This window comes from Rahnella bruchi, assembly GCF_003614975.1.
GTDB classification, from domain to species: domain Bacteria; phylum Pseudomonadota; class Gammaproteobacteria; order Enterobacterales; family Enterobacteriaceae; genus Rahnella; species Rahnella bruchi.
The window spans coordinates 115,344-230,686 of record NZ_QZWI01000004.1; the positions used below are offsets into that span (position 1 = coordinate 115,344).

Consider the following 115,343-nt stretch of genomic DNA (forward strand, 5'->3'; position numbering starts at 1 on the left):
AGACGCCGCATCACTTTTTCTCGCCGGATCCGTTCGAACGTAATCTGGGACGTATGCGACGCACGCCGAACGAAGGCGAGTTGTTTTACGGGCTGGTGCAGGACGGAAATGACCTGTGGGATGCCAGCTTCTTTTGCGGTTCCTGCGCGGTGTTACGCCGTGATGTGCTCGATGAGATTGGCGGTATCGCGGTGGAAACCGTGACCGAAGATGCCCACACTTCGCTGCGTATGCACCGCCACGGCTACAGTTCAGCCTATATCCGTATTCCGCAGGCGGCGGGGCTGGCGACGGAAAGTCTTTCTGCCCACGTCAGCCAGCGTGTCCGCTGGGCGCGCGGGATGGTGCAGATATTCCGACTTGATAATCCGTTGTTTGGTAAAGGACTGAAACTGGCGCAACGGTTATGTTATGCCAACGCCATGTTGCACTTCCTGGCTGGGATCCCGCGGCTTATCTTCCTGACCGCGCCGCTGGCGTTTCTGTTATTACACGCTTACATCATTTATGCCCCGGCGATTGCGATTGCGCTGTATGTTCTGCCGCACATGATCCACGCAAGCCTGACCAACTCCCGTGTGCAGGGGAAATACCGTCACTCGTTCTGGAACGAAATCTACGAAACCGTGCTGGCGTGGTATATCGCCAGGCCAACAACCGTGGCTTTATTTAATCCGCACGCAGGTAAATTCAATGTCACGGCGAAAGGTGGCCTGAACAAGCACGCCTACGTTGACTGGAAAATAAGCCGCCCGTACCAGATCCTGATGCTCCTCAATCTGGCCGGTATGATTTTCGGCATTTACCGCATTATTTATGGTCGCCCGGATGAAATCCTGACCGTGGTGGTGAGCATGGCGTGGGTGATTTACAACATGATTATCCTCGGCGGGGCGATTGCGGTGGCGTTTGAATCGAAGCAGGTGCGTCAGGCGCACCGCGTCGAAGCCAGAATGCCAGCATCACTGTTAAAACCGGACGGCCACATTTATGTCTGTACCGTCCAGGACTATTCTGACAATGGGGTCGGTCTGGAAACCCAAAGTGCCAACCAGTTTAATGCCGGTGACAACGTCACGTTATTGTTGCATCGTGGTCAGCAGGAATACGCCTTCCCGATGCAAATCAGCAGGGTGTTTGGCACCAGCATGGGGATGCAACTTTTGCCGCTCACCACGCAACAACATATCGATTTCATTCAATGTACTTTTGCCCGTGCTGACAGCTGGGTATTACGCGAAGACAGTTTCCCTGAAGACAAACCAATGGAAAGCCTGCGTGAAGTGCTCGGGCTCGGTATTCGCGGTTACCTGCGCATGCTGGATATCGCGCCGCAACGTTTGCGTCCGCTTGCCTCCCGCACCCAGTCGTTTGGTGGCTGGCTGCTGTCTTTCGCACCACGAAATCCGCCGCTGTCCGTTCAGCCTGATGAACCCAACCTGATGATGACGAAATAATGAAAAGACTTCCTTTAACAACTCTGATGGCATCCGCATTGATGTCATTGGCGATGGGTTCAGCGGCTCCGGCCTTCGGTGCGCCAGCGGGCGCAGTAAATCAGCCAGCTCCGACAGTCACGGCGGAAAACACCGTGGTGGCGCCTCAGGTGACGCTGCCTATGGTAGCGCCCGCGGTGAATCCGATGATTATTCCGGGCGCGCCGGTGCGCAATATCACGCTGCCACTTGCTGACGTCGCGCCAACGCCGGGTGCGATTACCCTGCGTGGTATTCAGCCCAATGGCCAGATTGAATTTGGTGTGCGCAGTGACGAAGTGGTAACACAGGCCATGCTGAATCTGGAATTCACGCCGTCGCCGTCGCTGATCCCGGTTGAATCGCATCTGAAGGTGTATCTCAATGATCAGCTGATGGGCGTTGAAGTGATCGACAAAGATCAGCTCGGCAAGAAAAATCACTTACAGATGGCGATTGATCCGCGCTATATCACGGACTTCAACCGCATCCGCCTGGAATTTGTCGGTCATTATAAAAGTGTCTGTGAAAACCCGGCCAACAACACGCTGTGGCTGGAAATCGGCAAGGGCAGTTCCATCAGTCTGCAATATCAGAAACTGCCGCTGAGCAACGATCTGGCACATTTCCCGATACCTTTCTTTGATGCGCGTGACAGCCGTCCGCTGGATTTACCCATGGTATTTGCCGCCTCGCCGGATGCTACCCAGCAACAGGCCGCAGCCATTCTTGCCTCGTGGTTTGGTACCAAAGCACAGTGGCGCGGCCAGTCGTTCCCCACGCTGTACAACCAGCTGCCGGACAGCCATGCCATCGTCTTTGCCACCAACGACAAACGTCCGGATTTCCTCAAAGATATGCCGCCGGTGAAAGGGCCGGTGGTGCAGATGGTGAGCCGCCCGGACAATCCGTACGTCAAAATGCTGCTGATTTTAGGGCGTGACGATAAGGACTTACTGACGGCTGTGAAGGGCATCGCGCAGGGGAATATCCTGTTCCGTGGCGAAACCATCGGGGTGGATACTGTTGACCAAATCCAGCCGCGACAGCCGTATGATGCGCCAAACTGGGTGCGGACCGACCGTCCGATGAATTTCGGTGAACTGAAACAGTACGCCGAACAGTTGCAGTCAGACGGCATTCAGCCGAATCCGATTACGCTCAATATCAATCTGCCGCCGGATCTGTTCCTCATTAACAGCACCGGTATTGATATGCGACTGAAATATCGTTACACGTCGCCGCAGCTGAAAAATACCTCGCGCCTGAGTATCAGCCTGAACAACCAGTTTGTGCAGGACCTGACCCTGAAAACTGGTCACGATCAGGATTCGCAGATTCTGCGTCTTTCCCTGTTGCAGGGGCTGCTGGATGGCAGCAAAGACCTGAATATACCGGCGCTGAAACTCGGAGCCGTCAACCAGATGCGCTTTGATTTTGACTACACCTCGCTGCTGGCGAGCGCGACAGAAGGCCGCTGTGAAATCTTCACCATGGCCCCGAATCACGTGGTCATTGACGACAGTTCAACCATCGACTTCTCCGGTTACCGTCACTTTATGGCAATGCCGGATTTGCGCGCGTTCGCCAATGCCGGTTTCCCGTTCAGCCGCATGGCCGATTTGTCGCAAACGCTGGTACTGGTTCAGCCACAACCGCAGCCGGTTCAGCTGACAACGCTGCTTGATGCGATGGGCAATATCGGTGCGCTGACCGGTTATCCGGCACTGGGCGTCGGGCTGACCGAAGACACCGCGAAGGCGAAATCGACCGATGCCGATTTACTGGTGATTGGCAATCTGCCGGAAGGTCTGCGTGACGACAGTATGCGCGATGACAAAAAAGCCAATCTGCTGATCAGCGCCGCGCGTGACGCAGTGAATACGCCAATCCGCCAGACTCCGCTGCCTGACAATACCGCACCGGCAAGTGACGCACGGGTGGATACCCGTTCGCAAATCACGGCGCAGGGCCCGATTGCAGCGGTAGTGGGTTTGCAGTCACCGTATTTTGACCAGCGCAGCGTGGTGGCACTGATGGCTAACAGCCCGAAAGGGTTTGAAATGCTCAATACCTCCATGCAGGACACCAAACAACGCGCGAAGGTCTTTGGCTCTGTGACGGTGGTGCGTGATTCCGGTGTCAGCAGCCTGCGAGTCGGCGACACCTATTACGTCGGCCATCTGCCATGGTGGGAACGCGTGTGGAATGCGCTGGCTACACATCCGGTGCTGCTGGCGGTAATGGCGGTTCTCGTGGTGCTGTTGGCAGCGATTCTGTTGTGGACCGGCCTGCGTTCACTGGCGCGTCGTCGTTTGTCTGATGATGATCAGGAATAAACACGTGAACACCGGCGCCAAAATGCATTTCTCTCTCAACCGGCTGGCCCTGACGTTAGGGCTGGCGCTGCTGGCTGCGCCCGCGATGTCAGCAGCGGAGGTTTCCCCCGAACAGTGGCTGCTGGAGCAGGTACGTATCGGGGAGGCCAGCCATCAGGATGATTTAGTGCGCCAGTCGCTCTTTCGCCTCGAACTGATGGACCCGCAAAATCCTAAGGTGCTTTCAGCCCGTTTACGTCTGCTACTGCGTGAAGGGGATCAGGCCAAAGCGCAGCAGCAACTGGAAAAAATCAAACAGATTGCGCCAGGTTCTGACGATTACCGGCAGGCTGAACTCAGCCTGAAAATTGCTTCACCACAGATGCAGCAAAAGCTGCAACAGACGCGTCTGCTGGCAACAGCAGGACGACTGGATGAGGCCAAAAAACAGTACGATGAACTGTTTGGCGGTCAGCCGCCGACGCTGGATCTGGCCGTTGAATACTGGCAACTGATTGCCCGTCTTCCGGGGCAAAAAGCCCGCGCACAGGCGCAGCTTCAGGCACTGAATAACCAGTATCCCGGCGATGTACAACTGCGGCTGCAACTGGCGCAGATGGCCTTCGAACAGGGTGATAACGCCAAAGCCGTGGGGCTGATTAAACAGATTGCTGCCACCAACGAAGGGCGTTCATCCGCCGCAGATTTATGGCTGGCGCGCATTAAAGACCAGCCGGTGAGCAATGCCAGCGTCGATGCCTTGCAGCAATTTATTGCCACATTTGATACCGGCCCGCAGGTCATTGTGGCTCAGCAGGAACTCCAGCGTCAGCAAGGATTACTGGCCGATCCACGCTATCAGGCCCGTATCCGTGGTCTGGCGCAGATTGAAAAAGGCGGTTCGACCGGCGCGATTGCGCCGCTGAAACAGGCTTTGCAGGCCACACCAAATGACGCCGAAGTGCTGGGCGCGATGGGGCTGGCCTATTCCCGCGCCGGTAACCGCCAGCAGGCTCTGACGATGTTCCAGCGTGCTAAAGTGGCGGAAACGGACAGCTATAACACCGGAAAATGGAGCAGCCTGATCCAGACGAACAGCTACTGGCTGAAAATCGATCAGGGCGATAAAGCACTAAAAGCCGGACAGTTCGCTCAGGCCGAAGCGGCGTATCAGCAGGCGCAGCGCCTCGACCCGCGTGACCCGTGGGCACCCATCGGGCTGGGTGATGTGGCGGTAGCGCGTAAAAACGATCCGCAGGCAGAACAGGCTTATCGCCGTGCGCTGATGTTTGAACGTGATAACAGCAGCGCCCAGCGCGGGCTGACCAATATTTATCAGCGGCAGTCACCGCAAAAAGCCCTCGATTACATCAACTCTTTACCGGCGGCGTCACGGGCAAAACTCAGTGACAAGCAGCACGGTTTACAAAGCGATCTGCTTACCGCTCAGGCGGAGAAATATGCCTCCCAACGCAACTGGAATCAGGCGGCAAACCGCTACGCTGAGGTACTAAAACTTAATCCGGACGATGTCTGGGCGACGTATCACTACGCCGATACTCTGCGGGAAGCGGGCGAACCGGCCAAAGCTGATGCCGTTTTTGCTCAGTTTGCGGCTAAGCATCCTTCCGACCCGCAACAGGTTTACGCCTATTCGCTGTATCTCTCAGGTTCGGATCGCGATGATGCGGCATTGCGTCATCTGCACACCTTGCCGGAAGCCAAATGGAACGACAACATGCGCGAAATGGCGCAGCGTATCCAGCTGGATAAAACGCTCACCGCGATTGATACCTCGCTGGCGTCGGGCAACACCACGCAGGCGAAACAGGAATTACAACAGGCCAATCTGCAGGGGCTGAGTCTTAATCAGCAGCGGCGTGTGGCAATGGCGTGGCGGGATGTCGGTGAAACCACCAAAGCCGCTTCGCTGTTACAACCGCTGAAAGTTGCCGCCGCGTCACAACCCGCCGGGCAAGACAAAGCGCTGATTTATCGCAATGCTGCCAACGTTGAACAACAGCTCGGTCAGCCAAATCTGGCATTGCAGGATTATCAGCAGGCGATGGTCGCCAGCGGGATCACCGATAAAGTGCCGCAGGACAATGACGGTTATACACGACTGACGCGTAACAATGCCGGTGATGACTGGCTCAAACGTGGCATCCGTTCTGATGCGCATGATTTGTACCGCCAGCAGGATGTGAATTTCACCGTAGATACAGATTCCTGGACTTCGAGCGGAACGCCGGGAAAATCAGATCTCACCGCGAACACCACCATGTTTCAGGCCGATATGCCGGTTTATCAGGGCCGCGGATTCCTGCGTGCCGACTGGGTGCGTATGGATGCCGGAACGTTCGACAATGAAAACGGCAACTATGAGGCAAGCTTCGGCACGTGTAGTGATCAGAGCTGCCGCAGTTACCGCAGCCAGACAGCGAATGGCCTCAGTCTGGGCGCAGGCTGGGAAAATGACAAATGGAAAGGGGACCTGGGAACCACGCCACTGGGCTTCCCGGTCGTCAACTGGGTCGGCGGACTGGCTTACAGCGGTGACTGGGACAAGATTGGCTGGACGACAACCGTCTCCCGCCGTCCGATTTCCAGCTCGTTACTTTCGTTTGCCGGAGCAAAAGATCCGGGCACAGGAACTACCTGGGGGGGCGTTATCGCCACCGGTGGCAGCCTGGGTTTAAGTTACGATCAGGGACAGGCAAACGGCGTATGGGCTGACCTGAGCGCGCATAAGCTGACCGGTAAAAATGTCGAAGACAATACCCGCGAGCGTTTGATGGGAGGGTATTACTACAAAGTCATCAATGAGGATAACCGCCGGGCGACCGTCGGCCTGAGTTCGATGGTCTGGCATTACCAGAAAGATCTCAGCGGTTATACGCTGGGACAGGGCGGTTATTATAGTCCGCAGCAATATTTCTCACTCTCTGTGCCGGTCAATTATCGCCAGCGCACTGAGAACTGGTCATGGCAGCTGGGGGGCTCGGTATCCTGGTCCCGTTCTTCGACCAGCGATCAAAAGCGTTATCCGATTCAAAACCTGATCCCTGATTCATTACCGGATAAAAGCGCTATCGAAACCGGCAGCAGCGGTTCTGGTTTTGGTTACACGCTTCAGGCCCTGGTGGAGCGCCGCATCAGTTCTCACTGGACCGTCGGCGGGGGTATCGATATTCAGCAGGCAAAAGATTACACACCAAGCCATGTCCTGCTTTACGTGAGATATTCAATGAAAGGATGGCAGGGGGATCTGGATCTGCCGCCGCAACCGTTAGAGCCATATGCGGACTTTAAGTAATGCCAGACCGGGCATTAGGGCGGTTTTCGCTGGCGCGAGGCTTTTCTCGCTTGCAGCGAGAGGGAACGCTTACAGCGAGAGGGAACGCTTGCGCGACAAGGTGAACGCTTGCAGCGAAGGCTTGATCGAGACAATTTCGGTTTCTTAATAACGGTTATCACCCGGCTTTTCTCGCCGAAACCGACCAAAGGAGGAAAGTGCTTTTCCTCCTTTGGATTCCTCCTCGCTTTTCAACAAGTGCTTCGCTCGCTGGCTATGTTTCAGGTATCGCAGCGACAGGCTGGAAATCTTGCCGCTGCGCGGTTCCTTCTCTCGGTCTTCGAGCCATAGGTCTCGAAGCCGCTCCGTTCAGCAAGATTTCTGAAACGCCCGCACAATCTTAAATTCAAAAACGGAATGGATTTATCTTTTAGATAAGTGCATTGGCGTGCTCAAAAATGGCACCGAATGAACGGTTCGAGACCTGAGGCTCGAAGCCTGAAATGAGGGAATCGCGCAGCGATGACATTTTGCGCCACTCACATATGTACCAGAATATGTCCGTCGCGCCTGCGTTAGCGCGCAGTAAAAGAGCCGGAGATTCTTAAGAGGCGCGGCGATAGGCGCCTCTTAAGGCCAGTTTGGGTGGCAACCCAAGGTTTTGACGTTGTGGGCCGACGCCCACGGTTTTGACCTTAAGGCCCGTTTGGGTGGCAACCCAAGGTTTAGCCCTTCGCGGCCAGCGAAAAGCGAGATTAAACAGCGCCCTGTTTATACCTGTCTTCCCCCCATCTCACCATTCCCTCCAGCAACTGCTTCAGCAACTCCTGGAGTGCAGCCGCCTTATCAGGCGCAAAGGCGAAAGGTTCGATCTCTTCCATGTAATTCACCTGCGCCAGTTCAAGCTGAACGGCGTGAATATCCCTGTCCGGCTGGCCGTAAGCGCGGGTGATGTAACCGCCTTTGAAGCGGCCATTGAGCACATGACTGAAACGGGTTTGCTGTTGACAGGTACGTTCGAGAATTTCACTCAGAGCCGGTGAGCAGCTGGCGCCGCTGTGAGTGCCAAGATTCAAATCCGGAAGCTGCCCGTCGAACAAGCGTGGGATCACCGAGGCAATAGAGTGCGCATCAAACAGTAACGCATAGCCAAATTCCTGCTTTAAACGTGTCAGTTCAGCGTGAATTTTCTGATGATACGGCTGCCAGATTTGATCAAGATACAGCTGGCGTTGCGCATCAGTCGGGGTCATTCCCGGTTTAAAGGTATCGCGTCCGTCAAATAACGTATCGGGATACAGGCCGGTTGTCGCGGTGGTATACAGGGGTTTATCGTCTGAAGGCCGGTTCAGGTCGATAACAAAACGCGAATACTGACCGACCAGAATGCTGGCACCGAGCGATCGTGCAAAATCGTACAACTGTGGAATATGCCAGTCGGTATCGGAAAGTGGCAGGGCAGCATCACTCAGGCCGCTGGCAACTTCTGGCGTCAGATGCGTACCGGCATGGGGAATGCTGATTAACAGGGGCGCGGTGCCGGAGATAAACTGGTAAGGCTCAGCGATAACAGTGTCGGTTGACGGGCTCATAAACGAAACTCTCCTCGGACTTCTCCACGAAAGACAACGGTGCAGGGCAGCTGACCGCCCAGCCAGTAAACCAGTTCAGCAGGACGCGACAGCGGCCAGTGAATGAAATCTGCGACTTTTCCCGCTTCCAGCGTGCCATGCGTTTGCTGTAAACCCAGTGCACGCGCACCATGGCAGGTGATCCCCGCCAGCGCTTCTTCCGGCGTCAGGCGGAACAACGTACAGCCCATGTTCAGCATCAGACGCAGGGAAAGCGCGGGAGATGTGCCGGGATTGGCATCACTGGCCAGCGCCATTGGCACGTTATATTTGCGAAACGCATCAACAGGCGGGCATTGCGTCTCACGCAGTAAATAATAGGCACCGGGTAATAAAACAGCGACGGTGCCGTTGGCGGCCATTGCCTGTGCATCTTCCGCGGTGGCATATTCCAGATGATCGGCGGATAACGCCTGGTGCCGAGCTGCCAGTGCGCTGCCATGCAGGGACGAGAGCTGTTCGGCGTGCAGCTTGACCGGTAATCCCAGGGCTTGTGCGGCGACAAAAACCCGTTCCACCTGTTCCGGGGAGAACGCAAGATGTTCACAAAAGGCATCCACCGCATCGGCCAGATTTTCACCGGCGACCACCGGCAACAGGGTTTCGCAGATCATCGCAATATAATCATCCGCCCGGCCTTTGAATTCCGGCGGCAGGGCGTGAGCGGCCAGGCAGGTGGATTTCACCTCGACCGGCAACATAACGCCCAGACGGCGGATAACCCGCAGCATCTTCAGTTCACTTTCGATACTGAGCCCGTAGCCGGATTTAATCTCAACGCAGGTGACGCCTTCGGCGAGCAGCGGCTGTAAGCGAAACAGCGCCTGTGCCAGCAGCTCGTCTTCAGTGGCCTCGCGGGTCGCATTGACGGTCGATAAAATCCCGCCACCGGCAGCCGCGATGTCAGCATAACTTACGCCGTTCAGGCGCTGTTCAAATTCCGCGCTGCGGTCGCCGCCAAATACCAGATGGGTGTGACAATCCACGAAACCCGGCGTGATGATGCCGCCTTCAAATTCATGCACTTTTGCACCGGGGAAATCCGGGCAGTCCGCTGCGCTGCCGGTCCAGACAATTTTGCTGCCGGTGACCGCAATCGCGCCGTTTTCAATCAGGTTGTAATGCCCCTCACGCATGGTCACCAGTGTGGCGCCGCGCCATACGCTGTGACAGTCGGAAGGCGGTTCGGAGGAAATCTGTGGGGAAAGGGCTACCGGCATGACAGGCTCCAGGCTGAATTCATCTTGTATAGACAACTAAAGTCAACCTAACGCATAACCTGTAAACCGGCAAGGCAGCCAGCGATAGTTTTTTCTTATTACGAGACGTCTTCCAAAATTTGAACGAAGAGATAGCGGCTATTCAAAGCCGCTATTAAGGTGTGCCGGGTCAGCCGTGGCTGGTGAAACGTCCGAATAACTGATAGCGGGAACCCGGATAAATCAGGCGCGCAGAAGTGACTACGCGGCTGCCGCTCCAGGTACGGCGATGGATCAGGAGGCAAGGCTCATGCTCGTTCAGTTGCAACAATTCGCGCTGCTCATCGCTGGCGCTGATCGCTTCAACGCGATGTTCACCCGCTGTCAGGGGGGCAATTTCCATCAGGTAGGTATAAGGCGTCTGCTTGTTCAGCACCTGTTGCAGATAATCAGGTGCGGTTTCGGGATTCACAAACCGGTCTTCGATTTGCACCGGCACGCTGTTTTCGTAATGCACAATCTGCGAATAAAACAGCAGGGTGCCGGTAGCAATTCCCAGCTGAAGCGCCTGATCGGCATTTGCCAGACGAGCCTCGCACACCAGAATTTTGCTGTCGTGGCGATGCCCGCGCTGCGCAATTTCATCGGCAATGTTATGCACTTCCAACATCGGGGTGTAGGCCTTGGCTTCGGCAACAAAAGTGCCGACCCCCTGCATGCGGATCAAAAAGCCTTCGCTGGTCAGCTCGCGCAAGGCGCGGTTGATCGTCATACGGCTGACGCCAAGCTCGTTCACCAGTTCGCTTTCAGAAGGCACACGCTGGTGTGGTTTCCAGACACCGGCACGGATCTGGCTGATGATCGCCTGTTTCACCCGCTGATAAATCGGCGCAGGCGTATCGCTCATTGCACCCGCCAGTTCGGACAATGTCTGCTGAGACACGCCCTGTTGCGCGGCACCAGACTGCGAAAGTGGTGTGGGCTCCGACATGTCTTTTATCTCACTCAACATTTACCTCACTCAACTTTTGCCTCACTCAATAAATATCCGGGCAAATTGTGGAAGTGTTTTAGTCTGCCCGTTAGTTTCCCCCAGAGAAAGTAAACGGAAAGGGCGTGACGGAAAACTAATTTTATAAAAAAAGGATTGTTGCAAGTTTACAGCGCAATCAGGCATATGTATATGTATAGACAAGTCGCTTAAAAGTTTCGCAATTGTTTCTTAAAAATTGCGTTTATGTTTTTTCTTGCTGACCAGGAACGCTGTTATGCCTGCTTATTTTGCTACACGCGCCTTACTCGCCCGCGGCTGGGCACACAATGTGCGTCTGGACGTGGATGTTACCGGAATTCTCTCTGCTGTGACGCCAGACAGTGACCCGCATGGCTGTTTGCCTCTCAATGGCCCGGTGGTACCGGGAATGCCGAATCTGCATTCCCATGCGTTTCAGCGGGTGATGGCCGGGCTTGCCGAAGTGGCAGGAAATCCGCAGGACAGTTTCTGGACATGGCGTGACCTGATGTATCGCATGGTGCAGCGTCTGACCCCTGAGCAGGTGGGCGTAATCGCCCGTCAGTTGTACATCGAAATGCTCAAGGGCGGTTACACGCAGGTGGCTGAGTTCCATTATCTGCATAACGACATCAGCGGACTGCCTTACGCCGATCGCGGTGAAATGACCGCGCACCTGAGCCACGCCGCAGCGCAGTCAGGCATTGGCCTGACGATGTTACCGGTGCTCTACAGTTACGCCGGATTTGGCGCTCAGCCCGCGCAGGCAGGGCAAAAACGGTTTATTCAGGATGCTGACCGTTACCTGCAACAGCAGGAGATTATTCGTCAGCAACTCACCGGTAATCCGCTGCAAAATCAGGGGCTGTGTTTTCATTCCCTGCGTGCCGTAACGCTTGAGCAAATGCAACAGGTGCTGGCAGCCGGTGATAAAAACATGCCGGTTCATATTCATATCGCTGAACAGCAAAAAGAAGTGAATGACTGCCTTGGCTGGAGCGGTCAGCGCCCGATCACCTGGCTTTATGACAATCTGGATATTGATGCGCGCTGGTGTCTGATCCACGCCACGCATGCTGACCGTTTTGAACTGGCAAGTATGGCAAACAGCGGCGCGGTAGCAGGGCTTTGCCCGACCACCGAAGCGAATCTTGGCGACGGGATTTTCCCCGGAGTGGATTATCTGACGCACGCGGGTCGCTGGGGCATTGGTTCTGACAGCCACGTGTCACTGAACATGGTGGAAGAGCTGCGCTGGTTTGAATACGGCCAGCGTTTACGTGACCAGCGCCGTAACCGCCTGACCACTTCTGCCCAAAACTCGGTGGGTGACGTGTTGTATACGCAGGCATTGCAGGGCGGTGCGCAGGCCTGCGGCGCGGCCATCGGTCAGCTTTCGGCAGGATATCGCGCTGACTGGCTGGTGCTCGACGGTGACAGTCCTTATATCGCCGCAGCAAAAGACAGTGAATTGCTTAACCGCTGGTTGTTTGCCGGTCATTCCGGACAAATCCGCGACGTGTATGTCGGTGGTGTTGCCAGAATTGAGAACGGTCTGCATGCAGACCAGCAGGTTGCGGCGGCAGATTTCCTGAAGCTGCTGAATCAGCTGGCGGAGGACGCCGTATGACACACCGCGAGCATTTCACCTTCGCCAGTCTGCCGGTCAGCCCGTGGCGTAACGGTGGCGGCGAAACCCGTGAAATCATCAGTTATCCGCCGGGGAAAAGTGATTTTGACTGGCGTATCAGCATCGCCACTATCGCAAAGGATGGCCCGTTTTCAGCCTTTCCGGGCATTGACCGTTCTATCACTTTGCTCAGCGGCGAGGGTGTGCATTTGCAGGCATTGCCTGACATAGACCACGCGCTTGATACCTGCGGCGTGCCTTTCAGCTTCAGCGGTGATATCGCGCTCAGCGCCCGTCTGCTGGGCGGCGTGACAACAGATTTTAACGTGATGACCCGCCGCACGGTTTGCGCTGCCCGTGTGAGCGCGACCGGAGAAAGCCTTCGTATCAGCCATGAAAAGGGCGGCGTAGTTTATGTAATCTGCGGCGAGTGGCAAATGCCGGATGGAGTGGTACTTGGCGCGGGTGAAGGGTTTGTCTGGTCTGCGCCACATGCGGAAAATCACGACGCTGAAGATTTTACTGTGACGGCAAAACACGCAGAGGGTCTACTGCTGTGGGCAGCGGTCACGCAATAACACGACACAAACAGCGCGCTAAAAAAGAGCGCAGGACGCACTGATTTGAATCACCAGAAGTCAAAAAACGGAGAGTAACAGACGCACAGTATTGGAAAACCGCCGCTGCCTGAACTGGCATAAAGCTTGCTTTGATATCGTTGGCTAGCTTGTATATACAAGAGTATACAGTGTCGTAATCAGTAGCTTTAAACGTTTTAGTGTTAAGCATGTATAAGCACCCGGCGGGCAGAGTCCTTAGCCGGGTTTACTTCAGGATTCACTTGTCTATACAGGAATAGATTATGGCTTCTTCATCCACTGAGTTTACCCTTTGCCGCCTGCAACCGGGTCAGGTTGACCTGCCAATGCTGCGCAGGATTTATCAGGGCAATGTCCGCCTTGAACTGGCTGAGGAGGCGCGTGCTGGCGTGCTGGCGTCGCAGGAAACGGTCACCCGCATTGTTGAGTCCGGCAAAGTGGTATACGGAATTAACACCGGTTTCGGCAAGCTGGCGCAAACCCGCATTCCGGCTGAGCGTCTGGCGGAACTGCAACGCAATCTGGTGCTTTCGCACAGCGTGGGTATCGGCAAGGATCTGGCGGATAACGTAGTGCGTCTGGTGATGGCGACCAAAGTGCTTAGCCTGTCACGCGGCCATTCCGGTATCCGCATTGAAGTCATAGATGCGCTGATTACGCTGTTTAACGCCGGTGTTTATCCATGCATACCTGAAAAAGGTTCTGTTGGCGCTTCCGGTGATTTAGCACCCCTGGCGCATCTTTCCCTGATGCTGATTGGCGAAGGTCAGGTGACGGCGCAGGGTCAGAAAATGTCAGCCATTGAGGGACTGGCCACCGCCGGACTGAAGCCTTTCGAACTGGGGCCGAAAGAAGGGCTGGCGCTGCTCAACGGCACACAGGTTTCCACTTCGCTGGCGCTGTCCGGTCTGTTCGAAGCCGAGCGTGTCTTCTCTGCCGGGCTGGTGGCTGGTGCGCTGTCTCTTGAGGCTATCAAGGGTTCGGTGAAACCCCTGGATCCGCGCATTCATGAAGCCCGCGGACAGGTCGGGCAAATCGCCGTAGCGGCGGCGCTGACCGAGATCCTCAATGGTAGTGACATTGTCACGTCTCATGCCGATTGCGGACGTGTTCAGGATCCTTATTCCATCCGCTGCGTCCCGCAGGTGATGGGTGCCTGCCTCGATAACCTGCACCATGCCGCGCGCATTCTGCGTATCGAAGCTAATGCAGCTTCCGATAACCCGCTGGTCTTCTCTGAAAACGGCGATGTGATTTCCGGCGGTAACTTCCACGCTGAACCGGTGGCGTTTGCTGCCGATATCATCGCGCTGGCCATCGCCGAAATCGGCGCGATTTCAGAACGCCGTATGGCGCTGCTGCTCGATACCGGCCTTTCCGGTCTGCCACCTTTCCTGGTCAACGACGGCGGGGTGAATTCCGGCTTTATGATTGCGCAGGTGACGGCTGCCGCGCTGGCCTCTGAAAACAAATCGCTGGCACATCCGGGCAGCGTCGATAGCCTGCCAACCTCAGCCAATCAGGAAGATCACGTTTCGATGGCGACCTACGCCGCCCGCCGTCTGGTTGATATGTGTTTTAACACCAGCGTCGTGGTGGGCATCGAAGCGATGGCAGCGGCTCAGGGCATCGACTTTCACCGTCCGCTGCAAAGCTCCTCCGCGCTGGAAAATGAGATGAGAGCCATCCGCGAAAATGTGGCGTTCCTTGAGAAGGACCGCCTGATGGCACCGGACGTGGAAATGATGCGCCTGTGGGCTTCCCGTGAACACTGGCCGGCCGCGATTGAAGCGCTGCTCCCAAGCTTTGCCTGAATCTGATCCTGAATCTGAATTAAAGAGGAAACGACGATGAACGCTCCACAAAAAACGGCTGTAGCCCGTGTTGTCCGTGCTCCGCAGGGCACTGAACTGAGTTGCCAGAACTGGCTGATTGAAGCGGCTTATCGCATGATCCAGAACAACCTCGATCCGGATGTCGCTGAGCGCCCGGAAGATCTGGTGGTCTACGGCGGGATTGGCAAGGCGGCGCGTAACTGGCCTGCCTTCGAAGGTATACTTGAAAGTCTGCGTAAACTGCGCGAAGACGAAACGCTGCTGGTGCAGTCCGGCAAACCGGTGGGTATTTTCCGTACCCACACCGATGCGCCGCGCGTGCTGATCGCCAACTCTAACCTGGTACCGCACTGGGCTAACTGGGATCACTTCCACGAACTCGATAAAGCCGGATTGATGATGTATGGCCAGATGACGGCCGGTTCCTGGATTTACATTGGTGCCCAGGGCATCGTGCAGGGCACTTATGAAACCTTCGCGGAGGCGGGGCGTCAGCACTACGACAGCAATCTGCGAGGCAAATGGATCCTCACTGCCGGTCTGGGTGGTATGGGCGGGGCGCAGCCGCTGGCAGGTGTGCTGGCCGGTGCCTGCGTGCTGGCGATTGAATGTCAGGAGTCGCGCATTGATTTCCGTCTGCGCACCCGTTATCTCGATTACAAAGCGCACAGCATTGATGAAGCGCTGACGATGATCGAAAAAGCCTGCGCTGAGAGGAAAGCGATTTCTGTCGGGCTGCTGGGTAATGCCGCTGAAATAATGCCTCAGCTGGTGGCGCGCGCCAAAGAAGGCGGTCTGCGCCCGGATATTGTCACTGACCAGACATCAGCGCATGATCCGCTGAACGGCTATCTGCCGGAAGGCTGGAGCCTGGAAAAATGGCAGGATGCGCGTCAGTCAGACCCGCAATCGGTAGTGAAAGCCGCGCGTGCTTCGATGGCAAAACATGTTCAGGCCATGCTCGATTTCCATGCGATGGGTATTCCGACCGTGGATTACGGTAACAATATCCGTCAGGTCGCTAAAGATGAAGGTGTGACTAATGCCTTTGATTTTCCGGGCTTTGTTCCAGCCTACATTCGTCCGCTGTTCTGCGAAGGTAAAGGCCCGTTCCGCTGGGTGGCGCTTTCCGGTGATCCGGAAGATATCTATAAAACCGACGCCAAACTGAAAGAACTGTTCCCGGAGAATGCCAATCTCATCAACTGGCTGGACATGGCGCGCGAGCGCATCGCTTTCCAGGGCTTACCGGCGCGTATTTGCTGGCTGGGGCTGGGCGAGCGGCACATTGCCGGTCTGGCATTCAATGAAATGGTACGCACAGGCGAGCTGAAAGCCCCGGTGGTGATTGGCCGTGACCATCTGGATACCGGTTCCGTCGCCTCACCAAACCGTGAAACCGAAGCCATGAAAGACGGCTCGGACGCGGTTTCCGACTGGCCGCTGCTGAACGCTTTGCTTAACACTGCGGGCGGTGCAACCTGGGTCAGCCTGCATCACGGCGGTGGCGTAGGCATGGGGTTCTCGCAACATGCGGGTATGGTCATTGTGGCTGACGGCACTCAAGAAGCGGCTGCCCGTCTTGAACGCGTGCTGTGGAACGACCCGGCTACCGGCGTAATGCGTCATGCGGATGCAGGTTATGAGCAGGCGCAGGAGTGTGCGGCACGCAATCATCTTAATTTACCCATGCGCTGAAAGTCGTGATGTTAAGTGATTAATTCTTAATGGGATTAATCAGTAAAAACCTTACGGGCAGTGGCGCAGGCCGTTGCCCTTGGGTTGCCACCCAAACCGGCCAAAACCTTGGGTTGCCACCCAAACTGGCCTTAAGAGGCGCCTATCGCCGCGCCTCTTAAGAATCTCCGGCTCTTTTACTGCGCGCTGTCGCAGGTATGACGGACATGTTCCGGCGCATTGGTGAGTGGCGAAAATCCAGGTGCTTCGCACTGCCTTGTCTCGGGCTTCGAGCCACAGGTCTCGAAGCCGCTCCGTTCAGCTGGATTTTAATCACGCCATTAAATATTTCAAAAACAGAAAGATTTTGTTTTGAATTTAGGATCGTGCGGGCGGTTCAGAAAGCTTGCTGAGTGAGAGGTTGCAGACCTTAGGCTGCAATCCCGAAATGAAGGCACCGCGCAGCGGCGAGCCCACGACCTGTCCGGTCTGACATCATACGAGCCCCGCCAGCCATCCGCTGAACTCATCTCTGTCTTCCACTGGTTCACTGCCCAGCATCACCGCCATCGCCAGCCCGAGAGCGGAACTGGTTGGGGTATGGCCGCTGAAACCCCCGGCGCGCAGATCGAGGACCAGCGTCGGGCAGCAGAACATAGCGAGGCGGAAAATCCGCTGCCAGTGCGACGGCAGCCACCCACGGCGGACGAGCTGGGCCAGTAACGGCTGCCAGTATTCTTCGCCTTTATCACGCAAAAATGCCGCACGCAGCGGGGTTAATTGCCAGTTGTGATCAACGAAAAGCGTATCGCCACGGCGCATGACCGTCACTTTGTACAGTTCGCCGCAACGCGATGGCTCATACAGCCACAGCGGGTGGGCGAAGATGTTGTGAAAGGTGGCTTTGATCTCTGCCAGCAGTGCGGGAATATTGCGCCCGGCAAATGCGGGATCAAAACTCACCAGCTGCGGAATTTCCTCATGGGTGTCGAACCAGACGTTGGCGTTATGCGCGTCGCCGTGGGCGGTGATCACCCCGTGATCGGCCAGTGCCGCCGGGGCCAGACGAATGCCCGCCTCGGCGAATAATTGCCGCAGACTGTGCTGATACGCCACGCCGTTGATCACCCAGCGCAGATTACTCAGCGTTTGCCATTCCAGTTCCTCGTCTTCCAGCCGGAAGGTTTTATCGACATAAAACCGGGCTACGCGGCCTCCGAAACCGGCGGTGATTTCCGGATTATCCGGTGATATCAGGCGGTGGTGAAACAACTGATGGATGGGTTCAGCGGCAACCGCGCTCACCGTTGCAGCTTTCAGCGTCGGCAGGGTGTGCGTCAGAATATCCCGGTCGGCGCGGCGCTGGGCCTCTTCAATTTCTTCTTCCTGATCCCAGGCCTGTTGTTGTTCGATGTCGCGACAGATATCCGCCATCCGGCGGTCGTGGCGCAGGGTATACATCAGGATCTGACGTCCCGGCTCGCCGCAGGCGTAGACCGGCACGTCTACGCGAAATCCGCTTTCACGCAGCAGTTCGGCGTTGTAGTACTCCTCGATGGTTTTGTCTTCGCCTTCTTCATTGTGATATTTGAAGAACAGGGCGCGGCCATCGTCGAGGGTGACCGTGCCGTTTAGGGAGTTAAGACTGTACTGGTCGCGGTTGATGGTCAGCTGTCCGGCCGGTACGCCGGTCACTTCGCTGATGAGCTGACGTAAGGCGTCAGCCGCCTGCTGCCATTCCCCTGCCTGCACTAACTGCCGCGCCAACGCGGCCAGTGGTTCACTGCCCGTCATGTTGCTCATCGTTATTGACCTTTTTTGTTGAGGATCTCAGTGCGTAATGGCGATACCGCCAGTGCGTGGCCGGGAAATCCTTCGTAGAGGGCAAATGCGTGCGCTTTGTCGGCCAGCGGCTGATAGCCTTCGCGGGTGACATAACCGACCGAGATGCGTTTCATATAATCGAACACCGAAAGCGGCCCGACGGTTTTGGCGGCGCCGTTGGTCGGCAGGACTGCGTTCGGGCCCAGCACGAAGTTGCCGAGGGTGATGGGCGTGTAATTCCCTAACAGAATTTCTCCGGCGTTGCGGATTTTGCCCATCACCGCCATCGGCTCTTCGGCCAGAATTTCCAGATGTTCCGGCGCGTACTGATTAACGAAATCCACGGCGGTGTCAAAGTCGGCGGTCAGAACCACGCCGCCGTGCGTTCCGCACAGAACTGCCTGCGAGAAACCGGCACGTTTTTCACCGATCTGTGTCCAGTAGCCGGGCAACGCGGCGATGGCTTCTTCAGCCACGCGACGGCTGCTGGTGACCAGATAAGCTGAGGAGTCCGGACCATGCTCTGATTCGATGATCAGATCCAGCGCCGCCAGCGCGCCGTCCACGCTGTCATCGGCGAGGATCAGACTTTCGCTCGGTCCCGCCGGAATGCCGGGATCGATAAGATGAGAGAGCTGACGTTTCGCGGCCACCACCCACGGGCTGCCGGGGCCAACGACTTTCAGGCATTTCGGCACGGTTTCAGTGCCAAACGCCACCGCAGCCACGCCCTGTGCGCCGCCGCATTTATACACTTCGGTGATGCCGACCAGACGCGCGGCCACCAGCGTCGCGTCATCCACTTTGCCGTCGGGGCCGGGCGGCGTGATCACAATGGCGCGTTTGACTCCCGCAACCACGGCGGGAATGGTGGTCATCAGCAATACGCTCGGGAAAGAGCCTTTACCGCGCGGCACGTAACAGGCCACGGAGTCGATGGGCACATGGCGGTCACCGGCGTAAGCGCCGGGGCGGATTTCTTTCATCCACATGTCTTCCGGTTTCTGGGCTTCGTGAAACGCACGGACGTTTTCGACCGCAAAGCGGATCGATTCAACCACCTGCTGATCCAGCCGCTCGAACGCGGTGGCGAATTCGGCGTCTTCCGCCATGATGCTCATTTCCGGCGTGGTGACACCGTCGAATTCCTGGGCGAAACGCAGCAGGGCGGCGTCGCCCTCGGTGCGTACCGCTTCAATAATCGGCGCGACGCGTTCGGTGAAAAATGACAAATCGGCTTCGGTACGTTTGAACAGTTCCGGTGGCAGCACGGATGCGTCAGTCAGATCATGAAAAGTCACGGCTTGAAAAGATTCAGACATGGTAAATCTCCGGTTATCAGGCCAGCGCAGCGCGGGTGTGGCCGCTGCGGATTGTATGCAGAACCTGGCGTTGCAGGTCAGTGAATTCAGGGCTGGCGGTCAGTTCCTCGCGGCGCGGACGTGGCAGCGGCACGTCGAAAGTAGCCTGTATCGTGCCGGGGCCCATCACCACAATGCGGTCAGAAAGATAAACCGCTTCTTCGATATCGTGCGTGACAAACATCACGGTCAGCCGGTGCTGTTCCCAGATGCCGGTCAGCAGCTCCTGCATCTGGTGGCGGGTCATGGCGTCGAGTGCGCCGAAAGGTTCGTCCATCAGCAGAATTTTCGGGCGATAGGACAGGGCGCGGGCAATGGCGACGCGCTGTTTCATCCCGCCGGAAAGCTCGGAGGGCCAGGCGTCGGCAAACTGCGTCAGCTGAACCAGTTCGAGATGCTGATCGGCTTTTTCACGACATTCCGCGCGGCTGAAACCGGCGGCTTTCAGCGCAAACTCAATATTCTGACGGGCCGTCAGCCACGGCAACAGGGTGTAAGACTGAAACACCACGCCACGGTCGATGCCCGCGCCGCGAATGGTTTTGCCGCCCACCTGCACATCGCCGCTGTCGTAATCTTCCAGACCGGCAGCAATAGACAGTAATGTGCTTTTCCCACAGCCGGAGGTGCCAACGACGGAAACGAATTCATTATCGGCCAGCGTCAGGCTGATATCGTGCAGCACTTCACGCGTCTGTTTACCCACCTGAAAGCTTTTATGCAGACGGGAGATAGTTAATACCGACATCAGGATCGCCTCTTGTTATAGCGGAACAGGACGCGCTCGAGGGCACGCATGATCTGATCGCTGATTAAGCCCAGAATGCCCAGCAGCAGGATGTAACCGATGATGGTATCGGTCTGGAAAAACCGCTGCGAAACTACAATGCGGTAACCGAGACCGGACGTTGAGGCCACCAGTTCGGCCAGTACCAGCCAGGTCCACGCCCAGCCGAGGCTGATACGTAGGGCGTCCCAGATCCCCGGCATTGCGCCCGGCAAAACGATGCGAAAGAGAATTTTACGATCCGGCATACCCAGTGTGCGACCCAGCCCGACGAAATCCCCCGGTACACGTTTCACGGCATCAATCACCATTAACACCTGCTGGAAGAAGGTGCCTATCCATATAATCAGGAATTTCTGCACGTCATCGGTGCCGGTCCACAAAATGGTCAGCGGCACAAACGCCACCACCGGCATATAACGGATGAAATCAACCAGCGGTTCGGTCAGCGCTTTGAAAAATCCGTAACAGCCCGCCAGCACGCCAATCACAACCGACATCACCGAGGAAATGGCGAAAGCAATACTGATGCGGTACAGGCTGCTTTTAATGTCGCCCCACAAGGTGCCGTCCTGTGCCAGACTGACCATTTTGAGCCAGACATCAGTCAGTTTCGGCAAAAAAATCGGCGCAATAGCGCCGCTGCGGGTCGCCAGTCCCCAGGCCAGAAACAGGATCACGAACAGGGCGACCGCAATGCCGACGAACACTTTGCGCGTCGGCAGGCGGCCAATTACCATCAGATTGAGCGGTTTACGACGCGAACTCATGGCAGGCTGTTCACGAAGCTGGCATCAATGACCTCAGCGGCAGTGACGGGTTTCGGGATAAGCCCGGCAGCGGTGGCGGCTTTCAGCACATGGGCAAACGTCTGGTCAGAGAAAGAGTGGCTGAGCACCTGTTTGTTTTCGGCCAGCGAGTAGTATTTCACGCCGTCAAAAGCGGATTCCAGATCGGCAGGCGTCGCACCCACGGCTTTGGCGATAAGGGCGCGATCGGCGGCGGTATTGGCCTGATAGTGGGTGAGGGCTGCGTCCCAGCTTTTGATCAGCGCCGCGATTTGCCCCGGTTTTTCTTTCAGCACGGAATCACGCACCACCAGCACGTCGCCAATCAGACCGGGATCAGAAGAGCCGCTGTAAAGCATTTTCAGCGTCGGATCCTGTTTTTTGGCGGCAGAAATGTAGGGTTCGTAAGTCACCGCCGCCGTCACACGTTTAGCAATCAGCGCGCTGCCAGCGGAATCAGCAGGCATCGGTACCGGCGTGATATCGTTCCAATTCAGCCCTGCGGCATTAACGGCGCTGTGCAGCAAAATATCGCTGGTGGTGCCTTCTTCAAAGGCCACCTGTTTGCCTTTCAGATCTTTAAGCGTGGTGATGTCTTTGCCGACCAGCAGGGCGTCTGCGGTTTCACTTTGGTCGAGCAGCAAAACGACTTTGATCGGTAAACCGGCAGAAACCATTGCCATGGCCGTATGCGTCGCAATATTCGCGCCGTCTATCTGACCGCTGGCCAGCGCGGCGTTGATATCTTTATCTTCGGCGAAGTTAATGATGTCGACCTTTTCCAGCCCCTGTTGCTTAAAAATGCCCTGACTTTGTGCGACGTGCCACTGACCATAACCGAGCCAGGGTTCGATGCCCATTTTGAAAGTGCCCGCTTCAGGTGCAGCGGCAGAGGCGCTCAGGCTGAAAGTGCCCAATGCGCCGAGACAACAGGCAAGGGCCAGTTTGCTTTTGAAAAAGGCCGTAACGGTCAGAGAAGGTGACATAATTTCCTCGCTTGGTGTGGGAAGAGAAAAAGACGGCTAATAAAAATCCTAATGTGCAACCCTGTATAGACAAGCTGATGAAGCAATTACTACGCCACAGTTGAAATCGCGGAAGGAATTCAGGCAGGGCCTTGATGTTATACATTTTTAGATATTTGATGAGAAGAACGTTAATGAATTTATAATTAAAAGTGATGGCCCGCACCACAATATGACTTTCCCTGCTCTGCAAAGGTGCTGTTGCGGGCAGATTCAGAAAATACGGGTGACCGGAAACAGAAATTTTCGTCTGCGACCATCCGCAAGGGTGAAATGACTTGTCCGGCTTTGTAAGCTGGTGTCAAATCAGGTTATTCGTGTCCGGACGGGCAGACCGTAAAACAAAGGAAATTCCAATGACTGAAGCCCTTCGCGTTGGCCTGGTGGGTTATGGCTTCGCCAGTAAAACCTTTCATTCTCCGCTGATCGACGGTACTCCCGGTCTGGAACTGGCAGTGGTTTCCAGCAGCGATGCCGGTAAAGTTCACGCCGACTGGCCGAACGTCGCGGTCGTGGATTCGCCTGAAAAGCTGTTTGCAGATGCCTCCATCGATCTGGTGGTGATCCCGACACCTAATACCACGCATTTTCCTCTGGCGAAGCTGGCGCTGGAAGCCGGTAAGCATGTGATCGTGGATAAACCTTTTACGGTGACGCTGAGCGAGGCCCGCGAGCTGGATGCGCTGGCGCGTGAGAAGGGCAAAGTGTTGTCGGTGTTCCATAACCGCCGCTGGGATTCTGATTTCCTTACGGCCAAAACGCTGATTGATGAAGGAACGCTGGGCGATATCGTCTATTTCGAATCCCATTACGATCGCTACAAACCGCAGGTGCAGCAGCGCTGGCGCGAAAGCGATGCGCCGGGCAGCGGTATCTGGTTCGATTTAGGGTCGCATCTGCTGGATCAGGCGTTACAGTTATTCGGACTGCCCGAAACATTGCAGGCTGATCTGGCCGTGCTGCGCCCAGGAGGTAAAGCGGTGGATTATTTTAATGCCGTGCTGACATATCCTCGCCGCCGCGTGGTGCTGCACAGTACCGTTTACGCCGTGGCAGAAACCGCCCGTTTTATCGTGCAGGGCGAAAAGGGCAGTTACGTGAAATTCGGGCTGGATCCGCAGGAAGACAGACTGAAAGCGGGCGAACGTCTGCCGCAGGCTGACTGGGGTTATGATATGCGTGACGGTGTGATTACGCTGAGCCACGATGGCGTGCTGGCCGAGAAGTCGCTGCTGACCATTCCGGGTAATTATCCGGCCTATTATGCCGGTGTGCGCGATGCCATTCACGGTCAGGGTGAAAATCCTGTTCCGGCGGTGGATGCCATCCGCGTGATGGAAATGATCGAACTGGGGATGCAATCCTCACAACAACAGGCGACGCTGAAAGTCATTAAGAACTAACAAGTTGTCTGCGTTTATGAAGTGTCGCCGCCGTGACACTTTTCTTTTCTTTTCTTTTGTTATTCACTTTGCAAGGAAGGTTCATGTCCTGGTTACAACGTCTGAAAATCGATAAATTTTTGCTGATCCTGGTTTGTGTGGTGCTGATTGCATCGTTCTTTCCGTGCGAGGGGATCTATAAAACCATCTTCAGCTATCTGACCACCGCTGCCATCGCGTTGCTGTTCTTTATGCACGGCGCGAAGCTGTCGCGTGAAGCGATTATGGCAGGTATCAGCCACTGGCGACTGCATGTGGTGGTCTTTCTCAGCACGTTTGCGCTGTTCCCGCTGCTCGGTCTGGGGATGAAATGGCTGGTGCCGGTCAACATTCTGACGCCTACGCTGTATTACGGTTTTCTGTATCTTTGCGCATTGCCAGCGACCGTGCAGTCGGCGATTGCTTATACGTCTGTGGCGGGTGGGAATATCCCGGCGGCGATTTGCAGCGCGTCGGCTTCAAGTATTCTCGGCGTGTTCCTGTCGCCGGTGCTGGTGGGGCTGCTCATGCATACGCAGGGCGGCACCAACGATACCCTGCACGCGATTGGTTCTATCGTTTTACAGCTGATGGTGCCGTTTATTATCGGGCATTTGTGCCGTCCGCTGATCGGTGCGTGGGTACAGCGTCATAAGAAAATCGTCAATATTACTGACCGTTCTTCGATACTGCTGGTGGTATATGTGGCATTCAGCGCCGCCGTGGTTGAAGGGATCTGGCATCAGATTGACGGATGGTCATTGCTGGCGATCCTGTGTTGCTCAATCGTGTTGCTGACTATTGTGCTGATTATTAATACTTACGTCGCGCGGCTGTTTGGTTTTAATACCAAAGATGAAATCACCATTGTGTTTTGTGGCTCAAAGAAAAGTCTGGCGAACGGTATTCCGATGGCGAATGTGCTGTTCCCGGCGGCAGCCGTTGGCGCGATGGTGTTACCGCTGATGATTTTCCACCAGATCCAGCTGATGGTCTGCGCGGTGCTGGCTTCCCGTTACGCCAAACGTGTGGCGCGTGAAGAAGCTGAAGCAGTGGTGAAGAAAGAAGAAGTCAAAACGGTTTAACAGACTGAATGAAAAAGAAAAGGGCGGGAGATCATCCCCGCCCTTTTTTTATAGCTAATGAAAGCGTTACGCAGACACTTTATCGCGAATGGCCTGCTTTTCAGTTTCGGTCATGAACGCCATCGTCAGGCCGTTCTTCTGTGCCTGGCGGATTTCTTCCTGAGTCAGTCCCGCGGCTGGCGCAGCAACGTTATATTCATTGGCAATTTCGATACCCTGAACCGCCGGATCGTCGGTATTGATAGAAGCCAGCACGCCGTGGCGAAGGAACACGGCCAGCGGGTGATGTTCGAAAGAGCCAACGGTGCTGGTCTGAATGTTGGAGGTCAGGCAGGATTCGATACCAATCTGGTGCTTCGCCAGGAAATCCATCAGTTCCGGATCCTGCGCGGCTTTCACACCGTGGCCGATACGTTCTGCGCCCAGCTCACGAATTGCCTGCCAGATACTTTCCGGACCTGCTGCTTCACCGGCATGTACGGTGATGCGCCAACCCGCGTCTCGTGCACGGTTGAAGTGGCTGAGGAACAAACTGCCAGGGAAACCGAGTTCATCACCCGCCAGATCCAGCGCGGTAATGCCATCGCGGTGCGCCAGTAAGCCTTCCAGTTCCTGCAGGCAGGCGTCTTCACCAAAGGTACGGCTCAGAATACCAATCAGACGTACATCGATATCATGATGTTGTTGACCTTCGCGGATCCCTTCAATCACCGCTTCCACGACACCCGCGACCGGCAGTTTGTGGTTCATCGCCATGTAGTAAGGTGAGAAACGCAGTTCGGTGTAATGCAGACCGGCACGCGCGGCATCCTCGACGTTTTCTTTCGCAATACGGCGGCAGGCATCAAGATCGCCCAGCACTTTTACGCCCCAGTCGAGTTTTTGCAGAAAACTCACCAGATCGGGTTCGGTATGCATCACCTGCACGTGCGGTCGCAGGGCTTCGAGTTCATTGGCAGGCAAGGTCAGATTAAACTGGCGGCCTAAATCGAGAATGGTTTGAGCGCGGATGTTGCCATCAAGGTGGCGGTGAATGTCGGTCAGGGGAAGGCGTGTGTCGATCATGGGGTGCACTCATTATTATTGAAATGTGCGGGGCATTATAACGGGAGAATCACCATGAATGAAATGTTGTTGCGCAACTTAGCACCTCCCCCTGCGAAGGGGAGGGAGCCGTACGGTTATTGCTGTAAGTTTTGTATTGCGCGGATCAAAGCCTGCACTCCCGCTTCTACCTTCGATCTCGGGCACCCGACGTTCAGACGCAGGAAGCCGTTGCCTTCTTCGCCGTAGGTATAACCCGGCATGATCGCGACTTTTTGATGTTCGATCAGCTCAATTTGCAACTGTTTATCGTCAAGATCCAGCGGGCGCAAATCAATCCACGCCAGATAGGTAGACTGAGGCGGTTGCCAGTTCAGTTGCGGGAAGGCGGCGTTTAGCTGGTCTGCGACGTAACGCAGGTTCGCTTGCAGATAATCGCGCAACGCATCAAGCCAGGGTTCGCCGTGGTGATACGCTGCCACATGGGCGTGAACGGCCAGCACCGCCGGAGACGATAAGCCGTCGCAGGCTTTCAGCTGATGCAGGTAAGCTTCACGCTGCGCCTTATGGCTGATCAGCCCGTAAGCGCCGGTCAGCGCAGGAATGTTGAAACTCTTCGAACCGGACGTCAGTAACGCCCATTCGCCACGCGCCACTTCATTCCACGGCGTGTGCTGATTTTCGCCCCAGACCATATCCATGTGGATTTCGTCACTGATTACGCGCACGTGGTGGCGTTCACACAGCTCAGCAATCAGCGTCAGTTCTTCGCGCGTCCAGACCTTACCGGTTGGATTGTGCGGACTGCAAAGCAGGAGTAATGAGCAGGCCGGTTGCGCCAGCAGGCTTTCCAGATGCTCAGCGTCCAGCGACCAGTCGTTGCCACTTTTGATAAGCGGACAGGCCAGCATCTGGCGCTGATTGCCGTCCACCACTTTAAAGAAGGCGTCGTAGGCAGGTGTGAATGTCACCACGCCGTCACCCGGCTGGCTCCACTGGCGGATCAGTTGCGCAACCATGTAAATCACCGACGGGCCATACACCACCATATCAGTATCAATCTGGCTGTTAAAACGTTGCTGATACCAGTGCGCAACCGCGCCGAGGAAATCGTCGTGATGCCAGCGGCTGTAACCCAGCACACCGTGTTGCAGACGCTTTTGCAGTTCACTGAGAATGCAGGGCGCAGCGGGGAAATCCATGTCGGAGATGGTGAAGGGCAGTAAGTCGGCGCTGCCAAAACGGTCTGCGACATAATCCCACTGGGTACACCAGGTACCGTGGCGGTCGGTGACGGTGTCGAAATCAAAAGAAGCTGAGGACATACATTTCACTCCCTGAATAAAGCAGAAAAGGGCGACATAAGTCGCCCTGTTAATCAGAATGTTACGCGATGACCGGTTCCGGTGCGCTGTTACTGGCCGCGGTGCGGATCAGGTAATCCAGCTCATCTTTAACCGACTGCACTTGCGGGCCGATAACCACTTGCAGGTTATGCTCGTTAAGGTGCACGACACCAATCGCACGGTTCGCTTTCAGCGTAGCATCGTCAACCAGTGACATATCGGCAACCGATAGACGCAGGCGGGTGATGCAGTTATCCAGTGACACGATGTTACCGGCACCGCCCAGTGCGCTCAGAATAACCGGCACGTTGTAGCCCGATTTGCTGGAAGACGGTACGGCGGCTGCGGCAGGCATATTCTCAGATTCACGACCCGGCGTTTTAATATTAAAGCGCATGATGGAGAAGCGGAAGATAACGTAGTAAGCCGCGAACCAGATAGCGGCCACAACCGGCACCAGATACCACTTGGTCGCTGTACCGTGCAGAATACCGAAGACCACGAAATCGATGATGTTACCGTCAGTATTCCCGATAGTCACACCCAGAACCGACATGATCGTGAAGCCCAGGCCGGTCAGCAGTGCGTGGATAACATACAGAACCGGTGCCACGAACAGGAACAGGAATTCGATCGGTTCAGTCGTACCGCCAACCACACAAGCCACGACGCCGGAGATCAGCAGGCCTTTAATTTTATGACGGTTTTCAGGTTTCGCACAGTGGTACATCGCCAGTGCTGCGCCCGGCAGACCGCCAAGGAAAGCAGGCATTTTGCCCTGAGAAAGGAACTGCGTCGCACTTTCAGAGAAACCGTGAGTCGTCGGGCAGGAAAGCTGCGCCTGGAAGATAGTCAGTGCGCCGCTCACTTCGCGACCGCAGACATCCAGCGTGCCGCCTGCTTCGGTGAAGCGGATCAGGGCAACCAGAATGTGATGCAGACCGAAAGGTAACAGCAGACGTTCGCCCGAACCGAAGATCATCGGACCAAACACCCCCGCGTCCTGAATCAGACGACCAAGGCCGTTAATCCCTGCGGCGAAGAAAGGCCAGATCAATGGAATAATCAAACCTACCAGACCCAGTACTACGGTTGTCACGATAGGAACGAAACGGGTCCCGCCGAAGAACGCCAGCGCATCCGGCAGACGGATGGTGTTGTAACGTTCATGCAGGATATACACGATAATACCGACGATAACCGCGCCCAGAATACCGGTGTCGATAGACTGGATACCAAGCACCATCTGGATGTTGTTGGCTTTCAGAATGGCCGGATCCACAGTCGGCAGCGTGCCGTTGGCGGTCAGGAAGAAGTTGATTGCCAGGTTCAGCACCGCGAAACCGACGAAGCCGGAGAACGCTGCCACACCTTTATTTTCACGCGCCATGCCCAGCGGGATAGCGATAGCAAACATCACCGGCAGGAAGCTGAACGCGAACGAACCGACTTTGCTCATCCAGACGAAAATCAGCTGAAGAACCGGATTACCTAAGACAGGCAACAACGTAACAACGTCGTGACTGCTTAACGAACTCCCGATGCCCAGCATGATGCCGCAGAACGACAGCAAGGCGACCGGCAACATGAATGTTTTCCCTAGGCTTTGGAAAAATTCCCAAAGTGTGACTTTCTGTTTTTTATTGGCAGGCATACCCGCTCCATGAGTTGTTTTATTAAGCTGTGTGTTGACGGCGGGTAAGATAAAACGTTTTACCTAAATAATACGTGTTGCACCTCACAATATTCGATCATGCCTGCATTGCAATGGTGAAACGAAGGTGAAACGTTTTACTCATTAAATCAAATTAGGTATAACTGTCTGACCACGCTAATTTTTCCTGCGAGTGAATTCAGGGGAATAAAGCGGACGGGAAAGGATCCCTCTTCCTGGAGTTTGATATGAACGACAACGTCTGATGAATCATAAAAAAATAACCATTATCGATGTGGCGCAACACGCCGGTGTTTCGGTCACTACCGTTTCGCTGGTGCTCAGCGGCAAAGGGCGCATCTCTCAGACCACGGCAGAGCGGGTTAACCGCGCCGTGGATGAACTGGGTTTTGTGCGTAACCGTCAGGCCAGTACGCTGCGCGGCGGTGAGTCCGGTGTCGTCGGGCTGATTGTGCGCGATATCTGTGAGCCGTTTTATGCCGAAATGACCGCCGGTCTGAGCGAAATGTTTGAAGCTCAGGGCAAGGTGCTGTTCCTGCTGCAAAGCGGTTCAACCGGTAAAGGGCTGATGCGCTGCTTCGAAACCTTACTCACGCACGGCGTGGACGGCATTGTGATTGCCGGTGGGGTTAATTCGGTCGCGGGTCTGAAAGAAAGAGCCGAAGAGCAGGGCGTGCCGCTGGTGTGTGCCGCGCGCTCCGGCGGTATTGAAGGTATCGATGTTGTGCGTCCTGATAATATGCTGGCCGCAAAAATGGCCACAGAATATCTGATCAAACACGGCCATAAACAAATTGCCTATCTTGGCGGCGAGAGCCATTCCTTAACCCGCGCAGAGCGGCTCGGGGGCTTTTGCGCCACGTTATTACAATACGGCCTGCCATTTCGCAGTGAATGGATTATCGAGTGTGATTATCAGCAAAAAAGCGCTGCCGATGCGGCGGAAACCTTGCTGTCCCATTATCCGAAAATCAGTGCGATTGTTTGTCATAAAGCTTCTGTCGCGCTGGGGGCTTACTTTGGCGTGTTGCGCACCGGTGCTGAAGTCGGCGGCGGCGCAGTAGACAGTTTTTATCAACAGAAAATCGCCCTGATCGGTATGGAAGATGCTCCGGAATCGGAACTGACCGAACCGCCGCTGACGTCGATTGCTAACTCAGCGCGCGAAATTGGCTATGCCACTGCGAGACGGCTGCTGTTAAGGATTGGCGGGCAGAATCTGGAAGCACAAAACATTATTGTGTCGCCATCACTGGTGGAAAGGGCGTCGGCGTAAAAGGGAGGCGGTCATGCCTCCTCCCTTTTAGCTGGAAGCGGATCGTACAGGTTTATTTCTCAACCCTTACTGCTTACGTACGTACTTTGCATTAAGAATAATATCTTTGCCTTTCTTCTGCGTCTGACCGCTCAGACTCACCAGATCGGCCGGAGTAATTTCCTGTCCGTCCCAGGCAGTTGCCGGAATATGCGTTTCCATGGTGCCTGTTTTATCGCGGAACGTATAAGAATCCTCACCGTTCTTTTTGATAATATAACCCTGAACGGTCACCCAGTTGACTGACTGAGTATGTTTTATCTTCGCAACATTGTTCTCATGTGTATCTTCTGTGCCGTGCTGACCGCTGTCCTGTTTATGTTGTGGCGGCGCGGACTCATCATTTTTGAATCCGCCGCCGGTCGCTGCCATGGCCTGAGTATTAATGGCGAAAGCGGTAAGTAAAATAATAACCCATGATTTCATTGCGGTATCCTCTGCATTATTTCCCGTAATAAAAAGCATGGCAGAAAAAAAACGTTTTTGTAGAAGACAGACAGGTTCCAGATTATTCCAGAAATCCGCTCCTTCTTTTAAATTCCGCTGCTGATATGCATCGGGAGATCCAGCCCTTCAGCAATCGCTGAGGCAAATGCATCAATTGCCGGGATCTGACTGGCCGGCACATACGGATAGATAAGCCACAGCTGGCTGCGCGGCGCGAAATCTTTCAGGTCATACAGTTCCAGCTGATCGCGCAGCGCGTGGTGTTCAACCAGGGCGCGGGGCATCAGTCCCAGACCACGGCCTTCGGCGATCAGCGATAACTGCAATGTCGTCCCAAACGCTTCGAGATTAATCAGCAACGGCAATCCCTGTTCTGTCAGCGCCCGTTGTAACGCGGCGCGAAAACCACACCCTTGCGGATTCAGGATCCATCCGCGCTGATAACAATCTTCCAGTCTCTGCGGCAACGCCTGCGGATCCTTTGGCCCCACGACCACCAGATCTACCGCGCCGAGCGGTTGATTTTCTACGCCGTCCGGAAACTGTTTACTCAGCGGGAACAGCACGACAGCGGCCTCAAGTTCCTGACTTTGCACGCGTAATAACAGCTCCTCACCCCAGCCGCTGGATAAACGTGGCTGAATCTCCGGAAACTGCGACGACAGTTTTTTCAGCGCGGGCAGCAGACTGCTTTCGCTCAGGCTTTGTGGCACGGCAAGGCGTAACAGGCCGGACGGCGGGCTGTCGGCGGCAACCAGGTCCGTCAGGGCATCCACTTCGCGCAGAATATGACGACATTGCTGATAAACCCGGTTGCCCATCAGCGTAGGTTTCAGCGGTTTGGTCTGGCGGTTGAGAAGCGCAATGCCCAGTGATTCTTCGAAATTCTGTACGCGGCGGGTAATCGCCGGTTGCGTCAGACCCAGCTCATCGGCCGCGAGCCGGGTGGATTGCAGGCGTATTACTGCCACAAAGGCAGTCAGGTCTTCAATTTTCATCGGCACTCTTTATGGGCATTCTTTATGGGGATTTTCATCGACACGCATTTGCATGTGGTGTCAGGAAATCTTCATTGATCAGTCAGGCAGGATAAAACAATTTTAATCGGGAAGCTGGATCCTGATGCACATTTTTATGTGTGATTTGCATATTAGCTTATCCATAAAATGAATTTTGGTTGTGTTTCGCCGGTGCTAGCCTGTGGTGATAACGGTGCTTATGACACGCTGATGAGACAAACAGAAGAGGAAAGCGATGACAACATTACAGGTAGCGCCGCTGCGGCATTTCCTGGCGGATTTCACGCGACTGGTGCAGGAACCGCACGGGCAGACAGAAACTCTGGCGCAGGGAAGTCGTCTGCTGGCTGAACTCATCCGTCATGACAGCTGGCTGCCGGACGAGTTTGCTCAACCGCATCCGGAACATTATCAGCAATATCTGTTGTATGCGGATCCGCTTTCGCGATTTTCCGTCGTCAGCTTCGTCTGGGGGCCGGGGCAAAAAACGCCCGTTCATGACCACCGTGTCTGGGGATTGATTGGCATGCTGCGTGGCGCAGAAGTCAGTCAGAACTTTGCGCGCCATCCAGACGGCACACTGCAACCGGAAGGCAAACCCGTCACCCTGCTACCGGGAGACGTCGAGAAAATCGCACCGGATGTGCTGGATATCCATCAGGTGAGCAATGTTTACAGCGACCGTGTGTCGGTCAGTATTCACGTTTACGGCGATAATATCGGTGCGGTCGCGCGGGCGGTGTATTTGCCGGACGGCACTGAGAAAACCTTTGTTTCCGGCTATTCCGCTTCTTATCTTCCCAATATCTGGGACCTGTCCAAAGAGAAAACTCATGACTGATTTGCATTCGTGGCCATTGCGCCATTTTTCCGAGTTGCATGATGCCCTGCGCGCAGGGCAGGAAGTGGCACTGATTGATGTGCGTGAGGAAGCCGCATTTGCCACCGGACATCCGCTGTTTGCCGCCAATCTTTCCCTGTCGAAGCTGGAACTGGAAGTGCTGGATCGTATTCCTGAACGCCGCACGGCCATTACTTTGTACGATAACGGCGAGTTTTACGATGAGGCTCGCGGTGAGCGTAAAGCGGTGCGAGCCGCAGAATTCCTGAAATCACTGGGTTATCAGAATATCGCTTTGCTGGCAGGTGATCTTGCTGGCTGGCGCGAAGCAGGCGGCGAAATCTTTATTGATGTGAACGCGCCGGGTAAAGCCTTTGGTGAATGGGTGGAACATCATTACCACACGCCGTCACTGAGTGCTGAACAGGTGCTGACGCTGCAACAGCAGGGCGCAAACATCGCCGTACTGGATGTTCGTCGCTTTGACGAGTTCCAGGCCATGAGCATTCCGGGCGGAGTCAGCGTTCCTGGCGGCGAACTGGCGCTGCGTATTCGCGATGTGGTGCCGGATGAGAAAACGCATATTGTCATCAACTGCGCCGGACGCACACGCAGCATTATCGGCACGCAGTCGCTGATTAATGCCGGTGTGACTCAGCCGGTGACAGCCTTACGTAACGGAACCATTGGCTGGACGCTGGCGGGTCAGACTCTGGCGCATAATCAGCTGGAGCATTTCCCGGAACTGAGCGAAAGCGCCAGAGGATTTGCCCTGAAAGGTGCGCAGGCACTGGCAATTCGGGCAGGCGTTCGCTCAGTGACGTTGTCACAGATTCACGACTGGCAGAGCGATGATTCACGCACGCTGTATCTGTTTGATGTGCGCACTGCCGACGAATTCCGTGCCGGGCATCTGGCCGGATCACGCCATGTTCCGGGCGGTCAGCTGGTTCAGGAAACCGATCACACTGCGACAGTGCGCGGTGCCCGCATTGTGCTGGTGGATAATGACGGTGTACGTGCGCGGATGGCGGCCTCGTGGCTTGCGCAAATGAACTGGGAAGTGTACGTCGCCGATGTGCAGTCAGAAAATCTGACTGAGCGGGGCGACTGGCAGGCGCAGGTGGCTCCTGCACCGGCGGTAGAATCCATTAAACCTGAACAGCTGCTGAACTGGCTGAGCGACGAAAATACCGGTGTTCTTGACCTCACCACCAGCGCAAACTTTTTCAACCGGCGTATTCCCGGCGCTATCTGGACGACACGCGCTAACATCCCGCAGATTATCGCCGCAGCGCCTGATAAACAGCGCTGGGTGATCACCTGTACCAGCGGGTTATTGGCACGTTACGCTGTCACAGAAGTGGCTGCGTTGTCGGGTAAAGAGGTTTATTTGCTGGAGAAGGGAACGGTGGGCTGGATTGCGGCCGGTTTACCTCTCGAGCGCGGTGAATCGGCGTATCTCGACAATGCGCAGGATCGCTATCAGCGTCCGTATGAAGGGACCCATGTCAGCCCGCAGGTCATGCAGGATTATCTCGACTGGGAATATGGTTTAGTGGCGCAGCTGGAGAAGGACGGGACACACGGTTTTAAGTTGTTAGCGGGTTAGGGTGAACGTTGTGGCCTCTGCGTGAGGAACGCAGAGGCTCTGTTAATGCTTAACGACGGCCACGCGGATGGGTGCGGGCTGTCCAGTCGTAGGTGGCAGAGGTACTTGGAACCGCTTTATTACGACGCTTTTCAGCACGGGCTTTAGCAGCCACTTTTTCTTTTTCTTCCATCAGTGTGTCGATGTAATCATCTTTAATTCGGTTATTTTCCGAATTCGTCAGTTCACGGCCCTGGGCTTTGCGGGCTTTATCCAGCAGAGTTTTCAGCTCACGCTGCTCGCTTTCCGTCATATCTTGTTGAGTCAGTCTTTTCATGGTTACTGCATCCTGTGAGGAAAGTGGCTACCAGTGTAGTCGAATTACGCTCCGGCGTCGCTGCGGGCGCTGACTTTATCTCTGAGGATGTTCTGTTGCCGTGTCGTCGTCGTCCCGCGCCTGTGCATTGCGACATTAATCGATAATCATTATCATTTCAGCCTTTATCATTGATCGACTTATTGTTGATCCCGTCGTTATCGATTCAGGGGTGTTATGCGTAAATTCAGTACTTCACTGTGGTTTTCCTGCCTGTTATTCGTGGGGCAAGGCATTGCTGGCCTGGCGCAGGCCAGAATGGTTACGGATATTACTCACAGGACGGTGGAAGTGCCGGATAATCCGCAGCGTATCGTATTGGGTGAGAGCCGGATGCTTTACACGCTGGCACTGGTTCAGGACGGCAATCCGGCGCAACACGTGGTGGGGTGGCCGGGAGATATGGCACAACTCGACGCGCAAAGCTGGGCGCTGTATGTGAAAGCCTTTCCGCAAATCGCCGACATTCCGCTGCTCGGCCAGAACAATTTCACGCAGATCAATGCTGAGAAGGTGATTGCGCTCAAGCCCGATCTGGTGATCCTGCCGGTGTATGCTAAAAAACAAGCCGACCGTGACCAGATGGAAATCGCCCTGACCAATGCGGGGATCCCGGTGATCTACGTCGATCTGCGGGTTGATCAACTGCATAACACGATCCCCGGCGTGAAGTTACTGGGCGATGTGCTGAATAATCCGCAAAAGGCGGCGCGGTTTATTGCATTTTATCAGCAACATATGGACCGGATCCGCGAGCGCATTGCCGCTTATCAGGGGAAGCGGACGACTATCATGTTGCAGTTGCATCTGGGCAGGCGTGAAGGCTGTTGTACGACCGTTTCTCACGGCAATCTGGCTGATTTGCTGGCGTTCGCTGGCGGAGACAACATTGCCAAAGGCGCATTTGCCGGTGTTTACGGCGACCTGAATGCTGAGAAAGTAATTATGGCGGATCCGGATGTGTATATCACCACCGGCATGGCGGGCCCGGAAGGTAAAAGGGTGTCTAATCTGATGCTGGGACCGCAGGTGACGCAGCAGCAGGCAGAGCAGAGTTTCCGTGAAGTTATGGATAAGCAGCCGGTGTTATCCACGCTGAAAGCAGTGCGGGAAGGGCGTGCTTACAGCGTCTGGCATAACTTCTACCTGAGCCCCTATCATATGGTGGATGTGGAAGTGTTTGCGAAAACGATGTATCCGCAGTTATTCGCTGATGTGGATCCACAACAAACGATGAAAGATCTTTATGCTCAGTTCCTGCCGATCCCTTTCAGCGGCACTTACTGGGCCACGCTGCCAGCGAAATAAATCCATTCAAAACCCTTTAAAAATAACCGGCACAACGCGGTGCCGGTCTTCTTTAAAATCAAAACTCTTTAAAATCAAAAGTCTTAGAAATCTACCGCTGCCGACAGCACCACATTGCGCGTCTCGCCTTCAATCACCCGTAAGTTGCCTGCGCTGGAAGAGTAATACTCTTTGTCGAACAGGTTGTTCACGTTCAGTTTGATCTGAGTATGTTTGCCCAGCAGCTGATTATCCCAGGCGACAAAAGCATCAGCTACGGTGTAATCAGGCATGGTAAAGCTGTTCTCCGGATCGCCCGCACGGCTGCCAACATAACGCGCACCGCCACCCACACGGAAATTTCCCGGTAAAATCTGCCAGCGCATCGTATGGCTCAGATACAGGCTGCCCATATTGGTCGGCGCATTCACCAGACGATTACCAACGTTGGATTTGTTGACGTTATCTTCGGTGATTTCGGTTTTATCGTAGCTGTAGTTAGCCGTGATATTCCAGTCCTGAACAATTTCTCCGTTCAGTTCCAGTTCCGCGCCGGTAGACCGCGCTTTCGGAATATTGCGGGTCACGCCATTGATATAGACCGACATATCTTCTTCATCAATACGATATACCGCAAGCGTAGCGTCCAGACGCGGCGAAATCTGCCATTTAGTACCCACTTCATAGGTGGTGCCCAGCTCAGGCTTTGCCACATTGCCGTCGTCGTCAGTATCCGTGGAAGGGGTGAACGATTTACTGTAGTTGGCGTAAAACGACAGATCATCGGTCATTTTGTAAACCACACCGATCTGCGGCAGGAACTTATTATCGGTATCGTCCAGGCTCTGCGTTGGCGTAATGAAACCCGACGTCTGCTTCTGGTTGTAGTGCTGGTAACGACCACCGACCACGCCGATCCATTTATCCGTCAGATGGATACTGTCTTTGAGATAAACCGATTTGTTGTAGAGCGTGTTGCGCAGATTACTGTTGCTGTCTGAATAGGTACTGCTGTTGGTGATGGGTTCAACGCCATACACCGGATCGTACATATTGAAAGTGCTGAAGGTTTTTCCGCGATAGGAATATTGCTTATAGGTTTCGTTTTTCTCGTAATCGACGCCAATCAGCAGATCATTCATCATGCCGAAAATGTTCTGATTACCGATCCAGTCCCATGACGTATAGCTGTTCTGATGGTTAAACCCGCGGTTGGCATCGGCCCGGCGGGTAACGGCACCGGTTTCGGTATTCACGGCGGTGGCGCGGACCTCATTGCTGTCGTAACGGCGTTGCTGCCAGGCGTAAGTCAGACGGGTTTTCCAGTCATCGCTGACCTGATATTCCCACGTAGAATTAAGCCGTTTGGTTTTGCCCCAGGCATGGTTAGCCAGTTCATCCAGACGGCGGTTATAGGGAATATCCACCGGTTTGCCGTTAATGAACGCCGTGCCGCGGTCATAGGGTATGTCGTACTTATATTCCTGATAGCTGACATTGAAACTGGCTTTATCGCCATACCAGCTCAGAGATGGCGCAAGAAGGGTATGTGAATCACTGCCGAAATTACGCCAGTAATCTTCGTACTGACGCTCTGCAATCATACGAAACGCGAAACCGTTACCGAGCGGGCCGGTGACATCCAGAGTTCCCGCGCCGCCACCAAATCCACCCGTACGACCGCTGACACGGGTATTCCATTCATACTGCGGTTTTTTGCTGATCATGTTGATCACGCCGCCCGGATTTTGGATCCCATACAGCAGGGAAGCCGATCCTTTCAGCACTTCAATATGATCAATGGTCGAATCAAAGCCCAGTCCCTGATTACTGCGCACGCCGTCAATCAGGATCGAGCCGTCACTGTTCGCACCAAATCCGCGTTTAACAAAACCGTCTTCCGTGCCGCCCAGCGTATTGCCCTGAGTGACACCACTGACAAACTTCATCGCGTCATCCAGCGAAGTGACGTCGTAATCCTGGATCATAGATTGCGTGACCACGCTGACCGATTGCGGTGTTTCATTCAGCGGTGTATCGCTTTTACTGGCGGTTGAGCTTTGTGTCGCGCTGTAATCAGTCGTATCCAGGCTGTCTTTCTGCCCGTTAACAATAATGGATTCTTCAGACGCTGGCGTGGCAGCCAGAAGGGGCGTGCAGTGGAAGATAGCGAGTGCGAGTACGGATTTTTTCAATCCGCTGACAGTCCTGCGTGGGGCTGTAGGTGATGACATGTGAACATTTCCCTGAAAAAAAAGCAACAAATGCAAATGATAACGGTTTGCATTTTAATTCGCGTTTTTACAAAGGGAAGTAAAATCCGATGTTTTATTACTTACAAATAGGTAACCCTCCCCGAAGACAGGGAGGGAAACACTTATTCGACGGTGGAATACTTCACATAATGGTTGGAACAATTGAAGTGCGCGACATAACTCAGCGTGCCATTCGGGCCTTTCGCGCTGAAGGGGATGTTGTAAGTCCCTTTATCTTCTTTCACGTCATCGCTGATAAAGTTCAGAACCGGCACGGAGGTGCCCATGTTGTCTTTATCATTACCCCAGTTCGGGATGCGGTTTTCCATATAGTCACGGGTCACGGTATCAATGGCGTTGTCTTTGGTTAACTGAGCGCATGCGCCTTCAGTTGAACGCTGCATCCACCACGGATATACGTAGACGGAACCCAGCATCAAAACCATCAATGCAAAAATGACTGTAATGATCCCGATTAAAACGACTTTACTCATAATGCTTGCTACTCCTGAAAATTATCAGTCAAATCATAAGCTGCCCGGAAAAATCACGGCCACGCCCAGGCACGAAAGCGCGTATGTTACGCCACTTAGTCGGCATAGGTTAAGTAATATCAGCCTTTCTGTTGCATTCGCTTACAGAAGCCACTATCGCGGCAAAGTCCTGTGGTGTTAGCCTTTTTACATTATTAATTGTTTACGCAAGGAGTAAGGCATGAGTCAGCAAACCGATCCGCAACAACCTGTCGTCGCAGTGCTGGGACTGGGCGCAATGGGGCATGCATTTGCCACAAACCTGATTAAAAAAGGGTTCACCACCCACGTGTGGAACCGTACCCCTTCACGTGGTGATGATTTAGTGGCCGCTGGCGCTTTGCGTGGACTGACTCCACGTGAAGCCGTACAGGGTGCGGATGTGGTGATCACTATGCTGTCTGACGCGGCAACCTCACTGGACGTTTATCAGGGGGATAATGGTTTGCTTGCCGGTCTAAAACAGGGCGGGATTATCGCGCAGATGGGGACGCTGGGCGTGGAAGGCACCGAATCTCTGATTGCATTGACCAAGGCGCAGCGACCGGATGTCGTCTTCCTGGATGCTCCGGTTTCCGGCACTAAAGCGCCGGCAGAACAGGCACAGATTGTGGTGCTGGCCAGTGGCGATCGCGAAAAGGGCGCAGCAGCTGAGACGGTCTTTGCGGCTATTTCTAAAGCTACCAAATGGCTGGGGGAAGCCGGGCGTGCCTCAAAAATGAAGCTGGTCGTCAATGCCTGGCTGATTGCCATGATGGAAGGGATTGCAGAAAGCACGCAGCTGGCAGAAGAACTGGGATTCACTACCGATGATCTGTGGAATGTGCTGGAAGGGGGGCCGCTGGCCGCGCCTTATATCAAAGGTAAAATGGAGATGTTCAAAAGCGGCGATTATACCCCGCAGATGCAACTGACCTGGGCGTTGAAGGATATCAATCTGGCGATTGAAGCAGGCAATAAGCTTGAATTGCCGGTGATGAAACGCATTAGCCAGACCTGGCAGAGTGCCGTTGATGGCGGTTACGGCGAGCAGGATCTGGCAGTCGTTTATCGCTATCTTGGCAGCAAATCGTCTCAGTAAACCCTCCGCCTGGCTCACGGAAGAGCCGGTTATTCCTGTGCTTTTTTCGTGATTTTTCATAACCCCGCAATATAAACCAGACCATCTGGCTATTGGTCATCCGTTCTAACGTTTTATTTCGCTGACTTAGCTTGCAGGTGCCTGTGAGGTATCCACGCTGACGACGGTAGACATTCCCGGCCTGAGTTGATCACTTTGCGCCTGTCCGGGTTCCAGCTCGATACGCACCGCGATTCGCTGAGATATCTTGGTAAAATTCCCCGTGGCGTTGTCGGCCTTCAGCACGCTGAATTCGGAACCTGCTGCCGGAGCAATCCTCACCACATGGCCTTTAAACGTGTGATCGTTGAGGGCATCGACGGTGAATGATGCGGGCGTCCCGACCGCCATGCCAGAAAGCTGGCGCTCTTTGAAATTAGCTGTCACCCAGACAACTTTCGGGGTAATAGAGGTTAACTGCGTACCGGCGCTGACGTATTGCCCCAGCCGCGCACTGACTTCCCCCAGTTGCCCGTCCGAAGGCGCCACAATCTGCGTATGTTGCAGATTGATTTGCGCTACTTCCACTTTGGCTTGTGTGGCTTTTAAAGCCGCCGCCAGCGATGCTTTATTCGCCTCCACCAGAGCCAGACTTTGACGGGCAATATTGACCGATGCACGGGCTTTAGCCACGTTAGCCTGCGCGGTCAGTAATGCGGCATGAAGTTCATCGCCGGTGGTTTTGGAAACCAGACCTTTCTCCAGCAACGGCCCGTTACGGCCAGTATCCAGCGTCGCTTTGCTTTGCGTTGCCTGCGCACTTTGCAGTTCCGCTTCAGCCAGTTGCAGGCTGGCCGCGCTGGAAGCCCGGTTTTGCTCGAAGTTCTGCAACGTCACCTGAGCCTGTGCGGCGGCGGCTTGCGCCTGCAAAAATTCCTGACGATAGGTACTGTCGTCGATAACAAACAGCACATCCCCTTTTTTCACCGGCATAAAATCCTGCACCTTCACGTCGGTGATATAGCCGGATACCTGCGGGCTGAGCAGGGTGACATTGCCACGAACGTAGGCGTTATCCGTCGATTCCACCTGAGAGTTAAACGGGAATAATTGCCAGCTGTACAACACAATCATGACCCCGATAATCCCGAGGCAAAGCACCACAATAATGGATGGATAACGAAATATATTTTTCATCAGTTTTTCCGCTTCACTCTTTTTGATTCATCATCAGAAGCCATTGTTTATGCAACAACCTCAGCGGCTGCACGTTTTTTTGCCTGGATCCTTCCGGCCCAAATATGCGCGCACAGGATGGTAAAACAGCCCAGCGACATATAAAAAACCACCATAAAAACATCGTTATATGCCAGCAGACCGGCCTGCTGCGTGACTTTCTGACTCAGCAGTGCCAGACCTTCGGCACTGAGCTGGGTTCCGTCGTTTAAAAGCGGTTTCAGTAGGTGGCTGTATTGCGCAATGCGTTCAGCCACCAGCGGATTTTGCAAATTGATATGTTCCACCAGCGCGGCTGAGTGAAATTTTTCCCGCAGGATCTGAATCGTGCCGAGGAATGCGCTGCCAACCTGCGCTCCGACGTTTTGCGTTGAGAGAAAAACCAGCACAAAACTGATGATCTGGCTTTGCCCGTACTGTAACGCGCGGATAAAACCCAGCCATAAAGAGGTCGGCAGGAAGATGGCACCGGCAAACGCGATCATTCCCTGTGTCAGATAAAATTGTTCGGGGCGGGTATCTACAGTCGAGCTGGCATCCATCAGCGAGGCAGCGCCGATCAGCGCAATCGAAAACAGGTGGATATAGACGATCCGGTTGGCTTTATGAATGATGCTGACGACCACCAGTCCGGCAAACGTTGCCGTCAGGATCACCAAGAAAAGGGTGACCAGCTGATCGTTAAGCATCCCCACCAGATTCAGAAAGCCCACCATACCGGTAGTCTGCTCTGACAGCAGCATTCGCACGAACAACATGGAACCGGTAAACAGCAGCATTTCCGGTGTCATCAGCCAGCGTAAATCGATAATCGGATTTTTACGTTTCAGCTCAACCATAAAGGAGAGCGTGAGCGCGATAATACCGACCACCAGCACTTCGCCAATCCAGTCTTTTTCCTGCCACCAGTAATAGCGGCCCATGGTCAGAACAACTGACATACACGCCACAGCGGTGGCGATCAGCGGATAACTGATCCAGTCGGTACGCTCAAATACTTTCACACGCGGCGGGTGGGTCAGCGGCAAAATCCAGATGATCGCCAGGCAGATTAGCGAAAGGCCGGACTCCAGCGTAGTCAGCTGATGCCAGTGCCCGAGATCCAGCAAATGCGGCGAAATAATACGCGATACCGGCAGGGCAATCTGACTGCCCGCCAGACCAAAACATAATCCTGCAGTCAGCTTTTTAGCGGGCGGGAAGATTTCGAACATGTAAAACAGCGCAAGAGGGCCGAGCGAGGCCATCGCAAAACCCATTACCGCACGTACAACCAGTGCGGTCTGGAAATCATGCGTAAAAGTTTGTGCCATAGACGCGACGGCAAAAAACAGCAGCCCGTATTCGCCGAAGCGCCGGAAACCAAACTGCGTGCGGATCTTATAAAGCAGGATCGTGCCGGTCACGCTGGTCGCCGTGTAGGCTGCCACCAGCCAGTAACTTTCCACATTGGAAATGCCCAGCGAGCCCTGAATACCCGGAAGATTTGAACTGACCAGATTGATGCCCAGCCCCTGCGTCATTCCGATAATCAGGGATGCCAGGGCATAAACCACAATCCGCAGACGCGGATATTGTAAAAGCCAGGTGCTGACCTGAACCGCAAAAGGATGGTGTGTTGACGGTGGAACCGGCGGTGGTGCTTGGGTTTCCGGTGGATCTGTTTGTAGTGATGTATCCCGTGTTGATAATTCACCGGCATCCTGCCGGACATCTGAATCAGAACGCGTCGTCATCGTTATGCCTTGTAAGTCATTACCCAACTAGTTTGTAGCTTGCTACATAATGTAATAAGACGTGTCATAGGTGTCTAGTTCAATTATTCATATCAGTGATATTTACAAATGCAAATAACGAATAACTAATCAGTGACGAAAGTAATTAATCAGAAAGAAGGGAGATCACGGGGAGAAGCAAAACGCCACTTACAGTGCGGCGATATTGGCTGTGATACAGGCGAGAACGCCGCGTGCGATATCTACGTTTTCCGGCGGAATGCCTTCCATCACGCGGATAAGAATATCATCGGTCATACTGCGAACCTGATTGGCGAGGTCGGTGCCGGCGTCGGTCAGCTTAATGTCTTTGGAACGGCGATCCGTTTCACCCGGACAACGTTCCAGCAGACCCAGTTCGGCCAGGCTGTCGAACAGGCGGATAGCGGTGGGGTGTTCTACTTCCAGCAGCGTGGTGAGTTCACCTTGTGGCAGGCGGCCATTGGCGGCCTCCAGATGTAATAACACCTGGCCACGAGCCAGAGTCAGGCCAATGGTTTTGAACCGGGCATCACAATATGTGCGCAACTGGCGACCAATATGGATGGTTTCCGGTAAAAAACGAACGGCGGGAGAAGTTGCTTCCGGGCGGCGGCGTAATGTGGTCACAGGTTCCTCACTGTCGGAGCGTAAGCAGATTTTTAGTCGCGTCAGAGTAGCACGATGGGCAACATTTACCAGAAAAGGGAGTCTGCTGTTAACATTTTGAGACAAGTGGAAGCAGGATCTAAGCAAAGTACTTAGAAACTATTTATGCTGTCAGAAAGGCCTTTCTCAACACTATTTTTATCCTTCTGACGGAGAATAACGATGCAACCTGTCATCAACATGATCACTCTGGGCGTTAAAGATTTAACCGTCGCTACTGAGTTTTATCAGCACGGCCTTGGCTTCCCGAAAGTGGCTATCGATTCTGACGGCGTCAGCTTCTTCGAATTAGCCGGTGCCTGGTTATCATTATTTCCCTGGGAAGAGCTGGCACAGGATGCGCAGGTTAGCGCAGACGGGCACGGATTTAGGGGGATGGCACTGGCACAAACCGTTGCCAGTGAGGCCAAAGTGGATGCCGTATTAGCCCAGGCGGTGAAAGCGGGTGGCAAACTGATTAAACCCGGCCAAAAAGTGTTCTGGGGCGGATATTCGGGCTATTTCGCCGATCCGGACGGACATCTGTGGGAAATTGCCTACAACCCCTTTATGCAGATTGGTCCGCAGGAAGAATAAATTCTCGTTTACCCGGCGCGGATAAGTGCCGGGCAGTTCTTCGACGAATTGCGATCCTGCTTCCATTTTTTTAATTTTGTGTTTTTTTTGCCACTCATCTTCGCTTTTTGGCCTTCACGCAAAGGTACAGGGGCATCTCTCTCCTTAGACTCATCCTCAACGGGTTATTCACAGTTGAGGAAAACTATGCGCAATTCACGACCGCTTAACGCTGCCTTATTCGGGATAGGGTTGAATACCTACTGGCCACAATTCACCGGACTGGAAGCTCGGCTGACCAGTTATCTTGGTGAAATTGAGAAGAAGCTTGCTTCGCCGGATGTCGTCATTCATAACGGCGGACTGGTCGACAGCGTGGAAAAAAGTGACACGCTGGCCAGCGAGCTGAAACAGATTTCCCCAGATGTCATTGTTATTGCCATCAGTACTTATGCACTGAGTTCAACAGTGCTGCCGCTGGTGCAGCAATTTCAGGTTCCGGTGTTGATCCTGGCACTTCAGCCTGAACGTAATCTTCCGTATCAAACTATCCGCGAGATGACCGATCGCGGGGCGCGTACTGGCGAATGGCTGGCACATTGTCAGGCATGCAGCGCACCGGAACTGGCTAACGTATTTAACCGTGCAGGTATCGCTTACGAGATGATTGTCGGCGCGCTGAACAACGACCCGTATGTCTGGCAGCAAACACAGCAGTGGCTTACCGCGATTACTGTCAAACACCAACTGGGCAAATGCACCGTCGGTGTGCTGGGGCATTATTACAACGGCATGGTAGATGTCTATTCCAATATGACCAATCTTTCGGCCAGATTGGGCGTCCGATTTAAACCCCTTGAGATGTGCGAACTGAACAGTTTGCGCGAGCAGGTCAGCGACGGACTACGGGAAGCAAAACAGCAGGAAGTCGCGGAAAGTCTTCGCACTGATGCCAGTTGCGATAAAACCGAGCTCGACAGGGCTGTGACAACCGCCGTCGCGCTGGATCAGCTGGTCGGGGATAACGGGCTGGATGCTCTGGCCTATTACTATGAAGGCGCACCGGGCAATGCCTACGAGAATATTGTGACGTCAGTGATCCTCGGTAATACGCTGCTGACAGGGCGGAATATTCCTGTTGCCGGGGAATATGAAATCAAGAATGTTATCGCGATGAAAATCATGTCACTGCTCGGGGCGGGCGGGTCATTCTCAGAGCCCTATGGCATTGATTTTGATGATGATGTTGTGCTGTGGGGCCATGACGGACCGGCTCATCCTCTGATGGCTGAAGGTGACGTGCGACTGGTTCCGTTGCCTGTTTATCATGGCAAACCGGGCAAAGGGATTTCGATTCAGATGAGTGTCCGCAAAGGGCCGGTAACCTTCCTTTCAGTTATCGAAGACGTTAATAACCAGATGATTTTACAATACGCTGAAGGGGAGTCGGTCGAAGGTGAAATCCTGGATATCGGTAATACCAACAGCCGTTATCGTTTCCCCCTGTCTGCGCGGGAATTTACCAAAGACTGGTCGTGCGGAGGGGCTGCGCATCATTGCGCGATAGGAATCGGACATCAGGGTGAAATTTTAGAAAAACTGGCGACTTTACTGGGCGTTCTCGCACGGCGAATTTGTTGAAACATTCGCAGGAGTAGAATTATTAGTTACAACATACAGTATACTTCTTTTATAATGGTGACAGTCTGTAAGCCATAGAAAAACACCGCCATAGGGCGGTGTCTGCATTAGTCTTACAGGAAGCGAGGAGATTATAAACCGCGTTTTTCCATCAACAGGGCCAGATCGACCAGGCGATTTGAAAAGCCCCATTCGTTATCATACCAGGCCAGAATCTTCACCAGTTTGCCGCCAATCACAAGCGTTGATAGCCCGTCGACAATAGAAGAGCGCGGATCGCCGCGATAATCACTGGAAACCAGAGGTTCTTCGCTGTAGCCGAGTATCCCTTTCAGAGGACCTGATTCAGACGCCTTACGGAAAGCGGCGTTGATTTCCTCAACGGTGGCTTCACGTTTCAGATTCACTGTTAAGTCAACGATGGACACCACAGGGACCGGCACACGTAATGAATAGCCCGTCATACGACCATCGAGCTCCGGAATGACTTTGCCGATAGCTTTTGCCGCGCCGCTGGAATAGGGAACAATCGAAACGGCTGCCGCGCGTGCACCGCGTAAATCTTTTTCCGGCTGGTCATGCAGCGCCTGACTGTTGGTATATGCATGCGTGGTATTCATCAGACCATGTTCAATGCCGAATGTCTGATGCAAAACCTGCGCCGCAGGAGCCAGACCATTGGTGGTGCAGCTGCCGTTACTGACGACTTTATGTTTTGCCGGATCGTACTGGCTATCATTTACACCCATCACAATAGTGATGTCGTCGTTTTTGGCCGGAGCAGAAATGATGACGCGTTTAGCACCACCTTTGGTGATATGAACTTCCGCTTTTTCTTTTTCAGCGAAGAAACCTGTGGCTTCGATAACGATGTCAACGCCCACACTGCTCCACGCAATAGCGCCGGGGTCTCTTTCAGAGAATACGCGGATAGTTTTGCCATCGACCTGTAACTGACCTTCGCCCGCTTTTACGTCTGCTTGTAAAGTGCCGGAGAGGGAATCATATTTGAGGAGATGGGCGAGGGTTTTGCTGTCAGTCAGGTCGTTAATGGCGACAACCTGAAAATCATCGCGGCCAAGTGCAGCGCGCAAAACATTACGTCCAATCCTGCCGAATCCGTTAATACCAACTTTGACCATGATGAACTCCTTAGTTATCTGACTTGCGGTTAATATAGCCCGGAGGAGAATTGGCGTAAATGACAACAATAGATCAATTTACGCCAAAATGCGCGAACAGAAACGCTCTCTGTATTCTGTGGGTGTCAGTTGCAAATTTCTTTCAAAAACACGACGTAAATTCAGGCCGCCACCGAACCCGGTTGTGGCTGCAATTTGTCCGATGTCCTGGGATGTTTGTTCCAGAAGTTGCCTTGCCGCATTGAGGCGAACTTCTTCGACATATTTGGCCGGCGTGATACCCGTTTCGCGAGTGAAAACCCGGGTAAAATTACGCGGGCTCATTGCCACACGCTCCGCCAAACCTTCAACGGATAAATCTCCGTTAAGATTTTCCGGCAGCCAGGCCTGAAGTTCACGAATAGGGCCTTCGCTGGCCTGATTCAAAAGATAGCGGCTATATTGAGACTGTCCACCCGGACGGCGGAGAAACATCACCAGATTCTGCGCGACGTTTCTGGCAACGCTGAAACCTTGATCATCTTCGACCAGTGCCAGAGTGAGGTCAAAGCCGGAACTGACACCGCCAGATGTCCAGATCTCGCCATCCTGAACATACATTGGTCCGCGCTCGACGTTGACCAACGGAAACTTCGCCTGCAAGGTATCAAGCAACCGCCAGTGTGTGGTGGCATGGCGACCGTTAAGCAGCCCGGCGTGAGCCAGCAACATGGCACCGCCACAGATAGACACCACGCGCCGCGCATGGGGTGCAGCCTGTCGCAGCCAGCTTACAACGCTCGAGCCTTCTTCTTCAGTCAGCCCTTTGCCGGTGACCATTATTGTGTCGCGGGGCAGCGTCGGGTCGAGATCGCAAAGCCGGTGATCGGCCAGCAGATTCAGGCCTGAAACACCATGAACTACACGGTGAGGTTGCGTGGTCGCCACCGTCACCTGATAAGGTGATTTTTTGGCATCAGCAGGCAGCAGCTGATTAGCCTGCATAAGGATATCGGCGATACCCGCCGCTTCAAATAACATGCCCCCGTCAGGGACGATAACCAGAATTGTCGTCATGGCGTTAAAAATACCATCTATACATAATGAGCCAGAACCTCAGTGTATCAGATACGCCTGTGACCTGGCAGTAATAAGCAAGAGAAGGGCGCAGATGTCAGATCTTCAATGCCGGTCACAAGTTTTGGGGTAAAAAAAAACAGATTTATGCATGATCCTGAGTGATGATAACGGTATCTTGTCAGCGCTGAGACTCACTCATTCTAACTGTGGAAATTCATGATTTCTCTACAAAAAAAACCTTTCAGACTCAGCATGATAATCATGCTGATGATTTTGGCTGGCTGCTCGGGTAAGCCGAAATATAAGAAGTACGATACGCATGCCTATGATGATGAAATTGAGGATGCCGCTGACCAGTATAAAGTTGACCGTAAACTCGTTAAGGCTATTATCCAGGTCGAATCAGGTTTTAATCCTGAAGCTGTAAGTCCTTCAAATGCCATTGGTTTGATGCAACTGAAAGCCTCAACCAGCGGTTGCGATGCATATCGTTATAAAGGTAAACGCGGATGTCCTGATGATGACGATTTGCTGGATCCGGAAACTAACATTGACCTGGGAACGGCATACATCAGCGCATTACAACGTCAGCAACTCAACTGGATCAACGATCCGCTGACACGTCGATATGCTACCGAAGTGGCTTATGCCAACGGTGCCGGTGCATTGCTGCGAACTTTTTCTGCGAACCGCCAGACCGCGATTCAGATGATTAATCAGCTGTCACCGGAAGCGTTTAACTGGCATGTCCGCCAATATCATCCGGCGCCACAGGCTCCGAGATATATGGCTAAAGTCGAAAAGGCGTATGCCGGTTTATAGCTTTTGAGGTACTGAAAAATGGATGCGCTACGTAAAATCTACAGCATTATGGTACTGCTGTAATTTCAGAATTGGCGTAGCGCGATCAGTTCAGAATGCAATTTCTCTGGCCAAACGTGGATATCATGGTGACGAACCTGTTTAGCAATTTTCCTGTCAGTGCGCTGGAAGGAAAGGAAGAAACATTCGAGTTATTGCTGACGCGGCCAGATATCCGTATCGAGAGGATTATTTCAACCGGTCAGGCGAGTCCGTCTGGATTCTGGTACAGCCAGCCACAAAGTGAATGGGTCACAGTGCTTCAGGGGTCGGCAGGTTTGAAATTTGAAAACGAAACAGAAGTGCGTGTGATGAATTCGGGTGACTTCGTCAATATCCCGGCGTTGTGCAGGCATCGTGTCGAATGGACAAGTGCTGACGAAACAACGATCTGGTTAGCCATCCATTATGGTGAACAGACGCAAACAGAAGAAGGAGAGGTATGAATAAAGAAACAACGGGATTAGATGCGAAACCTGATATCTAATTTAACATAATATACATTATACGCACTAACTGCATATTGCATGATCGGCATTCTTACGCTCATACAGCCCTGATTCTGGTTCATGCGGGTATCCGGAACCTCTCTGACTTAGCCGTTTACAATCACTATCCGGTTCGTATAATGAGCTGAATCAATTCCTCCCGAAATGGAAAACCATGAAAAACATCACTTTTTACGGCAGATTTGAAAACGACATTCTTGCCGGACGTAAAACCATCACCCTTCGCGAAGCCAGTGACGCTAACTTTTCAGCCGGTGATAAAGTGCGTGTCAGCCGTTATGAAGATGATGTATTTTTCGGCAATATCGAGGTAATCGCGGTGACGCCAGTGATGTTCGACGACCTGAACGAAACACATGCTGTGCAGGAAAACATGACGCTTGAGCAGTTAAAGGACGTGATCAGCGAAATTTATCCGGGCCTCAGAGAACTGTTTATGATCGAATTCCGGCTCAACTGATGTCAGATGTAACAAAATGAGCGCGCCGTGAATAAACCGACGCGCCCTTTTCTTCTTTGAATTCAACCCTGCCAGCGCGAATTGCGGATAACTGAACAGAAATTACCTTTGATAAAACCTGACTCTTTGTCCGCGATAACATCTGCCTTCACGTTGCCGAAAGTTGTCTGCGGCTTGTCTTTAATCCCGTCATAAAATGCCTGAATAATATCTTCCTTAAACGCCGGTGTCCGCGGATGCGCACCGACGACGGCGTTACGCACTTCATCCTCATAGCTCTGATAGTTAATGCCCAGCACGTCCATTTCTACGCCTGCGGTCACCAGGGCAATAACCGGATCCATAAATTCGGGAATGCCTGGTGTGGTATGCAAGGCTATCGCGGTCCATACTTTTTCAATGTCCTGCGTGCTGACTCCGTGCTGTTGCATGAACTGCCGCGCTGCATTTGCGCCATCAACCTCAAAACGTTTGTCGCAGCTGCAATGTTCATGGGTCAGCCCCATATCGTGGAACATACAGCCGATATAAAGCAGCTCGTGATCGACCTTTAACTCACGTTGTTGTCCGGCCAGTGCGGCCCAGTAATAGACACGACTTGAATGATGGAACAGTAAATCAGACTCAGTGTCACGGACCAGCTCTGTTGCTTCGCGGGCCATTTTGCTGTCGGGAATGCGGATACCACGGATGTTCAGACTCATAATATTTCTCCTGCTGGGTTGTATGAAGCAAGAATAAACGGCAGGATAAATGTCATCAATCGTCGCGATATGACGATATGGGACAAGCAGTCATTCTGCGACAGGAAACCTCTCAATGTCCAAACACATCATCATTCTCGCCGTGCCCGGCGTACAGTTGCTGGATGTTTCCGGCCCGCTGGACGTGTTCGCCGAGGCCAATCAGCAACGTGGTCGTGAAATTTATAAACTGAGTATTATGGCGGCGGGCGATCAGGCGGTGATTCCGACGTCTTCAGGTGCAAGAATGGTCGCAGACCTTTCGCTGCACTCGCCTTTGCCCGACGCAGTAGACACATTCCTGGTAGCCGGTGCGCCACAGCTGGATGAGTATTTAGCCGACCAGCCGTTGAAAGAAGGCATCCACCGGTGGAGTCAGCATGCGAAACGTTTTGGCTCAGTATGCAGTGGCGCCCTGCTGCTCGCTTCGGCGGGCTTACTCGACGGTCGCCGCGTGACCACCCACTGGTCTGTCGCCGGTAAACTGACCGAAGATTATCCGCAGGTAAAAGTCGAAGCTGATGCCATATTTATTGCCGACGGTCCCTTACGGACAGCCGCCGGTGTAACGTCCGGACTCGATTTAGCGCTGAATATGGTTGAGGAAGATCTCGGCCGGGAAACCGCACTGGATGTTGCCGCACAACTGGTGATGTTCTTTAAGCGTCCCGGTGGACAAATGCAGTTCAGCCGTCACGGTCAGGCCTCAGTGAGCGGCAGGTCAGCGTTGCAGGATGTGCAACGCTGGGTGATGAATTCCCTGAATTATCCGCATAATGTACAAAGTCTGGCCTTACATATGGGCATCAGCCCGCGACATCTTACCCGGTTATTTAATCAGGAACTCCGGCAGTCGCCCGCGGAATGGCTTGAACAGCAGCGGGTATTCCATGCCAGACAACTGCTGGAAACTGGCGAACTGGCTATTAAGCAGATTGCGGCTGAATGCGGTTTTTCCGGTGTCGATATCCTGCGGCGGGCTTTCGTCAGGCAGTTATCAGTGACACCGTCACAATATCAAAAGCATCATATCCGCTGAAAGGAGTAACAGAAAACCCCAGTAAAATCAGGCTTCTTTCGCTACTTGTGCGCGACGGAAGCATTCCTGATGATGGGTATTAATCAGGCCGGTGGCTTCCAGCCAGGCATAGACAATCGTCGGGCCAACGAATTTAAAACCTCGTTTTTTGAGATCTTTTGAAATACTTTCTGAAAGCGCATCTTTAGTCGGAACCGGCCCAACGTGCTGAATCGCTTTCCCGCCGATTTGTGCCCAAATCCATTCACCGAAATCTTCATCAGCCTGCTGCATAGCAAGATACGCGCGGGCATTATTAATCACTGCCCTAATTTTGATGCGTGAGCGGATAATATCGGCGTTATTTGCCAGCCTTTCGACATCTTCTTCGGTGAACTCCGCCACTTTCTCAGGCTCGAACTGACAAAAAGCCAGCCGCAGCGCGTCGCGTTTTTTCAGTACAATTCGCCAGGATAACCCGGCCTGAAAGCCGTCGAGCATCAGTTTTTCCCAAAGCGCTCTGCCGTCGCGTACAGGCTTACCCCATTCCTGGTCGTGGTAATCAATCATCATCGGGTCATTTGTACCCCAGGGACAACGGATAAGGTCAGTCATAGCGAACTCCTGCAACGGAAACATTCTTTATTCTAACCTGACCACTATCGGGACGTGGTAAACTTTCATCTCTGCCCTGTTAAGCGACTAAAACTCTGAAACTGATGATTTCTCTGAAGTTCATGTGTGCACGTTTTATCATTATGCCCTATAGTGTATGTTGTAACTAACTGGAGGGATTATGGCGGATTATGATTTAATTGCCCGGATGAACGGTTGTTTTAACGAACTGGAACTGGCGTTGCAGGATCTGGGGCATTTCCTGAGTCAGCTGGAATTATTGCAGGCGCGGGTCTTTGCGCTTCCAGAAGTTATCAAAGGTGAAGAACATAATCCTGCAGATAAAATCATCGTCACACCGCACACCGGCGAGGCCGCGCAGCAACTGGCGTTACAGCATTTTCAGCGCCTGTTTATTCATCATAATAACGAAAATGTCAGCAGTAAATCAGCCGTCCGTTTGCCCGGTGTGTTGTGTTATGCCGTTGATCCCGCTGAGCATCAGTCTGCCCTGCTTCTGATTGAAGAAGTGAACAAACTGAAAGCGGAGCTGGAACATATTGTAACCGTAGAATCCGGTCTTGCCCGCGAACAGCGGTTCGAGTTTGTGCATACCCATCTCCGCGGTCTGATTACGCTTAACGCCTACCGCTCGGTGACGTATCTGAACGATCCGGATTCTGTGCGTTTTGGCTGGGCGAATAAGCATATTATTAAAAACGTGACACGTGATGAAGTGCTGGCTCAGCTTGAGAAAAGCCTGAATGCCGGACGCGCTGTTTCGCCTTATACGCGTGAGCAATGGATGGAAAATATTAACCGTGAGATGAGTGATGTGAAACGTCTGCCGGAGCATGCGGCGCTGAAATTTAAACGTCCGGTGAAAGTCCAGCCCATCGCCCGCGTATGGTATCGCAACAGCCAAAAACAGGTGCAACATCCCTGCCCGTTGCCGCTGATTGCGTTGTGTCTGCGCTCTCCGATGATGCAGGTACCCAAGTTAGGGGAACTCCACGATTACGATGTCACGACCATCAAGCATAAGTACAAACCACAATCACAGCCGCTGAGCCTGCTGATTAAACGTCTGCATTTATATACCGACTATCCGCTTTAACCCACAGACAGCGGCCATAAAAAAGGTCCGGTTTCCCGGACCTCATTCGCTTTTCTTTAGAATAAACCTTAAGCTTTCATGCTGCCAACCATGGCTTCCGGTCGCACCCATTCATCAAACTGTTCTTCAGTCAGATAACCGAGTTTCAGTGCTGAACCCTTCAGCGTCAGCCCTTCTTTATGGGCTTTCTTGGCGATTTCAGCCGCTTTGTCATAACCGATATGCGTATTCAGCGCCGTCACCAGCATCAGCGATTCATTCAACAGCTGAGTGATACGGTCGCGGACAGGCTCAATACCCACTGCACAGTGCTCGTTAAAACCGCGCATTCCGTCGGCCAGAAGGCGCACTGATTGGAGGAAGTTATGAATAACCAGCGGACGGAAGACGTTAAGTTCAAAGTTACCGGAAGCTCCGCCAATATTCACCGCAACGTCGTTGCCGAGCACCTGTGCGCACAGCATGGTCATGGCTTCGCACTGCGTCGGGTTCACTTTACCTGGCATAATGGAACTGCCCGGCTCGTTTTCCGGGATAGAAATTTCGCCGATACCACAACGCGGGCCGGAAGATAACCAGCGTACATCGTTGGCGATTTTCATCAGCGAGGCAGCCAGACCTTTCAGCGCACCGTGACCGTGAACCAGCGCATCGCAAGTGGCCAGTGCTTCGAATTTATTCGGCGACGTCACAAACGGCTGTTTAGTCAGCTCCGCCAGCGCTTTGGCTACGCGTACCGCATACTCCGGATGAGTATTCAGCCCGGTTCCGACGGCAGTACCGCCCAATGCCAGCTCAGCAATGTGCGGTATGCTGTTTTCAATGTGCGTTAAATTATGTGCCAGCATCGCGACCCAGCCGGAAATTTCCTGTCCCAGGGTCAGCGGCGTGGCGTCCTGCAAATGCGTGCGGCCAATTTTTACAATATCGCGAAACGCATCCGCTTTCGCGGCCAGCGTTTTGTGCAGCACTTTCAGCTCCGGGATCAGCGTTTCACGCAGTTCGATCACGGCAGCGACGTGCATCGCAGTCGGGAAGACATCGTTAGAGCTCTGGCTCTTGTTCACATCATCATTCGGGTGAACTTTGCGCGCTTCGCCCCGCTCGCCACCGAGAATTTCACTGGCACGGTTCGCCAGCACTTCATTCATGTTCATATTTGTCTGGGTGCCGGAACCGGTCTGCCAGATAGCCAGCGGGAATTCAGCCGGATGTTGACCGGCAAGCACTTCGTCCGCGGCAGCAACAATGGCGTTTCCGCGCTCTGCTGGCAGCAAACCTAAATCCATATTCACGCTGGCCGCCGCGCGTTTGGTCAGAGCCAGTGCGTGGATCAGCGCTTCCGGCATTTTTTCAGAGGAAATACGGAAATGCTCCAGGGAACGTTGCGTCTGTGCGCCCCAAAGTTTATCTGCCGGAACATCAATTGGCCCCATTGAGTCTTTTTCAATGCGTGTTGCTGCCATTACTGTCTCCTTAGATGTTTATTACGATGATAAATCAGGTTTTTTTGTAATTTAAATCAGGTTTTTTGCAGGTTTATGATTGCCGCACGCGCTCCCACGCATCCGTTGGCGGCCCGTTAATTATAGTGACTTATAAGGCGTGCGTATAATTCGATTCGATCTCCATTCCGAAAATACCCACCCAAGGCACTTTTTGGTGCTTCGTAGTTGTAATGCCTGCTTCGGCATTGTTTACTAGGCGGCAATATTTTCTATTCAGGATGAAGCAATGCAAAAGATGCATAACGGTGTACAGAATTACGCCTGGGGCAGTCAAGACGCGCTGACCAAACTTTACGGAATTACCGACCCGCAGGACCGCCCGATGGCTGAATTGTGGATGGGGGCTCATCCTAAAAGCAGTTCTCAGGTTGAGAACGCCAGCGGCCAGACCGTTTCACTTCGCGACCAAATCAGCGCCGATCTGAATGGTCAGTTAGGAAAAAAAGTCGCTAAACGTTTTGGCGAGTTACCCTTCCTGTTCAAAGTCCTTTGTGCCGATCAGCCGCTTTCCATCCAGGTTCACCCGAGTAAAGGTGCCGCTGAGATGGGTTTCGCGAAAGAAAATGCGGCCGGAATTCCTCTTGACGCTGCCGAGCGTAATTATAAAGATCCGAATCACAAGCCTGAGCTGGTTTATGCCCTGACGCCTTTCCAGGCGATGAATGGTTTTCGCGAGTTGCGCGATATCGTCTCTTTGCTGCAACCCGTTGCAGGCGCGCATCAGCTGATTGCCAGCTTCCTGAATTTCCCGGATGTTGATCATCTGCGTACCCTGTTTGCCGGTCTGCTGAGTCTTGAAGGTGAAGAAAAATCCCGTGCGCTGGACGTTCTGAAGTCCGTTCTCGATGAGCAACACGGCGAGCCGTGGGACACTATCCGCAGTATTTCTGAATTTTATCCTGATGACAGCGGTTTGTTCTCCCCTCTGCTGCTCAACGTCATCACCCTGCAACCGGGCGAAGGCATGTTCCTGTATGCCGAAACTCCGCACGCTTATCTGAAAGGCGTTTCTCTTGAAGTGATGGCGAATTCCGATAACGTTCTGCGTGCAGGTCTGACGCCGAAATATATCGATATCCCTGAATTACTGGCCAACCTGAAATTCAATGCGAAACCGGCAGCCGAATTGCTGACCACGCCGGTTGTCAAAGGTGCGGAACTCAACTTCCCTATTCCTGTCGAAGATTTTGCGTTTTCAATTCACAGCCTTGCGGCAGAACCGCAAACGCTGGAACAGGACAGCGCGGCTATTGTCTTCTGTATTGAAGGCCAGAGCGTTCTGGCAAAAGATGATGAAACGCTGGTACTCAATCCTGGCGAGTCCTGTTTCTTGTCTGCCAGTGAGTCGCCGGTAACGGTCAGCGGTAACGGTCGCATTGCACGGGTGTTCAATACGCTCGCAAAATGATCCCAAACCTAAACAAAATGGGGCTAACTGCCCCATTTTGATGATTTTTTTACTGATTCAGCTACACTCAGAAGACTAATAACGCCGTAAGGCGTTTTTTATTTTCGGGATATTTCATAAGGATAAACAGAGATATGAAGAAGTCATTAGTCGCTGTAAGCGTCATTGTAGTCCTTGGCGCGGCCTGGACAGGCGTCTCGTGGTACACGGGTAAAATGATTGAGCAGCACATGGATGAGCAGGTCGCCAATGCCAACAGCCAGCTGCAAAACGCTTATCCGAAAGCCGGTCTGAAAGTCAGCTATGAAGATTACCAGCGCGGACTGTTCAGCAGCAAAATGCGTATTGTTCTGCGCCCTGATGCTGCCGCAGCCACCGCGGGCAGCAGCGTGCTGAAAACCGGTGACGAAATTGCCTTTATCGAAACCATCGATCACGGTCCTTTCCCTGCCGCTCAGCTGAAGAAATTCAACCTGATCCCAAGCATGGCCTCTGTTCATTCTGAACTGCAAAACACGCCGACGGTGAAAGGTCTGTTTGATGTCACCAAAGGGAAATCCCTGGTCACCATCGACACCCGCGTTTCCTACAGCGGCGCGAGTGCCTCAGCCATTGACATCATTCCGGTGACATACCAGAAAGAAGAAACCCAGCTGGCCTTCTCCGGCGGTAACATCAATGTGGATGTTGATAAAGACCTGACCGCGATGAAGCTCGATGCCAATACCGACAGCATTGCGCTGACGTCTAAAAATCAGTGGGGGCAGCTTGAGAAAGTGACCCTGGCCGGTTTTAGCATGGACAGCGATACCCATCAGGGTAAATTCCAGGTGGGCGTGGGCGATCAAAATCTGACCGTGAAGCAAATTCTGGTGAATGTTGACGGCAAAGACGCCGGTTCCCTGGACAACTTCAAGCTGGTGAGCAAATTCTCTGAAAACGGCAATAACATTGGCGGGCAGCAGGATTACACCATCGACGCACTGAAAGTTCAGGGCCAGGATTTCGGATCTGCAAAACTCACCCTGAAGCTGGATAAGCTCGATGGCGCAGCGTTGAAGCAGTTTGCTGACAACTACAATCAACAATCACGTGATTTGCTGATGAAACAAGGCGAACTGGATCCTGCGGTTTATCAGCAACAGGCTGCGGATTTACTGCTGGCGAACCTGCCATTACTGCTTAAAGGCAATCCGTCCATCAGCGTTGCTCCCCTGAGCTGGAAAAACAGCAAAGGCGAAAGCAGCTTCAATCTGCAACTGGATCTGAAAGACCCGGCGGCGACACCGGCACAATCGCAAGACCAGATGCTTTCACAGCTGGTGAATAAAGTTGACGCTAAACTGACTATCCCTCTGCCGATGGCCACTCAGGTGACCACACAGGTTGCACAGATTGAAGGTTATAACGCCGACGACGCCGCTAAACTGGCTCAGCAACAGGTTCAGGGGCTGGCCGCTATGGGTCAGATGTTTAAACTGACCACGGTGAAAGACGACACCATTTCCAGCAGCTTCCATTACGCGGACAATCAGATTGACCTGAATGGCCAGAAGATGACGTTGCAGGAATTCGCGGGTCTCTTCGGCATTCTGGGCGGGCCAGCAGCGCCAGCTCCGACGCCGGAACAGGAAACCCCGGTGGCGCCAGCACCCGTGCCAGCTCAATAATATTCTTTACTCCTCCCCCTGCGAAGGGGGAGTCTGGGAGGAGGTTTACACAAGACACCTTCTGGCCTGTTTTAACTGACACCCCATCCCGGCCTTCCCCTCACCTGAGGGGAAGGAGTAAAACCCCTCCCGTTACCAAAGGATTTTCAGGCGTGACCACTCCTACTGACCTCCTTCGTCTGCAAGACGTCTCTTTTACGCTCAACAATATCCCGCTGCTGGAACCGGTTTCACTCACACTCAATCCGGGGGAATTCACGTTACTGACCGGACCTTCAGGCAGCGGCAAAAGTACGCTGCTGAAAATCATTGCTTCGCTGCAAACTCCGACCGGCGGCAAACTGTGGTTTAAAGGCGAGGATATTTCGCATATTAAGCCCGAAGCTTACCGCCAGCGCGTTTCTTACTGTTTCCAGACACCGTCGCTGTTTGGCGAAACGGTGTATGACAATCTCGCCCTGCCTTATCAGATCCGCAATAAAAAGCCTGAGGACGACAAGCTTCGCGACTGGCTGAAACGAGTGAATTTATCCGAAGACATGCTGACCAAACGCACGCAGGAACTTTCCGGTGGCGAGAAGCAGCGTGTCGCCCTGCTGCGCAATCTGCAATTTATGCCGGATGTCCTGCTGCTGGATGAAATCACCAGCGCGCTGGATGAAGAAAATAAGATAAACATTAATGAGATCATCGCGAGTCTGGCTGACAAGGAGCGGATCGCCGTGTTGTGGGTAAGCCATGACCAGAATGAAATCCGCCACGCGAAACATGTCGTCAACCTGACCCGTCATTCACAAGGAAGCGCGGCTCATGAATCAGCATAATATTACTAACCAGTCTCTGGCTCTCGCGTTGATCCTGGTGGTCGTCGCCCTGCTCGTCAGCAAAAAAGAAAAACTCGGCCTCGAAAAAGACATTATCTGGAGCGTGGCCCGCGCCGTCGTGCAGTTAGTGATTGTCGGCTACGTGCTTAAATACATTTTCGACATCAATAACAGCCTGTTAACGGTACTGATGGTGCTGTTCATCTGCGTGAATGCCGCCCTGAATGCAAAAAAACGCAGCCGTAACATTGATAACGGTTTTATCATTTCGTTTATTGCCATTACGGTCGGCACTGCGCTGACGCTTTCCATACTGATCTTAAGCGGTTCGATTGAGTTTCTGCCTATGCAGGTTATCCCGATTTCTGGGATGATTGCCGGTAACGCGATGGTCGCGGTGGGTTTGTGCTACAGCAATCTGAACCAGCGTTTTCTCGATAATCAGCAAAAAATCCTCGAAATGCTGAGTCTTGGTGCGCCGGTAAAAATGGCTTCAGGACGAATTATTCGTGACAGTATTCGTGCAGCGATGATCCCGACGGTCGATGCGGCGAAAACGGTGGGAATTGTCAGTTTGCCGGGCATGATGTCCGGGCTGATATTTGCCGGTATCGATCCGGTTAAGGCCATCAAGTATCAGATTATGGTGACGTTTATGCTGCTGGCGACGGCCAGTTTATCGACAATTATCGCCGGTTATCTGTCTTATAAACGTTTCTACAATGACCGTGCGCAGCTGCGCGATTTGAAATCATCGTAATATTTCAGTACCCGTCAGCAGTTGCACTGACGGGCCCCTGCCTTTGCGGCGTTATAAATCAGACAGTGCCTGACGCAAATTCACTTCCCCTGCGGCTTCATCATCAAGATCCAACACCCCTTCCAGATCGTCGAGATGTTCCTGCATGATGTCTGCTGCCTGTGTGTTGTCCCCGGCTTCCAGCGCATCAATGATTGCCTGATGCTCATCACACTGGCATGAGGGGACTTCATTGCGCTGATATAACGCGACAATCAGGGAACTGCGCACCATCAGATTCGACAATATTTCACTGAGCACTTCATTACCTGAAATTTCGCCCAGTATCAGATGAAACGCACTTAATTCCCGCACCACGGCGCGGCGGTCTTCAGACTGCACCGCTTCACGCTCACCGCGCAAATGGGCAGTGATCCGATTGCGGTGACGGCGGATAACATCCGGGCCAATACACTCAACAATTGCACGTTCTATAGCGCGGCGGGCAATAAAAACTTCACGCGCCTCTTTCGCTGTAGGCTGAGCCACCATGGCGCCACGATTGGGTTCAATAGTGACAATACGCTGTAAAGCCAGACGCTGTAAGGCTACCTGAACATGATTACGGTTGGCGCTGAGCGCCTCAACGAGTTGTGATTCGACCAGACGTGTTCCGGGACGCAGGCGATGCTGGGCGATAGCTTTTGATAAAACGTCGACAATGCGCTGAACTTCAAGCTGCTTGGCGGTTGTAGTTGTATTACTCATGGAATACTTAATGGCCTCTTTCTGGCAGTTTCCGTGAAAGCTAACATCAACAGTTTGCTTTCGTCATTAGTAAATGACGTCAAATCTGAAATCACCGGTATACCATTCAGGATACAGCTCTCTGGCCAAACCAGCTTTTGACAGGCAATTCAGCCACCTGACTGATAAGCGTCATCAGCGGTCCGCAGGGGTAAGTTTCGTCCAGACCACGCAATTCACGTAAAGATGTCAGCGCTGCCTGAGGTGTAGGAAAACGTTCAGACTGGGTGAAATACAGATACAGCGCCAGCACCGCCACAGAACGACTGCGTCCGCCACGACAATGCACCAGCACATTAGCCGCGCGATGTGGCGGATAACTGACTTTGCCCGGACTGACCTGCCCCAGTAAACCATCAAGTGCCAGCACGCCTGCCAGCAAATGACTGACAGTATTCCCCGCGCCATCAATCAGTCCGATTTGCGTGCGGCGCAGCCAGGTGCTGTCAGGTAATGCCAGATCGCCAAGCTGTAAATTCACAGCCGTATTCAGTGCGGAGGTAATATTGTGCTGATGCAGCAAATAAGCATCCTGCGCCGCAGGGCCATTTCCGAGATACAACCAGCGATGATTCTGTCCGGCAACCGGCACAATTTTGATGAGTAAAGGTCTGCTGTCTTCTTCTTGTACGGCCTGCTTACGTGATTGAAGGGTATCAGTCATTATCATCTTCCTGACGTCAGTGAGTTCACGCACGGTAGCACATCAGAAAAAAGCAAATCTTTGCCTGTTTAGCAGTTTAACGACTTTTACGATTCAGATACGCCACGGCAACACGCCTTCAGGTAAACGCCGCGCAAACAGAGAGGCCAGCAACATAAACCCCAGTATCACACCAATCATCAGACACCCCACCGCCGCGGCCAGCGTCGACGAGCCGCCCTCATCCAGAAATACAATCATCGGCCCGAGGGTTTGTGTCCCTGAAGTCACCAGCAAAATAGACACCTGAATTTCGTTGAGTGCGGTGAGAAAGACCAAAATCGTGCCGGCCATGGCGGAAGGTGCGGCCAGCGGCATCAGGATATCGCGCATTCTTCGCAGGAATCCTGCACCAAAGATTTGCGCGGCTTCATCGAGCGAGCGTTCAATCTGCGCGAATCCGGCCAGCGTCGGTCGTAATACCAGCGCCATGAAATTAGAAAGATAAGCCGCCAGAATGATCCAAATGGTCCCGTAGAGGCTGATATGCAGCAGCGGCAGCGGTCTGAGAAAAAACAGTATCGCTGCAATACCAGTGACAATCCCCGGCAGTGCATACGCCAGTTCCGTGGATAACTGCAAAATACGCACCAGCCGCGTGCGTTGCCAGCTGAGGAAATAGGCCAGAAACAGCGAGGCAATGGTCAGTATCCCCGCAGTCATCACGGTCAACCCCAGGCTGGTCATAAACGCGTGGCGGATAGCCGGATAGCCAAACAATGCATTGGCATAATTGCTCAGCGTCAGGCTTTGCATCGTCAGCGCCTGACCAAAGCCGGTGGTCAGGGAAGTGGTCAGCAATGCGCAAAGCGGCAGTATGAGTGTCAGCACCATCCATACCCACACGACAATCTCAACCGGCAAACGCCAGCGACCGAGGGACTGATGCAGAGCCCGCGGCGTGCCGGTGACCCGCACGTCCTGACGCCCGCCCAGCCAGCGGCTGAACATCAGCCCTGCAAGCGTAATCGTGGCAATCAGCAACGACAGCACCGCCATATCCGCCAGTGCCGATGTACCTACGCTGTTGAGTTGCTGATACACCAGGGTGATAAGCGTCGGGATCCGCCCCGGAATGCCCAGCATCGCCTGAATACCAAAATTACCCGCGGAGGTGACAAAAGACAGAGCCGCGCCAGCAAAGATAGCCGGACGCACCAGCGGTAAAATTACCGTAAACAGCACCCGCCAGGGTTTTGCTCCACCGCTGCGAGCCGCTTCTACCAGTTCAGCCGGGAGCCTGCGCAGTCCGGCGCGTACCATCAGAAAGACCAGCGGCGCGTTATGCAATCCCAGCAAAACAATAATGCCCTCAAGCGAATACAGCGGCGAAGGTGAACCGGCGGATAAACTGAGTCCGAGAAATTGCAAAACCGCACTCGACGGTGAAAGCGCCTGTACCCAGGCCAGCGCCGTGACTTGCGGGGGGATCATCAGCGGTAAAATAAACGTAAATACCCACGCCTGTTTGCCACGCAGATTGGTCAGCGCAATCAGCAGCGCCGCCATTGTGCCGAGCAACATGGCCAGTAATGTAGAGACGACGGCAATCGTCAGCGTATTCAGCGTGGCAGTCACCACTTTACGGGTACCCAGCAGATGGGTAAGCCGCGTGATGTCCGGTACACCATCAGGGGCGATAGCGGCCCACACCAGTCGCGTCAAAGGCGCTATCGATAATATTCCTATCAGCAGCGTCAGCCCCCATAGCACCACTTTCTCACTGCCCGGCCAGCCGCGGCGTGAAGAGGTGGCGCGACGCTGGATTTCACTCATCACGCTCATGGCCTTGTCCTTTATCCTGTCAGCCACCAAAGATTTCAGTGAATTTCGCGCGAACGGCTTTGTCGTCAGCCACCGCTTTATCCGAATCGAGGGTCAGCAGTTTAATCGAATCCATCGGAGCAAAACCTTCGGGCGTTGCGACGCTGGCATCAATCGGACGGTTGCCCTGCTTCGCCACCAGTTGCTGGCCCTGAGGTGACAACATGAAATCGACGAACGCTTTTGCCGCTGGCACATTGTGCGCACCGGAAAGAATGGCGACCGGTTCAGTCACAAATGAAGCCCCTTCTTTCGGGTACACCAGATCAATCGGCGAGCCCTGCTTTTTGGCGCGGATAATATCGGCGTCGGTGATCACACCGTATTTCGCCATCCCGCTGGCCACTGCTTTCAGTGCCGGACCGTTCCCGCCTTCCGGTGAAATGTCGTTTGCCGCCAGTTTCTGATAGAACGCCCAGCCGATGTCCGGCGTGTTAATCGCCGTGTGCAGATGATATAGCGCCGCGCCTGAATACAACGGGCTTGGCACCGCCACCTGGCCTTTATTTTGCGGATCAATCAGCGCCATCCAGCTGTTGACAGGTTTGGCATTTTTAGTGTTATACGCAATTACCGTGGCAATGATTTTGGTACCAAACCAGGTTTTATCTTTGTCATAAAAATTCGGGCTGATATTTCCTACCGGCGCGTCGGCATAGGCCATCAGTTTGCCGTCTTTTTTTAGTGCACCAAGGTTGATGGAATCCGCTACCAGCAATACATCGGCTTTTACATCCCCGGCCATCATTTCAGTCTGCAAAACATTCATTAACTGCGTAGTGCCGTTACGCGTCCATTCCACCTGTACCTTCGGATATGCCGCTTTGAATGCATCAATCGTCTGTTGCGCGATTTCCGGTGCCTGCGAGGTATACACCACCAGCTTGCCTGATGCGGTATTTGCAGCAAATGCCGGAACCGTCAGTACCGCAGCCAGAGTCAGCGCGCAGGAAGATAATTTTATTCTGTTAATCATGTGCATAGCCCTGTCTTTAAGAAATGAAATTTACTGAGGAATAATCCATCCGTCGGCAATCATAAAAGTGACATCGTCACCAATTTGCCATGACTTTTCCGCCGGGGAATGGAGTGATAAACGGATTTCAGGATTGCTGTGAGGTTCAACGTCAATCTGATGATAGCCGCCGCGATAAATCACCCGCGTGACCCGCGCAGCGATACCCGGTTCACCGGCGACGGCAAAGCGTAAACCGGCGGCGTGAACACAAACCTGCGCGCTGACAACAGGCTTTTGTTCAGGGGAAGCCCGCAACCGCACGCGCAACCCTAAAACCTCTGCCAGAACAATACCGCTTTCTGCCAGCCGGATGTTTTGCGCCGGAATAACACGGCCATCGTCGATAAATGTCGCGACCATTTCGTTAGCCGGTTCGCGGTACAACGTTTGCGGCGTGGCGAACTGCATCACCTTGCCCTCGTTCATCACCACCACACGGTCGGCAATCGCCATCGCTTCCTGCTGATCGTGAGTGATATAGAGCAAAGTCGCACCGGTATGCTGATGAAAACGGCTGAATTCCTCCTCCATCGCCGCACGCAAATGCACATCGAGATTCGCCAGCGGCTCGTCAAGCAGTACCACACCAGGACGAGTCACCAGACAACGCGCCAGCGCCACACGCTGTCGCTGTCCACCGGACAAATCAGACGGGCGTCGCGTCGCATAATCACCCAATCCGACCAGCGCCAGCGCATCCTGCGTGCGCGTGCGTCGTTCGTTGCGATCCATACCCGCCACTTTCAGGCTGTAGGCCACGTTCTCTTCAACTGACATGTGCGGCCACAACGCATAATTCTGAAACACGATCCCCAGGTCGCGCTTCTCCGGCGCCACATGAATGTCAGGTGATGAAAACAGGCGGTCTCCCACGGTGATCGTGCCGCTGTTGACTGGCTCAAATCCGGCAATGGTGCGCAGTAAAGTCGTTTTTCCACAGCCGGATGGCCCGAGTACTGCCACGAACTCGCCGTGACTAATATGCAACGAGACATCATTTAACACCGGCTGGGTGGTGAAGGATTTACTCAGGTGGGAAATCTGAATAGCAGACATGCGTCGGAGGTTTCCTCAGTCAGGCTCAGGCCAATTCGATGAGGAAACAAATTACTGCGGTTTTGTGACTGTTTTATGAACGGGTTGAGAAGATTTGGTCTGACAGAGGTTGCCTTGCGTTATTTTTTGCGAGACGTCGCGGAGGAAAATAACGTCATTCGGATCATGGCGGAAAAGCCCGACAGAATGCCGGTTCGTGATCACACGAAAAAGGTGGAAGCAGGCAGAAATACGAGACGGCTTCCGGAATAAAAAGAATCATAAATGATTACTTTCCATTTGAACAAAGAGTAATCATAATCCACCGCAAGGAAAGCGATTGTGTACGACGTAACCCTGTTGCCCTGTGCCCGGAAAACACTGCTTAGGACGCCTCCCCATGATTTGGAACTGGCTGTAAAACGGATGAAAACTATCAAAAGGAATGAAGCATGAAAGACGATGATAACGACTATGAACTGATCCCCTTTAGCCTAGTGAAAGCAGAAGCAATGAAGGATCCTGAATTTGTCGCTGCCTACGCCGCTCACAAAATGCATAAAAAGATGGTTGCCGATCTTAAAGCCATGCGAATTGCAGAATCCCTGACACAGGAAGACATTGCAAAACGTACAGGAATGAAGAAGCAAAACATCAGTCGTTTTGAAAACGGTGTCGCTTCCCCCACGCTCCATACCGTAAGCCGTTATGCCGTGGCACTCGGGGGGACCTTTGAATTTAAAAAACTCAGCTGACCTTCTGGCTGTGCGCGCCGTAAGCGGCAATAAACTCTCCGGCAATTGCCACAGCGATTTCTGCCGGCAGTTTGCCCCGCACATCAGGCAGTCCGACCGGACATCGCATTCTCGCCAGTTGTTCATCGGCAATGCCTTTGCCGGATAAACGATAGTCAAAGCGTTTGCGCTTGGTATCAGAACCAATCAGCCCGAAATAGCGGAAATCGCCGCGTTTCAGGATGCGCTCACTCAGGGCGAAATCCAGCTGATGATCGTGCGTCAATACCATGAAGTAGCTGTCAGCGGGCATTTGTGCCACGGTGCCTTCCGGCTCCTCATCAACGATGCAGGTGATTTGCGGATCCACGTGTGCAGGAAACTCACTGGCGCGCGCATCCACCCAGGTGATACGGCAAGGCAGTGTGCTGAGAATATTCACCAGCGCCCGTCCGACATGCCCCGCGCCATAGACCACCACATGCGGCTGTGGTTGCCCGAGAGGTTCGAGCAATACCGATGCCATTCCGCCGCAACATTGCCCGAGGCGCGCGCCTAACGAAAATCGTTCGAAGCGTGACGTTTTCGCCCCCTCTCTGAGCATTTCACGCGCAATAGTCATCACCTGAAATTCCAGATTACCGCCACCGAGCGTATAAAATTGCTGACTGGCGGTGATCAGCATCTTACTTCCCGCATCCCGTGGTGTTGACCCCTGATTATCCACCAGCGTCGCCACCACGCATGGCTCGCCGCGCTGTTGCAGATCGTGCAGACGGGTTATCCAGTCATCAGTGCGCATGTGAACCTCCGTTAACCGGTGACGTGAACGTGAACGGGAGAATTGCAAGTGACAACGTCACCTGCGAAATGCAGCTGATTAACACCGTTAAGCACTCTTTCCGGCGTGGCAGGCGCATCGATATGCGGATGTACGCGGTAATCGGCCAGGCTGGCAACGGCGTCTTTAATCGCACACCAGACAGAGATACCGAGCATAAACGGGGGTTCTCCGACTGCTTTGGAATGGAAAACGGTATCTTCCGGATTCTTGCGATTCTCCACCAGTTTCACGCGTAGATCCTGCGGTATATCACCGATAGCCGGAATTTTGTAGGCCGCCGGACCGCTGGTCATCAGGCGGCCTTTGTCATTCCACACCAGTTCTTCTGTGGTCAGCCAGCCCATGCCTTGTACGAACCCGCCTTCCACCTGACCGATATCAATTGCCGGGTTCAGTGAATCGCCGACGTCATGCAGGATGTCCGCCCGCAGCAGTTTGTATTCACCGGTCAGCGTGTCCATCAAGACTTCCGCGCAGGCCGCACCGTAGGAAAAATAGTAAAAAGGATGGCCAGCCGCTTTGCTGCGGTCGTAGTAAATCTTCGGCGTTTTATAATAACCGGTACTGGAAAGCGGTACCTGGTTCAGCCAGCACAGCGTAGCGACCTGTTCAAAACTGAAATATTGATTTTTAACCCGCACCTGACCGTTGCTGAAGGCAATGTCATTTGCCTGCGCATCCTGAACACGCATCAGCATTTCCACCATGCGACCTTTGATGATCTCAGCGGCATTTTGCGCCGCTTTTCCGTTGAGATCCGCACCGCTGGAAGCGGCAGTCGGTGAGGTATTCGGCACTTTGCCGGTATCGGTGGCGGTGATCTGAATGCGGCTGATATCGACCTGAAAAACTTCCGCGACTACCTGCGCCACTTTGGTGTTCAGTCCCTGTCCCATTTCGGTGCCGCCGTGGTTGAGCTGAATACTGCCGTCGGTATACACCAGCACCAGTGCGCCCGCCTGATTAAGAAAACTGGCTGTGAAGGAAATACCGAATTTCACCGGCGTCAGCGCCAGTCCCTTTTTCAGATAAGGATGGGTGCGGTTAAATTCAGTGACAGTGTCACGTCTGGCGGCGTATTCCGCGCTTTCTTCCAGCTGTTGCGTCATTTCCTGCAACAGATTTTGCCCGACCGGCTGGTGGTAATGCGTAACGTTGCGGCTTTCCTGACCGTAATAATTGTTTTTACGCACGGTCAGCGGATCCATCCCCAGTTCGCGGGCGATGTGATCGACGATATGCTCAATCGCCACAATCCCCTGCGGGCCGCCAAATCCGCGATATGCGGTATTTGATGCCATATTGGTTTTGCAGCGGTAGCCGGTGATCAGTGCGTCGCCGAGGTAATAGGCGTTATCGGAATGGAACATTGCCCGGTCGACAATCGAACCGGAGAGATCCAGCGAATAGCCGCAGTTAGCCGCCAGTTTGATATCGATGCCATGAATGACACCGTCATCAGTAAACCCCACGTCGTAGCTGACATGGAACGGATGACGTTTACCGGTGATCAGCATGTCGTCCTGACGCGCCAGCCGCATCTTCGCCGGACGGCCTGTCAGATGCGCGGCCAGTGCAGCAAGGCAAGCCGTACCCGCTGCCTGCGTTTCTTTGCCGCCAAAACCGCCGCCCATGCGGCGCATATCGACTACCACTTTATGCATCGGTAAACCGAGCACCGACGCCACCAGTTTTTGCACTTCTGTCGGATGTTGTGTTGAGCTGTACACCAGCATCGCGCCGTCTTCGCCTGGCATCACCGAAGCAATCTGCGTCTCAAGATAAAAATGCTCCTGCCCGCCGATTTCCAGTTCGCCCTGCAAACGGTGCGGTGCACAGGCCAGCGCCATTTCAGCGTCGCCGCGTTTATGCTGATGTGGCTCTTCTACGTAATGTTCCAGCGCCAGCGCTTGTTTCACGGTCAGCACGGCATCACGCGGCTGATACTCTACTTTCGCCAGCGCCACCGCGGCACGGGCGGCTTCCATGGATGTTGCCGCTACCACCAGCACAATTTGCCCGACATAGTGCACAATCCCCTGCGCCATCAGCGGGTCACCGTGAGTCAGCGGCGCAATGTCCGGGTTACCCGGCACATCTTCAGCAGTTATCACCCGCACCACCCCCGGCACGGTATAACAAGGTTCGGTATCGATATGCAAAATGTCGGCATGAGCATGCGGGCTGAGCAGCGGCACCAGATGCAACTGATTGGGGAATTCAAGCCGGTCATCGATATACACCGCTTCGCCGCTGACGTGTTTATCAGCGCTCTCATGCTTCTGGCTTTTACCGACGCCGCTTTGCAGTCCCGCCCGGAACAGGGTTTCCATCTCAGTCTGAGATATTGCCGGTTTGGATTCAGACATAGTGAGTTACCCGCATCAGTGTTTCAGGAGAAGTCATTTCAATATGGCAGCGACGCAGCAGATTTTTCGCCACTTGCATGCGGTATTCGCGGCTGGCACGGAAATCGCTGATCGGCGTGAAATCCACTTCCAGCGCCTGACAGGCGCGCTCGACCGTCGCCGTCTGCCACGGCTGGCCGAGTAACTGTGCCTCACAACCACTGGCCCTTTTCGCTACTTCTGCCATGCCGCCAAAGGCCACACGGGCATGGATCACGACACCGTTTTGCACTTCGATATGTAAAGCCGCGCAGACGGCAGAAATATCGTCTTCCAGACGTTTCGACACCTTGTAAATGCGCAACTGGCGCGCTGTGGAAGTGTGGCGCGGGATAAGGATTTGTTCGATAAATTCGCCCTGCTGCAATGCAGTTTTGCGGTAGCCGAGGAAGAACTGATCGAGCGGTAATTCGCGCTGTTCAGCGCCACGCCGCAGCAAAAGCGTCGCCCCCAGCGCCAGCAAGACAGGGCCGCCGTCACCGATGGGCGAAGCGTTGGCGATGTTGCCGCCAAACGTGCCCTGATTACGGATTTGTTGTGAGGCAAAGCGTTCCAGCAGCTCTGCGAATTCGGGGAATTCACCGTGTAAAACCGGCAGGCACGCGCTCAGAGATGCCGCCGCGCCAATATGAATAACCTGACCGGTCAGCGTAATGGCTTTGAGCTCGGGAATATGGCTCAAAGAAATAAGCTTCGGAATCGACTGATAACGCTGCGTGACTTCCAGCGCCAGATCAGTCCCCCCCGCCACCAGACGGGAATCCGGTTCGGTAAGATAACGATCGGCCAGCTCATCGATAGTGACCGGTTGTCCGGTGGCAGAAATTGTCTTTAGTTTTTCCAGCGTTTGTCGCGTATCACCATCAAACTGATCTGGCTGCGGCGCTTCACAAATGGCTTTTGCCGCATCCATGATCGGACGGTAACCGGTGCAGCGGCAAAGATTGCCGGAAAGTGCGTGCCGGGTATGAGCCACGCTGAAAGCCTGCTGTTGTTTTTCCAGGGCAAACAACGACATCACAAATCCCGGCGTGCAGAACCCGCACTGCGAGGCATGGTTATCCACCATCGCCTGCTGTACGTGATGCAGTTCGCCGTGATGTTTGAGATCTTCGACCGTGATCAGCTGTTTACCCTGCAGCGCGGGCATAAACGTCAGACAGGCGTTGACAGTGCGATAGTTCAGCGCATCGCCCTCCGGTTCAGCCAGCACCACCGTGCAGGCACCGCAATCACCGGAAGCACAACCTTCTTTGGTACCGCAACGCCCTGCATCCCGGCGCAGGTATTGTAAAACGGTAGTATCGGCTGGCAGATTGACCGTCTGGATCCTGCCGTTCATCAGAAATTGGATCATGCGCAGTCTCCTTTCTTACAGCCATTCAGAATCAGCGTAGTGACTTCATCGATAATGTGTTCACGCGCCTGCTCATCGCCTTCGAAATTGCCGTACATGTGTTTCACCTGCACCGCGAAATCGGCGTAATACTGCGTCACCGCCCAGATATGCATGATGAACAGACGGGCATCCAGCGCGCGGATTTTCCCCTGCACAATCCACTGATGGATCAGGTTTTCTTTGCCGACAATATTCTGTGAGGCCTGCGGCCAGTATTTGTGAAGATAGTGACCGCCGCTGAGCACTTCGCTGGTGAAAATGCGTGACAGCTCCGGCTTTTCGAAACTGAAGTTAAGTTTGCTACGGATATAGCGGCTAAGCACGGCTTCCGGCTCAATGAGCGAAGAATCAAACTGAATGATATCCCCCCAGACTTTCAGCACTTTCTGCAGAAGTTCTTCGTAAAGCTCTTCTTTACCGGCGATGTAATAATGTAGCTGGGCTTTTTTGATCCCCGCACGCCGGGCAATCGCCTGCGTAGTCGCGCCCTGAAAGCCCTTTTCACTGAATTCCGCAATAGCGGCAGCGTGGATATTTTCCAGCGTGCGCTCGCGTGCTACGCGGACTTTACCGCCTGTTTCATTGTTCATCATGCCGGACGTCCCCCCTGCAAAGCATCGCGTGCATAGACCTGTTCACCATCCACATACGTGCTGTAAACATTGCGGTCGTCACCGAGGGTCATCAGCACAAACAGTTTTTCCGCCAGCGTTTTGCTGTTCGTGGCACGCAGTTTTTGCAGCGCACTCACTCCCGGCTCAAGCACCACAAAATCAGCCTCTTTACCGGTATTGAAATTGCCAATTTTGTCGTCGAGATGCAGCGCCCGTGCACCGCCCAGCGTGGCGTGATAGAAAGCTTCGAAGGCGGATAAACGGTAGCGCTGAAGCTGGCCGACCTTGTAGGCTTCAGACAGCGTTTCCAGCATATTGAACGTGGTGCCGGCACCGACGTCAGTGCCCATGCCGACACGAACCTGCTTCTGCCAGGATTTTTGTAAATTGAACAGGCCGCTGCCGAGAAACAGGTTGGATGTCGGGCAAAAAGCAATGGTCGAATCAGTGTCATGCAGGCAATCCCATTCGCTGTCATCCAGATGCAAACAGTGCGCAAACACACAGCGCTCGCCGGTCAGACCGTACTGATGATAAACGTCGAGATAATGCTGATGTTCGGGGTGCATTTCTTTCACCCATGACAGCTCGGCGACGTTCTCGCTCAGATGGGTATGCATATAAACATCCGGAAACTCCTGCTTCAGCAGCCGCACTTTTTGCAGAAGCGCCGGGGATGAGGTCGGCGCAAAGCGCGGCGTCAGCGCGTAACTCAGACGCTGACGGTTGTGCCAGCGCGCAATCAGCGCCCGCGTGTCACGTTCGCTTTCATCAGGTGTTTCCAGCAAGGCGTCGGGGGCATTTTTGTCCATCATCACCTTCCCCGCTACCAGCCGCATATTGATGTCGGAAGCCTCTTTAAACAGCGCATCGACAGATTCAGGATGCACAGTGCCAAACACCAGCGCGGTTGTGGTGCCGTTGAGTAAAAGCTGGTCGAGGAAGAATTTAGACATGCGCTTTGAGTAATCGGCGCAGTGGTATTGTTGTTCAGTCGGAAAGGTATAACGGGTCAGCCACTCGAGCAGCTGCTCGCCGTAAGCGCCAATCATTTCAGTTTGCGGATAGTGGATATGGGTATCGACAAAACCGGGCACAATGAGTTTGTCGCGATAATCATCGATTTCCAGACCGGCGGTTTTTTGTGCCAGTGCCAGCCTGCCTTCACCTTCCTGCCAGCTGCCCAGCCAGACGATATGTCCTCCGCTGAGCAACATCAGGCCATCTTCGACGTAACGCACCTGCGCTTCAAAATCTTCTGGCCTCAGAACCGGCTCACGGATATCGAAGAAATTGCCGCGTACGGCGCGGGTGATGATCTGACTCATGGCATTTACCTTCTCTGCAACATTCACGTTAACGATTGATAACAGAACATTTGCAAAGCTTATGCCAAATCTGACCAACCGGTCAGACCGTCTGGATGTTTTTTATCGCTGCCTCACACTTACTTTAGTAACACTTCATATTGCGGGTTGAATTCGTCAAAGATCGGCAGCGCTGCCGCACCGAGTGCCGCAGTGTCACTGCCGGACATGCCCAGACGAATTCGGGCACTCTGCGCGTAGCGGCTGCGTACCGAGTTGTAAAGCGGCGTCAGGCGCTGAATCAGCTTTTCCACCAAGGGCTTAGGCATGGTTCCACCGATAACCACACTCTGTGCATCGAACACACATTCCATAATATTGATGGCCTGCAACGCCGGTTCAACGGCGGTATCCAGCCAGCTGTCGAACAGTTTTTCATCGACATTCAGCAGGTCTTCCGGCATTGCTGACATCGGATCCAGACCGCAGGCTTCGTACGCGGCCTGCAAAGAAACATAGCGTTCCAGACAGCCCTGGTTACCGCAGTAGCATTCGCGCCCGCCCGGTTGCACCACAATGTGGCCGACCTCGCCCGCATTGTGTGCATGACCGGTATAAATTCGCCCGTCGGTGAAGATGCCAGCGCCGAGTCCGGTGCCGATATACAGATATACAAAGGATGATAATTGCTTGGCCACACCGTGAAAACGTTCGCCTATCGCGGCGACTGTAGCATCGTTTTCCAGCGTCACGGGCCAGCCGGTCGCGGCGCTCAAACGGGCTTCAATATCAACGTTATCCCAGCCGTGCAGCGTTGTCGGGCCTTGTGATGAAATCCCTTCCACGCCAAACGGCCCCGGCATCACCACGCCCATACCCAGAATTTTTCGCCAGTCGATTTTCACCTGTTGGCGCATTTCTTGCAGAACCTGATTGATAAGAGCCAGCGTGGGCTCTGGCTGAGGTTTCTGCACATGGATCAGTTTGCGAAAGCGAACCGTTCCGGTCAGATCCACCAGCACAATCAGCAGCGACTGATGATCAAGATGGATGCCGATGGAATAGGCGCTGTCAGGATTGAGTGTCAGTGGCGTTGCTGGTTGACCACGCCCTCCCGCACGGCGCGGCAGGTGGGAAGATAAAATGCCCGCCTGCTCGAGTTCGGTGGCAATGTTGGAAACGGTTTGCGGAGTCAGTGACGTCAGCCGGGCAATTTCGGCACGGGTGAGTTCACCATTGAGGCGAATGGCTTCAATCACCACCCGACGATTGTGAGCACGAGCGTGCTCAAGATTAGTGCCAGAAGTTGTTATCACGGCTTATACCCCACGGGAAACCTGCTGGCAGTATGCTGGCACTGAATACAGCAATCAAATTGATTTTATAATTAACAGAATATGAATATGACGGTCGCATCACAGCTTTCGATGTTATTGGTATGTTAATAATAATCGCCAGTCACTATTCGCTTTTCAGTTGTTTTGAGATTCACCTTCAGACCCAGTAGCACAATCCGGCAGGGACGCAGGGACTGGCAGATTTATGCCTTCCCATTTTTTTTAGCCTATTAAAGCAATCAAATTGATTTAATAAACTTAACCCTGTTTCGGAGATTGATGATGAGCCTACGACTTACTCCTGCGGCCACTCTGTGCGCCCTCTCTGCCCTGACCCTGGGATATTCCGTCAATGCGCTGGCGGAAACCACGCTCAGCGCCCTTTTCATGACGCAGGCGGCCTACAGTGAAGCCGATATCCGTGCCATGACCGCCGATTTCACTAAGCAGCATCCGGATATCAAAGTGAATCTGGAATTCGTTCCCTACGAAGCGCTTCACGACAAAATCGTTGCCGCGCGCGGTGCCGGTGACAAAGGCTACGACGTGGTGTTATTCGATGCCATCTGGCCCGCTGAATTCAACAAATACGGTCTGTTGCAGGACGTAACGGCGCGGATCCCAGCCGATGAAAGCAGCAAGATTTTTGACGGCGCGATTTCTACCGTGACCTACAAAGACAAACGCTGGGGTATGCCGTGGATCCTCGACACCAAATACCTTTATTACAACAAAGCCATGCTGGCTAAAGCCGGGATCACCACCCCGCCTGCCACCTGGGCTGACGTCGAGAAACAATCAGAGATCCTCAAAGAAAAAGGCATCGTCAAATACCCGCTGGTCTGGAGCTGGTCTCAGTCCGAAGCGTTACTGTGCGACTACACCACGCTGGTGTCGGCGTTTAAGGGGGATTTCTATAAAGACGGCAAGCTGAACTTCACCAATTCCGGCGCGATGAAAGCCATCAATTACATGAAAGAGACGCTGGATAAAGGGCTGACCAACCCGAACTCCCGTGAGTATCTGGAAGAAGATGTGCGTAAGTCCTTCTCCAACGGCGATGCCGCTTTCGCGCTGAACTGGACCTATATGTACAACATGGCCAACGATCCAAAACAAAGCAAAGTGGCGGGTGACGTGGGGGTGGTTCCGGCTCCGGGTGAAACCGCAGGTGGCGCTTCCGGCGTCAACGGTTCAATGGGTCTGGGTATCGCCAAAGCCAGTGCGCATCCGGATCAGGCCTGGGAATACATCAGCTATATGACCTCGCAGCCGGTGCAGAACAAATACGCCAAACTGAGCCTGCCAATCTGGAAATCCTCATATGAAGATCCGGCGGTGCAGAAAGACCAGGAGCAGCTGATCGCGGCGGCGAAAACCTCGCTGAACGTGATGTTGTCGCGCCCGGTCACGGCGGATTACTCGCGTCTTTCCAACATATTGCAGCAAAACATTCAGGCGGTATTACAGGGTAAAACTCCTGCAAAAGACGGTATGGAAGCCGCTACAACCGCCGCTGACCGTTTACGTTAATTTCTTTAAAGCCAACACTACAATTAAGCCCGCCCGGTTTTGGCCGGACGGGCTTGGGAAAACTGCATGCTGACTTTACCCCAACGCGAGCGCCGTCAGGCGTGGCTGCTTCTGGCACCCATGCTGCTGATGATGTTTTTGCTGACTGCCTGGCCGCTCGCCCGCACGCTGTGGCTCAGCTTTACCGATGCTGGTCTGATTGGTGACGGTTCTGCGCCCAACTGGGTGGGTAGCGATAACTTTATCTACGCCCTGACTGACCCTGATTTTCGCGCCGCTCTCTGGCGTACGCTGTATTTCACCGTGGTTTCCGTAATTATCGAGGGCATTATCGGCGTGCTGGTTGCGCTGCTGCTGAACCAGCAATTTTGGGGTCGCAGCGCCCTGCGTGTGCTGGTGATTTTACCGTGGGCATTGCCGACTATCGTCAACGCCACCATGTGGCGGCTGAACTTCAATCCGGATTACGGCAGCATCAACGCCCTGCTTTCTCAGCTCGGGCTGATTGATACCTATCGCAGCTGGCTGGGCGATCCGTCTTCCGCCATTAATGCGGTGATGTTTGCCGATATCTGGAAAAACTACCCGCTGATCACCCTGCTGGTGCTGGCTTCGCTGCAAACCATTCCGGAAGATTTGTTCGAAGCGGCGCGGCTGGACGGTGCCTCGGCATTCCGGCGTTTTCGCAAAATCACCCTGCCCGCCATTGCTGCACCGCTGGCCGTGGCGCTTATCCTGCGCACCATCGACGCATTTAAAGTCTTCGACATTATTTACGTGATGACCCGCGGTGGCCCGCTCGACAGCACAAAAACCGTCAGTTTCTTTGTCTATCAGGAATCTTTCAGTTATCTGCGCGCAGGCAGCGGCGCGGCTTACGCCATTCTCATGACGCTGATTTGTGCGCTGCTTATTCTGGTTTATATGGTGATGTTATTACGCCAGCGTCGTTCAGGGGGCGCCGAATGAAACAAAAAATCCGGCTCGTTTTACGCTATTTCGCCGCACTGGTTCTGGCGGTTTCGATTCTGGCACCGCTGTTATGGATGTTCCTGATGAGCGTCAGCTCGGCGGAAGATCTGACCCGCATTCCGCTCGAATGGCTGCCGCGTCACTGGGATTTCAGCCGTTACGCCAGCCTGCTGACGTTGCAGGCCGGTCAGCCCGGCGCACTGTTCTTACATGCCCTCGGCAACAGCCTGCTGGTGGCTTGTGGTGCGACGGTGATTTCTCTGTTGCTGGCCATTCCGGCTGCCTACAGTTTTTCACGCTATCCCGGCCGCGACGGCTGGCTGTTTGGTAGTCTGGCGATTTACATGGTGCCACCGGTAGCCTTCGTGCTGCCGCTGTACTTCATTCTGGAAAAACTGACCCTGCTGAACACGCATATCGGCCTGATTCTGGTGTACTGCTCGATGATTTTGCCATTCCTGACCTGGATGCTGAAAAACCAGTTCGACGCATTGCCGGTGGATATCGAACAGGCTTCGCGCCTCGACGGGCTGTGTTACTGGCAGGTACTGCTGCGCATTACGTTGCCGCTGGCAAAACCGGCGCTCGGCGCATCTGCCATGTTTGGCTGGTTGCTGGCATGGGATGAGTTTTTCTACGCATTGCTGTTTACCAACAATATCAACGCCCAGACGCTGCCGGTGACCATCGCCGGTTTCACTGCCGGGCGCGCCACCGATGACGGGCTGATTGCCGCCGTCGGCATTCTGGCGGCCATTCCGCCGCTCTTTATTGCGCTCTGGCTGCAAAAAACGCTGGTCAGCGGGTTAACCGCCGGCGGCAGTAAGGGCTGATTATGAACATCAGGGAAACCTCATCAATGACAACCCGACCGGAAACCCACGCCACGCTGTACGTGGTAGGTAATATCAACGTGGATTTGATCATGAGTACGCTGCATGAATGGCCGAAAAAAGGCACTGAAGCGATGCTCGAAAGCAGCTCATTGCGCCCCGGTGGCTCTGCCGGAAACTGCGCGCTGGCGCTGTCGGCGCTTAAATCGCCCTTTCGGCTGGTCGCCAATCAGGGCAACGACCAGTTCAGCGGCTGGCTGGCGGGCATGTTCCCGGAAAGCGCACCGCTCTGGCCGACCTGCGATTGCGAAACCTCGCTGACCTTTGGCGTAACGCATCCCGATCACGAGCGGACGTTTTTCAGCAATCAGGGGCACATCGTTCGTTTATCCATGCATGACGTGCTGGCGCAAATCCCGCCTGCCGCGCAATCCGGCGACTGGGTATTACTCTGTGGCACCTGGCTGTGTACCGCGCTTTATGCGCAATATCCGCAACTGCTGGCAGCGCTGAAACAGCGTGGCTATCAGATTGCTATCGACAGCGGCTGGCCGCCGGAAGACTGGAGCGATGATCTGCGTCATCAGGCGGCGAACTGGCTGCCTTTCTGCGATGCGCTGCTGCTCAATGAAGTGGAAACCCTCGGTCTGGCCAACGCAGAAACGCTGGATTCTGCCGCGCTGAGTTTACTCGGACAAATGGCGGAGAATGCCTTTTGCGTGGCGAAATGCGGTCCGGATGGCGCACGTCTGTGGGCGAAAAACCTGACGCTGCAACAAAACGCCGAACCGGTGGATGTCGTCGATACCATCGGTGCCGGAGACAGTTTTAACGCTGGATTTTTATCCGCGCTGATTTATGGCCTGCCGCCTGCCACGGCGCTGCAATGGGGGGTGCGCGTCGCCGGTTGTGCAATAAGCAGTTCCCCGCGCCGTTATCCTGACTGGCAATCGCTTTTTGGCCTTGTGGAGAAAATCTGAATGGCTCTGGTAGAACTGGTAAAAGTCGCCAAACATTATGGCAAAGTGCAGGTGCTGAAACCGCTGGATCTGACCATCCCCGACGGCAGTTTCACCGTGCTGGTGGGGCCTTCGGGCTGCGGTAAATCTACTCTGCTGCGGTTGCTGGCCGGACTGGAATCGCTGTCTGACGGCGATATCCTGCTCGACAAACAGCAGATCAATAATTTTGACCCTGCCGATCGTGATATCGCGATGGTGTTTCAGAGCTACGCGTTGTACCCGCACCTGACTGTCGCCGAAAACATGGCGTTCCACATGCAGGTAAAAAAAGTACCGAAAGCCGAACAACAGGCGAAAGTGCAGCAGGCTGCGAAAGTGCTGGGCATCGATCACTTACTGAAGCGTCTGCCAAAAGATTTGTCCGGCGGTCAGCGTCAGCGCGTGGCGATGGGCCGGGCACTGGTGCGTAACCCGAAAGTATTTCTCTTCGATGAACCCCTTTCCAATCTTGATGCCCAGTTACGTATGGAGTTGCGTGCAGAAATCAAATCCCTGCATCAGCAGTTCCGCACCACCACGGTGTACGTGACGCACGATCAGGTCGAGGCCATGACGCTGGCGGATAACATTGTGGTGATGAAAGACGGATTTATCGTGCAGCAGGGTGACCCGCTGTCGATTTACGACAAGCCGGTGAACACCTTTGTGGCGCGGTTTATCGGCTCCCCGCCAATGAATCTTCTCAGCGGCGTTTTTCAGAATATTGACGGTCAGCCGGGGGTGACCTGCAATCAGTTGTGGTTCGCTTTACCGGAAAAATGGGCGCTACAGGCGCGTCACGCCGAAGGACAACCGGTCACGATCGGCCTGCGCCCGCACGATATCAGACCGGTACAACACAGCGCACAACCGGCGGCCACATTACGACTGCTTGAAGTCACGGGCGAAAGCAGCCTGCTGCACATCGACTGGAGCGGTTTCCCGCTGCATGTGCAGTTCGCCGGACGCGCCCGCGTCAGTGCCGATCAGCCGTTGTATCTGGAGGCGGACAGCGAAGCGATTCATTTGTTCGATGCACAAACGGGGAAACGGCTGGCGGAAGTTTAATTTTCCCGACTCAAATCTCCCCCCTCACCGGGGGGAGATACTCAACCATTGACGCCTCACTCCAATGCGCTATGCTCAGACTTTGCCAGTTTCATTAGCGCGCTTATCTTCTATGAGTTTCTTCTCTAACAAAAAATTCTCTCTTCCATCGGGTTCTGCCTTACCGTTGCCGGTCGCCGGGGCTTTCTTTATGGAAAACCTCGACGCCACGGTGATTGTCACGGCGCTCCCGCAGAGGGATTGCTAACCGATTTGGTACGCGCAATGTGTTCTCGCTGGCGCTGGTTCTTTTCACGCTTGCATCGGTGCTGTGTTCCGCCAGCCGCAGGCGATGAGATACGGCGAAAAAATGAATCTGTAACCCGACCGGCTGTGCCGGAAAAATAATGGCACGGTCAGACTGAAATCACGTTTCCGAAAAGTGGAGAAATACCATGGAATACCGTTTGTTAGGCCATTCTGGTCTGAAAGTTTCAGTTCTAAGCCTGGGCACCATGACGTTTGGTGGTCAGGGGAAATTTGCCAAAACCGGACAAACTGACGTCAGTGCCGCAGAGCGCCAGATTGGCCTGTGTCTCGACGCCGGAATTAATCTGTTCGATACCGCCGACGTCTATTCCGGCGGTGAATCCGAGGTGATTTTAGGCAAGGCACTGGGCAATAAGCGCCACGATGTGCTGGTGGCCAGCAAAGCCCGTTTCCCGATGGGCGAAGGCCCGAACGATCGCGGCTCGTCCCGTCACCATATACTGCGCGCCTGCGAAGCCAGCCTGAAACGTCTGAACACCGATTATCTGGATTTGTACCAGCTGCATGAATGGGACGGTCTGACGCCGCTCGAAGAGACTTTACGCGCGCTGGATGACCTGGTTTCCAGCGGTAAAGTGCGATATGTCGGCGTATCGAATTTCTCCGCCTGGCATATCATGAAAACGCTGGGCGTAGCGCAGGCGAATTATTATATCCGCCCGGTCAGCCAGCAAATCCATTACACCTTACAGGCGCGTGAAGCAGAGTATGAATTGCTGCCGGTGGCGCAGGATCAGGGGCTTGGTGTGCTGGTATGGAGCCCGCTGGCTGGCGGCCTGCTTTCCGGTAAATATCGCCGTAATCAGGCTGCACCTGAAGGCACGCGTCATCTGGCCGACTGGGGCGAACCGCCGGTGCGCGATGAGAGCGCATTGTACGATGTGGTCGACGTGCTGGTGGACATTGCGAAAGCCCGCGGTGTTTCAGCGGCGCAGATTGCACTGGCCTGGCTGATTGCCCGTCCGCAGGTGACGTCAGTGATTGTCGGCGCGCGTAACGACGCACAGTTGCAGGACAATCTTCTCGCCGCTGATTTAAAACTCAATAATGAAGAAATTGAAAGACTTAATAAAGTCAGTCAGTTACCTTTATTGTATCCTTACTGGCATCAGGCGCAGACCGCACCCGACCGTCTTTCTGCGGCGGATTTATCGCTTATCGCGCCTTATCTGAAAAAGTAACCGCAACAAAATGATACGCACTGAGACCGGTTGATGATGCCGGTCTCGTTATTTTTGTGTTAATACTTACAGAGTTTCTTTTGTGCGCCTTGTGCGCACCTTGCTAAAAACAGAGGAATACCGGGATGATTATTTTTGTTACCGGCGCCACCGCCGGATTTGGTGCAGAAATCGCACGTAGATTTGTTAAAGAAGGCCACAAAGTGATTGCCTCAGGCCGCCGCAAAGAGCGTCTTGATGACCTGAAAGCCGAACTGGGAGAGGCGCTTTATCCTGTCGAACTGGACGTCACTAATCGTGCTTCCATTCAGGATGCGCTCGACAGCCTGCCTGCTGACTGGCGCAACATCGACGTGCTGGTGAATAACGCCGGTCTGGCGCTCGGTATGGAAAAAGCCGACAAAGCGTCGCTGGAAGACTGGGACAAAATGATCGACACCAACACCAAAGGTCTGGTGTACATGACCCGCGCGGTCCTGCCGGGCATGGTTGAACGTAATACCGGTCACGTGATCAATATCGGTTCAACCGCAGGCAACTGGCCTTATGCCGGTGGTAACGTTTACGGCGCAACCAAGGCGTTTGTTCGTCAGTTCAGCCTGAATCTGCGTACCGATCTGCACGGCACCCACGTACGTGTGACCAATATCGAACCGGGTCTGTGCGGTGGAACAGAATTCTCTAACGTGCGCTTCAAAGGCGACGATGAGAAAGTCAGCAAAACTTACGACAACACCAACCCGCTCACTGCGACCGATGTCGCCGAATCCGTGTTCTGGGTTTCAACCCTGCCTGAGCACGTCAATATCAACAGCATCGAAATGATGCCAGTCAGCCAGTCTCTGGCCGGTTTGCAGGTACATCGCGAAGCGTGATATTGCTTGCTGATTTACCAGAAAAGCAGCTTCGGCTGCTTTTTTATTGCCTGCCTTTTCTCCGACCAACAAAAAAGGCGCGGCAAACTTGCCCGCGCCTTTCTGATAACCGAAAGCGTTTTACGCGCTCAGCCAGCCCAGTTTAATCACGAACAGAATCGACAGCACAACCAGCGCGGCATTCAGTTCACGTGCCCGGCCGGTCAGCAGTTTTGCCAGCGTCCAGGTGATGAAACCAAACGCGATACCGTTAGCGATAGAGTAAGTAAACGGCATGGTCAGCGCAGTCACCGTGACCGGCGCGGCAACGGTAATGTCTTTCCAGTCGATTTCTGCCAGACCAGACGTCATCAGAACCGCGATGAACAGCAGAGCCGGAGCCGTCGCAAATGCCGGAACACTGCCTGCCAGAGGAGCGAAGAACAGGCTCAGCAGGAACAGGATGGCCACCACAATTGCCGTCAGACCGGTACGTCCACCGGCGCTCACGCCCGCAGCAGATTCGATGTAACTGGTGGTGGTTGACGTCCCCAGCAGTGAACCGAACAACGCAGCGGCGCTGTCAGCTACCAGCGCACGGCCCATTTTCGGGATATTGCCGTCTTCATCCGCCAGACCTGCACGTTTGGTCACGCCAATCAGGGTGCCGGAGTTATCAAACACATCCACGAACAGGAACGCGAACACCACGCTAATCAGGGAAACGTTGAATGCGCCTTTGATGTCGAGTTGCATGAAGGTCGGTGCAATGGAAGGTGGCATAGACATCACGCCGCCAAATGGCGAATAGCCCAGCGCGATAGCCAGAACGGTCACGGCCAGAACGCCGATCAGTACCGCACCGGTAATTTTACGCGCTTCCAGCACCACAATCAGGATAAAGCCCAGCATGGCGAACAGCGGACCAGGCTTGGTCAGGTCGCCCAGACCGACCAGCGTAGCCGGGTTAGCCACGACGATACCGGCGTTTTCCAGCGCAATCAGCGCCAGGAACAAACCAATACCCGCCGCAATCGCCGAGCGCAGAGGCAACGGAATACTGCGGATAATCCATTCGCGAATTTTAAAGATGGATAATGCGAAGAAAATACAGGCGGAGAGGAAAACCGCACCCAGCGCGATCTGCCAGGTGTAACCCATATGCAGGACAACGGTATAGGTGAAGAAGGCGTTTAAACCCATGCCCGGCGCCAGTGCGATCGGGTAGTTGGCGATAAAGCCCATCAGTGCGGAACCGATTGCGGCAGCAAGACAAGTTGCCACAAATACAGAGCCTTTATCCATCCCCGTCGCGCCCAAAATAGACGGGTTAACAAACAGAATATAGGCCATTGCTAAAAATGTAGTCAGTCCTGCCACAATCTCAGTCCGCACGTTGGTACGGTGAGCTTTTAACTTAAATAGTTTTTCTAACATGAGAAGGTATCTCTTGGTCGCATGATCACGTTGAGTCTGCATATCAAACATGCACGCTTGTTATTAGTGTTGTTTTTCAAAACACGATCATGCGCCAGCGGTGCAAATGCCACCGTTCGCCCCGCTTTCTATCACTGATAGCGGCACACGAGCTAAAACGTGTTTTGACGAACCCTGTCATTTGCCCGTTTTGACTGCAAAACAACCTGAGGTGATTGTTTTACAAAGGGGCATCGCACAATCTAGGAAAATTGAGTGATGCAGTCCATAATATATATCTCACTTATTCACTGCATAAATTAGTACACCCATGTCACCATTCTCCCGTTTTTCGCAATATTTTACAGAAGTCGCCCGAACAGGAAGTTTGCGCAAAGCGGCGGAAGTGCTGCACGTCTCCGCCTCTGCCATTAACCGGCAAATTTTGCAGGCCGAACAAACGCTGGAAACCCCGCTATTCGAACGCCTGCCCACCGGGCTGAAACTGACCTCAGCCGGCGAGATTCTGTTCGATGATATCCGTCGCTGGCGAAAAGAATTTTCCCGGACAAAGGAACGGTTCGATGAGATCCAGGGATTACGCCGCGGACATGTGACAATTTCGATGATCGCTGCCCTCAGCGAGGGCATGGTGGCGGAACTGATTGCACAAGTGGGCGCGGAACATCCTTATCTGACTTTTGATATTCGCATCGAAGACAGCCGGAATATCAGCGAACAGGTCAGTTCTGCAGAAGTGGATTTCGGATTGTTGCTGGATCCGGTTGAGCATACCGGGCTGGAAGTGCGGGCATTTGCGGAATTACCCATCGGTATTGCCATGCCGGTCGGACACGAACTTTCCCAACAGGAATCGCTGTCTTTCAGTGATATTGCCGCCTACCGGCAGATTATTCCCTCCGAACCGCTGATGGTAAATGCCCGCGCTAAACTGCTGTATAACCGCTATCAGCTGCTGGAAACGCCGTCGATCGTCTGTAATGACGTGCGCATGATGCGGGAACTTATCCGAAAAGGGGCCGGTGTTGGCGTGCTGAGCCTGCTGGATGTTTTACCGGACTTACAGGAAAAGCGGCTGGCGTTTGTGCCGCTTCAGGGGCGAAAGGCCAAACCGCTGACGCTGGCGCTGTGCGTTGCGCCCCGCCGCCAGCTTTCCCGCGCTGCACAAATCGTGATTCAGAAAGTCATCGTGCTGATGGAAAGATTGTCGCAGTAATCGTTATGACGCTTTCCAGCCAGAAATAATAATCAGCATCCCCGCCAGCGCAACGCACGCGCCCAGCCAGTCGGTGGTGCTGAGTTTCACGCCATCGACAAACCGCAGCCACAACATCGCAGTCATCACATACACTCCGCCGTAAGCCGCGTACACCCTGCCGCTCGCCGCCGGATGGAGGGTCAGCAGCCAGACGAACGCCGCCAGGCTGAGCGCCGCCGGAAGCAGCAGCAAAATGCTGCCGCCTTTACGCAGCCAGAGATAAGGCAAAAAGCAGCCGATGATTTCTGCCAGCGCAGTGGCAAAGAACAGTAAAGATGTTTTGAGCATAGTTGAGCCAGGTTTACAGTGCGGACTTCAATAAGATATCAACCAGTTTACAGGCAAAGGGTGACGTCATTGCACCGGATGTTATAATTTAATGATTCGCCAGTGCGATGTGTATATCTAAAAAGGATTAGCTAATGAATACAACGTTTATAACCCGACTGATGCGCGCCATGCTGCCGGTTGCTTTGCTGGCCATGACTGCCGGCTGGCAGGTTCCTGTGCAGGCTGCCACCAACTGTGCGGGCGGAACCTGTGTCTTTGGCGGTACAGGCAATGATGCCATGACCAACGAAGAAGCACGGCAGAGTAAAGAACAGTGGAATGAAACCCAGCGTCTGCGCGCGATGAAGAATCAGCGCAACGAAAAAGATTTCTCCAAATATGACAACTCGGTTGATCTGCGCGATAAATGTGAAGCCAGCCAGAACATCAATGCGTACTGGGAACCGAACACCGAACGCTGCCTTGACCGCCGTACAGGCCGTCAGTTGATGGCGCCGTAACACATCCCTCCACGCATTTCCTTCACTGTGGCGGTCAATGTGACGCCACAGCATATCTGCTAGACTTGTAGATACACTGCTTCTCATAAAAGGAATGAATGATGAAAAAGACACTCTTAGCCGGACTCGCTGTTGTAATGCTGGCACCGCTGATGGCGCAGGCTTCCTGTGAAAGCGTCAAAGCGGATATTACTCAGAAAATCGTGGCAAACGGCTTACCTGAATCCGGATTCAAACTTGATATCGTGCCAAACGATCAGGCGGAACAGAGCGGCGGCCAGGTCGTCGGTCATTGTGGCAATGACAGCCAGAAAATTGTTTATACCAAAACCGCTGATGCGGGAGACAGTTCTGCTGCCAGTCCGAAGACCGGCACCAGTCAGGACTCGCAGTAACATAACCGCTCCGCCCCCTCCCTCTGTCAGAGGGAGGGTTCATATCTGATGCTCCCGTTGATAATTCACCTGCACGGTGCCTACTCTTGAATTCGCCCTTTCTGTCGCCCTTTCTGTTATGTTCCACCGTGTAATGCACATTTTTCATATTAGCTTATGAAGATAATGAATTTCTCACATAGTAAGTTGCCGTTTAAGGTAAACACTCCTGCCAGCGCAGACTTTTCATTCGCTGGCCTCACCCGAGGAGTGACAGCTTATGAGCGTGCAATTTATTGGAATGATCGGCCATCGTCTGGCTTCTGAAATCATCCCGCCGACCGGTCCGATTTTCGATAAAAAATACATCGCCGATTTCGCCAGGGCCCATGAAGATGCCGGTTTCGACCGCATTCTGGTGGCGTATGCCTCCGATCAGCCCGACGCATTTCTGGTCACTGCGCACGCCGGTGCCAGCACCTCACGTATTCATTTTCTGCTGGCACATCGTCCGGGCTTTGTTGCACCGACGCTTGCCGCACGCAAACTCGCCACGCTGGATCATCTGCTGGAAGGCCGCGTTGCCGTGCATATCATCAGCGGCGGCAGCGATGCCGAACAGCGTCGTGACGGCGATTTTGAACCTAAATCCGGCCGCTATCAGCGCACTGACGAATACATCGATGTACTGAAACAGAGCTGGTATTCAGAAACGGGCTTTGATCATCAGGGCGAGTTTTATCAGGCTGAAAACGCCTTCTCCGCCATTAAGCCTTATCAGAAAAAACTGCCGGTCTTTTTCGGCGGTTCTTCTGATGACGCCATTCGCGTTGCCGGTAAACAGGCCGATGTGTTCGCGCTGTGGGGTGAGCCGCTGGAAAGTGCTGCGGAAACGGTCGCGGCCGTGAAAGCATCTGCGGCAAAACATCAGCGGGAGATCGATTTCAGTATTTCCTTCCGCCCGATCCTCGGTAAAACCGAAGAAGAAGCCTGGGCGAAGGCCGATGAAATCCTCACTAAAGCGACCGCACAGCAGGCTGAAAAAGGCCAGACGCTGGCAGCTAAACCGCAAAGTGTCGGCGCACAGCGTTTACTGAAAGCCGTGGCACAAGGCGATCGTCTGGATTCCTGCCTGTGGACCGGTATTGCCGGGCTGATTGGCGGCGGTTCCAACTCGACCGCGCTGGTCGGTACACCGGAACAGGTCTCCGATGCTCTGTTGAAATATTACGATCTGGGCATTACCACTTTCCTGATCCGTGGTTTTGATCCGCTCAATGACGCCGTTGAGTACGGCAAGAGCCTGATCCCGCTGACGAAGCAGAAAATCGCTGCGCGTCAGGCACAACATAAAACCGCCGCAACCACGCTGGTATAAGGAACCCTGATGCAAGTTAATGTAAAAAATCTTCTGCTGCTGGTATCGCTGATGAGCGGCGCTTTTGCGGTCAATGCTGAACAAATCACCCTGCGAGTGGCCGACCAGAAAGGCAATATGCGGGCGCAACTGGAAGCGGCAAATAAACTCGATAATCTGCCCTACAAAATTGAGTGGTCAGAATTCCCTGCTGCCGCGCCACTGGCGGAAGCGCTGAATGCCCAGGCGGTGGACGTCGGTATTATCGGCGATGCCCCGCTGCTGTTTGCCGAAGCCGCGGGTGCACAGGTGAAAGCCATTGCCGTGGATAAATCCGATGCTTATGGCACGGCGTTACTGGTGAAAGCGGACAGCCCTATCAAAAGCGCGGCGGATTTAAAAGGCAAAAGCATTGCCACCAACCGCGGTTCCATCGGTCATTTCGTAGCACTGAAAGCACTGGCATCTGCCGGACTGACGGCGAAAGACGTGACTTTTCGTTTCCTGCCGCCAAGCGACGCCAAACTGGCGCTGACACAGGGTTCTGTGGATGTCTGGGCAACGTGGGAACCGTATACCGCGTTCGCCGAAACGCAGGATCATCTGCGGGTTGTGGTGAACGGGCGCGGATTGTGGTCGGGTAACAGTTTCCTCGCAGCAACAGACACTGCGCTGAAAGATAAAGCCAAACGTGAGGCAATTGCCGACTATCTGCAACGTCTGAGCGACTCGCAGGTTTGGGCCTATAAAAATCTGGATGCCTACAGCGGGAAACTGGCAAAAATCATCGGCTTCCCGCTGGACGCAGCAAAACTGGGCTTCGAGCGCCGTAAATCTTACTGGCAACCCATCGATGCGGCGACAGAAAAGCAGCAACAGCAAACCGCTGATTTCTATCATGCACAGGGGTTATTGCCCGTCGCACTGAATGTCACCGGCACGTTTGACCACTCATTCCTGCTGAAGTTAACGCTCTGATAATGTGAACTATCGCCCTGTAACCAAAAGCCAGACGTGGTTAATTGTAGAGGTCGCCCGAAATCAGGCTTAGCTAACAGGATGAAGCATGGAAAATTACGCCAACAAAAGCGGTGATTCACAGGTTGTCAGCTTCCAGATTGATGCCAATTCGATCAAAGTCCGTTTCAAGAACAATCACGTTTATCTTTACGACATCCGCCACCCCGGCCCTGAACATCTTGAGAAGATGAAGGAACTCGCCCGTGCCGGATGGGGATTAAATACCTACATAGAAAGCGAAGTGAAAACCGACTTTTCCTCCAAAGTATTCTGAAATCTTGCAAACCCGCCAGGCGGATGTGAGCCGTTCGCCCGGCGGTTTAAAAATCAATTACACCTTGTTAACAATCATTTGTGACAATTTTTATCTGACCCGCTAGTCTTCGTAAAAAGCCTTATCTTTTACCGGAGCCACGCCATGACCCGTAAAATAGTTCAGCAATATAAAGCGTATCGCGATGATATTCGTGATCTGCAAACCCGACGTCCGGTGCCCGGACCGCAGCTCGAACAGCTCGATCCCTTCCTGTTTCTTAATCATCACGGCCCGCAGGTTTACGCGCCCGATAACCTGGGTCTGCCTTTCGGTCCGCATCCGCATCGTGGTTTTGAAACAGTCACGTTTATTTTGCGCGGCGAACTGGCACACAGCGACACCGGCGGTCATGAAAGTATTATCGGCCCCGGAGGCGTGCAGTGGATGACAGCCGGTTCAGGATTGATCCATTCCGAGTTGTCGCCGGAATCATTCAAACGAAACGGCGGTGAACTGGAAATCCTGCAACTGTGGGTGAATTTGCCGTCGCGCCTGAAAATGACGGCTCCGGGTTATGTCGGTTTGCAGGCTTACGACATTCCGCAGATCCCGCTGAGCAAAGGTCACGGCACAATTAGCCTGATTTCCGGCAGTGTGGCGGGCGTAACGGGGCCGGTTGAATCGCTGACCGGTGTCACGATAATGACTGTGCAGATGTCCGCAGGCAGCGAAGTGACCCTGCCCGCACCGGCGGCGCGTCAGGTGTTTTTGTATACCGTTAAAGGGCGTCTGTGGATTGATGATACCCAAGCGCTGGCCTGGCATCTGATAGAGCTGGATAACAGCGAAGACAGTGTAACGATCACGGCAAAAGAGGATGCGACGTTTCTGTTCGGTCATGCCGATAAAATCAACGAACCGGTGGTGTCACACGGCCCGTTTGTGATGAATACCACCCAGGAAATCAATCAGGCGATACTCGATTTTCAGGCCGGGAAGTTTGATGTGAAGTTATGACGAATTTTATCAGCGGGGTGTAAAACCACACGCCATTGCAACCTTCCCCTCGTGAGAGGGGAAGAAGCGGAACTTAGATTTTCAGTTTCACGTAATCAATCGCACGGCTGATGATCCCGCCTTCTGCAACATCTTCCAGAGCAACCAGCGGCACAGTTTTGATGACTTTGCCGTTATCCACAATGTTGATGCTGCCCAGTTCCTGGCCTTTTTTCAGCGGCGCGTCAATCTGAGGGTTGGTCAGCACATATTGCGCTTTCAGTTTATCGGCGTCCGCCTGCGGTACGCTGATAAACACATCGCTCAGGGAGCCGACTTTCACCTGCGGAGTAGCACCAAACCAGACGTGCTCATCCGAGACGGTCTGACCTGCTTTGAAAATCTGCTTGCTGGTGTACTCGCGGAAACCCCAGGTCAGCAGTTTACGTGCCTGTTCTTCGCGCCCTTTTGAGCTTTTACCGCCCATGACGACGGCGATCAGACGGCGGTCACCCTGCGTTGCAGAAGCAATAATGTTGAAACCGGCGCTTTCGGTATGGCCGGTTTTCAGACCATCAACTTGCAGGTTTTTGTCCCACAACAGGCCGTTACGGTTTTGCTGAGTGATGTTGTCGTACGTCAGCGATTTTTCCGCATACATACGATATTCCTCAGGTTCACCGCCGATGATGGCACGTGACAGCTTCGCAAGATCGTAAGAGGTCGTGAACTGACCCGGTGCATCCAGACCATGTACGGTTTCGAAATGCGTATTGGTCAGGCCGAGGCTGGTGACGTACTGGTTCATCATGCCGACGAACGAATCCTGACTGCCCGCGACATAATCGGCCATCGCTACACAAGCGTCGTTACCGGAAGTAATGATGATGCCGCGGATCAAATCACGCACGCTCACACGGTCACCCGGTTTGAGGAACATCAGCGAAGAACCTTCCAGGCTCTTGTTACCGGCGACCCAGGCTTCCTGAGGTACGGTAACGACATCATTCATGGTGATTTTTTTATGATCCAGCGCGCGGTCAATGACATAACCTGTCATCAGTTTGGTCAGACTGGCCGGATTGCGGCGGTCGTCCGGGTTACCGGCAGCCAGCACATCACCACTGGCATAATCCATCAGTACAAAAGAAGCCGCATCAATGCTCGGCGGGACAACAGGGAAATCCAGTGGCGCGATTGCTTTCGCACTGCCTGCAGAGAACATCAACACACAAGATAAGACACTAATTACACTACGTTTCACTGAATCTTCCTTAAACGCGCTATAGAGCAGGGTTCTGAACTGAACCGGACTCTATACAAAAAAACTATGGAATAAAAATCTGCGGCATAGGTTGCACTAAAACCCTCCACAGAAAAACCCTTAGTCTTTTGCTAAGCATTTCATAATGAAACGATACTGTTACAACTTGTGTTAATTTCAACCGAAAACCCCATTCCCTGAGGTCATTAGTTTTCATTATCACAACCCGCTGTTTTCAAAATGTTTGGCAGCGCGTTCCCGCGCCTGATTTTCAGGCGCTATTTGCGTTATTCCCCGATATTTATCTGCGATAGAGGGGATCTATCACACCATCATGGCATTCGATTAGACGGCAGCGCACACCCCTCCTAAACTTGTGACATAAAATTAACAATTCGGTTAACAATTCATCGTTCCGGTTGTTTAAGACCAGACAAAATCACCTGCGAAGCATAACTATGAAATTCAAAACTGAGATCAAACCCTACCACGGCGCGGCCGGCGGCTGGGGTGCACTGGAATCAACCACCCGTTTCGTCTTCGACAGTAAAAAAGTTCTGTCCAACCTACGTAACCTGATGCGTGTTAACAAGGGTCGTGGATTTGACTGTCCGGGCTGTGCCTGGGGTGACGATAATCACAGCACTTTCAGTTTCTGCGAAAACGGCGCCAAAGCCGTCAGCTGGGAAGCCACACGTAAAGCCGTCGAGCCGGAATTTTTTGCGCAACACAGCGTCAGTAAATTGCGCGCACAGAGCGATTACTTTCTGGAATATCAGGGTCGCCTGACCCATCCGATGCGTTACAACCGAGAAACTGACCATTACGAACCGGTGAGCTGGGACGCGGCATTCGCGCTGATCGCCAGCCATCTGAAAGGTCTGGAAAGCCCGGATCAGGCAGATTTCTACACCTCCGGTCGCGCCAGTAATGAAGCGTCATATCTGTATCAGGTCTTTGGCCGCATGTTCGGCACCAACAACTTTCCTGACTGCTCGAATATGTGTCACGAAGCCAGCGGTGTCGGCCTGAAACAAAGTATCGGCGTCGGTAAAGGCACCATCCGTCTGGATGACTTTGAAAAAGCCGATGCTATTTTCGTCTTTGGCCAGAACCCCGGCACCAACCACCCGCGTATGCTGCACAGCTTGCGCCATGCTTCTGATCGTGGCGCAAAAGTGGTCAGCTTTAACACCCTGCGTGAACGCGGACTGGAACGTTTCGCCGATCCGCAAAAGCCGCTGGAAGTGGTCACACCGAAAGCCGGTCGCATCAGTTCAGCGTATTACCAACCGAATCTTGGCGGCGATATGGCTGCCGTGCGCGGCATCGTAAAAGCGCTGTTGCAGACTCACCGTGAGCGTATCGCTTCCGGCCAGCCTTCCCTGTTTGACGAAGACTTTATTGCTGCAAACTCTGCTGGCGTGGATGAATATCTGGCTGTAGTGGATGCCACCAGCTGGGAAAAAATCACTGAACAATCCGGACTGAGCGAACAGGATCTGCGTGAAGCGGCATCGATTTATATGAACGCCGAACGCGTGATTTGTACCTGGGCGATGGGCGTGACGCAGCATAAACACTCCGTACCGACCGTACGAGAAATCACTAACCTGCAACTGCTGTTTTGTCAGCTCGGCAAACCAGGCGCAGGTCTGTGTCCGGTTCGTGGTCACAGTAACGTGCAGGGCAACCGCACCATGGGTATCGATGAAAAAGCGCCAAAAGCGTTGCTCGATGCTATGGAAAGCCACTTCAAATTCACGCCACCTCGCGTACCGGGTCATAACACCGTTGAAGCGCTGGAAGCGATGCTGCGTAAAGAAGCCAAAGTCCTGATCTGTCTTGGCGGTAATCTGGCGGCTGCGGCACCGGATACTCCACGTACCGAACAGGCGCTGAGCAATCTCGAATTGTCCGTGCAAATCAGCACCAAACTGAACCGCTCTCACCTGACACCGGGGACTGAAGCGCTGATCCTGCCAACGCTGGGTCGTACCGAGCTGGATATGCAGGCGACCGGTTCGCAGTTCATCACCGTTGAAGACTCCTTCAGCATGGTGCATGCGTCTGAAGGTGTCGGTATCCCTTTATCGAAAGAACAGCGTTCTGAAACCGCGATTGTCTGCGGTATCGCCAATGCCGTTCTTGGCGACAAATACCTCGACTGGATGGCGCTGGCTGACGATTACAATCTGATTCGCGACCACATCGAAGCGACTATTCCTGGCTTTAAAGATTTCAATGCACGCTGCGATATCAAAGGCGGCTTCTATCTGGGCAATGCGGCCGCTGAACTGAATTTCAATACCCTCAGCGGCAAAGCCAATTTCAGCGCTGCCCCGCTGCCGGAAGTGCTGATCCCGATGGGCGACCAGAATGCGCCGTTCACCCTGCAAACTTTACGCTCTCACGACCAGTACAACACCACCATTTACGGCCTTGATGACCGTTATCGTGGCGTTTACGGCCAGCGCGAAGTGCTGTTTATTCACCCGCAGGATCTGGCCGATCTGGGCCTGAAAGACGGCGAGCTGGTGGAAATCGAAACGCTGTGGAACGACGGCATTGAGCGCAAAGTCACCGGTTTCAAACTGGTCAGCTATGACATTCCGCGCGGTAATCTGGCGGCATATTATCCGGAAACCAATCCGCTGGTACCGATGTCCAGTTTTGGCGACCAGACCCACACACCTACCTCCAAAGCCGTGCCGGTCACTATCCGTCGCTGCGAGCAAAAAGTCGACCTGCAACGTATCGCATAAGTCAGACTTGCGTAACATCGCGCAAATGTCCCCTTTCGCTTCAGGGTTATGAGGCGAAAGGGGCAGATGCCGCTTGCCCGAAGAGGCCAGATCGCGTAAAACTGTCTGCCGCTAATCGAGCCACATTAACCCCCAATTCTCTGGACGATATGTTTCAAGATAACCCGCTGCTCGCGCAGCTAAAACAGCAACTTCACTCTCAGACTCCACGTGTCGAAGGCATCGTGAAAGGCACTGAGAAAGGCTTTGGCTTTCTTGAAGTAGACGGTCAAAAAAGCTATTTCATTCCGCCTCCGTACATGAAAAAAGTCATGCACGGTGACCGCGTAATCGCCTCCCTGCAAACTGAGAAAGAGCGTGAAATCGTCCAGCCGGAAACTCTGGTTGAACCGTTCCTCAGCCGTTTTGTAGGCCGCGTGACCAAGAAAGATGACCGTCTTTCCATCATTCCGGACCACCCTTTATTACGTGATTCTATTCAGTGCCGCGTTGTCCGCAATATCAATCATGAAGTGAGCGACGGTGACTGGTGTGTGGCTGAAATGCGCCGCCATCCGCTTAAAGAAGGCGATCACAGCTTCCAGGCCGAAATCACCGAATGGATCACCACCGGCACCGACGATCTCGCGCCATGGTGGGTTACGCTGGCACGTCATAATCTCGAGCGTGAAGCGCCAAAATCTGATATCGCTGAATTGCGCGATGAAGGCCTGACCCGCGAAGATCTGACCGCCCTGCCATTTGTCACTATCGACAGCGGTAGCACGCAGGATATGGATGACGCGCTGTATGTTAAAGACAACGGCGACGGCACCCTGCAAATGACCATCGCGATTGCTGACCCGACGGCTTACGTCAGTGAAGGCAGCGATCTCGACAATATTGCCAAAAAACGCGCATTCACCAACTATCTGCCGGGCTTCAATATCCCGATGCTGCCGCGTGAATTATCTGACGACATCTGTTCCCTGTGGCCGGACGTCAGCCGTCCGGTTCTGGCGTGCTCTGTGACGCTCGCCGACGATGGCGCACTGGGCAGCGACATTCGTTTCTTCGCCGCGACTATTGAATCTAAAGCCAAACTGGCTTACGACAATGTGTCTGACTGGCTGGAAGCGGAGGAGAAAAGTGAATGGCAACCGGCCAGCGATGTGATCGCTTCTCAGATCCGTCTGCTGAAACGCGTCTGTGACGTGCGCAGCGCATGGCGCACCGAACACGCACTGGTGTTTAAAGACCGTCCTGATTACCGCTTCGTGTTGGGTGAGAAAGGCAACGTGCTGGAAATCGTCGCTGAGCATCGCCGTATCGCTAACCGCATCGTGGAAGAATCCATGATAGCCGCCAACGTGTGTGCCGCTATCGCGCTGCGCGACAGCCTCGGTTTCGGCGTTTACAACGTGCATACCGGTTTTGATCCGCTGCTGGTTGAAAACGCGGTCACCGTGTTGCAGGCCAATGACGTTGAAGCCAATGCTGAAGAACTGCTGACCCTGCCAGGTTTCTGCGCACTGCGCCGTAAACTGGATGCGCTGCCAACACAGTTCCTAGACAGCCGTATCCGTCGTTTCCAGACTTTCGCGGAAATCAGCACCACGCCGGGGCCGCACTATGGCCTGGGTCTGGAAGCTTACGCCACCTGGACATCACCCATCCGTAAATACGGCGATATGGTGAACCACCGTTTGCTGAAAGCGATGATTCTGCAACAGTCCGCTGAGAAACCTCAGGATGACATGACTGTTCAGCTGGCAGAACGCCGACGTGCCAACCGCATGGCCGAGCGCGATGTCGGAGACTGGCTGTATGCCCGCTATCTGGAAGATAAAGTCGGTACTGACGTTAAGTTCAGCGCTGAAATCATCGATGTCACCCGCGGCGGCCTGCGCGTGCGTCTACAAGACATCGGCGCAGTGGCGTTCATCCCTGCTCCGTTCCTGCACAGCGTGCGCGACGAACTGGTGTGCAGCGCAGACACCGGCACCGTGCTGATTAAAGGCGAAGTAGCCTACCGTCAGAGCGACGTCATCGATGTGAACATTGCGGAAGTTCGTATGGAAAATCGTAATGTGATCGCCAAACCGGCGGTGTAAATTTCGCGTTTAGCGAAGGTAAAAAACCGGTCTCTTGACCGGTTTTTTTATGTCGGAAATATGCTCACTTGCAGTGAAGGGTTGAAGAGTGGATCGGGAAAATTTCGGTTTCTCACATGCGGTGCTCACTTGACGCACTGCGCCAAAACCGACCAAGAGGGAAAAATGCTTTTTCCCTCTTGGATCTCCCTTCGCTTTTTCACTGCGCGCTCCGCTCGCTGGCTATATTTCAGTTACCGCAGCGACAGGCTGGAAATCTTGCCGCTGCGCGGTTCCTTCATTTCGGGATTGCAGCCTTTGGTCTGCAACCTCTCATTCAGCAAGTTTTCTGAAACGCCCGCACGATCTTAAATTCAACGGCAGACTGTTTTTCATCTTTTAAAAAGGTTGATTGGCGTGCTCAAAATTCAGCTGAACGGAGCGGCTTCGAGACCTGCGGCTCGAAGACCGAGAGAAGGCAGTGCGAAGCACCTGGATTTGCGCCACTCTATGATGCAACAGGACATGTCCCTTTTGCCCGCGACAGCGCGAAGTTAGAAAAGCGCGGAGTCCAGAGGCCCGCGCGTTACCGGGTCTCTGGTCGGTGTGGGCCGACGCCCACGACCTTGAAGTTGAAGTTGAAGTTGACCTAAAGGCACGTCCACTTTGGCTCCCTAGATCTGATAGTCAATGACCGGTTCCCCGCCCGTCGCAAACACCTTCTCTTTAATCTCATTCACTGACAGTCCCGGATTACATAATTCGATAAACCGCCAGACGTAGTTACGCTGCAACTGTGATTTTTTCAGCCCCAGCCATACGGTATTGGCTTCGAACAGATGCTCGGCATTGATCAGCTGAAGACCGGTATCGCGCCCAGCTTCGAACGCTTTATCCGCGAGGATCCCCACGCCCAGCCCTAATTCTACGTAGGTTTTAATCACATCGGAATCCTGTGCGCTGAGCACGATATCCGCGGTGAGCGCAGCGCGGTTAAAGGCTTCATCGAGCCGCGAGCGGCCGGTAATGCCCTGACGATAGGTGATTAACGGCAGTTCACTCAAATGCTGCAATGTCACCGGGTGCTGCAACGTCAGCGGATGACCTTGCGGAACCACTATCGCGTGGTGCCAGCGGTAATACGGAAACGCCGCCACAGCAGGATCGTTCATCAGTTTTTCGCTGGCGATGGCCACATCGGCCTGCCCGCTCAGCAGCATCGCGAGAACTTCCTGCGGCGAGCCCTGATGCAATTCCAGACGCACGCCGGGATAAATCGCCCTGAACGCTTTGATGACCTTCGGCAGGCTGTAACGCGCCTGTGTATGTGTGGTGGCGATGGTCAGAACGCCGGCATCCTCTTTCGAGAAAACATCGGCCAGACGGCGGATATTCTGCGCCTCATTGAGGATCCTTTCGGCGACAGCCAGCAACTCTTTACCAGGCTCCGTCAGCCCCAGCAAACGCTTACCACGACGGATAAATATCTCAACGCCCAGCTCATCTTCCAGCTCGCGAATATGGCGGCTGACCCCTGACTGCGAAGTGAATAACATGTTCGAGACTTCAGTCAGGTTGTAATTGCATCGCGCTGATTCCCGTATAATTTTGAGTTGTTGAAAGTTCACCGCTGTCTGCCTCTTGCTTGCCAAAACCCTATTGTTACGATCTGTTGCTATGCCAGACAAATAAGAAAAAGCTGTGTCTTATGCTTTTTCCGACTAACGGCGGGATGATGCCCATAAAAAAACGCCGTCAGGCGGCGTTTATATCAGGGTACGGAGAGCCGGTGAAAACGTGCTATTGCGGCACCGGTGTCATGACCGGTTTGCTACCAAAATGCGCAGTGAGATTCGATAGCACCAGCGTCATCATGTTCTCCACGGACTCAGGTGAACGTCCCGCCACGTGCGGAGTGATAACCAGGTTATCCAGAGTCAGCATTTCAGCGGGTACTTGCGGCTCGCCGTCGACCACGTCCAGCGCCGCACCGGCAATTTCATGATTTCGCAGACTGGCGATCAGCGCATTGCTGTCAACCACGCTGCCGCGTGCAATATTAATCACAAAGCCATCAGGTCCCAGCGCGCTTAGCACGTTCGCGTCCACCAGTCTGACCGTATCTTTGCCGCCCGGCGTCGCTACTACCAGATAATCAGCCCATTGCGCCAGCCCGGTAATATCCGGGAAATAGCGGTATGGCGTGTCCTGCAACGGACGCCGGTTGTGATAAGCAATCTCCATATCAAACCCGCCCGCCGCGCGCCGTGCGATGAGGCTGCCGATGTTGCCCATCCCGATAATGCCTAAGCGTTTCCCTGCCATTCCCGGTGTATTCCAGCGGGCTTTTTTCCACTCGCCACCACGCACTGCGGCGTCAAATTGCGGGATCTTACGGGTGATCGCCAGCATCAGCGCCAGCGTGTGATCGCTCACGGAAGAATTATTGGTTCCCGGACCATGCGTGACAGGAATACCGCGCTGTTTCGCTGCGGCGACATCAATATGTTCATACCCGACACCCTGCGCACAGATAATTTGCAGATTGGGCAAGTTATCCATTTCTGAGGCGCTTAAACCGATACTGCCGATGGTCAGCACAGCGCGTATCTGCTGCGCTGTTTGCGGGTCCAGAGAAGCTCGTTGTTCGGGCGTTGTGGCAAAAAAGAGAGTAAAACCGGCCGCTTCGAACCGGTCAGGGTAGCCAGCATCAAGATCGACATGGCTGAGTAACGCGATGGTCATGGGGATTCCTCGGGAGAAAGTCAGACAATAACTAGCAGGCTAGCCTTTTCGCTTTCACTATCAATGATGCTCTGCGCCTTGTACAGCTTTTCGGCGGTTTACGGGAGAAGTTCCGAACTCCGGTCTACACTCGTTGTTATCGTCTGCGCATGCGCAGATGGCCCTCTTTCGGCAATTTTTTGTCAGATTTCCCTGAAACGGAGTGACGTCGAGTATGACAAAGGCCCGGTCCAGTAAAAAAGGTAAGATCACCGCCATGACGGAGCAGGTCAGCATCATCCCGTCAAATGTTCAGGTCGATATTGCGGTTGATGAGTTTGGGGTACGCATTATTCACCCCTCCAGCGATGGTGAGATTGTCCGTAGTTTTGATTCCGGCCACACAACGCGGGTACGTGAAGGATTGCCCGTGCCGCTGGGCGCGACCTGGGACGGACTGGGCGTAAACTTCGCCCTGTTCTCCGCCAACGCCACGAAAGTCGAGCTGTGCCTTTTCAATGAAGAAGGTGAACAGTACGACGTGATTGAACTGCCGGAATACACCGACGAAGTCTGGCATGGCTATCTGCCCGATGCCCGCCCCGGCCTGCTGTATGCCTATCGCGTGCATGGCCCGTATGCCCCGCATGACGGGCACCGGTTTAATCCCGCCAAACTGCTGCTTGATCCCTATGCCAAACAGATTGTCGGCGAGCTGAAATGGGACGATGCACTGTTCGCCTATGATATGCAGAGCCCGAAAAAGGATCTGCACATTGATAACCGCGACAGCGCTGAATTTCTGCCGAAGTGTCGCGTTATCGATCCGGCATTCTCCTGGGCGCGCTCGCGAAAAAGACACATTCCGTGGGAAAAAACGCTGATCTATGAAACACATGTTCGCGGCTATACCATGCGCCACCCGGCGGTACCCGAACATCTGCGCGGAACATTTTCCGGTATGAGTACCCCGCACATTGTGGAATATATCCGGTCTCTGGGCGTAACTTCCGTCGAACTGATGCCCATTCACGCTTTCACCGATGACAGGCATTTGCAGGATAAAGGACTGCATAATTTCTGGGGATATAACACGCTGAGTTTCTTCGCGCCGCATCCGCAATATATGGCGACGCACACCGTCAACGAATTCAAGCAGATGATTGCCACCCTGCATGCTGCCAATATCGAGGTCATTCTGGATGTGGTGTATAACCACACCGCAGAAGGTAATGAACTCGGGCCGACGCTGTCTTTTAAAGGCATAGATAACGCCAGCTATTACCGCCTGATGCCGGACAATAAACGTTATTACATTAACGATACCGGTACCGGAAACACGCTTAACCTCAGCCATCCGCGCGTACTGCAAATGGTCACGGACTCGCTGCGCTACTGGGCGACGGAAATGCAGGTCGATGGATTCCGCTTTGATCTGGCGACCATTCTCGGGCGGGAAAGTTATGGTTTCGACGAAGGTTGCGGCTTTCTCGACACCTGCCGCCAGGATCCGATCCTCAGCCAGTGCAAACTGATTGCTGAGCCGTGGGACTGCGGCCCCGGCGGTTATCAGGTCGGCGGATTCCCGCCGGGCTGGATGGAGTGGAATGACCGTTTCCGCGACACGGTGCGCAAATTCTGGCGCGGTGACGAAGGACAGCTGGCGCAGTTCGCCACGCGCCTTTCCGGTTCGGCGGATTTGTTCAATCACCGTGGCCGCAAGCCCTACGCTTCTGTGAACTTTATTACCGCACACGACGGTTTTACGCTCAATGACTGGGTTTCGTATGCCAGTAAGCACAACGAAGCCAATGGCGAAAACGGTAAGGACGGCAGCGATAACAACATCTCCGCCAACTATGGCGTTGAAGGCCCGAGTGACGATCCGGCCATCAATGAACTGCGGCTGCGGCAGATGCGTAACATGCTGGCGACGCTGTTGTTCTCGCAAGGCACGCCGATGCTGCTTGCCGGAGATGAGTTTGCGCGATCACAGAATGGTAATAACAACGCTTATTGCCAGGACACCGAGATCGCCTGGGTGAACTGGAATATCGATGAAAAAGGACAGTCGTTATTGCTGTTCACTTACCGGCTGATTGGCCTGCGCAAACGCTTCCCGATCTTGCACCGGGGACGTTTCCTCACCGGGGCAGTACACGAAAAGCTGGGCGTGAAAGATGTCAGCTGGTTCCAGCCACAGGGACCGGAAATGACCGATGCCGCCTGGAAGGATCCGCACGCGAAATGCATTGCGATGCTCCTGGATGGCCGCGCGCAGCCGACCGGCTTGCTGCGTCAGGGGTCGTTGAGTACGGTTCTGTTGCTTTTTAACGCCTCACACAAAGACGTGGTGTTTACGCTGCCTTCCGTTGCACACGGCGAAAGCTGGCGACATATTTTCGATACCTTTCAGCCGGATGACGTCAATGAGCATAATTTCGAATTCGGCCGCGAGTACATTTGCACATCCCGCACTGTGGTGCTTTTCGAGCTGATCAGTACCGCGAAACACTAAAACCGGTCAACGCTGTTTCAGTTAGTGAGGATCTGAAGCAGCGTTTCCCTTCCCTCAGCCAGCCCTTTCTCGCGCCCAATTGCCTGACGGCTTACACCTTCGGCACGGATAATATGGCAATCCGCCACGCCCATCAGTTCCAGAATCGAAACCAAATACGGCTCCTGAAAATCATGGGGAATGGTCTCCGCTGTGCTGTAAACACCACCTCGGCTGGACGCGATATAAGCCGTTTTACCGGGGATCAACCCGACCACACCCTGCGGAGTATAACGGAAGGTTTTGCCTTTCTGGCAAACCTGATCCAGCCACGCTTTCAGGTTGCTTGGAATAGAGTGGTTATACATCGGGGTGCCCATCACCAGCACGTCGCAGGCAATCAGTTCTTCGATTGACTGATAAATACCGTCCAGTTCGACCTGCAACTCTGGCGTAATCGCCACGTCCTGCGCATTGTGCAGCAGGCTCATAGCACCGGCGGAAAGATGCGGCGGCGGCGTGGTGCCCAGGTCACGGTAAGTCACGCTCGCATCCGGGTGACGGGAACACAGTTCCGTCACAATCATTGCGGAAAGTTCGCGGGAAACAGAATCGTTAATAAACGGGCTTGAGTCGATATGTAATATTTTCATTTTTATATCCTGTTGGCAGAAGTTCTGCGGAATGAATACAGGATAATCGTTGTTGATATGACGCGAAATATCTAATATGGCAACACATCGTTGTCATTTTGCAACGATAATGGCGTGAGGCAAGATGAACGAGAATCTCAATGATATGGCGCTGTTTGCTGCCGTCGTGCAGCATCAGGGATTCACCGCCGCGGCGCGGGCGCTGGGCGTGTCGAAATCGCTGCTCAGCCGCCGGATTGACGCGCTGGAAACGCGCCTCGGCGTCCGGCTGCTGCAACGCACTTCCCGTCATTTCTCCGTCACCAGCGTCGGCGAGTGCTATGCCCTCGAGTGCCAGAAACTGCTACAACAGGCGCAAACTGCGCAACAGGTGATCGACGATTTACAGCAAAACCCCCGCGGACTGTTGCGGGTCTGCACGCCGGTGATGATGGCGGAGATGGTCGTTGCGCCGCTGATGACAGAGTTTCTGACGCGTTATCCGGATATCACGCTGGAACTTCTGGCAATCAACCGTACCGTGGATTTACTTGAGGAGAACTTTGATGTGACGATACATTCGCACATTGAACCTCTGGAAGATTCCGGGTTATACCGCAAACCTCTGGGAACGCTGAAATACGTGCTGGTTGCCAGTCCGGCGTTTATCACAACGTTGTCTGTTCCGCCTTCTGCCGATCAGCTGAGCTATCTGCCGACACTGGTGCGTAAAACACCCTGGGCGGGCACGCAGTGGGAACTGATTCATCCTCAGGAAGGAACACGAAAGGTGTCGTTGACGCCGCGGCTGATCAGCAATAACTTGCTGGTTTTACGTCAGGCGGCGGTGGACGGCATGGGCATTGCGCTGCTGCCTGAGATGGCCTGCAAGCAGAGCCTGTCCGAGGGGAAACTGTTGCACCTGCTACCAGACTGGCAAACGCTGCCGTCTTCAATTTCAGCGTTGTATGCCAGTCATAAAGGCCAGTCGCCCGCACTACGCGTGTTTCTGGATTTTCTTTCAGAAAAACTGCCCGGACCACTTTAATCTGCAGCATGAACCCAAAACTTTATTCCGGATCTTTCAGATAAGCTTTGAACTGCGGCGACATATAGGTTTTGAACGAGTTACCTTCTTTGGTGATGAGATACACCGCCAGATGCTCTTTTTCCGCCAGCGCCAGCGCTTTGTGCGTTCCCAGCACCATCAGCCCGGTGTCCCAGCCATCAGCTTCCAGCGCGGTCGGCGCAATCACTGTCGCGGAAACCAGTTTATGTGTGATCGGCGAACCTGTGGCGGGGTCAATAATGTGTGAAAGACGTTTGCCATCCAGTTCGTAGTAATTGCGATAGCTGCCGGAAGTACTGATGCCCATACCCTGCAAATCGACAATCGCCTGCACTGCGGTTTCTTTATCCGTCGGTTTCTGAATCGCCACCTGCCAGGGATTACCCTTCGTATTATGTCCGCGTGAAACTACCGCGCCGCCCACCGAGACCAGATAATTGCTGATGCCATTGCCTTCAACCAGCCGCGCCAGATGGTCCGTGGCATAACCCTCACCGACGGTTGAGAGGTCAACGTACATTCCCGGCAAATCTTTTTGCAGATACTGACCGTCGCTTTGCTGGACAACTTTCAGGTGCTGTAATCCGGTCAGTTTCCGGGCGGCAGTTATCTGGTCCGGTGTTGGCGTTTTGACCGGTTGTTTGTCCGGCCCGAAACCCCACAGATTCACCAGCGGGCCGACGGTAATATCCATCGCGCCACCGGTCAGCATCCCGATGCGCATAGACGTGACAATTGCGTCCGCCATGCCTGCGCTGATGGGTTGCGGTGCATTGCCCTGATACTGATTAAAATGCGAAAGCACAGATTCGTCTTTGTAAGTCGAAAGCTGATGATCATCTTCTTTGAGCTGCGCCTCGATTTGTTCGCGCAACGCCGCTTCACGACTTTTATCCACGCCCGCCAGACTGACGCGGTAAAACGTACCCATCGTTTTACCTTCAATCACCAAGGCGTCGCCCTGCTCAGTGGCGTTCCGGTCACAGGCAGATAAGAGAGTGACGCCGCAGAGCAACAGCGTGCAGTGCAAATAAATCGGTTTCAGAAACATGAAAATAGCTCGATTAAGTGCCCGTTGCCGGGCATGAAAAAGTGTCAGGACAGTAAGGGGTTGCACTTAAACCACGCTGCAACAAACATTCAGTTGGGTGACGCAGGGAAACTTCAGCGGCTGCGTTTGGCGTGACGCTCCCAGTTTTCCTGCTGCGCCTGCGCGGATTTTTTCAGCGCGACATAACAGGCACCGGCACCGCCGTCTTTCTGGATAGCCACACAGAATGCCTGAACCTCATCGAGTTGTTTCAGCCATTTAGCGAGATAACTGCGCACAATGTTGGCGTGACTTTCATCTTCGCGGCCACGACCATGGATGAGCAGCAAAGTACGCAGATTTTCAGCCTGTGCCTGGCAGAAGAAGGCAAACAGCTCCTGACGACACTGTTCAACCGGTTTACGAATCAGGTTCAGGCTGGCTTGCGGCGGATATTTCCCCTGACGAAGTTTGTCGAGCACGCCCTGCTGAACGCCGTCGTGCTTATACTCAAGCGGCTCGTCGCACGGCTGGATATTCAGAAAGCCCGTGGTCAACGGGTTTTCACGTTTCTCTGTCACCTCATCGCTGCTAACCTTTTGTCCGGTGGCTGAGTTTTTGAGGTAGACCACCCGCTTATCCGAGGCCAGTGGCTGAACTCCGGCCATTTCCTGACTGAATAAATCATCATCTTCGCTCATCTGCTTACCTCTTTTTCAGCGGTGGGACTGCTGCAAATTATCCCTGTAAACCTCCTGCGGGTAAAGCTGCCAGCAAACGGGCATAAGGCGGTAAAAAATCCTGAAATGGTGGCACGGTCAATAAAACTCATTTTTCTATCTATACTTAGCTGCTGGGACAGAAATAAATCGTCAAAGATTTGCGTCTGTTACCGGCACAATTGAGGAGAAAAGATGCCTTACCTTGACGATCCCTTGATTATTTTTACTGACCTTGATGGCTCCCTGCTCGATCATCATGATTACAGTTGGCAACCGGCCCAACCGTGGCTGGATAAACTTTCAGCGGCAAAAATTCCGCTTATTCTGACTACCAGCAAAACGCCCGCAGAAGTTGCGACATTGCAATCGGCTCTGCATCTGACGCACCAGCCATTTATTGCCGAAAATGGTGCGATGGTTCATCTGCCATCCGGCTGGCGAACCGGTGACGAAGAACCGTTTTATATTAACGGCGCGGGCTACGGTGAGATCCGCCAGACACTGGTCGAACTGCGTCAGCGTTATGATTTTGAGTTTCGCGGTTTTGGTGATGTTACCCCCAAACAGGTCGCCCTTTGGACCGGCTTATCAGAGCCACAGGCTGAGCTCGCCATGCAGCGCAAGGCATCTGAACCGCTGGTGTGGTTTGGTAATGATCTGGATTTTATGCATCTGAAAAAATGTCTGACCCGTGAAGGTCTGGCACTGACGCGCGGCGGCAGGTTCTGGCACGTCATGGCTGCCGGTGCAGGGAAAGGTCAGGCGGTGCAATGGTTGTCTGAGCGCTACCAGCAAAAATGCGGGCAGCCGGTGATCAGTATCGGTCTTGGCGACGGTCCGAATGATTTATCCATGCTCGAGGCGGTGAATTACGCCGTGGTGATTAAAGGCCATCATGACCATGAAATGCCGCTGCATCGTGACGATACCTCACGTGTTTTCCGAACCCATGAATTTGGCCCGCAGGGCTGGAGTCAGGGGCTGAATCATTTTATCCCACTTCCTTAAGGGCAAATTCGAAGAGGAAAATGACCTTTATTAATCGGCTGTTTTTACATTGTTTATCGTTCTGTATTTACAGAGAAGACTTCCAATAATTTTATCTATTCTAAAATTGGAGAATACCGTATGAGCGATTTTTATCAGGATGGAGTCATTACCAATTTTCATAATCTGACAAACCGCAAAGTCGAAGAACTGGAATACGATTTGCAGGTTTTTTCAGGCCGCCGTTCGATGGGTTTAATATTACCTTCTTTGTTTTCGGAACTTGAAGGTCCGGCGCTGACCCGCATTGTGGACGAACTGACAAAAGTCCCCTATCTGGAAGAAATCGTTATTGGTTTAGATCGCGCAGACCGCGATCAGTTTTTATTTGCCCGTGAATTTTTCTCCCGCCTTCCGCAGCGCCACCGTATTTTATGGAATGACGGTCCGCGCCTGAAAGCGCTGGATGAAGAGCTGAAGAAAGAAAATCTTTCTCCGAATGAACCAGGCAAAGGCCGCAACGTGTGGTTCTGCGCCGGTTATACGCTGGCATCGCGGCGCACGTCGGTGGTCGGGCTGCATGATTGTGACATTGTCACGTATAGCCGCGATATGCTGGCTCGTTTGATGTATCCCGTGGCCAATCCGAATTTCCATTACGATTTCTGTAAAGGCTATTACGCCCGCGTCGCCGACGGAAAATTCAATGGCCGCGTGGGACGTCTTCTGGTCTTCCCGTTACTGAAATCGCTGCAAATTGTTTACGGTCATTCTGACTTTCTGGAATACCTGCGCACCTTCCGTTATCCACTTTCCGGCGAATTTGCTATGCGCACGGACATCCTGAATGATCTGCGCATCCCGAGCGACTGGGGGCTGGAAATCGGCGTGCTTTCAGAACTTCATCGTAATACGGCGACCAAGCGTATTTGTCAGGTTGATATCGCCGATACCTACGATCATAAACACCAGCCGATGTCTGAAGATGATGCGACTAACGGCCTGCAACGCATGAGTATTGATATCACCAAAGCGCTTTACCGCAAGATGGCAATTCTTGGCGTGAATATCACCAGCGAGTCCTTCCGCATCCTGAAGGCCACTTACTATCGTAATGCGCTGGATATGATTGATGGATTTGAAAATGACGCCAAAATGAACGGACTGTCTTTTGACCGCCACAGCGAGGAGTCTGCCGTGGAACTGTTCTCCGGCGCGATTATGGAAGCCGGTCAGGCATTTGTGGATACGCCAAGCGAGAAACCGTTTATCCCGAGCTGGAGCCGCGTGCAGTCAGCCTTCCCGGATATGCTGGACCGCATTCATGAAGCAGTGGAAAAGGATAACGAGGGCGACGTATAGCGCCGGTGATTTTTCTTCCCGTACAACGCAAAAACGCTGCATCCGCAGCGTTTTTTTATACCAAAATGTTATGAAATTTTATGCGGATTCTTTTTTGCCGGGAAACAGCAAACTGGCAATAATGCCCAGCGCCAGAACGCCCAGCACCACGTAAAGGCTGGCTAATGCGCTGATTTCAATCCCGTGATGCCACAGATGATTGCTGGAGTTCAGTGCCAGTTTTGCTGCTACAAAAAATAGCAGGAAAATCACGGACTTCTCAAGGTGTACCAGATACTTACGCAATGCCTCGAGCACGAAATACATTGTTCGTAAACCGAGTACAGCAAACATCATCGCGGAATATACAATCAGCGGCTCGCGGCTGACCGCAATCACTGCGGGTACGCTGTCGAATGCGAACATCAGGTCAGAAATCTCTACCACGGCAATACACAACAGCAACGGCGTCGCATAACGCACGCCCTTTTTTACCGTAAAGCTGAAACCCTGATTTTCCGGCTTAGCCAGTTCAGCTTCGACCTGTTCACTGCTGACAAGAAAATACGGGCCGACCAGTTTTGGAAACACCGGGAAGAAGCGGCGAACCAGTCGGTTGGCAATATGATCTGAGTAGTCATCATTTTCGTCGTCATCATTTCCGGCACGCATCATCAGAATGGCTGTCCACAGAATGACCACGGCAAACACCATTTCGACCCAGGGTCCGAGCGCCAGCAAACTGGTGCCGATCACCACGAAAATCCCGCGGAATACGATCGCGCCGATCACGCCCCAGTACAGAATGCGGTGACGATAGCCGTCAGGCACTTTGAACCAGGCGAAAATCGCCATAATGACAAACAAGTTATCGATGGAAAGCACCTGCTCCAGCGCATAGCCGGTCAGGAACAGGCTGGCGACTTCTTTGCCATGATGGACATACAAAAATGCGGCAAAACTCAGAGAAACAGCGACCCAGAAGAGAGTCCAGAGAGAGGCGCTCTTCAGGCCTATGGGCTTGTGACTCCGGTGAGCAAAGATGTCAGTTAACAATGCGGCAACTGCCACGACGACAAAAACAAGGGTTGTTTCAAGCGGAAAACCCAGAGAATCAGACTGCATGACACCTTTCCTAAAAGTAAACGAATGCTAAACGAATGGCTCATTGTAAGCGGTTGTGACGAGAATGGGTATCAAAGTCGATCCGGTTCGGTGTTTATGCCATAATCCTGTGCGGCTTGTTTCAGAGGCAAAATATAGCAAAACGGGCAAAAAAATCTTTCTTAGCCCGCTATAAATTGATTCAAGACCTTTATTTTCCCTTTCTGAAATATTGTTCTCACCAATAAATTGATCCAGATTTAAACCTCATTGATTCTCAATTCCACTTTATTGCTTGTGGAGATCAATTTTTTATTTAAAAAAAACCTTTTAAAAACGGGGTTTTTTAACATTTCGCTCTTTTCGCTCCTTTAAGCTACTTATCACTCAGCCGAAAAGATGTTAAAATTGACCCATATCAATATTGCCAGAGTGACTCTTATGATCCCGGAAAAGCGTATTATTCGACGTATCCAATCTGGTGGCTGTGCGATCCATTGTCAGGACTGTAGCATTAGCCAGCTTTGTATTCCTTTCACGCTTAATGAGCATGAACTTGATCAGCTCGATAACATTATCGAAAGGAAAAAGCCGATCCAAAAAGGTCAGGCATTGTTTAAAGCCGGTGATGAATTGAAATCCCTTTACGCTATCCGTTCCGGGACTATCAAGAGCTATACCATCACCGAACAAGGTGACGAACAAATTACCGGTTTCCATCTGGCAGGCGATTTAGTCGGTTTTGATGCTATCGGTGGCTTACAGCATCCGAGCTTCGCTCAGGCGCTGGAAACCTCAATGGTTTGCGAAATCCCGTTCGAAACTCTGGACGATTTGTCCGGTAAAATGCCGAACCTGCGTCAGCAAATGATGCGTCTGATGAGCGGTGAGATTAAAGGCGACCAGGACATGATCCTGTTGCTTTCGAAGAAAAATGCCGAAGAACGTCTGGCTGCATTTATCTATAACCTCTCCCGCCGCTTCGCTCAGCGTGGCTTCTCTCAGCGCGAATTCCGCCTGACGATGACCCGTGGCGATATCGGTAACTACCTCGGCCTGACTGTGGAAACCATCAGCCGCCTGCTTGGCCGTTTCCAGAAATCAGAAATGCTGAGTGTTAAAGGTAAATACATCACAATTGAGAATCATGAAATGCTTTCTCAGTTAGCCGGTCAGTCTGCTCCGGTCTCAGCATAATCTGCCAGGCGCCCGCCTGACAATTATTGAGTCGGATCATCAAGGAATAATTTGTTGATCCGACTCAATTTCTCCGCTATCCGATTGCTTAATCTTGGTTTACTCTGTACTTAATACACTGACCGCCGTTCTCTTACAGGTGTTAAGGAGTCCCCATGGCTAAGTATCAGAATTTACTCGTTGCTATCGACCCCAATCAGGATGACCAACCCGCGCTGCGTCGTGCCGTTTATCTGGTGCAACGTAATGGCGGCAGCATCAAAGCCTTTTTGTCGATTTATGATTTCTCTTATGAGATGACCACCATGCTTTCGCCGGACGAGCGAATCGGCATGCGACAAAGTGTGATCAGCGAACGGGAAGAATGGATTAAAGAACAGTGTCGTTATTATACCGAAGCGGGTATTCCCATCGACGTCAAAGTGGTCTGGCACAACAAACCTTTCGAAGCCATTATTCAGGAAGTGATCGCCGGTAATCATGATTTGCTGTTGAAAATGGCGCATCAGCACGACCGTCTTGAATCCGTGATTTTCACACCGACCGACTGGAATTTACTGCGCAAGTGCCCTTGCCCGGTCTGGATGGTGAAAGACCAGCCGTGGCCTGAAGGCGGTAAAGCCGTCGTCGCCGTCAACCTTTCCAGCGAAGAACCCTATCACGACCCGCTCAATATCAAACTGGTGAAAGAAACCATCGAACTGGCCTCTCACGTTAATCAGACGGAAGTCCATCTGGTCGGCGCGTATCCGGTCACACCGATAAATATTGCCATCGAACTGCCCGACTTTGACCCGAGCGTCTATAACGATGCTATCCGCGGTCAGCACCTGATTGCGATGAAAGCGTTGCGTCAGAAATTCCAGCTCGACGAAAAATTCACGCACGTGGAAAAAGGCTTGCCGGAAGAAGTTATTCCTGACCTTGCTGAGCATTTGCAGGCGGGTGTGGTTGTGCTCGGCGCGATTGGCCGCACCGGTCTTTCTGCCGCCTTTTTGGGGAATACGACCGAACAGGTGATCGACCATCTGAAATGCGATTTGCTGGCCATCAAACCGGATGATTTTGAATGTCCGATCACGTCCGATGACGATGAAGATGATGACGACGAGTGATCTTCTGAACACAATCATTGAGTAGCGCACAAAAGAAAGGCCAGTCAACTGACTGGCCTTTTACATTACGGCTCAGGAATTACAGAGCGCGCAGGATTTTCTCAACGCTTTCTTTGGCATCACCAAACAGCATCTGAGTGTTTTCTTTGAAGAACAGCGGGTTCTGCACACCGGCATAACCGGTATTCATTGAACGCTTAAAGACGATCACGTTCTGCGCTTTCCACACTTCCAGCACCGGCATACCGGCGATTGGACTGCGTGGATCTTCCTGTGCTGCCGGGTTCACGGTGTCATTGGCACCGATAACCAATACAACATCGGTATCCTTGAAATCGTCATTGATTTCATCCATTTCCAGCACGATGTCATAAGGCACTTTCGCCTCAGCCAGCAGTACGTTCATATGGCCAGGTAAACGCCCTGCTACAGGGTGAATGCCGAAGCGAACCTTGATGCCTTTGGCGCGCAGTTTGGCGGTAATATCGTGAACCGGATACTGTGCCTGAGCCACTGCCATGCCGTAGCCTGGGGTGATGATCACTGAGCTGGCGTTTTTCAGCAGTTCTGCCACGTCTTCGGCGCTCGCTTCGTGATACTCGCCCATTTCTTCAGCGTCACCGGTAGAAGAACCGTCGGTACCGAAACCACCGGCAATCACGCTGATAAACGAGCGGTTCATCGCTTTACACATGATGTAAGACAGAATCGCACCCGAAGAACCAACCAGCGCACCGGTCACGATAAGCAGATCGTTGCTGAGCATAAAGCCCGCCGCCGCCGCTGCCCAACCGGAATACGAGTTAAGCATCGACACCACAACCGGCATATCCGCCCCACCGATGGAAGACACCAGATGCCAGCCAAACGCCAGAGCAATCACGGCCATGATCAGCAGCGCAACAACCTGTAGGCCGACGCTTTCAGTGCGGACAAATGTCACCATCAGCAGGAAAGAAACGACCAGTGCCGCCAGATTCAGCTTATGACGATGTGGCAATGCCAGCGGTTTGGAAGAAATAATCCCGCGCAGTTTACCAAATGCCACAATCGAACCGGTGAAGGTCACAGCACCGATGAAGATACCGAGGAATACCTCGGTCAGATGGATGTTTTCCATCACCCCTTCCATCGGCACAGCACCGTGATCCAGATAGCTGTTAAAGCCCACCAGAACCGCTGCCAGACCCACGAAGCTGTGCAGGATGGCAACCAGCTCAGGCATTTCAGTCATTTCGACTTTACGTGCCAGATAAACACCAATCGCACCGCCGATCACCATGGCTACAATGATCCAGCCAACGTTACCGGAGTCAGGCCCGAGAATGGTCGCGATTAACGCGATAGCCATCCCGGTGACGCCGAAAATGTTACCCTGCTTGGATGTTTCATGTTTTGACAGCCCGGCAAGGCTGCAAATAAACAGAATAGCGGCAACAATATATGCTGCTGTAACTAAACCCCCAGACATATATTCCCCTTAGTTCTTACGAAACATCTTCAGCATGCGCTGAGTGACGGTGAATCCGCCGAAAATATTGATACTGGCAATCAGCACGGCAATGAAAGACAGGAAGCTGACCCATCCGCCATGACCAATTTGCAGTACGGCACCGACCACAATGATCCCTGAAATGGCGTTCGTTACCGACATCAGCGGGGTATGCAGCGCATGGCTGACATTCCACACTACGTAATAACCGACCACACAGGACAGCGCAAACACCGTGAAGTGAGAGAGGAATTCTTTCGGTGCCACGTTCGCCAACCAGCCAAACAGCACGATGGCCACGGCCATAATGATGAATTTGGTCCAGGGAGAGACCGGTTTGGCTTCAACTTTAGCCACAGGTTCTGCCGCTTTGGCTGCCTGAGGTTGAGCAGATACCTGAATCGGCGGAGCCGGCCAGGTGACTTCCCCCGCTTTTACTACCGTCACACCGCGTACAACGGTATCTTCAAAATCGATTTCGATTTCGCCGTTTTTCTCTTTGCACAGTAATTTCAGCAGATTAACCAGGTTGGTACCGTACAGCTGGGAAGACTGCGTCGGCAGACGGCTTGGCAAATCGGTATATCCGATAATTTTCACGCCATTTTCGGTCGTGGTAATCTGATCAGCCACTGTCAGTTCACAGTTACCGCCCGTTTGTGCCGCCAGATCGACGATTACACTGCCCGGTTTCATCGAGGCGACCATCTCTTGGGTGATGAGCTTCGGTGCCGGACGTCCGGGGATAAGCGCGGTAGTTACGATGATATCCACTTCTTCGGCCTGGGCTGCGAACAGCGCCATTTCCGCTTTAATGAAGGCTTCGGACATCACTTTAGCGTAGCCGTCACCACTGCCCGCTTCTTCTTCGAAGTCCAGTTCAAGGAACTCCGCACCCATACTTTGTACCTGCTCCTTCACTTCAGGACGGGTATCAAAAGCGCGGACGATAGCACCGAGACTGCCTGCTGCGCCGATGGCAGCCAGGCCAGCAACACCGGCACCGATAATCATGACTTTTGCCGGCGGCACTTTACCCGCAGCAGTGATCTGCCCGGTGAAGAAACGACCAAATTCATGGGCGGCTTCCACAATCGCGCGATAACCGGCGATGTTAGCCATTGAGCTCAGGGCATCCAGAGATTGTGCGCGGGAAATGCGTGGCACAGAATCCATTGCCATTGCCGTCACCTGACGGTCAGCCAGTTTTTGGATCAGCTCAGGATTTTGCGCAGGCCAGATGAAACTGACCAGCGTAGTGCCTGCCTGTAATTTATCGATTTCACCGTTTTCAGGCGCATTCACCTTTAAAACGATATCTGATTGCCATACATCATCGCCGCTGACGACAGATGCACCCGCCAGTTCATAAGCTGCATCGTCAAAGCTGGCTAATTTACCGGCTCCTTGTTCGATAGCGACCGTAAAGCCCAGTTTAAGCAGCTGCTCCACCGTTTTCGGCGTGGCTGCAACCCTGGCTTCATTGGTCAACCGCTCTCTTGGTACACCAATACGCATAGTATTCCCTTCACCCTTTTCATTGATGATTTGTGTCATCGTCATAACAATTCAACTTCACGCCTGCCGGTTAATATTAGCTTCCGGTTTGTATTTTTCAGGCTGCTTATAACCTACTGAATATCTAATCAATAATCTACGTATCACAGCGATAGTCAGACAATTAATAATAAAAAAATTGATATGGGCCGCAAACCTGCTGCAAACCTGAGTAAACAGGCCTTTAATCCACCTGATAACCAGCTATAAACCCGATCTATCACTGAGGATTTACCTACCATAACCCGCTCTGGTAGGGCATAAAAGTTAGAAAATAGTGAATAATTAACATTTATTTCACTACTTGGATTATTCAACAAACTTATATAAGTTATGCCTGGTTTAAAAAGTAGCGGTTATTGTCGATGCCGCTCGCATTATTGCCATAAATTGCTGAGACACTCGGCATTGTTACATGCAATAATCGGCCGCTAACCTGTTACACATCAAGAATTCAGCACGTTTCAACATTACTGCGCAAGGTGAAAGGATTTTTTATGAAGCTGACAAAAACGATCATCGCATCGGCCCTGTTTTCTGTTTCTGCGCTGTCGGCTGCACATGCCGCGCAGGAAATTAGCCCGCAGAAAGCTGCAGCCATTAAGCCTTTTGATCGCATTGTTATTACCGGGCGTTTCAACACGCTGGGCGATGCGGCTGATGCCGTGTCCCGCCGAGCCGATACGCTGGGTGCAGATTATTTTTATATTCAGGATACCAACAGCTCTAACAATAGCGGTAACTGGCGTGTAGTTGCAGATATCTATAAAAAAGATGCGCCGGAAGTGAGCAAAGATCCACACTATCGCGTCATTAATGGCGTGGTAGAACTGCCGAAAGATGTCGCTTACGGACTCGAGCCTTTTGATACTGTGACTGTCAGCGGTTTCTATCGCAGTCAGCCAGACGTTAACGATGCCATTACGAAAGCGGCGAAAGAGAAAGGGGCTGACTCCTTCTTCATCGTGCGCCAGATTGATGCCAACAGCGGCGGCAACCAGTACATCACCGCGTTTATTTATAAGAAAGATGCGCCAAAACGCGTGGTTCAGTCGCCTGATGCTATCCCTGCTGATTCTGAAGCCGGTAAAGCAGCACTGGCTGCCGGTGGTGCCGCAGCGAAGACAGTTGAAATCCCGGGCGTGGCGTCTTCCGGCAGTCCAAGCCGTGACGTAGGCCGTTTCTTTGAAACTCAGTCTTCTACCGGTAAACGTTACACTGTCACAGCAACCAACGGCGCGAAAATTCAGGAAGTGAATGACGTGACCGCTGCCCAGATGGTGCCGTTTGATTCCACGACCTTTACCGGTCACTTCAACAGCACCACGGACGTTTCGCAGGAAGTGGCGAACCGTGCTGCTGCCAAAGGCGCCAAGTTCTACCACATTACCCGCCAGTGGCAGAACAAAAGCGGTGGCAACCTCACCGTCAGCGCAGACTTCTTCAAATAAGTCTGAGCCGCAAACAGCAAAAAGGCAGCGCTTATGGCTGCCTTTTCTTTTGGGATAACCGCCCTTTCAGACGCTCATTTTCCCCAGGTTCTTTCCAGAACATTAATCCAGTTTTTGTAGCAGATTTTCTCCAGCAGCGCCTGACCGTATCCCGCTTTACGCAGTGCTTCTACCAGCACAGGTAAACCGCGCACGTCCTTCAAAAACGGTGCCATAGACGCCCCGTCAAAATCTGAACCGAAGCCCACGCCGTCTTCGCCCAGATGTTCAACCAGATAATCCACGTGACGCACCATGATGTCTGTACCGGTATCGTCGCTGCGTTTGCCGTCTTCGCGCAGAAATGGCACCGCAAAGTTCAGTCCGACAAAACCGCTGCTCTCTTTGATTGCGCCGAGCTGTTTATCAGTCAGATTGCGCGACTGCGGACAAATGCTGTAAGCATTGGAATGACTGGCGACCAGCGGCGAATCGCTCAGTTCAGCCACCTGCCAGAAGCCTTTTTCATTCAGATGAGACAAATCAATCATGATGCGTTTGTGGTTACAGGCTTTGATCAACCGGATACCCGCATCTGTCAGCCCAGGGCCGGTGTCGGGCGACGTCTGGTATTTGAACGGCACGCCTTCGCCGAAAATGTTTGGGCGACTCCAGACCGGCCCGAGAGAACGCAGCCCCATGCTGTAAAGCACATCCAGATTATATAAATCCTCATCTATCGCTTCCGCCCCTTCGATATGCATAACCACAGCTAATGCATGGTTATCTATCGACTGTCTGATTTCCTGCGCGGTACGACAAATTTTCACCTTTCCCTGCGACTGTTCTTCGATTCTGAGCAGGAACGCCATCATGCCAAATGTGACATCACGTGCAAAATCGAAAGAAGGTGTCGGGGAAAAATCAGGATGCTTTTGAGTACCTTCCGGCAGAAAACGGGTGTCCACAGTACGATCAGGCACGCCTTTTGCTAGATCTACTTCAGGGGCAGGCACCCAGGCGGCGAAAAGCCCGCCGGCAAAGCCTGCGTCACGACAGCGCGGCAGGTCTAATTGTCCGCTGGCGGGTCCCTGAAGGAATGTCTGTGCAGGATCCTGACGATGTTCGTTCCAAAGTTGTAGCAAAACATCGTTATGTCCATCAAAAACCGGCATTAATTCTTCAGTTCCGTGCGCTACGTTATTCATAAAAAAGGTCTACCTTTGATTGAGCATGACTAAGACAACGGAGATTTGTTCAGCCAGGGTGCACTCACAGTGTGAAATTGCACCAGGAGAGAACAAGCACAGGACGCTTCACATTAGTTTTTTCGATATGAAGCGTCGGGTTGTGTAAAGCAACGGTTTTTCATTTAAGCCAGTTGCCCGGAGTTAAGTCAAGGGTTGGCCAATGTGATTTTTAATTTTACTTTTATATATCAACACGATGGGAGTAGTTATGGTTACCAGGCGTCAATTTGTTACCGGTTTTTCGGCAATACCTGTTCTGTCCTACCTGAAATTCGATGCTGTCTTTGCCGCCACGCCAGCGTCAATTCTGGTGATGGCTATCCAGCTCGATATCATTACCAGCCTTGATCCGCATGAAAGTTTCGAGTCCGTGGGCAGTGAAATTACCGGCAATATGTATCAGCAACTGGTGAAACCCAAACTGGCCTCCCCTGATGAAATCGAAGGCGATCTGGCCGTTTCATGGACTGCTTCCGACGATAAAAAAACCTTCACCTTCAAACTGGATCCGAAAGCCAAATGGGCCGATGGCAAACCGGTGACCGC

97 protein-coding genes and 1 pseudogene (2 of these 98 cut by a window edge) are annotated in these 115,343 nt (G+C 53.4%); 51 read left to right on the forward strand and 47 right to left on the reverse strand.

Features of this window, described 5'->3' with window-relative positions; all coding sequences use genetic code 11:
• The 3 genes in view from bcsA to D5398_RS10365 are tightly spaced (at most 22 nt apart) and all read left to right on the forward strand, a layout consistent with a single transcriptional unit that may run on beyond the window.
• Positions 1-1,457: the 3' portion of a UDP-forming cellulose synthase catalytic subunit gene (bcsA, locus tag D5398_RS10355; RefSeq protein WP_120507548.1), read on the forward strand. It extends 1,156 nt beyond the left edge of the window; 1,457 of the gene's 2,613 nt are visible here — the last part of the coding sequence; its start codon lies beyond the left edge, outside the window; it ends in the stop codon at positions 1,455-1,457.
• Positions 1,457-3,814, forward strand: a complete 2,358-nt coding sequence (bcsB, locus tag D5398_RS10360; protein ID WP_120507549.1) for a cellulose biosynthesis cyclic di-GMP-binding regulatory protein BcsB — start codon at positions 1,457-1,459, stop codon at positions 3,812-3,814. The genes bcsA and bcsB overlap by 1 nt, the downstream gene beginning before the upstream one ends.
• 22 nt (positions 3,815-3,836) lie before the next feature.
• A complete protein-coding gene (locus D5398_RS10365) occupies positions 3,837-7,109 on the forward strand; it encodes a cellulose biosynthesis protein BcsC (RefSeq protein WP_120507701.1) in 3,273 nt (1,090 codons plus the stop codon).
• Positions 7,110-7,843: 734 nt separating this feature from the next.
• Here the strand turns inward: D5398_RS10365 and hutG are convergent.
• From hutG to hutC, 3 genes are all read right to left on the reverse strand, one after another.
• Positions 7,844-8,680 carry an N-formylglutamate deformylase gene (gene hutG, locus D5398_RS10370; RefSeq protein ID WP_120507550.1) on the reverse strand — a complete coding sequence of 279 codons (837 nt, stop codon included), beginning with the start codon at positions 8,678-8,680 and terminating at the stop codon, positions 7,844-7,846.
• Positions 8,677-9,939 carry an imidazolonepropionase gene (hutI, locus tag D5398_RS10375; RefSeq protein WP_120507551.1) on the reverse strand — a complete coding sequence of 421 codons (1,263 nt, stop codon included), beginning with the start codon at positions 9,937-9,939 and terminating at the stop codon, positions 8,677-8,679. Before hutI ends, hutG begins: the two co-directional genes overlap by 4 nt.
• Before the next feature lie 169 nt (positions 9,940-10,108).
• Positions 10,109-10,909 (reverse strand): histidine utilization repressor, encoded by an 801-nt coding sequence (gene hutC, locus D5398_RS10380; RefSeq protein ID WP_120507552.1) that lies wholly within the window; start codon positions 10,907-10,909, stop codon positions 10,109-10,111.
• 277 nt (positions 10,910-11,186) lie between these two features.
• Here hutC and D5398_RS10385 point away from each other — a divergent pair, with 277 nt between their 5' ends.
• The 4 genes from D5398_RS10385 (at position 11,187) to hutU (ending at position 16,692) form a co-directional block, all read left to right on the forward strand.
• On the forward strand, positions 11,187-12,560 hold the full coding sequence (locus D5398_RS10385) for a formimidoylglutamate deiminase (RefSeq protein WP_120507553.1): 1,374 nt from the start codon (positions 11,187-11,189) through the stop codon (positions 12,558-12,560).
• A complete protein-coding gene (locus D5398_RS10390; protein ID WP_120507554.1) occupies positions 12,557-13,138 on the forward strand; it encodes a HutD/Ves family protein in 582 nt (193 codons plus the stop codon). The genes D5398_RS10385 and D5398_RS10390 overlap by 4 nt, the downstream gene beginning before the upstream one ends.
• 284 nt (positions 13,139-13,422) lie before the next feature.
• Complete coding sequence (gene hutH, locus D5398_RS10395) at positions 13,423-14,973, forward strand: histidine ammonia-lyase (protein WP_120507555.1); 1,551 nt, start codon at positions 13,423-13,425, stop codon at positions 14,971-14,973.
• A 36-nt stretch (positions 14,974-15,009) separates the two neighbouring features.
• The gene (gene hutU / locus D5398_RS10400) at positions 15,010-16,692 is read left to right on the forward strand and encodes a urocanate hydratase (protein ID WP_120507556.1); all 1,683 of its coding nucleotides are present in this window, start codon (positions 15,010-15,012) and stop codon (positions 16,690-16,692) included.
• Positions 16,693-17,166: 474 nt separating this feature from the next.
• Here hutU and D5398_RS10405 read toward each other — a convergent pair whose 3' ends face one another.
• From D5398_RS10405 to D5398_RS10425, 5 genes are read right to left on the reverse strand one after another with little or no spacing between them, the layout of a single operon-like run.
• Positions 17,167-18,474 carry a hypothetical protein gene (locus tag D5398_RS10405; protein ID WP_120507557.1) on the reverse strand — a complete coding sequence of 436 codons (1,308 nt, stop codon included), beginning with the start codon at positions 18,472-18,474 and terminating at the stop codon, positions 17,167-17,169.
• A gap of 2 nt (positions 18,475-18,476) precedes the next feature.
• The gene (gene hisD, locus D5398_RS10410) at positions 18,477-19,817 is read right to left on the reverse strand and encodes a histidinol dehydrogenase (protein WP_120507558.1); all 1,341 of its coding nucleotides are present in this window, start codon (positions 19,815-19,817) and stop codon (positions 18,477-18,479) included.
• A gap of 16 nt (positions 19,818-19,833) precedes the next feature.
• Entirely contained in the window at positions 19,834-20,604 is a 771-nt protein-coding gene (locus D5398_RS10415; RefSeq protein WP_120507559.1) for an ABC transporter ATP-binding protein, read from the reverse strand.
• Positions 20,604-21,413, reverse strand: coding sequence for an ABC transporter permease (locus D5398_RS10420; RefSeq protein WP_120507560.1), 810 nt, complete (start codon positions 21,411-21,413; stop codon positions 20,604-20,606). Before D5398_RS10420 ends, D5398_RS10415 begins: the two co-directional genes overlap by 1 nt.
• The gene (locus D5398_RS10425; RefSeq protein WP_120507561.1) at positions 21,410-22,417 is read right to left on the reverse strand and encodes an ABC transporter substrate-binding protein; all 1,008 of its coding nucleotides are present in this window, start codon (positions 22,415-22,417) and stop codon (positions 21,410-21,412) included. The genes D5398_RS10420 and D5398_RS10425 overlap by 4 nt, the downstream gene beginning before the upstream one ends.
• A gap of 395 nt (positions 22,418-22,812) precedes the next feature.
• On the opposite strand from D5398_RS10425, the gene D5398_RS10430 reads away from it, so the two are divergent.
• Both D5398_RS10430 and D5398_RS10435 read left to right on the forward strand, forming a co-directional pair.
• Complete coding sequence (locus D5398_RS10430; RefSeq protein WP_120507562.1) at positions 22,813-23,859, forward strand: oxidoreductase; 1,047 nt, start codon at positions 22,813-22,815, stop codon at positions 23,857-23,859.
• 83 nt (positions 23,860-23,942) lie between these two features.
• Positions 23,943-24,962 carry a bile acid:sodium symporter family protein gene (locus D5398_RS10435; protein ID WP_120507563.1) on the forward strand — a complete coding sequence of 340 codons (1,020 nt, stop codon included), beginning with the start codon at positions 23,943-23,945 and terminating at the stop codon, positions 24,960-24,962.
• Positions 24,963-25,028: 66 nt separating this feature from the next.
• On the opposite strand, the gene add is transcribed toward D5398_RS10435, so the two are convergent.
• The 3 genes from add to malX all read right to left on the reverse strand — a co-directional run bounded on the left by add (position 25,029) and on the right by malX (position 29,006).
• Positions 25,029-26,027: an adenosine deaminase gene (gene add, locus D5398_RS10440; RefSeq protein ID WP_120507564.1), complete on the reverse strand. Its 999-nt coding sequence runs from the start codon at positions 26,025-26,027 to the stop codon at positions 25,029-25,031.
• Positions 26,028-26,143: 116 nt separating this feature from the next.
• The gene (locus D5398_RS10445; protein ID WP_120507565.1) at positions 26,144-27,331 is read right to left on the reverse strand and encodes a MalY/PatB family protein; all 1,188 of its coding nucleotides are present in this window, start codon (positions 27,329-27,331) and stop codon (positions 26,144-26,146) included.
• Positions 27,332-27,392: 61 nt separating this feature from the next.
• Positions 27,393-29,006: a maltose/glucose-specific PTS transporter subunit IIBC gene (malX, locus tag D5398_RS10450; RefSeq protein ID WP_120507566.1), complete on the reverse strand. Its 1,614-nt coding sequence runs from the start codon at positions 29,004-29,006 to the stop codon at positions 27,393-27,395.
• A gap of 265 nt (positions 29,007-29,271) precedes the next feature.
• On the opposite strand from malX, the gene malI reads away from it, so the two are divergent.
• Positions 29,272-30,303 carry a Mal regulon transcriptional regulator MalI gene (malI, locus tag D5398_RS10455; protein WP_120507567.1) on the forward strand — a complete coding sequence of 344 codons (1,032 nt, stop codon included), beginning with the start codon at positions 29,272-29,274 and terminating at the stop codon, positions 30,301-30,303.
• Positions 30,304-30,369: 66 nt separating this feature from the next.
• Here the strand turns inward: malI and D5398_RS10460 are convergent, their stop codons facing one another.
• Entirely contained in the window at positions 30,370-30,768 is a 399-nt protein-coding gene (locus D5398_RS10460; protein ID WP_162940750.1) for a NirD/YgiW/YdeI family stress tolerance protein, read from the reverse strand.
• 107 nt (positions 30,769-30,875) lie between these two features.
• The gene (locus D5398_RS10465) at positions 30,876-31,787 is read right to left on the reverse strand and encodes a LysR family transcriptional regulator (RefSeq protein ID WP_120507569.1); all 912 of its coding nucleotides are present in this window, start codon (positions 31,785-31,787) and stop codon (positions 30,876-30,878) included.
• A 256-nt stretch (positions 31,788-32,043) separates the two neighbouring features.
• Between D5398_RS10465 and D5398_RS10470 the strand changes: the two genes are divergently transcribed.
• Together D5398_RS10470 and D5398_RS10475 are read left to right on the forward strand one after the other, a co-directional pair.
• The gene (locus tag D5398_RS10470) at positions 32,044-32,649 is read left to right on the forward strand and encodes a cysteine dioxygenase family protein (RefSeq protein WP_120507570.1); all 606 of its coding nucleotides are present in this window, start codon (positions 32,044-32,046) and stop codon (positions 32,647-32,649) included.
• Positions 32,642-34,261 (forward strand): rhodanese-like domain-containing protein, encoded by a 1,620-nt coding sequence (locus tag D5398_RS10475; RefSeq protein WP_120507571.1) that lies wholly within the window; start codon positions 32,642-32,644, stop codon positions 34,259-34,261. The genes D5398_RS10470 and D5398_RS10475 overlap by 8 nt, the downstream gene beginning before the upstream one ends.
• Before the next feature lie 49 nt (positions 34,262-34,310).
• Here the strand turns inward: D5398_RS10475 and D5398_RS10480 are convergent, their stop codons facing one another.
• On the reverse strand, positions 34,311-34,577 hold the full coding sequence (locus tag D5398_RS10480; RefSeq protein ID WP_120507572.1) for a YjbD family protein: 267 nt from the start codon (positions 34,575-34,577) through the stop codon (positions 34,311-34,313).
• A 216-nt stretch (positions 34,578-34,793) separates the two neighbouring features.
• Here D5398_RS10480 and D5398_RS10485 point away from each other — a divergent pair, with 216 nt between their 5' ends.
• The gene (locus tag D5398_RS10485) at positions 34,794-35,924 is read left to right on the forward strand and encodes an ABC transporter substrate-binding protein (protein ID WP_415838458.1); all 1,131 of its coding nucleotides are present in this window, start codon (positions 34,794-34,796) and stop codon (positions 35,922-35,924) included.
• An 83-nt stretch (positions 35,925-36,007) separates the two neighbouring features.
• Here the strand turns inward: D5398_RS10485 and D5398_RS10490 are convergent, their stop codons facing one another.
• Together D5398_RS10490 and D5398_RS10495 are read right to left on the reverse strand one after the other, a co-directional pair.
• Positions 36,008-38,137, reverse strand: a complete 2,130-nt coding sequence (locus tag D5398_RS10490; RefSeq protein WP_120507573.1) for a TonB-dependent siderophore receptor — start codon at positions 38,135-38,137, stop codon at positions 36,008-36,010.
• A gap of 143 nt (positions 38,138-38,280) precedes the next feature.
• Positions 38,281-38,652, reverse strand: coding sequence for a YebF family protein (locus D5398_RS10495; protein ID WP_120507574.1), 372 nt, complete (start codon positions 38,650-38,652; stop codon positions 38,281-38,283).
• A gap of 220 nt (positions 38,653-38,872) precedes the next feature.
• On the opposite strand from D5398_RS10495, the gene D5398_RS10500 reads away from it, so the two are divergent.
• A complete protein-coding gene (locus D5398_RS10500) occupies positions 38,873-39,772 on the forward strand; it encodes an NAD(P)-dependent oxidoreductase (RefSeq protein ID WP_120507575.1) in 900 nt (299 codons plus the stop codon).
• A 126-nt stretch (positions 39,773-39,898) separates the two neighbouring features.
• Here D5398_RS10500 and D5398_RS10505 read toward each other — a convergent pair whose 3' ends face one another.
• From D5398_RS10505 to D5398_RS10515, 3 genes are all read right to left on the reverse strand, one after another.
• Positions 39,899-40,948 (reverse strand): HlyD family secretion protein, encoded by a 1,050-nt coding sequence (locus tag D5398_RS10505; RefSeq protein ID WP_120507576.1) that lies wholly within the window; start codon positions 40,946-40,948, stop codon positions 39,899-39,901.
• A gap of 47 nt (positions 40,949-40,995) precedes the next feature.
• Positions 40,996-42,723 (reverse strand): MFS transporter, encoded by a 1,728-nt coding sequence (locus D5398_RS10510; protein WP_120507577.1) that lies wholly within the window; start codon positions 42,721-42,723, stop codon positions 40,996-40,998.
• A gap of 189 nt (positions 42,724-42,912) precedes the next feature.
• The gene (locus D5398_RS10515) at positions 42,913-43,371 is read right to left on the reverse strand and encodes a MarR family winged helix-turn-helix transcriptional regulator (protein WP_120507578.1); all 459 of its coding nucleotides are present in this window, start codon (positions 43,369-43,371) and stop codon (positions 42,913-42,915) included.
• A 201-nt stretch (positions 43,372-43,572) separates the two neighbouring features.
• On the opposite strand from D5398_RS10515, the gene D5398_RS10520 reads away from it, so the two are divergent.
• Together D5398_RS10520 and D5398_RS10525 are read left to right on the forward strand one after the other, a co-directional pair.
• Entirely contained in the window at positions 43,573-43,986 is a 414-nt protein-coding gene (locus tag D5398_RS10520; RefSeq protein WP_120507579.1) for a VOC family protein, read from the forward strand.
• Between the two features lie 186 nt (positions 43,987-44,172).
• On the forward strand, positions 44,173-45,606 hold the full coding sequence (locus D5398_RS10525; RefSeq protein ID WP_120507580.1) for an L-fucose/L-arabinose isomerase family protein: 1,434 nt from the start codon (positions 44,173-44,175) through the stop codon (positions 45,604-45,606).
• Positions 45,607-45,737: 131 nt separating this feature from the next.
• Here the strand turns inward: D5398_RS10525 and gap are convergent, their stop codons facing one another.
• Together gap and D5398_RS10535 are read right to left on the reverse strand one after the other, a co-directional pair.
• Positions 45,738-46,748 (reverse strand): type I glyceraldehyde-3-phosphate dehydrogenase, encoded by a 1,011-nt coding sequence (gap, locus tag D5398_RS10530; protein WP_120507581.1) that lies wholly within the window; start codon positions 46,746-46,748, stop codon positions 45,738-45,740.
• Positions 46,749-46,826: 78 nt separating this feature from the next.
• On the reverse strand, positions 46,827-47,804 hold the full coding sequence (locus D5398_RS10535) for a GlxA family transcriptional regulator (protein WP_120507582.1): 978 nt from the start codon (positions 47,802-47,804) through the stop codon (positions 46,827-46,829).
• A gap of 219 nt (positions 47,805-48,023) precedes the next feature.
• Here D5398_RS10535 and D5398_RS10540 point away from each other — a divergent pair, with 219 nt between their 5' ends.
• The 3 genes from D5398_RS10540 (at position 48,024) to yqfB (ending at position 49,637) form a co-directional block, all read left to right on the forward strand.
• Positions 48,024-48,629 (forward strand): transglycosylase SLT domain-containing protein, encoded by a 606-nt coding sequence (locus tag D5398_RS10540; RefSeq protein ID WP_120507583.1) that lies wholly within the window; start codon positions 48,024-48,026, stop codon positions 48,627-48,629.
• A 125-nt stretch (positions 48,630-48,754) separates the two neighbouring features.
• Positions 48,755-49,114 (forward strand): cupin domain-containing protein, encoded by a 360-nt coding sequence (locus D5398_RS10545; protein ID WP_120507703.1) that lies wholly within the window; start codon positions 48,755-48,757, stop codon positions 49,112-49,114.
• Positions 49,115-49,331: 217 nt separating this feature from the next.
• Positions 49,332-49,637 (forward strand): N(4)-acetylcytidine aminohydrolase, encoded by a 306-nt coding sequence (yqfB, locus tag D5398_RS10550; RefSeq protein ID WP_120507584.1) that lies wholly within the window; start codon positions 49,332-49,334, stop codon positions 49,635-49,637.
• Between the two features lie 62 nt (positions 49,638-49,699).
• On the opposite strand, the gene D5398_RS10555 is transcribed toward yqfB, so the two are convergent.
• Positions 49,700-50,341, reverse strand: coding sequence for an HD domain-containing protein (locus D5398_RS10555; protein ID WP_120507585.1), 642 nt, complete (start codon positions 50,339-50,341; stop codon positions 49,700-49,702).
• A 115-nt stretch (positions 50,342-50,456) separates the two neighbouring features.
• Here D5398_RS10555 and D5398_RS10560 point away from each other — a divergent pair, with 115 nt between their 5' ends.
• On the forward strand, positions 50,457-51,419 hold the full coding sequence (locus D5398_RS10560) for a GlxA family transcriptional regulator (protein WP_120507586.1): 963 nt from the start codon (positions 50,457-50,459) through the stop codon (positions 51,417-51,419).
• Positions 51,420-51,446: 27 nt separating this feature from the next.
• On the opposite strand, the gene D5398_RS10565 is transcribed toward D5398_RS10560, so the two are convergent.
• Positions 51,447-52,013: a DNA-3-methyladenine glycosylase I gene (locus D5398_RS10565; protein ID WP_120507587.1), complete on the reverse strand. Its 567-nt coding sequence runs from the start codon at positions 52,011-52,013 to the stop codon at positions 51,447-51,449.
• Positions 52,014-52,194: 181 nt separating this feature from the next.
• On the opposite strand from D5398_RS10565, the gene tus reads away from it, so the two are divergent.
• Positions 52,195-53,130 carry a DNA replication terminus site-binding protein gene (tus, locus tag D5398_RS10570; protein ID WP_120507588.1) on the forward strand — a complete coding sequence of 312 codons (936 nt, stop codon included), beginning with the start codon at positions 52,195-52,197 and terminating at the stop codon, positions 53,128-53,130.
• A 68-nt stretch (positions 53,131-53,198) separates the two neighbouring features.
• Here tus and fumC read toward each other — a convergent pair whose 3' ends face one another.
• On the reverse strand, positions 53,199-54,596 hold the full coding sequence (gene fumC, locus D5398_RS10575; RefSeq protein ID WP_120507589.1) for a class II fumarate hydratase: 1,398 nt from the start codon (positions 54,594-54,596) through the stop codon (positions 53,199-53,201).
• A 268-nt stretch (positions 54,597-54,864) separates the two neighbouring features.
• On the opposite strand from fumC, the gene manA reads away from it, so the two are divergent.
• The 4 genes from manA (at position 54,865) to fetB (ending at position 59,300) form a co-directional block, all read left to right on the forward strand.
• A complete protein-coding gene (manA, locus tag D5398_RS10580) occupies positions 54,865-56,046 on the forward strand; it encodes a mannose-6-phosphate isomerase (protein ID WP_120507590.1) in 1,182 nt (393 codons plus the stop codon).
• A 134-nt stretch (positions 56,047-56,180) separates the two neighbouring features.
• Positions 56,181-57,716 carry a YdgA family protein gene (locus D5398_RS10585; RefSeq protein ID WP_120507591.1) on the forward strand — a complete coding sequence of 512 codons (1,536 nt, stop codon included), beginning with the start codon at positions 56,181-56,183 and terminating at the stop codon, positions 57,714-57,716.
• A gap of 152 nt (positions 57,717-57,868) precedes the next feature.
• On the forward strand, positions 57,869-58,540 hold the full coding sequence (gene fetA / locus D5398_RS10590; protein WP_120507592.1) for an iron efflux ABC transporter ATP-binding subunit FetA: 672 nt from the start codon (positions 57,869-57,871) through the stop codon (positions 58,538-58,540).
• Positions 58,527-59,300, forward strand: coding sequence for an iron efflux ABC transporter permease subunit FetB (fetB, locus tag D5398_RS10595; protein ID WP_120507593.1), 774 nt, complete (start codon positions 58,527-58,529; stop codon positions 59,298-59,300). The genes fetA and fetB overlap by 14 nt, the downstream gene beginning before the upstream one ends.
• A gap of 51 nt (positions 59,301-59,351) precedes the next feature.
• Here fetB and D5398_RS10600 read toward each other — a convergent pair whose 3' ends face one another.
• From D5398_RS10600 to D5398_RS10620, 5 genes are all read right to left on the reverse strand, one after another.
• Positions 59,352-60,047, reverse strand: a complete 696-nt coding sequence (locus tag D5398_RS10600; protein WP_120507594.1) for a GntR family transcriptional regulator — start codon at positions 60,045-60,047, stop codon at positions 59,352-59,354.
• 106 nt (positions 60,048-60,153) lie between these two features.
• Positions 60,154-60,750 carry a protein-tyrosine phosphatase family protein gene (locus D5398_RS10605; protein ID WP_244216744.1) on the reverse strand — a complete coding sequence of 199 codons (597 nt, stop codon included), beginning with the start codon at positions 60,748-60,750 and terminating at the stop codon, positions 60,154-60,156.
• Between the two features lie 93 nt (positions 60,751-60,843).
• A complete protein-coding gene (locus D5398_RS10610) occupies positions 60,844-62,574 on the reverse strand; it encodes an ABC transporter permease (RefSeq protein ID WP_120507596.1) in 1,731 nt (576 codons plus the stop codon).
• A 19-nt stretch (positions 62,575-62,593) separates the two neighbouring features.
• Entirely contained in the window at positions 62,594-63,589 is a 996-nt protein-coding gene (locus D5398_RS10615) for an ABC transporter substrate-binding protein (RefSeq protein ID WP_415838459.1), read from the reverse strand.
• 30 nt (positions 63,590-63,619) lie between these two features.
• Entirely contained in the window at positions 63,620-64,687 is a 1,068-nt protein-coding gene (locus D5398_RS10620; protein ID WP_120507598.1) for an ABC transporter ATP-binding protein, read from the reverse strand.
• 431 nt (positions 64,688-65,118) lie between these two features.
• Here D5398_RS10620 and D5398_RS10625 point away from each other — a divergent pair, with 431 nt between their 5' ends.
• Complete coding sequence (locus tag D5398_RS10625; protein ID WP_120507599.1) at positions 65,119-65,421, forward strand: helix-turn-helix domain-containing protein; 303 nt, start codon at positions 65,119-65,121, stop codon at positions 65,419-65,421.
• Here D5398_RS10625 and xdhC read toward each other — a convergent pair.
• The 6 genes from xdhC to D5398_RS10655 form a co-directional block, all read right to left on the reverse strand.
• The gene (gene xdhC / locus D5398_RS10630; RefSeq protein ID WP_120507600.1) at positions 65,414-66,202 is read right to left on the reverse strand and encodes a xanthine dehydrogenase accessory protein XdhC; all 789 of its coding nucleotides are present in this window, start codon (positions 66,200-66,202) and stop codon (positions 65,414-65,416) included. The two genes, D5398_RS10625 and xdhC, sit on opposite strands and share 8 nt — an antisense overlap.
• Positions 66,203-66,213: 11 nt before the next feature.
• The gene (gene xdhB / locus D5398_RS10635) at positions 66,214-68,613 is read right to left on the reverse strand and encodes a xanthine dehydrogenase molybdopterin binding subunit (RefSeq protein WP_120507601.1); all 2,400 of its coding nucleotides are present in this window, start codon (positions 68,611-68,613) and stop codon (positions 66,214-66,216) included.
• Complete coding sequence (xdhA, locus tag D5398_RS10640) at positions 68,606-70,009, reverse strand: xanthine dehydrogenase small subunit (RefSeq protein ID WP_120507602.1); 1,404 nt, start codon at positions 70,007-70,009, stop codon at positions 68,606-68,608. Before xdhA ends, xdhB begins: the two co-directional genes overlap by 8 nt.
• Positions 70,006-70,644: a TetR family transcriptional regulator C-terminal domain-containing protein gene (locus D5398_RS10645; protein WP_120507603.1), complete on the reverse strand. Its 639-nt coding sequence runs from the start codon at positions 70,642-70,644 to the stop codon at positions 70,006-70,008. The genes xdhA and D5398_RS10645 overlap by 4 nt, the downstream gene beginning before the upstream one ends.
• Positions 70,641-71,993, reverse strand: coding sequence for a guanine deaminase (guaD, locus tag D5398_RS10650; RefSeq protein WP_120507604.1), 1,353 nt, complete (start codon positions 71,991-71,993; stop codon positions 70,641-70,643). Before guaD ends, D5398_RS10645 begins: the two co-directional genes overlap by 4 nt.
• A 119-nt stretch (positions 71,994-72,112) precedes the next feature.
• Positions 72,113-73,285, reverse strand: coding sequence for an ROK family transcriptional regulator (locus D5398_RS10655; RefSeq protein ID WP_208645942.1), 1,173 nt, complete (start codon positions 73,283-73,285; stop codon positions 72,113-72,115).
• 306 nt (positions 73,286-73,591) lie between these two features.
• On the opposite strand from D5398_RS10655, the gene D5398_RS10660 reads away from it, so the two are divergent.
• The 8 genes and pseudogenes from D5398_RS10660 to ydfG all read left to right on the forward strand — a co-directional run bounded on the left by D5398_RS10660 (position 73,592) and on the right by ydfG (position 81,081).
• The gene (locus tag D5398_RS10660; RefSeq protein ID WP_120507606.1) at positions 73,592-74,842 is read left to right on the forward strand and encodes an extracellular solute-binding protein; all 1,251 of its coding nucleotides are present in this window, start codon (positions 73,592-73,594) and stop codon (positions 74,840-74,842) included.
• A gap of 66 nt (positions 74,843-74,908) precedes the next feature.
• On the forward strand, positions 74,909-75,811 hold the full coding sequence (locus D5398_RS10665) for a carbohydrate ABC transporter permease (protein ID WP_120507607.1): 903 nt from the start codon (positions 74,909-74,911) through the stop codon (positions 75,809-75,811).
• The gene (locus D5398_RS10670) at positions 75,808-76,647 is read left to right on the forward strand and encodes a carbohydrate ABC transporter permease (RefSeq protein WP_120507608.1); all 840 of its coding nucleotides are present in this window, start codon (positions 75,808-75,810) and stop codon (positions 76,645-76,647) included. Before D5398_RS10665 ends, D5398_RS10670 begins: the two co-directional genes overlap by 4 nt.
• Positions 76,648-76,673: 26 nt before the next feature.
• Positions 76,674-77,627, forward strand: coding sequence for a carbohydrate kinase family protein (locus D5398_RS10675; RefSeq protein WP_120507609.1), 954 nt, complete (start codon positions 76,674-76,676; stop codon positions 77,625-77,627).
• Positions 77,628-78,716: an ABC transporter ATP-binding protein gene (locus D5398_RS10680; protein ID WP_120507610.1), complete on the forward strand. Its 1,089-nt coding sequence runs from the start codon at positions 77,628-77,630 to the stop codon at positions 78,714-78,716. It abuts the gene before it with no gap.
• 112 nt (positions 78,717-78,828) lie between these two features.
• Positions 78,829-79,039, forward strand: a pseudogene (locus D5398_RS25625) (MFS transporter); the annotation flags it as partial.
• A 111-nt stretch (positions 79,040-79,150) separates the two neighbouring features.
• Positions 79,151-80,206 (forward strand): aldo/keto reductase, encoded by a 1,056-nt coding sequence (locus tag D5398_RS10690; RefSeq protein ID WP_120507611.1) that lies wholly within the window; start codon positions 79,151-79,153, stop codon positions 80,204-80,206.
• 125 nt (positions 80,207-80,331) lie between these two features.
• Positions 80,332-81,081, forward strand: a complete 750-nt coding sequence (ydfG, locus tag D5398_RS10695) for a bifunctional NADP-dependent 3-hydroxy acid dehydrogenase/3-hydroxypropionate dehydrogenase YdfG (RefSeq protein ID WP_120507612.1) — start codon at positions 80,332-80,334, stop codon at positions 81,079-81,081.
• A 120-nt stretch (positions 81,082-81,201) separates the two neighbouring features.
• On the opposite strand, the gene D5398_RS10700 is transcribed toward ydfG, so the two are convergent.
• Complete coding sequence (locus D5398_RS10700) at positions 81,202-82,497, reverse strand: NCS2 family permease (protein WP_120134339.1); 1,296 nt, start codon at positions 82,495-82,497, stop codon at positions 81,202-81,204.
• Positions 82,498-82,807: 310 nt separating this feature from the next.
• Between D5398_RS10700 and D5398_RS10705 the strand changes: the two genes are divergently transcribed.
• The gene (locus tag D5398_RS10705) at positions 82,808-83,713 is read left to right on the forward strand and encodes a LysR family transcriptional regulator (RefSeq protein WP_120507613.1); all 906 of its coding nucleotides are present in this window, start codon (positions 82,808-82,810) and stop codon (positions 83,711-83,713) included.
• Between the two features lie 3 nt (positions 83,714-83,716).
• On the opposite strand, the gene D5398_RS10710 is transcribed toward D5398_RS10705, so the two are convergent.
• Positions 83,717-84,043 carry a YnfA family protein gene (locus tag D5398_RS10710; protein WP_120507614.1) on the reverse strand — a complete coding sequence of 109 codons (327 nt, stop codon included), beginning with the start codon at positions 84,041-84,043 and terminating at the stop codon, positions 83,717-83,719.
• A gap of 134 nt (positions 84,044-84,177) precedes the next feature.
• Here D5398_RS10710 and D5398_RS10715 point away from each other — a divergent pair, with 134 nt between their 5' ends.
• From D5398_RS10715 to D5398_RS10740, 6 genes are all read left to right on the forward strand, one after another.
• Positions 84,178-84,546, forward strand: a complete 369-nt coding sequence (locus tag D5398_RS10715; RefSeq protein ID WP_120507615.1) for a DUF1283 family protein — start codon at positions 84,178-84,180, stop codon at positions 84,544-84,546.
• A 101-nt stretch (positions 84,547-84,647) separates the two neighbouring features.
• The gene (locus D5398_RS10720) at positions 84,648-84,941 is read left to right on the forward strand and encodes a DUF1161 domain-containing protein (protein WP_120507616.1); all 294 of its coding nucleotides are present in this window, start codon (positions 84,648-84,650) and stop codon (positions 84,939-84,941) included.
• A gap of 259 nt (positions 84,942-85,200) precedes the next feature.
• Positions 85,201-86,298 carry an LLM class flavin-dependent oxidoreductase gene (locus D5398_RS10725; protein ID WP_120507617.1) on the forward strand — a complete coding sequence of 366 codons (1,098 nt, stop codon included), beginning with the start codon at positions 85,201-85,203 and terminating at the stop codon, positions 86,296-86,298.
• 9 nt (positions 86,299-86,307) lie between these two features.
• Positions 86,308-87,255 carry an ABC transporter substrate-binding protein gene (locus D5398_RS10730; RefSeq protein WP_120507618.1) on the forward strand — a complete coding sequence of 316 codons (948 nt, stop codon included), beginning with the start codon at positions 86,308-86,310 and terminating at the stop codon, positions 87,253-87,255.
• A gap of 88 nt (positions 87,256-87,343) precedes the next feature.
• The gene (locus tag D5398_RS10735) at positions 87,344-87,571 is read left to right on the forward strand and encodes a hypothetical protein (protein ID WP_015697366.1); all 228 of its coding nucleotides are present in this window, start codon (positions 87,344-87,346) and stop codon (positions 87,569-87,571) included.
• Positions 87,572-87,715: 144 nt separating this feature from the next.
• Positions 87,716-88,570, forward strand: coding sequence for a pirin family protein (locus tag D5398_RS10740; protein WP_120507619.1), 855 nt, complete (start codon positions 87,716-87,718; stop codon positions 88,568-88,570).
• A gap of 73 nt (positions 88,571-88,643) precedes the next feature.
• Here the strand turns inward: D5398_RS10740 and D5398_RS10745 are convergent, their stop codons facing one another.
• Positions 88,644-89,813, reverse strand: coding sequence for a serine hydrolase (locus D5398_RS10745; RefSeq protein ID WP_120507620.1), 1,170 nt, complete (start codon positions 89,811-89,813; stop codon positions 88,644-88,646).
• Between the two features lie 458 nt (positions 89,814-90,271).
• On the opposite strand from D5398_RS10745, the gene D5398_RS10750 reads away from it, so the two are divergent.
• Together D5398_RS10750 and D5398_RS10755 are read left to right on the forward strand one after the other, a co-directional pair.
• Positions 90,272-92,578: an FdhF/YdeP family oxidoreductase gene (locus D5398_RS10750; RefSeq protein ID WP_120507621.1), complete on the forward strand. Its 2,307-nt coding sequence runs from the start codon at positions 90,272-90,274 to the stop codon at positions 92,576-92,578.
• Between the two features lie 149 nt (positions 92,579-92,727).
• Positions 92,728-94,671 carry an exoribonuclease II gene (locus D5398_RS10755; protein ID WP_120507622.1) on the forward strand — a complete coding sequence of 648 codons (1,944 nt, stop codon included), beginning with the start codon at positions 92,728-92,730 and terminating at the stop codon, positions 94,669-94,671.
• 653 nt (positions 94,672-95,324) lie between these two features.
• On the opposite strand, the gene cbl is transcribed toward D5398_RS10755, so the two are convergent.
• Together cbl and D5398_RS10765 are read right to left on the reverse strand one after the other, a co-directional pair.
• A complete protein-coding gene (gene cbl, locus D5398_RS10760) occupies positions 95,325-96,278 on the reverse strand; it encodes an HTH-type transcriptional regulator Cbl (protein ID WP_120507623.1) in 954 nt (317 codons plus the stop codon).
• A 172-nt stretch (positions 96,279-96,450) separates the two neighbouring features.
• The gene (locus tag D5398_RS10765) at positions 96,451-97,395 is read right to left on the reverse strand and encodes a 2-hydroxyacid dehydrogenase (RefSeq protein ID WP_120507624.1); all 945 of its coding nucleotides are present in this window, start codon (positions 97,393-97,395) and stop codon (positions 96,451-96,453) included.
• A 214-nt stretch (positions 97,396-97,609) separates the two neighbouring features.
• Here D5398_RS10765 and glgX point away from each other — a divergent pair, with 214 nt between their 5' ends.
• The gene (gene glgX, locus D5398_RS10770; protein ID WP_120507625.1) at positions 97,610-99,892 is read left to right on the forward strand and encodes a glycogen debranching protein GlgX; all 2,283 of its coding nucleotides are present in this window, start codon (positions 97,610-97,612) and stop codon (positions 99,890-99,892) included.
• A gap of 17 nt (positions 99,893-99,909) precedes the next feature.
• Here glgX and D5398_RS10775 read toward each other — a convergent pair whose 3' ends face one another.
• Entirely contained in the window at positions 99,910-100,524 is a 615-nt protein-coding gene (locus tag D5398_RS10775) for an FMN-dependent NADH-azoreductase (protein WP_120507626.1), read from the reverse strand.
• A 124-nt stretch (positions 100,525-100,648) separates the two neighbouring features.
• Here D5398_RS10775 and D5398_RS10780 point away from each other — a divergent pair, with 124 nt between their 5' ends.
• On the forward strand, positions 100,649-101,551 hold the full coding sequence (locus tag D5398_RS10780; protein ID WP_120507627.1) for a LysR substrate-binding domain-containing protein: 903 nt from the start codon (positions 100,649-100,651) through the stop codon (positions 101,549-101,551).
• A 22-nt stretch (positions 101,552-101,573) separates the two neighbouring features.
• Here the strand turns inward: D5398_RS10780 and apbE are convergent, their stop codons facing one another.
• Together apbE and smrA are read right to left on the reverse strand one after the other, a co-directional pair.
• Complete coding sequence (gene apbE, locus D5398_RS10785) at positions 101,574-102,623, reverse strand: FAD:protein FMN transferase ApbE (RefSeq protein WP_120507628.1); 1,050 nt, start codon at positions 102,621-102,623, stop codon at positions 101,574-101,576.
• 113 nt (positions 102,624-102,736) lie between these two features.
• On the reverse strand, positions 102,737-103,303 hold the full coding sequence (smrA, locus tag D5398_RS10790) for a DNA endonuclease SmrA (protein ID WP_120507629.1): 567 nt from the start codon (positions 103,301-103,303) through the stop codon (positions 102,737-102,739).
• Between the two features lie 213 nt (positions 103,304-103,516).
• On the opposite strand from smrA, the gene D5398_RS10795 reads away from it, so the two are divergent.
• A complete protein-coding gene (locus tag D5398_RS10795) occupies positions 103,517-104,332 on the forward strand; it encodes a mannosyl-3-phosphoglycerate phosphatase-related protein (protein ID WP_120507630.1) in 816 nt (271 codons plus the stop codon).
• A 120-nt stretch (positions 104,333-104,452) separates the two neighbouring features.
• Positions 104,453-105,673: a glycosyltransferase family protein gene (locus tag D5398_RS10800; RefSeq protein WP_112288685.1), complete on the forward strand. Its 1,221-nt coding sequence runs from the start codon at positions 104,453-104,455 to the stop codon at positions 105,671-105,673.
• A gap of 78 nt (positions 105,674-105,751) precedes the next feature.
• On the opposite strand, the gene D5398_RS10805 is transcribed toward D5398_RS10800, so the two are convergent.
• Positions 105,752-106,777 carry a TerC/Alx family metal homeostasis membrane protein gene (locus D5398_RS10805; RefSeq protein WP_120507631.1) on the reverse strand — a complete coding sequence of 342 codons (1,026 nt, stop codon included), beginning with the start codon at positions 106,775-106,777 and terminating at the stop codon, positions 105,752-105,754.
• Between the two features lie 420 nt (positions 106,778-107,197).
• Here D5398_RS10805 and D5398_RS10810 point away from each other — a divergent pair, with 420 nt between their 5' ends.
• A complete protein-coding gene (locus D5398_RS10810) occupies positions 107,198-107,953 on the forward strand; it encodes an FNR family transcription factor (RefSeq protein WP_013575564.1) in 756 nt (251 codons plus the stop codon).
• A gap of 155 nt (positions 107,954-108,108) precedes the next feature.
• Entirely contained in the window at positions 108,109-109,068 is a 960-nt protein-coding gene (gene uspE / locus D5398_RS10815) for a universal stress protein UspE (RefSeq protein WP_120507632.1), read from the forward strand.
• Between the two features lie 79 nt (positions 109,069-109,147).
• Here uspE and pntB read toward each other — a convergent pair whose 3' ends face one another.
• Positions 109,148-110,539 (reverse strand): Re/Si-specific NAD(P)(+) transhydrogenase subunit beta, encoded by a 1,392-nt coding sequence (gene pntB / locus D5398_RS10820; RefSeq protein ID WP_120507633.1) that lies wholly within the window; start codon positions 110,537-110,539, stop codon positions 109,148-109,150.
• A gap of 9 nt (positions 110,540-110,548) precedes the next feature.
• Positions 110,549-112,078, reverse strand: a complete 1,530-nt coding sequence (gene pntA, locus D5398_RS10825; RefSeq protein ID WP_120507704.1) for a Re/Si-specific NAD(P)(+) transhydrogenase subunit alpha — start codon at positions 112,076-112,078, stop codon at positions 110,549-110,551.
• 536 nt (positions 112,079-112,614) lie between these two features.
• Between pntA and ydgH the strand changes: the two genes are divergently transcribed.
• Positions 112,615-113,568: a DUF1471 family protein YdgH gene (ydgH, locus tag D5398_RS10830; protein ID WP_120507634.1), complete on the forward strand. Its 954-nt coding sequence runs from the start codon at positions 112,615-112,617 to the stop codon at positions 113,566-113,568.
• A 74-nt stretch (positions 113,569-113,642) separates the two neighbouring features.
• Here the strand turns inward: ydgH and D5398_RS10835 are convergent, their stop codons facing one another.
• Entirely contained in the window at positions 113,643-114,755 is a 1,113-nt protein-coding gene (locus D5398_RS10835) for a dipeptidase (protein WP_120507635.1), read from the reverse strand.
• A gap of 250 nt (positions 114,756-115,005) precedes the next feature.
• Between D5398_RS10835 and D5398_RS10840 the strand changes: the two genes are divergently transcribed.
• Positions 115,006-115,343, forward strand: the beginning of a protein-coding gene (locus tag D5398_RS10840; RefSeq protein WP_120507636.1) for an ABC transporter substrate-binding protein. Its footprint extends 1,258 nt past the window's final position; the window shows 338 of its 1,596 coding nt (coding positions 1-338); the start codon lies at positions 115,006-115,008; its stop codon lies off the right edge, out of view.

What these genes read in the sequence shown, in the direction of transcription:
- bcsB (WP_120507549.1), top strand. Translation starts at nt 1,457, where the DNA reads ATGAAAAGACTTCCTTTAACAACTCTGATGGCATCCGCATTGATGTCA.
- D5398_RS10365 (WP_120507701.1), top strand. Translation starts at nt 3,837, where the DNA reads ATGCATTTCTCTCTCAACCGGCTGGCCCTGACGTTAGGGCTGGCGCTG.
- hutG (WP_120507550.1), bottom strand. Translation starts at nt 8,680, where the DNA reads ATGAGCCCGTCAACCGACACTGTTATCGCTGAGCCTTACCAGTTTATC.
- hutI (WP_120507551.1), bottom strand. Translation starts at nt 9,939, where the DNA reads ATGCCGGTAGCCCTTTCCCCACAGATTTCCTCCGAACCGCCTTCCGAC.
- hutC (WP_120507552.1), bottom strand. Translation starts at nt 10,909, where the DNA reads ATGTCGGAGCCCACACCACTTTCGCAGTCTGGTGCCGCGCAACAGGGC.
- D5398_RS10385 (WP_120507553.1), top strand. Translation starts at nt 11,187, where the DNA reads ATGCCTGCTTATTTTGCTACACGCGCCTTACTCGCCCGCGGCTGGGCA.
- D5398_RS10390 (WP_120507554.1), top strand. Translation starts at nt 12,557, where the DNA reads ATGACACACCGCGAGCATTTCACCTTCGCCAGTCTGCCGGTCAGCCCG.
- hutH (WP_120507555.1), top strand. Translation starts at nt 13,423, where the DNA reads ATGGCTTCTTCATCCACTGAGTTTACCCTTTGCCGCCTGCAACCGGGT.
- hutU (WP_120507556.1), top strand. Translation starts at nt 15,010, where the DNA reads ATGAACGCTCCACAAAAAACGGCTGTAGCCCGTGTTGTCCGTGCTCCG.
- D5398_RS10405 (WP_120507557.1), bottom strand. Translation starts at nt 18,474, where the DNA reads ATGAGCAACATGACGGGCAGTGAACCACTGGCCGCGTTGGCGCGGCAG.
- hisD (WP_120507558.1), bottom strand. Translation starts at nt 19,817, where the DNA reads ATGTCTGAATCTTTTCAAGCCGTGACTTTTCATGATCTGACTGACGCA.
- D5398_RS10415 (WP_120507559.1), bottom strand. Translation starts at nt 20,604, where the DNA reads ATGTCGGTATTAACTATCTCCCGTCTGCATAAAAGCTTTCAGGTGGGT.
- D5398_RS10420 (WP_120507560.1), bottom strand. Translation starts at nt 21,413, where the DNA reads ATGAGTTCGCGTCGTAAACCGCTCAATCTGATGGTAATTGGCCGCCTG.
- D5398_RS10425 (WP_120507561.1), bottom strand. Translation starts at nt 22,417, where the DNA reads ATGTCACCTTCTCTGACCGTTACGGCCTTTTTCAAAAGCAAACTGGCC.
- D5398_RS10430 (WP_120507562.1), top strand. Translation starts at nt 22,813, where the DNA reads ATGACTGAAGCCCTTCGCGTTGGCCTGGTGGGTTATGGCTTCGCCAGT.
- D5398_RS10435 (WP_120507563.1), top strand. Translation starts at nt 23,943, where the DNA reads ATGTCCTGGTTACAACGTCTGAAAATCGATAAATTTTTGCTGATCCTG.
- add (WP_120507564.1), bottom strand. Translation starts at nt 26,027, where the DNA reads ATGATCGACACACGCCTTCCCCTGACCGACATTCACCGCCACCTTGAT.
- D5398_RS10445 (WP_120507565.1), bottom strand. Translation starts at nt 27,331, where the DNA reads ATGTCCTCAGCTTCTTTTGATTTCGACACCGTCACCGACCGCCACGGT.
- malX (WP_120507566.1), bottom strand. Translation starts at nt 29,006, where the DNA reads ATGCCTGCCAATAAAAAACAGAAAGTCACACTTTGGGAATTTTTCCAA.
- malI (WP_120507567.1), top strand. Translation starts at nt 29,272, where the DNA reads ATGAATCATAAAAAAATAACCATTATCGATGTGGCGCAACACGCCGGT.
- D5398_RS10460 (WP_162940750.1), bottom strand. Translation starts at nt 30,768, where the DNA reads ATGAAATCATGGGTTATTATTTTACTTACCGCTTTCGCCATTAATACT.
- D5398_RS10465 (WP_120507569.1), bottom strand. Translation starts at nt 31,787, where the DNA reads ATGAAAATTGAAGACCTGACTGCCTTTGTGGCAGTAATACGCCTGCAA.
- D5398_RS10470 (WP_120507570.1), top strand. Translation starts at nt 32,044, where the DNA reads ATGACAACATTACAGGTAGCGCCGCTGCGGCATTTCCTGGCGGATTTC.
- D5398_RS10475 (WP_120507571.1), top strand. Translation starts at nt 32,642, where the DNA reads ATGACTGATTTGCATTCGTGGCCATTGCGCCATTTTTCCGAGTTGCAT.
- D5398_RS10480 (WP_120507572.1), bottom strand. Translation starts at nt 34,577, where the DNA reads ATGAAAAGACTGACTCAACAAGATATGACGGAAAGCGAGCAGCGTGAG.
- D5398_RS10485 (WP_415838458.1), top strand. Translation starts at nt 34,794, where the DNA reads ATGCGTAAATTCAGTACTTCACTGTGGTTTTCCTGCCTGTTATTCGTG.
- D5398_RS10490 (WP_120507573.1), bottom strand. Translation starts at nt 38,137, where the DNA reads ATGTCATCACCTACAGCCCCACGCAGGACTGTCAGCGGATTGAAAAAA.
- D5398_RS10495 (WP_120507574.1), bottom strand. Translation starts at nt 38,652, where the DNA reads ATGAGTAAAGTCGTTTTAATCGGGATCATTACAGTCATTTTTGCATTG.
- D5398_RS10500 (WP_120507575.1), top strand. Translation starts at nt 38,873, where the DNA reads ATGAGTCAGCAAACCGATCCGCAACAACCTGTCGTCGCAGTGCTGGGA.
- D5398_RS10505 (WP_120507576.1), bottom strand. Translation starts at nt 40,948, where the DNA reads ATGAAAAATATATTTCGTTATCCATCCATTATTGTGGTGCTTTGCCTC.
- D5398_RS10510 (WP_120507577.1), bottom strand. Translation starts at nt 42,723, where the DNA reads ATGACGACGCGTTCTGATTCAGATGTCCGGCAGGATGCCGGTGAATTA.
- D5398_RS10520 (WP_120507579.1), top strand. Translation starts at nt 43,573, where the DNA reads ATGCAACCTGTCATCAACATGATCACTCTGGGCGTTAAAGATTTAACC.
- D5398_RS10525 (WP_120507580.1), top strand. Translation starts at nt 44,173, where the DNA reads ATGCGCAATTCACGACCGCTTAACGCTGCCTTATTCGGGATAGGGTTG.
- gap (WP_120507581.1), bottom strand. Translation starts at nt 46,748, where the DNA reads ATGGTCAAAGTTGGTATTAACGGATTCGGCAGGATTGGACGTAATGTT.
- D5398_RS10535 (WP_120507582.1), bottom strand. Translation starts at nt 47,804, where the DNA reads ATGACGACAATTCTGGTTATCGTCCCTGACGGGGGCATGTTATTTGAA.
- D5398_RS10540 (WP_120507583.1), top strand. Translation starts at nt 48,024, where the DNA reads ATGATTTCTCTACAAAAAAAACCTTTCAGACTCAGCATGATAATCATG.
- D5398_RS10545 (WP_120507703.1), top strand. Translation starts at nt 48,755, where the DNA reads ATGGTGACGAACCTGTTTAGCAATTTTCCTGTCAGTGCGCTGGAAGGA.
- yqfB (WP_120507584.1), top strand. Translation starts at nt 49,332, where the DNA reads ATGAAAAACATCACTTTTTACGGCAGATTTGAAAACGACATTCTTGCC.
- D5398_RS10555 (WP_120507585.1), bottom strand. Translation starts at nt 50,341, where the DNA reads ATGAGTCTGAACATCCGTGGTATCCGCATTCCCGACAGCAAAATGGCC.
- D5398_RS10560 (WP_120507586.1), top strand. Translation starts at nt 50,457, where the DNA reads ATGTCCAAACACATCATCATTCTCGCCGTGCCCGGCGTACAGTTGCTG.
- D5398_RS10565 (WP_120507587.1), bottom strand. Translation starts at nt 52,013, where the DNA reads ATGACTGACCTTATCCGTTGTCCCTGGGGTACAAATGACCCGATGATG.
- tus (WP_120507588.1), top strand. Translation starts at nt 52,195, where the DNA reads ATGGCGGATTATGATTTAATTGCCCGGATGAACGGTTGTTTTAACGAA.
- fumC (WP_120507589.1), bottom strand. Translation starts at nt 54,596, where the DNA reads ATGGCAGCAACACGCATTGAAAAAGACTCAATGGGGCCAATTGATGTT.
- manA (WP_120507590.1), top strand. Translation starts at nt 54,865, where the DNA reads ATGCAAAAGATGCATAACGGTGTACAGAATTACGCCTGGGGCAGTCAA.
- D5398_RS10585 (WP_120507591.1), top strand. Translation starts at nt 56,181, where the DNA reads ATGAAGAAGTCATTAGTCGCTGTAAGCGTCATTGTAGTCCTTGGCGCG.
- fetB (WP_120507593.1), top strand. Translation starts at nt 58,527, where the DNA reads ATGAATCAGCATAATATTACTAACCAGTCTCTGGCTCTCGCGTTGATC.
- D5398_RS10600 (WP_120507594.1), bottom strand. Translation starts at nt 60,047, where the DNA reads ATGAGTAATACAACTACAACCGCCAAGCAGCTTGAAGTTCAGCGCATT.
- D5398_RS10605 (WP_244216744.1), bottom strand. Translation starts at nt 60,750, where the DNA reads ATGACTGATACCCTTCAATCACGTAAGCAGGCCGTACAAGAAGAAGAC.
- D5398_RS10610 (WP_120507596.1), bottom strand. Translation starts at nt 62,574, where the DNA reads ATGAGCGTGATGAGTGAAATCCAGCGTCGCGCCACCTCTTCACGCCGC.
- D5398_RS10615 (WP_415838459.1), bottom strand. Translation starts at nt 63,589, where the DNA reads ATGATTAACAGAATAAAATTATCTTCCTGCGCGCTGACTCTGGCTGCG.
- D5398_RS10620 (WP_120507598.1), bottom strand. Translation starts at nt 64,687, where the DNA reads ATGTCTGCTATTCAGATTTCCCACCTGAGTAAATCCTTCACCACCCAG.
- D5398_RS10625 (WP_120507599.1), top strand. Translation starts at nt 65,119, where the DNA reads ATGAAAGACGATGATAACGACTATGAACTGATCCCCTTTAGCCTAGTG.
- xdhC (WP_120507600.1), bottom strand. Translation starts at nt 66,202, where the DNA reads ATGCGCACTGATGACTGGATAACCCGTCTGCACGATCTGCAACAGCGC.
- xdhB (WP_120507601.1), bottom strand. Translation starts at nt 68,613, where the DNA reads ATGTCTGAATCCAAACCGGCAATATCTCAGACTGAGATGGAAACCCTG.
- xdhA (WP_120507602.1), bottom strand. Translation starts at nt 70,009, where the DNA reads ATGATCCAATTTCTGATGAACGGCAGGATCCAGACGGTCAATCTGCCA.
- D5398_RS10645 (WP_120507603.1), bottom strand. Translation starts at nt 70,644, where the DNA reads ATGATGAACAATGAAACAGGCGGTAAAGTCCGCGTAGCACGCGAGCGC.
- guaD (WP_120507604.1), bottom strand. Translation starts at nt 71,993, where the DNA reads ATGAGTCAGATCATCACCCGCGCCGTACGCGGCAATTTCTTCGATATC.
- D5398_RS10660 (WP_120507606.1), top strand. Translation starts at nt 73,592, where the DNA reads ATGAGCCTACGACTTACTCCTGCGGCCACTCTGTGCGCCCTCTCTGCC.
- D5398_RS10665 (WP_120507607.1), top strand. Translation starts at nt 74,909, where the DNA reads ATGCTGACTTTACCCCAACGCGAGCGCCGTCAGGCGTGGCTGCTTCTG.
- D5398_RS10670 (WP_120507608.1), top strand. Translation starts at nt 75,808, where the DNA reads ATGAAACAAAAAATCCGGCTCGTTTTACGCTATTTCGCCGCACTGGTT.
- D5398_RS10675 (WP_120507609.1), top strand. Translation starts at nt 76,674, where the DNA reads ATGACAACCCGACCGGAAACCCACGCCACGCTGTACGTGGTAGGTAAT.
- D5398_RS10680 (WP_120507610.1), top strand. Translation starts at nt 77,628, where the DNA reads ATGGCTCTGGTAGAACTGGTAAAAGTCGCCAAACATTATGGCAAAGTG.
- D5398_RS10690 (WP_120507611.1), top strand. Translation starts at nt 79,151, where the DNA reads ATGGAATACCGTTTGTTAGGCCATTCTGGTCTGAAAGTTTCAGTTCTA.
- ydfG (WP_120507612.1), top strand. Translation starts at nt 80,332, where the DNA reads ATGATTATTTTTGTTACCGGCGCCACCGCCGGATTTGGTGCAGAAATC.
- D5398_RS10700 (WP_120134339.1), bottom strand. Translation starts at nt 82,497, where the DNA reads ATGTTAGAAAAACTATTTAAGTTAAAAGCTCACCGTACCAACGTGCGG.
- D5398_RS10705 (WP_120507613.1), top strand. Translation starts at nt 82,808, where the DNA reads ATGTCACCATTCTCCCGTTTTTCGCAATATTTTACAGAAGTCGCCCGA.
- D5398_RS10710 (WP_120507614.1), bottom strand. Translation starts at nt 84,043, where the DNA reads ATGCTCAAAACATCTTTACTGTTCTTTGCCACTGCGCTGGCAGAAATC.
- D5398_RS10715 (WP_120507615.1), top strand. Translation starts at nt 84,178, where the DNA reads ATGAATACAACGTTTATAACCCGACTGATGCGCGCCATGCTGCCGGTT.
- D5398_RS10720 (WP_120507616.1), top strand. Translation starts at nt 84,648, where the DNA reads ATGAAAAAGACACTCTTAGCCGGACTCGCTGTTGTAATGCTGGCACCG.
- D5398_RS10725 (WP_120507617.1), top strand. Translation starts at nt 85,201, where the DNA reads ATGAGCGTGCAATTTATTGGAATGATCGGCCATCGTCTGGCTTCTGAA.
- D5398_RS10730 (WP_120507618.1), top strand. Translation starts at nt 86,308, where the DNA reads ATGCAAGTTAATGTAAAAAATCTTCTGCTGCTGGTATCGCTGATGAGC.
- D5398_RS10735 (WP_015697366.1), top strand. Translation starts at nt 87,344, where the DNA reads ATGGAAAATTACGCCAACAAAAGCGGTGATTCACAGGTTGTCAGCTTC.
- D5398_RS10740 (WP_120507619.1), top strand. Translation starts at nt 87,716, where the DNA reads ATGACCCGTAAAATAGTTCAGCAATATAAAGCGTATCGCGATGATATT.
- D5398_RS10750 (WP_120507621.1), top strand. Translation starts at nt 90,272, where the DNA reads ATGAAATTCAAAACTGAGATCAAACCCTACCACGGCGCGGCCGGCGGC.
- D5398_RS10755 (WP_120507622.1), top strand. Translation starts at nt 92,728, where the DNA reads ATGTTTCAAGATAACCCGCTGCTCGCGCAGCTAAAACAGCAACTTCAC.
- D5398_RS10765 (WP_120507624.1), bottom strand. Translation starts at nt 97,395, where the DNA reads ATGACCATCGCGTTACTCAGCCATGTCGATCTTGATGCTGGCTACCCT.
- glgX (WP_120507625.1), top strand. Translation starts at nt 97,610, where the DNA reads ATGACAAAGGCCCGGTCCAGTAAAAAAGGTAAGATCACCGCCATGACG.
- D5398_RS10775 (WP_120507626.1), bottom strand. Translation starts at nt 100,524, where the DNA reads ATGAAAATATTACATATCGACTCAAGCCCGTTTATTAACGATTCTGTT.
- D5398_RS10780 (WP_120507627.1), top strand. Translation starts at nt 100,649, where the DNA reads ATGAACGAGAATCTCAATGATATGGCGCTGTTTGCTGCCGTCGTGCAG.
- apbE (WP_120507628.1), bottom strand. Translation starts at nt 102,623, where the DNA reads ATGTTTCTGAAACCGATTTATTTGCACTGCACGCTGTTGCTCTGCGGC.
- smrA (WP_120507629.1), bottom strand. Translation starts at nt 103,303, where the DNA reads ATGAGCGAAGATGATGATTTATTCAGTCAGGAAATGGCCGGAGTTCAG.
- D5398_RS10795 (WP_120507630.1), top strand. Translation starts at nt 103,517, where the DNA reads ATGCCTTACCTTGACGATCCCTTGATTATTTTTACTGACCTTGATGGC.
- D5398_RS10800 (WP_112288685.1), top strand. Translation starts at nt 104,453, where the DNA reads ATGAGCGATTTTTATCAGGATGGAGTCATTACCAATTTTCATAATCTG.
- D5398_RS10805 (WP_120507631.1), bottom strand. Translation starts at nt 106,777, where the DNA reads ATGCAGTCTGATTCTCTGGGTTTTCCGCTTGAAACAACCCTTGTTTTT.
- D5398_RS10810 (WP_013575564.1), top strand. Translation starts at nt 107,198, where the DNA reads ATGATCCCGGAAAAGCGTATTATTCGACGTATCCAATCTGGTGGCTGT.
- uspE (WP_120507632.1), top strand. Translation starts at nt 108,109, where the DNA reads ATGGCTAAGTATCAGAATTTACTCGTTGCTATCGACCCCAATCAGGAT.
- pntB (WP_120507633.1), bottom strand. Translation starts at nt 110,539, where the DNA reads ATGTCTGGGGGTTTAGTTACAGCAGCATATATTGTTGCCGCTATTCTG.
- pntA (WP_120507704.1), bottom strand. Translation starts at nt 112,078, where the DNA reads ATGCGTATTGGTGTACCAAGAGAGCGGTTGACCAATGAAGCCAGGGTT.
- ydgH (WP_120507634.1), top strand. Translation starts at nt 112,615, where the DNA reads ATGAAGCTGACAAAAACGATCATCGCATCGGCCCTGTTTTCTGTTTCT.
- D5398_RS10835 (WP_120507635.1), bottom strand. Translation starts at nt 114,755, where the DNA reads ATGAATAACGTAGCGCACGGAACTGAAGAATTAATGCCGGTTTTTGAT.